The sequence below is a fragment of the Aliihoeflea sp. 40Bstr573 genome, assembly GCF_024105655.1.
Lineage (GTDB): Bacteria > Pseudomonadota > Alphaproteobacteria > Rhizobiales > Rhizobiaceae > Aliihoeflea.
In genome coordinates, this window is record NZ_JAAAMH010000003.1 from 1 (window position 1) to 114331 (window position 114331).

General features: G+C 64.5%; 99 protein-coding genes, 2 tRNA genes and 1 riboswitch (1 of these 102 cut by a window edge). Of the genes, 61 read left to right on the top strand and 40 right to left on the bottom strand.

Annotation, left to right across the window (positions count from 1 at the left end; all coding sequences use genetic code 11):
- The first annotated feature begins 50 nt into the window (after nt 1-50).
- Both GTK01_RS05215 and GTK01_RS05220 read left to right on the top strand, forming a co-directional pair.
- Nucleotides 51-127: transfer RNA gene (locus tag GTK01_RS05215), tRNA-Met, on the top strand.
- A 482-nt stretch (nt 128-609) separates the two neighbouring features.
- The gene (locus tag GTK01_RS05220) at nt 610-1320 is read left to right on the top strand and encodes a ribonuclease activity regulator RraA (protein WP_252924811.1); all 711 of its coding nucleotides are present in this window, start codon (nt 610-612) and stop codon (nt 1318-1320) included.
- A gap of 47 nt (nt 1321-1367) precedes the next feature.
- On the opposite strand, the gene GTK01_RS21050 is transcribed toward GTK01_RS05220, so the two are convergent.
- Nucleotides 1368-1871 (bottom strand): DUF6074 family protein, encoded by a 504-nt coding sequence (locus GTK01_RS21050; RefSeq protein ID WP_252924812.1) that lies wholly within the window; start codon nt 1869-1871, stop codon nt 1368-1370.
- On the opposite strand from GTK01_RS21050, the gene GTK01_RS05230 reads away from it, so the two are divergent.
- From GTK01_RS05230 to GTK01_RS05245, 4 genes are all read left to right on the top strand, one after another.
- Complete coding sequence (locus tag GTK01_RS05230; protein WP_371924275.1) at nt 1845-3173, top strand: tetratricopeptide repeat protein; 1329 nt, start codon at nt 1845-1847, stop codon at nt 3171-3173. The two genes, GTK01_RS21050 and GTK01_RS05230, sit on opposite strands and share 27 nt — an antisense overlap.
- Nucleotides 3174-3256: 83 nt before the next feature.
- Nucleotides 3257-4705, top strand: coding sequence for a xylulokinase (gene xylB / locus GTK01_RS05235; RefSeq protein ID WP_252924813.1), 1449 nt, complete (start codon nt 3257-3259; stop codon nt 4703-4705).
- A 4-nt stretch (nt 4706-4709) separates the two neighbouring features.
- Nucleotides 4710-6020 carry a xylose isomerase gene (gene xylA / locus GTK01_RS05240; RefSeq protein ID WP_252924814.1) on the top strand — a complete coding sequence of 437 codons (1311 nt, stop codon included), beginning with the start codon at nt 4710-4712 and terminating at the stop codon, nt 6018-6020.
- Nucleotides 6021-6199: 179 nt separating this feature from the next.
- Nucleotides 6200-6421: a hypothetical protein gene (locus GTK01_RS05245; protein WP_252924815.1), complete on the top strand. Its 222-nt coding sequence runs from the start codon at nt 6200-6202 to the stop codon at nt 6419-6421.
- Nucleotides 6422-6425: 4 nt separating this feature from the next.
- On the opposite strand, the gene GTK01_RS05250 is transcribed toward GTK01_RS05245, so the two are convergent.
- On the bottom strand, nt 6426-7220 hold the full coding sequence (locus tag GTK01_RS05250) for an IclR family transcriptional regulator C-terminal domain-containing protein (protein ID WP_252924816.1): 795 nt from the start codon (nt 7218-7220) through the stop codon (nt 6426-6428).
- Between the two features lie 103 nt (nt 7221-7323).
- Here GTK01_RS05250 and GTK01_RS05255 point away from each other — a divergent pair, with 103 nt between their 5' ends.
- From GTK01_RS05255 to pcaF, 3 genes are read left to right on the top strand one after another with little or no spacing between them, the layout of a single operon-like run.
- Entirely contained in the window at nt 7324-8061 is a 738-nt protein-coding gene (locus GTK01_RS05255) for a 3-oxoacid CoA-transferase subunit A (protein ID WP_252924817.1), read from the top strand.
- Entirely contained in the window at nt 8058-8729 is a 672-nt protein-coding gene (locus GTK01_RS05260; RefSeq protein WP_252924818.1) for a 3-oxoacid CoA-transferase subunit B, read from the top strand. The genes GTK01_RS05255 and GTK01_RS05260 overlap by 4 nt, the downstream gene beginning before the upstream one ends.
- Before the next feature lie 2 nt (nt 8730-8731).
- Complete coding sequence (pcaF, locus tag GTK01_RS05265) at nt 8732-9940, top strand: 3-oxoadipyl-CoA thiolase (protein WP_252924819.1); 1209 nt, start codon at nt 8732-8734, stop codon at nt 9938-9940.
- 19 nt (nt 9941-9959) lie between these two features.
- Here the strand turns inward: pcaF and GTK01_RS05270 are convergent, their stop codons facing one another.
- The 5 genes from GTK01_RS05270 to GTK01_RS05290 all read right to left on the bottom strand — a co-directional run bounded on the left by GTK01_RS05270 (nt 9960) and on the right by GTK01_RS05290 (nt 16195).
- Complete coding sequence (locus GTK01_RS05270) at nt 9960-10745, bottom strand: carnitinyl-CoA dehydratase (protein ID WP_252924820.1); 786 nt, start codon at nt 10743-10745, stop codon at nt 9960-9962.
- Nucleotides 10742-12847, bottom strand: a complete 2106-nt coding sequence (locus tag GTK01_RS05275) for an acetate--CoA ligase family protein (protein WP_252925057.1) — start codon at nt 12845-12847, stop codon at nt 10742-10744. Before GTK01_RS05275 ends, GTK01_RS05270 begins: the two co-directional genes overlap by 4 nt.
- Nucleotides 12848-13034: 187 nt before the next feature.
- Nucleotides 13035-14198: an acyl-CoA dehydrogenase family protein gene (locus GTK01_RS05280; protein ID WP_252924821.1), complete on the bottom strand. Its 1164-nt coding sequence runs from the start codon at nt 14196-14198 to the stop codon at nt 13035-13037.
- A 4-nt stretch (nt 14199-14202) separates the two neighbouring features.
- Nucleotides 14203-15264 (bottom strand): 3-hydroxyacyl-CoA dehydrogenase NAD-binding domain-containing protein, encoded by a 1062-nt coding sequence (locus GTK01_RS05285; protein WP_252924822.1) that lies wholly within the window; start codon nt 15262-15264, stop codon nt 14203-14205.
- Nucleotides 15265-15268: 4 nt separating this feature from the next.
- Complete coding sequence (locus GTK01_RS05290; protein ID WP_252924823.1) at nt 15269-16195, bottom strand: 3-keto-5-aminohexanoate cleavage protein; 927 nt, start codon at nt 16193-16195, stop codon at nt 15269-15271.
- 72 nt (nt 16196-16267) lie between these two features.
- Here GTK01_RS05290 and GTK01_RS05295 point away from each other — a divergent pair, with 72 nt between their 5' ends.
- Nucleotides 16268-17248, top strand: coding sequence for a GlxA family transcriptional regulator (locus GTK01_RS05295; RefSeq protein ID WP_252925058.1), 981 nt, complete (start codon nt 16268-16270; stop codon nt 17246-17248).
- Here GTK01_RS05295 and GTK01_RS05300 read toward each other — a convergent pair.
- The 8 genes from GTK01_RS05300 to puuE all read right to left on the bottom strand — a co-directional run bounded on the left by GTK01_RS05300 (nt 17245) and on the right by puuE (nt 25909).
- The gene (locus tag GTK01_RS05300; protein ID WP_252924824.1) at nt 17245-18906 is read right to left on the bottom strand and encodes an ABC transporter ATP-binding protein; all 1662 of its coding nucleotides are present in this window, start codon (nt 18904-18906) and stop codon (nt 17245-17247) included. The two genes, GTK01_RS05295 and GTK01_RS05300, sit on opposite strands and share 4 nt — an antisense overlap.
- A complete protein-coding gene (locus GTK01_RS05305) occupies nt 18899-19726 on the bottom strand; it encodes an ABC transporter permease (RefSeq protein ID WP_252924825.1) in 828 nt (275 codons plus the stop codon). The genes GTK01_RS05300 and GTK01_RS05305 overlap by 8 nt, the downstream gene beginning before the upstream one ends.
- A gap of 4 nt (nt 19727-19730) precedes the next feature.
- Nucleotides 19731-20693, bottom strand: coding sequence for an ABC transporter permease subunit (locus GTK01_RS05310; protein ID WP_252924826.1), 963 nt, complete (start codon nt 20691-20693; stop codon nt 19731-19733).
- 13 nt (nt 20694-20706) lie between these two features.
- Nucleotides 20707-22299, bottom strand: coding sequence for an ABC transporter substrate-binding protein (locus tag GTK01_RS05315; RefSeq protein WP_252924827.1), 1593 nt, complete (start codon nt 22297-22299; stop codon nt 20707-20709).
- A gap of 244 nt (nt 22300-22543) precedes the next feature.
- Entirely contained in the window at nt 22544-23134 is a 591-nt protein-coding gene (locus GTK01_RS05320; protein WP_252924828.1) for a deaminase, read from the bottom strand.
- Nucleotides 23131-23640, bottom strand: coding sequence for an ureidoglycolate lyase (locus GTK01_RS05325; protein ID WP_252924829.1), 510 nt, complete (start codon nt 23638-23640; stop codon nt 23131-23133). Before GTK01_RS05325 ends, GTK01_RS05320 begins: the two co-directional genes overlap by 4 nt.
- Nucleotides 23637-24467: a bifunctional allantoicase/(S)-ureidoglycine aminohydrolase gene (locus GTK01_RS05330; RefSeq protein ID WP_252924830.1), complete on the bottom strand. Its 831-nt coding sequence runs from the start codon at nt 24465-24467 to the stop codon at nt 23637-23639. Before GTK01_RS05330 ends, GTK01_RS05325 begins: the two co-directional genes overlap by 4 nt.
- Nucleotides 24464-25909, bottom strand: coding sequence for an allantoinase PuuE (gene puuE, locus GTK01_RS05335; protein ID WP_252924831.1), 1446 nt, complete (start codon nt 25907-25909; stop codon nt 24464-24466). The genes GTK01_RS05330 and puuE overlap by 4 nt, the downstream gene beginning before the upstream one ends.
- Before the next feature lie 159 nt (nt 25910-26068).
- Here puuE and uraH point away from each other — a divergent pair, with 159 nt between their 5' ends.
- The 4 genes from uraH to xdhC are packed head-to-tail and all read left to right on the top strand — an operon-like array spanning nt 26069 to nt 31056.
- A complete protein-coding gene (gene uraH, locus GTK01_RS05340; RefSeq protein ID WP_252924832.1) occupies nt 26069-26431 on the top strand; it encodes a hydroxyisourate hydrolase in 363 nt (120 codons plus the stop codon).
- Nucleotide 26432: 1 nt separating this feature from the next.
- Nucleotides 26433-27896: a xanthine dehydrogenase small subunit gene (gene xdhA / locus GTK01_RS05345; RefSeq protein ID WP_252924833.1), complete on the top strand. Its 1464-nt coding sequence runs from the start codon at nt 26433-26435 to the stop codon at nt 27894-27896.
- The gene (xdhB, locus tag GTK01_RS05350) at nt 27896-30235 is read left to right on the top strand and encodes a xanthine dehydrogenase molybdopterin binding subunit (protein ID WP_252924834.1); all 2340 of its coding nucleotides are present in this window, start codon (nt 27896-27898) and stop codon (nt 30233-30235) included. Before xdhA ends, xdhB begins: the two co-directional genes overlap by 1 nt.
- Before the next feature lie 8 nt (nt 30236-30243).
- Nucleotides 30244-31056 carry a xanthine dehydrogenase accessory protein XdhC gene (xdhC, locus tag GTK01_RS05355; protein WP_252924835.1) on the top strand — a complete coding sequence of 271 codons (813 nt, stop codon included), beginning with the start codon at nt 30244-30246 and terminating at the stop codon, nt 31054-31056.
- Here xdhC and GTK01_RS05360 read toward each other — a convergent pair.
- Nucleotides 31040-31960, bottom strand: coding sequence for a LysR family transcriptional regulator (locus tag GTK01_RS05360; RefSeq protein ID WP_252924836.1), 921 nt, complete (start codon nt 31958-31960; stop codon nt 31040-31042). The two genes, xdhC and GTK01_RS05360, sit on opposite strands and share 17 nt — an antisense overlap.
- A gap of 128 nt (nt 31961-32088) precedes the next feature.
- Between GTK01_RS05360 and GTK01_RS05365 the strand changes: the two genes are divergently transcribed.
- Genes GTK01_RS05365 through GTK01_RS05375 form a run of 3 tightly spaced genes read left to right on the top strand, consistent with a single transcriptional unit; the run spans nt 32089 to nt 35907 of the window.
- A complete protein-coding gene (locus tag GTK01_RS05365; protein ID WP_252924837.1) occupies nt 32089-33300 on the top strand; it encodes a urate hydroxylase PuuD in 1212 nt (403 codons plus the stop codon).
- A complete protein-coding gene (guaD, locus tag GTK01_RS05370) occupies nt 33300-34613 on the top strand; it encodes a guanine deaminase (RefSeq protein WP_252924838.1) in 1314 nt (437 codons plus the stop codon). Before GTK01_RS05365 ends, guaD begins: the two co-directional genes overlap by 1 nt.
- Before the next feature lie 25 nt (nt 34614-34638).
- Entirely contained in the window at nt 34639-35907 is a 1269-nt protein-coding gene (locus GTK01_RS05375) for a glycerate kinase (protein ID WP_252924839.1), read from the top strand.
- Here GTK01_RS05375 and GTK01_RS05380 read toward each other — a convergent pair.
- The 4 genes from GTK01_RS05380 to GTK01_RS05395 form a co-directional block, all read right to left on the bottom strand.
- On the bottom strand, nt 35904-37379 hold the full coding sequence (locus tag GTK01_RS05380; RefSeq protein WP_252924840.1) for a UdgX family uracil-DNA binding protein: 1476 nt from the start codon (nt 37377-37379) through the stop codon (nt 35904-35906). The genes GTK01_RS05375 and GTK01_RS05380 overlap by 4 nt on opposite strands.
- A 12-nt stretch (nt 37380-37391) precedes the next feature.
- Nucleotides 37392-38627, bottom strand: coding sequence for a putative DNA modification/repair radical SAM protein (locus GTK01_RS05385; RefSeq protein ID WP_252924841.1), 1236 nt, complete (start codon nt 38625-38627; stop codon nt 37392-37394).
- Nucleotides 38628-38689: 62 nt separating this feature from the next.
- The gene (locus tag GTK01_RS05390; protein WP_252924842.1) at nt 38690-40078 is read right to left on the bottom strand and encodes a glutamine synthetase family protein; all 1389 of its coding nucleotides are present in this window, start codon (nt 40076-40078) and stop codon (nt 38690-38692) included.
- Nucleotides 40075-41451, bottom strand: a complete 1377-nt coding sequence (locus GTK01_RS05395; RefSeq protein WP_252924843.1) for an aspartate aminotransferase family protein — start codon at nt 41449-41451, stop codon at nt 40075-40077. The genes GTK01_RS05390 and GTK01_RS05395 overlap by 4 nt, the downstream gene beginning before the upstream one ends.
- 92 nt (nt 41452-41543) lie before the next feature.
- Between GTK01_RS05395 and GTK01_RS05400 the strand changes: the two genes are divergently transcribed.
- Complete coding sequence (locus GTK01_RS05400) at nt 41544-42017, top strand: GNAT family N-acetyltransferase (protein WP_252924844.1); 474 nt, start codon at nt 41544-41546, stop codon at nt 42015-42017.
- On the opposite strand, the gene GTK01_RS05405 is transcribed toward GTK01_RS05400, so the two are convergent.
- The 3 genes from GTK01_RS05405 to GTK01_RS05415 form a co-directional block, all read right to left on the bottom strand.
- Nucleotides 42018-42995, bottom strand: a complete 978-nt coding sequence (locus GTK01_RS05405; protein ID WP_252924845.1) for a WD40 repeat domain-containing protein — start codon at nt 42993-42995, stop codon at nt 42018-42020.
- A gap of 15 nt (nt 42996-43010) precedes the next feature.
- On the bottom strand, nt 43011-44036 hold the full coding sequence (locus GTK01_RS05410; protein WP_252924846.1) for a GTP-binding protein: 1026 nt from the start codon (nt 44034-44036) through the stop codon (nt 43011-43013).
- A 76-nt stretch (nt 44037-44112) separates the two neighbouring features.
- Nucleotides 44113-44868, bottom strand: coding sequence for a creatininase family protein (locus GTK01_RS05415; protein ID WP_252924847.1), 756 nt, complete (start codon nt 44866-44868; stop codon nt 44113-44115).
- 98 nt (nt 44869-44966) lie between these two features.
- Here GTK01_RS05415 and GTK01_RS05420 point away from each other — a divergent pair, with 98 nt between their 5' ends.
- From GTK01_RS05420 to GTK01_RS05430, 3 genes are all read left to right on the top strand, one after another.
- A complete protein-coding gene (locus tag GTK01_RS05420; RefSeq protein ID WP_252924848.1) occupies nt 44967-45467 on the top strand; it encodes a MarR family winged helix-turn-helix transcriptional regulator in 501 nt (166 codons plus the stop codon).
- A gap of 66 nt (nt 45468-45533) precedes the next feature.
- The gene (locus GTK01_RS05425) at nt 45534-46487 is read left to right on the top strand and encodes a DMT family transporter (RefSeq protein ID WP_252924849.1); all 954 of its coding nucleotides are present in this window, start codon (nt 45534-45536) and stop codon (nt 46485-46487) included.
- A gap of 67 nt (nt 46488-46554) precedes the next feature.
- On the top strand, nt 46555-47568 hold the full coding sequence (locus GTK01_RS05430; protein WP_252925059.1) for a LacI family DNA-binding transcriptional regulator: 1014 nt from the start codon (nt 46555-46557) through the stop codon (nt 47566-47568).
- Between the two features lie 47 nt (nt 47569-47615).
- On the opposite strand, the gene GTK01_RS05435 is transcribed toward GTK01_RS05430, so the two are convergent.
- On the bottom strand, nt 47616-47981 hold the full coding sequence (locus GTK01_RS05435; RefSeq protein ID WP_252924850.1) for a hypothetical protein: 366 nt from the start codon (nt 47979-47981) through the stop codon (nt 47616-47618).
- Nucleotides 47982-48160: 179 nt separating this feature from the next.
- Here GTK01_RS05435 and GTK01_RS05440 point away from each other — a divergent pair, with 179 nt between their 5' ends.
- Entirely contained in the window at nt 48161-49138 is a 978-nt protein-coding gene (locus GTK01_RS05440) for a 2-hydroxyacid dehydrogenase (protein WP_252924851.1), read from the top strand.
- 89 nt (nt 49139-49227) lie between these two features.
- Nucleotides 49228-49608 carry a hypothetical protein gene (locus GTK01_RS05445; RefSeq protein WP_252924852.1) on the top strand — a complete coding sequence of 127 codons (381 nt, stop codon included), beginning with the start codon at nt 49228-49230 and terminating at the stop codon, nt 49606-49608.
- A 6-nt stretch (nt 49609-49614) separates the two neighbouring features.
- Here GTK01_RS05445 and GTK01_RS05450 read toward each other — a convergent pair whose 3' ends face one another.
- On the bottom strand, nt 49615-50388 hold the full coding sequence (locus tag GTK01_RS05450) for a gamma-glutamyl-gamma-aminobutyrate hydrolase family protein (RefSeq protein WP_252924853.1): 774 nt from the start codon (nt 50386-50388) through the stop codon (nt 49615-49617).
- A gap of 287 nt (nt 50389-50675) precedes the next feature.
- On the opposite strand from GTK01_RS05450, the gene GTK01_RS05455 reads away from it, so the two are divergent.
- A complete protein-coding gene (locus GTK01_RS05455; protein ID WP_252924854.1) occupies nt 50676-51773 on the top strand; it encodes a TRAP transporter substrate-binding protein in 1098 nt (365 codons plus the stop codon).
- A 75-nt stretch (nt 51774-51848) separates the two neighbouring features.
- Here the strand turns inward: GTK01_RS05455 and GTK01_RS05460 are convergent, their stop codons facing one another.
- The 3 genes from GTK01_RS05460 to GTK01_RS05470 are packed head-to-tail and all read right to left on the bottom strand — an operon-like array spanning nt 51849 to nt 54483.
- Nucleotides 51849-52499 (bottom strand): exopolysaccharide biosynthesis protein, encoded by a 651-nt coding sequence (locus GTK01_RS05460; protein WP_252924855.1) that lies wholly within the window; start codon nt 52497-52499, stop codon nt 51849-51851.
- A gap of 5 nt (nt 52500-52504) precedes the next feature.
- Nucleotides 52505-53896 (bottom strand): TRAP transporter large permease subunit, encoded by a 1392-nt coding sequence (locus GTK01_RS05465; protein WP_252924856.1) that lies wholly within the window; start codon nt 53894-53896, stop codon nt 52505-52507.
- Complete coding sequence (locus GTK01_RS05470; protein ID WP_252924857.1) at nt 53896-54483, bottom strand: TRAP transporter small permease subunit; 588 nt, start codon at nt 54481-54483, stop codon at nt 53896-53898. Before GTK01_RS05470 ends, GTK01_RS05465 begins: the two co-directional genes overlap by 1 nt.
- Before the next feature lie 397 nt (nt 54484-54880).
- Between GTK01_RS05470 and GTK01_RS05475 the strand changes: the two genes are divergently transcribed.
- Both GTK01_RS05475 and GTK01_RS05480 read left to right on the top strand, forming a co-directional pair.
- Nucleotides 54881-58351: an indolepyruvate ferredoxin oxidoreductase family protein gene (locus GTK01_RS05475; RefSeq protein ID WP_252924858.1), complete on the top strand. Its 3471-nt coding sequence runs from the start codon at nt 54881-54883 to the stop codon at nt 58349-58351.
- Between the two features lie 77 nt (nt 58352-58428).
- Nucleotides 58429-60729, top strand: coding sequence for a bifunctional diguanylate cyclase/phosphodiesterase (locus GTK01_RS05480; protein WP_252924859.1), 2301 nt, complete (start codon nt 58429-58431; stop codon nt 60727-60729).
- Nucleotide 60730: 1 nt separating this feature from the next.
- On the opposite strand, the gene GTK01_RS05485 is transcribed toward GTK01_RS05480, so the two are convergent.
- Nucleotides 60731-61690 (bottom strand): alpha/beta fold hydrolase, encoded by a 960-nt coding sequence (locus GTK01_RS05485; RefSeq protein WP_252924860.1) that lies wholly within the window; start codon nt 61688-61690, stop codon nt 60731-60733.
- A 411-nt stretch (nt 61691-62101) separates the two neighbouring features.
- Here GTK01_RS05485 and GTK01_RS05490 point away from each other — a divergent pair, with 411 nt between their 5' ends.
- Together GTK01_RS05490 and GTK01_RS20960 are read left to right on the top strand one after the other, a co-directional pair.
- The gene (locus GTK01_RS05490) at nt 62102-62566 is read left to right on the top strand and encodes an Hsp20 family protein (protein WP_252924861.1); all 465 of its coding nucleotides are present in this window, start codon (nt 62102-62104) and stop codon (nt 62564-62566) included.
- Between the two features lie 162 nt (nt 62567-62728).
- Nucleotides 62729-62863 (top strand): hypothetical protein, encoded by a 135-nt coding sequence (locus GTK01_RS20960; protein WP_256483586.1) that lies wholly within the window; start codon nt 62729-62731, stop codon nt 62861-62863.
- Nucleotides 62864-62875: 12 nt separating this feature from the next.
- On the opposite strand, the gene GTK01_RS05495 is transcribed toward GTK01_RS20960, so the two are convergent.
- On the bottom strand, nt 62876-63919 hold the full coding sequence (locus GTK01_RS05495) for a low specificity L-threonine aldolase (protein ID WP_252924862.1): 1044 nt from the start codon (nt 63917-63919) through the stop codon (nt 62876-62878).
- A gap of 491 nt (nt 63920-64410) precedes the next feature.
- Between GTK01_RS05495 and gltB the strand changes: the two genes are divergently transcribed.
- Nucleotides 64411-69087 (top strand): glutamate synthase large subunit, encoded by a 4677-nt coding sequence (gene gltB / locus GTK01_RS05500; protein WP_252925060.1) that lies wholly within the window; start codon nt 64411-64413, stop codon nt 69085-69087.
- 63 nt (nt 69088-69150) lie between these two features.
- Nucleotides 69151-70608, top strand: coding sequence for a glutamate synthase subunit beta (locus GTK01_RS05505; protein WP_252924863.1), 1458 nt, complete (start codon nt 69151-69153; stop codon nt 70606-70608).
- Nucleotides 70609-70677: 69 nt separating this feature from the next.
- On the opposite strand, the gene hisN is transcribed toward GTK01_RS05505, so the two are convergent.
- Both hisN and GTK01_RS05515 read right to left on the bottom strand, forming a co-directional pair.
- Complete coding sequence (gene hisN, locus GTK01_RS05510) at nt 70678-71451, bottom strand: histidinol-phosphatase (RefSeq protein ID WP_252925061.1); 774 nt, start codon at nt 71449-71451, stop codon at nt 70678-70680.
- Between the two features lie 163 nt (nt 71452-71614).
- Entirely contained in the window at nt 71615-72502 is an 888-nt protein-coding gene (locus tag GTK01_RS05515) for an N-formylglutamate amidohydrolase (protein WP_252924864.1), read from the bottom strand.
- A gap of 187 nt (nt 72503-72689) precedes the next feature.
- Here GTK01_RS05515 and cpdR point away from each other — a divergent pair, with 187 nt between their 5' ends.
- A complete protein-coding gene (gene cpdR, locus GTK01_RS05520; RefSeq protein WP_024587861.1) occupies nt 72690-73052 on the top strand; it encodes a cell cycle two-component system response regulator CpdR in 363 nt (120 codons plus the stop codon).
- A 95-nt stretch (nt 73053-73147) separates the two neighbouring features.
- A tRNA-Val gene (locus GTK01_RS05525) sits at nt 73148-73222 on the top strand.
- A 198-nt stretch (nt 73223-73420) separates the two neighbouring features.
- Here GTK01_RS05525 and GTK01_RS05530 read toward each other — a convergent pair.
- Nucleotides 73421-73900 (bottom strand): MarR family winged helix-turn-helix transcriptional regulator, encoded by a 480-nt coding sequence (locus GTK01_RS05530; RefSeq protein ID WP_252924865.1) that lies wholly within the window; start codon nt 73898-73900, stop codon nt 73421-73423.
- A 118-nt stretch (nt 73901-74018) separates the two neighbouring features.
- Between GTK01_RS05530 and GTK01_RS05535 the strand changes: the two genes are divergently transcribed.
- From GTK01_RS05535 to GTK01_RS05560, 6 genes are read left to right on the top strand one after another with little or no spacing between them, the layout of a single operon-like run.
- Complete coding sequence (locus GTK01_RS05535; RefSeq protein ID WP_252924866.1) at nt 74019-76091, top strand: hydantoinase/oxoprolinase family protein; 2073 nt, start codon at nt 74019-74021, stop codon at nt 76089-76091.
- 12 nt (nt 76092-76103) lie between these two features.
- The gene (locus GTK01_RS05540) at nt 76104-77864 is read left to right on the top strand and encodes a hydantoinase B/oxoprolinase family protein (protein ID WP_252924867.1); all 1761 of its coding nucleotides are present in this window, start codon (nt 76104-76106) and stop codon (nt 77862-77864) included.
- A gap of 30 nt (nt 77865-77894) precedes the next feature.
- Nucleotides 77895-79001: a substrate-binding domain-containing protein gene (locus GTK01_RS05545; RefSeq protein ID WP_252924868.1), complete on the top strand. Its 1107-nt coding sequence runs from the start codon at nt 77895-77897 to the stop codon at nt 78999-79001.
- Entirely contained in the window at nt 78998-80542 is a 1545-nt protein-coding gene (locus tag GTK01_RS05550) for an ATP-binding cassette domain-containing protein (protein WP_252924869.1), read from the top strand. The genes GTK01_RS05545 and GTK01_RS05550 overlap by 4 nt, the downstream gene beginning before the upstream one ends.
- Nucleotides 80535-81497 (top strand): ABC transporter permease, encoded by a 963-nt coding sequence (locus GTK01_RS05555; protein WP_252924870.1) that lies wholly within the window; start codon nt 80535-80537, stop codon nt 81495-81497. The genes GTK01_RS05550 and GTK01_RS05555 overlap by 8 nt, the downstream gene beginning before the upstream one ends.
- Entirely contained in the window at nt 81494-82747 is a 1254-nt protein-coding gene (locus GTK01_RS05560) for a Zn-dependent hydrolase (RefSeq protein ID WP_252924871.1), read from the top strand. Before GTK01_RS05555 ends, GTK01_RS05560 begins: the two co-directional genes overlap by 4 nt.
- A gap of 20 nt (nt 82748-82767) precedes the next feature.
- Here the strand turns inward: GTK01_RS05560 and GTK01_RS05565 are convergent, their stop codons facing one another.
- Nucleotides 82768-83679, bottom strand: a complete 912-nt coding sequence (locus GTK01_RS05565) for a LysR family transcriptional regulator (protein WP_252924872.1) — start codon at nt 83677-83679, stop codon at nt 82768-82770.
- A 153-nt stretch (nt 83680-83832) separates the two neighbouring features.
- On the opposite strand from GTK01_RS05565, the gene GTK01_RS05570 reads away from it, so the two are divergent.
- The 5 genes from GTK01_RS05570 to GTK01_RS05590 are packed head-to-tail and all read left to right on the top strand — an operon-like array spanning nt 83833 to nt 88093.
- Nucleotides 83833-84612, top strand: a complete 780-nt coding sequence (locus GTK01_RS05570; RefSeq protein WP_252924873.1) for a 5-oxoprolinase subunit PxpA — start codon at nt 83833-83835, stop codon at nt 84610-84612.
- A 12-nt stretch (nt 84613-84624) separates the two neighbouring features.
- The gene (locus GTK01_RS05575; protein ID WP_252924874.1) at nt 84625-84867 is read left to right on the top strand and encodes an acetyl-CoA carboxylase; all 243 of its coding nucleotides are present in this window, start codon (nt 84625-84627) and stop codon (nt 84865-84867) included.
- Nucleotides 84868-84871: 4 nt separating this feature from the next.
- Nucleotides 84872-86260 carry an acetyl-CoA carboxylase biotin carboxylase subunit gene (locus tag GTK01_RS05580; RefSeq protein WP_252924875.1) on the top strand — a complete coding sequence of 463 codons (1389 nt, stop codon included), beginning with the start codon at nt 84872-84874 and terminating at the stop codon, nt 86258-86260.
- Nucleotides 86257-87132 carry an allophanate hydrolase subunit 1 gene (locus tag GTK01_RS05585; RefSeq protein WP_252924876.1) on the top strand — a complete coding sequence of 292 codons (876 nt, stop codon included), beginning with the start codon at nt 86257-86259 and terminating at the stop codon, nt 87130-87132. Before GTK01_RS05580 ends, GTK01_RS05585 begins: the two co-directional genes overlap by 4 nt.
- Nucleotides 87122-88093 carry a biotin-dependent carboxyltransferase family protein gene (locus GTK01_RS05590; protein WP_252924877.1) on the top strand — a complete coding sequence of 324 codons (972 nt, stop codon included), beginning with the start codon at nt 87122-87124 and terminating at the stop codon, nt 88091-88093. Before GTK01_RS05585 ends, GTK01_RS05590 begins: the two co-directional genes overlap by 11 nt.
- On the opposite strand, the gene GTK01_RS05595 is transcribed toward GTK01_RS05590, so the two are convergent.
- Nucleotides 88090-89088, bottom strand: a complete 999-nt coding sequence (locus GTK01_RS05595) for a GntR family transcriptional regulator (protein WP_252924878.1) — start codon at nt 89086-89088, stop codon at nt 88090-88092. The two genes, GTK01_RS05590 and GTK01_RS05595, sit on opposite strands and share 4 nt — an antisense overlap.
- Before the next feature lie 325 nt (nt 89089-89413).
- On the opposite strand from GTK01_RS05595, the gene GTK01_RS05600 reads away from it, so the two are divergent.
- From GTK01_RS05600 to GTK01_RS05655, 12 genes are all read left to right on the top strand, one after another.
- Nucleotides 89414-90487 carry an ABC transporter ATP-binding protein gene (locus tag GTK01_RS05600; RefSeq protein ID WP_252924879.1) on the top strand — a complete coding sequence of 358 codons (1074 nt, stop codon included), beginning with the start codon at nt 89414-89416 and terminating at the stop codon, nt 90485-90487.
- The gene (locus GTK01_RS05605) at nt 90487-91416 is read left to right on the top strand and encodes an ABC transporter permease (RefSeq protein ID WP_252924880.1); all 930 of its coding nucleotides are present in this window, start codon (nt 90487-90489) and stop codon (nt 91414-91416) included. The genes GTK01_RS05600 and GTK01_RS05605 overlap by 1 nt, the downstream gene beginning before the upstream one ends.
- A 4-nt stretch (nt 91417-91420) precedes the next feature.
- Nucleotides 91421-92266 carry an ABC transporter permease gene (locus GTK01_RS05610; protein ID WP_252924881.1) on the top strand — a complete coding sequence of 282 codons (846 nt, stop codon included), beginning with the start codon at nt 91421-91423 and terminating at the stop codon, nt 92264-92266.
- On the top strand, nt 92263-93000 hold the full coding sequence (locus GTK01_RS05615) for a glucose 1-dehydrogenase (protein ID WP_252924882.1): 738 nt from the start codon (nt 92263-92265) through the stop codon (nt 92998-93000). Before GTK01_RS05610 ends, GTK01_RS05615 begins: the two co-directional genes overlap by 4 nt.
- 19 nt (nt 93001-93019) lie before the next feature.
- Nucleotides 93020-93790, top strand: a complete 771-nt coding sequence (locus tag GTK01_RS05620; protein WP_252924883.1) for an SDR family NAD(P)-dependent oxidoreductase — start codon at nt 93020-93022, stop codon at nt 93788-93790.
- Nucleotides 93791-93837: 47 nt separating this feature from the next.
- A complete protein-coding gene (locus tag GTK01_RS05625) occupies nt 93838-95049 on the top strand; it encodes a PotD/PotF family extracellular solute-binding protein (RefSeq protein WP_371924276.1) in 1212 nt (403 codons plus the stop codon).
- 73 nt (nt 95050-95122) lie between these two features.
- On the top strand, nt 95123-96214 hold the full coding sequence (locus GTK01_RS05630; RefSeq protein ID WP_252924885.1) for an ABC transporter ATP-binding protein: 1092 nt from the start codon (nt 95123-95125) through the stop codon (nt 96212-96214).
- Nucleotides 96215-96250: 36 nt separating this feature from the next.
- Nucleotides 96251-97132 (top strand): polysaccharide deacetylase, encoded by an 882-nt coding sequence (locus GTK01_RS05635; RefSeq protein ID WP_252924886.1) that lies wholly within the window; start codon nt 96251-96253, stop codon nt 97130-97132.
- A 22-nt stretch (nt 97133-97154) separates the two neighbouring features.
- Nucleotides 97155-97481 carry a hypothetical protein gene (locus GTK01_RS05640; protein ID WP_252924887.1) on the top strand — a complete coding sequence of 109 codons (327 nt, stop codon included), beginning with the start codon at nt 97155-97157 and terminating at the stop codon, nt 97479-97481.
- Entirely contained in the window at nt 97478-98563 is a 1086-nt protein-coding gene (locus tag GTK01_RS05645) for a GTP-binding protein (protein WP_252924888.1), read from the top strand. The genes GTK01_RS05640 and GTK01_RS05645 overlap by 4 nt, the downstream gene beginning before the upstream one ends.
- A gap of 8 nt (nt 98564-98571) precedes the next feature.
- Nucleotides 98572-99819: a PotD/PotF family extracellular solute-binding protein gene (locus GTK01_RS05650; RefSeq protein WP_252924889.1), complete on the top strand. Its 1248-nt coding sequence runs from the start codon at nt 98572-98574 to the stop codon at nt 99817-99819.
- Between the two features lie 20 nt (nt 99820-99839).
- Entirely contained in the window at nt 99840-100286 is a 447-nt protein-coding gene (locus GTK01_RS05655; RefSeq protein ID WP_252924890.1) for a GNAT family N-acetyltransferase, read from the top strand.
- Between the two features lie 209 nt (nt 100287-100495).
- Here GTK01_RS05655 and GTK01_RS05660 read toward each other — a convergent pair whose 3' ends face one another.
- Entirely contained in the window at nt 100496-102574 is a 2079-nt protein-coding gene (locus GTK01_RS05660; protein ID WP_252924891.1) for a hydantoinase/oxoprolinase family protein, read from the bottom strand.
- A 17-nt stretch (nt 102575-102591) separates the two neighbouring features.
- Complete coding sequence (locus GTK01_RS05665) at nt 102592-104352, bottom strand: hydantoinase B/oxoprolinase family protein (RefSeq protein WP_252924892.1); 1761 nt, start codon at nt 104350-104352, stop codon at nt 102592-102594.
- Between the two features lie 190 nt (nt 104353-104542).
- Between GTK01_RS05665 and GTK01_RS05670 the strand changes: the two genes are divergently transcribed.
- Complete coding sequence (locus GTK01_RS05670; RefSeq protein ID WP_252924893.1) at nt 104543-105493, top strand: helix-turn-helix domain-containing protein; 951 nt, start codon at nt 104543-104545, stop codon at nt 105491-105493.
- 4 nt (nt 105494-105497) lie between these two features.
- On the opposite strand, the gene GTK01_RS05675 is transcribed toward GTK01_RS05670, so the two are convergent.
- The 3 genes from GTK01_RS05675 to GTK01_RS05685 form a co-directional block, all read right to left on the bottom strand.
- Entirely contained in the window at nt 105498-106589 is a 1092-nt protein-coding gene (locus GTK01_RS05675) for a ribonucleotide-diphosphate reductase subunit beta (RefSeq protein ID WP_252925062.1), read from the bottom strand.
- A 109-nt stretch (nt 106590-106698) separates the two neighbouring features.
- Entirely contained in the window at nt 106699-109599 is a 2901-nt protein-coding gene (locus GTK01_RS05680; protein WP_252924894.1) for a ribonucleoside-diphosphate reductase subunit alpha, read from the bottom strand.
- A gap of 104 nt (nt 109600-109703) precedes the next feature.
- Nucleotides 109704-109913, bottom strand: a riboswitch (cobalamin riboswitch).
- 49 nt (nt 109914-109962) lie between these two features.
- The gene (locus GTK01_RS05685; protein WP_252924895.1) at nt 109963-111273 is read right to left on the bottom strand and encodes an MFS transporter; all 1311 of its coding nucleotides are present in this window, start codon (nt 111271-111273) and stop codon (nt 109963-109965) included.
- A 209-nt stretch (nt 111274-111482) separates the two neighbouring features.
- Here GTK01_RS05685 and GTK01_RS05690 point away from each other — a divergent pair, with 209 nt between their 5' ends.
- The 5 genes from GTK01_RS05690 to GTK01_RS05710 all read left to right on the top strand — a co-directional run.
- Nucleotides 111483-112259 carry a hypothetical protein gene (locus tag GTK01_RS05690; protein WP_252924896.1) on the top strand — a complete coding sequence of 259 codons (777 nt, stop codon included), beginning with the start codon at nt 111483-111485 and terminating at the stop codon, nt 112257-112259.
- Between the two features lie 73 nt (nt 112260-112332).
- Nucleotides 112333-112476 (top strand): DUF3096 domain-containing protein, encoded by a 144-nt coding sequence (locus GTK01_RS05695; protein WP_252924897.1) that lies wholly within the window; start codon nt 112333-112335, stop codon nt 112474-112476.
- 91 nt (nt 112477-112567) lie between these two features.
- Nucleotides 112568-112795: an aa3-type cytochrome c oxidase subunit IV gene (locus tag GTK01_RS05700; protein WP_252924898.1), complete on the top strand. Its 228-nt coding sequence runs from the start codon at nt 112568-112570 to the stop codon at nt 112793-112795.
- A gap of 59 nt (nt 112796-112854) precedes the next feature.
- Nucleotides 112855-114078, top strand: a complete 1224-nt coding sequence (locus GTK01_RS05705) for a Re/Si-specific NAD(P)(+) transhydrogenase subunit alpha (protein ID WP_252924899.1) — start codon at nt 112855-112857, stop codon at nt 114076-114078.
- Nucleotides 114078-114331, top strand: the 5' portion of a protein-coding gene (locus GTK01_RS05710) for a proton-translocating transhydrogenase family protein (RefSeq protein WP_252924900.1). 163 nt of this gene lie beyond the right edge of the window; the window shows 254 of its 417 coding nt (coding positions 1-254); the start codon lies at nt 114078-114080; the stop codon falls past the right edge of the window. Before GTK01_RS05705 ends, GTK01_RS05710 begins: the two co-directional genes overlap by 1 nt.

Genomic DNA, 114331 nt, shown 5'->3' on the forward strand with positions numbered 1-114331 from the left:
CATTCGGACAAGCAGCCCGGATGACTGGCAAAAAAGCCAGACAATGGTGACGCGGGGTGGAGCAGCCCGGTAGCTCGTCAGGCTCATAACCTGAAGGTCGCAGGTTCAAATCCTGCCCCCGCAACCAAACAAAACCACCCAAATCCCACAACTTGCGCCGCGCCGAGCCAGCCTCTCGACCCGGCATCCGGCAGTTCATCGTCCCGCGATCCATGAGCCGCAAGGTCCTTGACTCAAATTTCAGTCCCGCAACCACATCGCAGCGACCCATCTTAAATCAGCCGCCCCATGGGCGGCTTTTGCGTTTGGAGCCAAAACCCATCGGCGAGGAAGCCGCATTAACACCGTACCAAATCCTGCCGCTCACTCTTATCGCCGAACGCGCAACCCAAAGCCGCAACCCTTGCGCACGAAGGCGACGAACGCCGCGGCGCCGAGCCGCGTTCATGCGCCTCCAATTAGCGGCAAGACCAACCGTAAACAGACGCACAGAGACGGGAGAGACGAGGCCAGTGCCGAAAGCGATCGGTCCAGAACATGCTGGCGGTTTCCCCGGCGCGCATTTGCGCTTAGACGGTTTGCAACCAACGCAAGCGAGGAGTTTCAGGAATGGCATTGGATCAGGCGGCAATCGAGACTTTGAAGGGCGTCTCCACCGCGACGCTCACCACGATTCTGTTGAAGAAGGGACTGCGCAACGTGTGGATGCGCGGCACCAAGCCGTTGCGTCCCGGCCAGCCGCGCTCGGTCGGCCCGGCCTTCACCTTCCGGTTCGTGCCCGCGCGCGAGGACCTCGCGACGCCGGCAAGCTGGGGCTCGCCGATCTCGACCCGCGCCGCCATCGAGGCGATGCCCGAAGGTTCGATCGCCGTCATCGACGGGCAAGGCGTCATGGATGCCGGCGTCTTCGGTGACATTCTCGTCTCGCGCATGGCCAAGCGCGGCGTCGCCGCCATGGTGACGGACGGCGTGGTGCGCGATCTTGCCGGCGTGCTCGGCGCGAACTTGCCGGTCTGGTGCAACGGCGTCGCCGCCTCGCCCTCGGTGGCGGGTCTGACGTTCGTCAACTGGCAGGAGCCGATCGGTTGCGGCGGCGTCGCGGTGTTTCCGGACGACGTGATCGTGGTCGATGATGACGGCGCAGTCGTCATTCCCGCCGCGCTCCTCGACGACGTCCTCGCCGAGGCGCCCGAGCAGGAGCGGATGGAAGCCTGGATCATGGAAGAGGTCGGCCGCGGCGTTGCGCTGCCGGGCCTCTATCCGATGAATGCCGAGACGAAGGCGCGCTACGAAGCTTTCAAGGCCGGTTCGTCCAGTTAGGCGACTTGCCGGGCGTCGGCGGATGCGGTCGCCCGGCTTCCCCGCTCTCAGCGCAGGGAAATAATCTCGGCCATCCAGGGCTCGGCGTCGCGGCGCGCGGCGATCGCCTGGTTGACTTCGTGAAAGAAGGCGCCGATGGCCTCATCCTGCGCGAGTTCGGGGAGGCCGAGGAGTTCGAGTTCGGCGAACATGGTCTGGGCCACGCGCCCGGCATAACGGTCGGCGACGCGGTCGTTGCTTGCGCGTTGCAAGGCTGTGGCTACGGCCTCGATGCGGCCCTGCCGGCGTTCCATCGGAAACAGCCGGATCGCGGCTCTGGCCGCTTCATCTTCATTCAAACGCACGCTACCCATCCCCTCGGTCACGAAATGCAAGTCTGCCGGTGCGAATCGCCCGGCGTTGTCCGCATGATTGTCGCCGCGTGGTTGACGAGATGTTACTTTCGCCGAAATGCGCGTGAACGCGTCAGGCTTGGCAGGCGCGGCGCGGCGGGCGTAGGCTCCAAATTCAACCGGAGCTCCTTCATGGCGACTGACGCGCTTGATCTTCACATCTCTGGCGGAGGGAACGGCGCGGCCGCGCATCTGATGCGCGGCGTGGCGGAGCTGCAATGCTTCATCGGCGATCCGGTGGGCGCGGCGAATGCGGCGATTGCGGCGGACCGGGGCACAGTGATGGCGCATGTGCTGAAGGGCTATCTCTATGGGCTCTCGACCGAGCCGACGGCCGCGCCCGTCGTTCGCGCCGCCCATGCGGCCGCCGCCGCGTTGCCTGCCAATACTCGCGAGAAGGCGCATGTCGCCGCGCTCGGCCATCTCGCCGCGGGCCGCTGGCACGATGCGGGGCGCGTGCTTGCCGATCTGGCGGCAGAGTATCCCCGCGATGCACTGGCGCTTCAGGCCGGACACCAGATCGATTTCTTCACCGGCAATGCGTCGATGCTGCGCGGACGGATCGAGCGCGCGCTACCGGCCTGGGACGCGGGCATGGCGGGCTACCATGCCATCCTCGGGATGCGCGCCTTCGGGCTGGAGGAAAATGGCGAGTACGAAGACGCCGAACGCGCCGGCCGACAAGCGGTTGATCTCAACCCGCGCGACGGCTGGGCACAGCACGCGGTGGCGCATGTCATGGAAATGCAGTGCAGGCAGCGGGAGGGCATCGCATGGATGCGCGGCAACGCCGAGCACTGGACGAAGGAGAGCTTTCTCCAGGTCCACAACTGGTGGCATCTCGCGCTTTACCATTTCGACCTCGGGGAGACCGACGAGGTGCTGGCGCTTTATGACGGGCCGATCTTCGGCGCACGATCGACGGTTGCGCTCAACATGGTCGACGCTTCCGCGATCCTCTGGCGGCTGCACCTGGGCGGTGTCGATGTCGGCGACCGCTGGACACCTCTCGCCGCGCAGTGGGCGCCGCATGCGGGCGTGTCGGCCTACGCCTTCAACGACATGCATGCGATGATGGCATTCGTTGCAGGGGGCAGCGAGGCGGCGGCGGCGCGCCTTCTGGCCGCGCAAGACGAGGCGGTTGCGGGCGCGGGCGCGGGCGACAATGCTGGCTTTACGCGGGATGTCGGCCGGCCCATCGCCCGTGCGCTCCATGCGTTCGGGCGCGGCGACTATGCCGAGACGGTGCAGCTCTTGAGCGCCGTGCGTGCGCGCGCTCATTCCTTCGGCGGCAGCCACGCCCAGCGCGACGTGATCGACCTGACGCTGATCGAGGCTGCGATCCGCTCCGGCGATCGTGCAATGGCCGGAAGGCTGACCCGCGAGCGCGCATTGCGGCGCGAGGCGAGCCCGATGTCGGGTATCCTGTGGCAGCGGGCGGACGCCATCGCCGCGCGCTGATCGCCATTTATTGCGAGTTCCGAAAAAATTCGACTCGGCGGCGGCGTGCAATCTGCTAAGAGTCCGTCGGGGAGGAATTCGCCATGTATCTCGGGCTCGATCTGGGCACATCCGGTCTGAAGGCGTTGCTGATGGGCGCCGATCAGAAGGTCGTCGCGTCGGCATCCGCCGCGCTTTCGGTCTCTCGGCCGCATGACGGTTGGTCGGAACAGGATCCGGCTGATTGGATCGGGGCCGCCGAGGAGGCGATCGGTGCGCTTGTCCTGTCCCACCCCAAGGAGATGGCCGCCATGCGTGGCATCGGCCTTTCCGGGCAGATGCACGGCGCAACGCTGGTCGACGGCGCCGGCGTGGTGCTGCGGCCCTCGATCCTCTGGAACGACACGCGCAGTCACGCCGAGGCACGCGCGCTCGACGCCGATCCGCGCTTCCGGCAGATCACCGGCAATATCGTCTTTCCCGGCTTCACCGCGCCAAAGCTCGCCTGGGTTCGCGCCAACGAACCGGAGATTTTCGAGCGCGTGGCGAAGGTCCTGTTACCGAAGGACTATGTACGACTCTGGCTCACTGGCGAAATGATCTCCGAAATGTCGGATTCTGCCGGAACGGCCTGGCTTGACGTTGCAAACCGGCGCTGGTCGCTCGATCTTCTCGCCGCGACGGGGCTTGCCGAAGAGCACATGCCGAGCCTTGTCGAGGGCACCGAGCCTGCCGGTCGATTGCGCGGCGAGCTTGCCGCCAGATGGGGCATGACGGGCCATGTGATCGTTGCGGGCGGAGCGGGGGACAATGCGGCTTCTGCCTGCGGGCTCGGCGTCGCCAAAGGCGGCGAGGCTTTCGTTTCGCTTGGCACGTCGGGTGTGGTGTTTGCTGCCACCGACAGCTATCTGCCGAACCCGCAAAGCGCGATCCACACCTTCTGCCATGCCTTGCCGAGAACCTGGCACCAGATGGGCGTCATCCTGTCGGCGACGGACGGGCTCAACTGGCTCGCCAGCGTGACCGGCGCGGAACCGGCCGCACTGACGGGCGAACTTGGCACCGAGTTGCGCGCGCCGTCTGGCGTCACCTTCCTGCCCTACCTTTCCGGCGAGCGGACGCCGCACAACGATGCGGCAATCCGCGGCGCCTTTGTCGGCCTGTCGCACCAGAGCGACCGCGCGAACCTGACGCAGGCCGTGCTCGAAGGCGTTGCGTTTGCGCTGCGCGACAATCTCGAAGCGCTGCGTGCCGCCGGAACGGAGCTTTCCTCAGTCATGGCGGTCGGCGGCGGCTCGCGCTCGCAGCTCTGGCTGAAGACGATCGCGACGGCGCTCGGCATCCCGGTCGAACTGCCCGCGGACGGCGATTTCGGCGCGGCCTTCGGCGCCGCGCGCCTCGGCCTCATCGCGGCGGAGAAGGCCGAGCCGGCCTCCATCCTGACGCGGCCCCGCATCGCCTCAACCATCGAACCCGACCGCGCGCTGGCCTCGGCCTATGGGGACGCCTATGCACGTTTCCGCGCGCTTTATCCTGCACTCAAAGGAGTTTGACCTCATGAGCACCGGTTTCTTCGGCGACATAAAGCCGATCAAGTTCGAAGGCCCGCAATCGACGTCCGAACTGGCCTACCGTCACTACGATCCGAACGAGATCGTGCTTGGCAAGCGCATGGAAGACCATCTGCGCTTTGCCGTCGCCTACTGGCACTCTTTCGCCTGGCCGGGCAGCGACCCGTTCGGCGGCCAGACCTTCGAGCGGCCCTGGTTTGGCGAGACGATGGAAGCGGCGAAAATGAAGGCGGATGTCGCCTTCGAGATGTTCAGCCTGCTCGGCGCGCCATTCTACTGCTTCCATGATGCGGACGTGCGGCCCGAGGGCGCGACTTTGAAAGAGAGCATCTCGCGGCTCGACGAGATCGCGGATGTGTTCGCGAAGAAGCAGGAAGAGACCGGCGTCAAGCTCTTGTGGGGCACCGCCAACCTCTTCTCACACCGCCGCTACATGGCGGGCGCGGCGACCAATCCGGACCCGGATGTCTTCGCCTATGCGGCCGCCACGGTGAAGAGCTGCGTCGATGTCACCAAGCGGCTCGGCGGCCAGAACTACGTGCTGTGGGGCGGGCGCGAGGGCTACGAGACGCTGCTCAACACCGATATGAAGCGCGAACGCGATCAGGCAGGCCGGTTCCTGTCGCTCGTCGTCGACTATGCGAAGAAGATCGGATTCGACGGCACAATCCTGATCGAGCCGAAGCCGCAGGAGCCGACCAAGCACCAGTATGATTTCGACGTCGCGACCGTCTACGGCTTCCTGAAGGATTTCGGCCTGGAGAAGGAGGTCAAGGTCAATATCGAGCAGGGCCACGCCATCCTCGCCGGCCATTCCTTCGAGCACGAACTGGCGCTTGCAGGCGCTCTCGGCATCTTCGGTTCGATCGACATGAACCGCAACGACTACCAGTCCGGCTGGGACACCGACCAGTTCCCCAACAACGTGCCGGAGATGGCGCTAGCCTATCTGGAGGTGCTGAAGGCCGGTGGCTTCACCACGGGGGGGACCAATTTCGACGCCAAGCTGCGCCGCCAGTCGCTCGATCCGGTTGACCTGCTCGCGGCCCATGTCGGAGGCATGGATTGCTGCGCGCGCGGGCTGAAGGCGGCGGCGAAGATGATCGAGGACAAGGCGCTCTCCGCGCCGCTCGAGGAGCGCTACGCCGGCTGGTCCGACCCGGACGCCGCGAAGATGCTCGAGGGGTCCTATTCGCTCGAAGAGATTTCGAACTGGGCGCTCGATACGGGGCTCGATCCGCAGCCGGTCTCGGGCCGGCAGGAGCGGCTGGAAAACATCGTCAACCGCTACGTCTAGCGGCGCGGAAGCACGGCGCGTTTACTTCTGGGGCGGGGCGGGGAAGAAAAGTCTCCGGCCCGCCCCATTTCGGACGCGCGCTTGTCTTCGAGCTGTCATCGATCCCGGCTATTTCTTTCCGCATCGAACGAGCATCGAAACGCCTTACGGCGATCGTGCTTGGAGGAAAGGAGGAATCGATGCTTCACCACCTGAACCACAACACCCGCGCGGATCGCGCTCTTTGCAACGGTTCCGCCGATATGGGATCGATCGTTGACCGGTTGCTGGCCGTGGCTGAAGAACCGGCAAGCGACAACGAGATCGACCGCGCCATTGCACAGCACCGGCAGTTGACGCTCGCCCGCACCATCAAGGGACTGATCGAGCGCGACGCGCACAGTGCCTGCCAAGCGGCCTGACCCCCTACTGCACCACGAAGAAATCCTCGATCGAACCGGCGGCCTTTTTCAGGAGCGGGAGGAACTCCCGCTCCATTTCCGACAGCGGCATCCGTGCCGATTGCGTGGAGACGTTGATCGCCGCGACGATCGCGCCCGTGCGGTCGCGGATCGGTACGGCGAGCGAGCGCAGGCCGATCTCGAGTTCCTGGTCGACGATGGCGTAGCCGTCTTCGCGCGCCTTCGCGACGAGGCGGGCGAGTTCGCCAGGGTTGGTCACCGTCCGGTCGGTCTTGGCGAGGATCGCGGCGCGCGCGAGGAACGCGTGGAGGTCGGCGTCGGACAGGCCCGACAGGAGTACCCGGCCCATCGATGTGCAGTAGGCCGGCAGGCGCGTGCCGACATGAAGGGCGACGCCGACGATGCGCGCGCCGGCGATGCGGGCGACATAGACCACGTCCTCATCCGCCAGTACGGCTGCTGAGCAGCTTTCGTTCAATGTCTGCGAGACCTCGCGCATGAAGGGCTCGGCATAGGTCCACAGCGAAGCGCCGGAAAGCCATGTGCGCCCTAGCGTGATGAGGCGGGGCGACAGGCGAAAGATGCGCCCGTCCTGCCGGGCATAACCGGAGGCAACGAGGGTGAGGAGGAAGCGACGCGCGCCGGCGCGCGTCAGCCCCGCGCGATCGGCGACCTCGCTCATCGTCAGCCCGGCCGGATGCGCCGCCAGGATCTCCAGGACGCCCAGCCCGCGTTCCAGCGACCCGACACGATCGGTGCGGCTTGTCGGCTCTTCGATTGACACGTTACCCTCGGTCATCTAGAGCGTGTATCGCATATGGAACATGTGTTCGCAATGCGAACTTTCCTGAATTCGATATGCGGTCGGTTTCCTGCCGGCCGCCAACATTTCCGGGAGCGAGATGAACAAGATCACCCCCAGCATCGAGGATGCGATCGCCAGCATCGAAGACGGCATGACCGTCATGATCGGCGGCTTCGGCGGCTCGGGCGCGCCGATCGAACTGATCGACGCGCTCGTCACGCGCTACAAGGAGACCGGCTCGCCGGGCCGGCTGACCGTCGTCAACAACAACGCCGGCAATGGCGCGGTCGGCATCGCGGCGATGATCTACGCCGGCATGGTTGCCAAGATGGTCTGTTCGTTCCCGCGCTCGACGGATTCGCGCGCCTTTACCGAGCGCTATCACGCCGGCGAGATCGAGCTCGAACTGGTGCCGCAGGGCACGCTCGCCGAGCGCATCCGTGCGGGCGGGGCCGGCATTCCGGCCTTCTATACGCCGACGAGCTTCGGCACGGACATCGCCAAGGGCAAGCCGGTCGCCGAGTTCGACGGCCGGCCTTACGTGCAGGAGCGCTGGCTCAAGGCGGATGTCGCGATCATCAAGGCCGAGCTTGCCGACGCCAAGGGCAATCTCACCTACAACAAGGCGGCGCGCAATTTCGCGCCCTTGATGGCGATGGCGGCGGCGAAGACGATCGTCCAGGCGCGGCAGGTGGTCGAGCCCGGCGCGATCGATCCCGAGCACGTCGTAACGCCCGGCATCTTCGTCGACACGATCGTCGAGGTGACGGATCCACGCCAGGAAGAGGCATTGCTGCGCGAAAGCGCGCGCTTGAAGGAAGGGGCCGGCGCATGACCGCGAAACTCACCAACGCCCAGATCGCCTGGCGCGCGGCGCAGGACATCCAGGACGGGGCCTATGTCAATCTGGGCATCGGGTTTCCCGAGATGGTGGCGAAGTTCAAGCCACAGGGCCGCGAGGTCATTTACCACACCGAGAACGGCGTCCTCGATTTCGGCGAAGCGCCGCCGGCCGGTGAGGAAGACTGGGACCTGATCAACGCCGGCAAGAAGGCGGTGACACTTAATCCCGGCGCATCCTTCTTCCATCATGCCGACAGCTTCGCCATGGTGCGCGGCGGCCATCTCGACGTCGCGATCCTCGGCGCCTACGAGGTGGCGGAGAATGGCGACCTCGCCAACTGGTCGACGGGTCCGAAATCGGTGCCTGCCGTCGGCGGCGCGATGGACCTTGTTCACGGAGCCAAGCGCGTCTGCGTCATCACCGACCACGTCACAAAGGACGGCAAGCCGAAACTCGTCGAGCGCTGCTCGCTGCCGCTGACCGGCGTCGGCTGCGTGACGACGGTCTACACCAGCCTTGCCGTCGTCGAAATCATCGACAAGCGTTTCGTCCTGCGCGAAAAGCTGCCGTCCATCAGCATGGAAGACCTGCAGGCCGTGACCGGAGCCAAGCTCGTGGTTGAAGGTGCCTGCAAGGATCTGATCGTACCGGAGGTTTGAACATGGCTGACGCCTATATCTGCGACTATATCCGCACGCCCATCGGCCGCTTCGGCGGCTCGCTCTCCTCCGTGCGCGCCGACGATCTTGGCGCCGTGCCGATGAAGGCGCTGATGGAGCGCAATCCCGGCGTCGACTGGGCAGCCATCGACGATGTCGTCTATGGCTGCGCGAACCAGGCCGGCGAGGACAACCGCAACGTCGCGCGCATGTCGCTGCTTCTGGCCGGCCTGCCGGAGGTCGTGCCCGGCGCGACCGTGAACCGGCTCTGCGGCTCGGGCATGAACGCCGTCATCAATGCCGCCCATGCCATCAAGGCAGGCGAGGCCGAAATCATGATCGCCGGCGGCGTGGAGAGCATGTCGCGCGCGCCTTTCGTCATGCCGAAGGCCGAGACGGCATTCTCGCGCAATGCGGAAATCTACGACACCACCATCGGCTGGCGCTTCGTCAATCCCTTGATGAAGAAGCAGCATGGTGTCGATTCCATGCCGGAGACGGCCGAGAACGTCGCCGAGCAGTTCCAGATCAGCCGCGCCGACCAGGACGCCTTTGCCGCGCGCAGCCAGGACAAGGCCGTCGCCGCCCAGGAGAACGGCCGGCTGGCGAAGGAGATCGTCGCCGTGACGATCCCGCAGCGCAAAGCCGACCCGATCGTGGTCGACAAGGACGAACATCCGCGCGCCGGCACGACTGCCGAGAAGCTCGGCAAGCTGCCGACGCCCTTCAAGAAGGAGGGTGGAACGGTCACCGCGGGCAACGCTTCGGGCGTCAATGACGGCGCGGCGGCACTCATCATCGCGTCGGAGGCGGCGGTGAAGAAATACGGCCTGACGCCGACCGCGCGCGTCCTGGGCGGTGCGGTCGCTGGCCTTGCGCCGCGCATCATGGGCTTCGGCCCGGCGCTCTCGACCCGCAAGCTGGTCGATCGCCTCGGCATGAAGGTTTCCGACTTCGACGTGATCGAACTCAACGAAGCCTTCGCCAGCCAGGGGCTCGCCACGCTGCGCGATCTCGGCATCGCCGACGACGCGGACCATGTGAATCCGAACGGCGGCGCGATCGCGCTTGGCCATCCGCTCGGCATGTCGGGCGCGCGCATCACCGGCACTGCTGCGCTGGAGCTCAAGGAACGCGGTGCGCGCTACGGCCTGGCGACGATGTGCATCGGCGTCGGCCAGGGTATATCGATCGCCATCGAACGGGTTTGACGAACGGCTGGGAGGGGCGTTAGCGCCCCTTCCACACCGGGTCGCGCTTTTCTGCGAACGCCTTGAAGCCTTCCGGTCCGTCTTCCGACTCGTAGAGTTCATCGACCGTTCGGAACTGGCGCTTGGTGATGCGGTTCATGGCCGATTGAAAAGTCTGGCCTTCGGCCTCGCGCGCGACTTCCTTGATCGCGGCAAAGACCAAAGGCGGGCCAGAGGCGAGCAGGCGGGCGACGTCCCAGACGCGCTCTTCCAACTGGTCGGCCGGATGCACCTCGTTGACGAGGCCCCAGCGATGGGCCTCCATCACATCCATCCAGCGGCCGGTCAGAAGCATATCCATCGCGACGTGATACGGGATGCGGCGCGGCAGCTTGATGGTCGCCGCGTCGGCCAATGTGCCGGCCTTGATTTCGGGCAGGGCGAAGCTCGACGTTTCGGACGCGTAAATGAGATCGCACGAGAGCGCGAGTTCGAAGCCGCCGCCCACGGCCATGCCGTTGACGCAGGCGATGACCGGCTTGTTCATGTCGCGCAGTTCCTGCAGGCCGCCGAACCCGCCGACGCCATAGTCGCCGTCGACCGCATCGCCATCCGCCGCCGCCTTCAGGTCCCAGCCGGCTGAGAAGAACTTGTCCCCGGCAGTTTTCACGATCGCGACGCGCAGGTCCGGATCGTCGCGGAAGGTTTTGAAGGTCTGGCCGAGCAGGCGCGAGGTTCTCAGGTCGATCGCATTCGCTTTCGGGCGGTCGAGCGTGACCTCAAGGATCGCGCCTTCGCGGCGGGTTTTGACGACGTCTTCGCTCATGCGGTTTGCTCCAAAGTTTCGAAATCGCCGACCAGTAGCGCATCCGCGATGAATGCGCCGCGTTCGCACACGATTAGCGGGTTGATGTCGAGTTCCACGATCCGCCCCTCATTCTCGACGACGAAATCGCAAATGGCGAGGATGGCGTCGATCGCGGCCGCGACATCGCCTTTCGGGCGGCCGCGATAGCCGTCGAGGAGCGGGAAGAGCCTGAGCGATCGCAGCGCCGTTTCGATCTCGTCGCGGCTGGCGGGAAGCAGAAGCGTCGCGGCGTCTGCCAAGAGCTCGACGAGAACGCCGCCCGAGCCGATGGTCAGCAGCGCGCCGAAGACGGGATCGGGCGAGACGCCGACGATGAGTTCGCCAACCGCGCCCTCGACCATGCGTTCGACATAGAGGCTCGCGCCAAGGGGCAAGAGGGCGGTCGCGGCGGCTTCGACCGCAGCGGCGTCGCGCAGGTTCAGCCGGACCGCTCCGTGCTCGGATTTGTGCGCGAGGCCAAGGGCCTTGAGCGCAACGGGGAACCCGAGGGCTTTGGCTGCGGTGACGGCTTCCGGTGCGGAGGATACGCGGCGACCGGCAGGAACGGAGAGATTGCGCGATGCGAAGAGCGATTTGGCGGATGCTTCGTCGAGGGTCTGGCACGGCGCGCCCGGCACTCGATTGCGGGCCATTTCTCCATCAAGAGGGGAGATCATGGACGTCAGGCCAGACGGTGGTGTCCGGGCCCAAACCGATCCCACGAACGCCGCCGCTTCCGCCGCAGCCATCGCTTCCTCAATGCCGTGCAATGGTACGATGCCGCGCGCGAGAAGTTCGTCCGCGTGTCCCTCGGAGAGATTCTCCGCCATCGACGCCACGATTGCGCCGCGCGCACCGTTCGCCTTGAGCGCTGCTTCGAAGGCGCGCACTGTTGGCCACCAGTCGGCATCCGAGCAGCGGTCGGCGCGGGGGAAGTCGAGCACCAGCATGTTGAGGTCAAAGCCGCCCGCGATCATGGCGGTGAAGGTCGCGGTCATGGCCGGTTCGTCGTTCCAGATGAAGGTGTGGTAGTCGAGCGGATTGGCGAGCGCGACCAACGGGCCGAGCGTTGCCTTGACCTTGTCGCGATGCGACCCGCTGAGGGGCGGGAAGGTCACGGTGCGCCCGTCGGCGGCATCGGCCATCACCGACGCCTCGCCGCCCGAACAGCTCATCGAGGACAGCCGGTTGCCGGGTAGCGGCCCGGCGCCGTGGAGAAGTTTCAGCGTTTCGAGGAAGGCCGGGATCGAGTGCACGCGGGCAATGCCGAGGCGCTTCAGGATCGCTTCGGAGCCTGCTTCGGAACCCGCCAGCGACGCCGTATGCGAGATGGTCGCCGCGCGGGCCTGCTCAGAGCGGCCGACCTTCATCGCGACGATCGGCTTCTTCAGTTCGCGCGCGCGGGCCGCCAGGCGCTCGAAGCCAGGAACGGAATCGAAGCCCTCGATGTGGAGACCGAGTACGGACACGCGCTCGTCCTCGATCAGGCCGAGCGCCATTTCCGACAGGCCGGTCTGGGCCTGGTTGCCCGCCGTCATCAGGAAGGCAACGGGCAGCCCGCGCGCTTGCATGGTCAGGTTGCAGGCGATGTTGGAAGATTGCGTGATGATCGCCGCGCCGCGCGCGCCCGGTGCCAGGCGCCGGCCGCCGTGCTGGTCAGGCCAGAGCAGGGCGCCGTCGGCGTAGTTGATCAGCCCGTAGCAATTCGGCCCGATGACGGGCATGTCGCCGGCGGCTTCGACGAGCTCGCGCTGAAGACGGGCACCGTCCGCGTCGTCCGCCTCGAGAAATCCGGCGGCGAACGAGATCGCTCCGCCGGCCTTGCGAGCCGCAAGCTCGCGCAGAATATCGATCGTGGCGAAGCGATTGACGCCGATGAAGGCCGCGTCCGGGGCACCCGGCAGGTCGGCGATGGAGCGGAAGGTTGGAACGCCTTCGATCTCGGTCCGGGTCGGGTGGACCGGCCAGATGTCGCCGGCAAATTCCATCTTGAGCGACTGCCTGACGACGTTGACCGCGAAAGCGCCGCCGCCGACGACGGCGATGGAGCGCGGGCGAAGGAGACGTTCGAGGCGGGTCATGCGGTGGAAGGGGTCTTTTGAAACGACCCCCACCCTTTATCCCTCCCCACAAGGGGGAGGGAGACTTGGACATTGCATGCAAGCATTCGGCGCAGCTCTCGGTGGGATCGGCGCGATGCTGACGATTGCCCTCCCCCTTGTGGGGAGGGATAAAGGCTGGGGGTTTGCAGCGCGGAGCCGGTCAAGTTCACCCTCCGACCGCCCGCAGCAGCGCGCGTGAGATGATGTGCCGCTGGATCTCGCTCGTGCCTTCCCAGATGCGTTCCACGCGCGCGTCGCGCCAGATGCGTTCGAGCGGCAGTTCGTCCATCAGCCCCATGCCGCCGTGGATCTGGATCGCTTCGTCGGCGACGAAGGCGAGCATCTCGCTGGCCTTCAGCTTCGCCATCGCCATGTCCATGTCGGTCACGGTGCCGGCGTCGTATTTCCAGCCGGCTTCCATCAGCATCAGGTCGGCCGCCTTCAGTTCGGTCGCCATGTCGGCGAGCTTGAACGAGACGCCCTGGAACTTGCCGATCTGCTGGCCGAACTGCTCGCGGCTCGCCGCCCATTCGACGGCGTGGCCGAGAGCGCGCTCGGCGCGGCCGATGCAGGTGGCGGCGACCTGGAGGCGCGTCGCGCCCAGCCAGGAATTGGCCACCTCGAATCCCTTGTGAACCTCACCTAGCACCTGGCTCGCCGGCAGGCGGCAATCGTCGAACTCCAGCACGGAATTGGTGTAGCCGCGATGCGAGACGTTCCGGTAGCCGTCGCGCACGGTGAAGCCGGGCGTGCCCTTGTCGACAAAGAAGGCGGTGATGCGCTTCTTTTTCCCGCGTGGGGTTTCTTCCTCGCCGGTGGCCATGAAGACGATGGCGAAGTCGGCGAGGTCGGCATGGGAGATGAAGTGCTTGGTGCCGTTCAGCACCCAGTCGCCGCCATCCTGGCGCGCGCTCGCCTTCATGCCGCGCAGGTCGGAGCCGGCGCCGGGCTCGGTCATGGCGAGGCAGTCCCATTTTTCGCCGCGGATGCAGGGATAAAGATAGCGCTCCTTCTGCTCGTCGGTGCCAGCGAGAAGGATGTTCGAGGGGCGCGCGACGCAGGTCCAGTGCAACGCGTAATTGGCGCGGCCCAGTTCCTTTTCGTAGAGCAGCCAGGTCAGCGTATCGAGCCCCGCGCCGCCGACCTCCTCGGGCATGTTGGCCGCGTAAAGGCCAGCCGCGATGGCCTTTGCCTGAAGCTCCTTGACGAGGTCCATGCGCAGACGGCCGGTGCGTTCGACCTCGGCCTCGTGCGGATAGAGCTCGTTCTCGACGAAAGCGCGCGTCGTGTCGACGATGAGGCGCTGCTCTTCGGTCAGTGCGAAATCCATGGCGTCACGCCTTCTTCTTTTTCCTGGGCTTTGCCGCCTTTGCCTTGGCGGCGGCATCGGAAAGGGGACTTGCCGCCTGGCCGAGGCGTTTGACGTAGGCCTCGTGCAGGTGCCCCGCGCCCCAGCCCTTGCCGTCGTTCTCCTTCGACAGCGCTTCTATGATGGCAACGAGATTGTCGTCGCGGATGCGCTCAAGCTCGCGGATCGACCACTGGCCGGATTGCGCGTCAGATTGCGTGGCGATCAGGTCGACGAGGTCGTCGTTGAATTCGGGAACGTCCATGAGCTTGGTCCACGGCCAGGCGAGCGCCGGGCCGAACTGCGCCATGAAGTGCCGCATGCCCGCCTCGCCGCCGGCGATCCGGTAGGTCTGGAACATGCCCATCTGCGCCCAGCGCAGGCCGAAGCCATAGCGCATGATGTCGTCTAGTTCCTCGACCGTGCAGACGCCGTCCTTGACGAGCCACAGCGCCTCGCGCCAGGCCGCCTCCAGAAGCCGGTTGCCGACGAAAGCATCGATCTCCTTGTTGAGAACGACGCATTTCATGCCGATGGAGGTGTAGGCCTCGCTCGCACGCTCCACAGCCTCCCGGCTCGTCTTCTCGCCAGGCACGATCTCGTTGATCGGAAGCAGATAGACGGGGTTGAAGGGGTGGGCGACGAGGAAGCGCTCGGGGTGCTTCATGTCGACGGCCATGTCGGTCGCCTTGAAGCCGGAGGTGGAGGAGCCGATGATCGCGTCGGGGGCAGCGGCGGTTTCGATCTCGGCCAGCGTCTTCAGCTTGACCTCGAGCCGTTCGGGTACGCTCTCCTGGATGAGGTCGGCATCTGCGACCGCTTCGACAATGGAACCGACAAAGGTCACGGTTCCTTCTTTCGGCAACCCCTTCTTCGCCATGCGCGTGTAGGCGTGGCGCGCATTGGTCATGACCTCGTCGACTTTGCGCCTTGCCTCGGGATGCGGGTCGAAGACGGCCACGTCGATGCCGTTGAGCGCGAGCCGCGCGATCCAGCCGCCGCCGATGACGCCGCCGCCGATGCAGGCGGCCTTCCTGATGACGGCCATGAGATCAGTTCCCCTCTGCCGCCAGCGGCGCGCGTTTGGTCAGCTTGAGGCGCTTGCGCACCTCGTCCGGGCCGATGACGCGCGCGCCCATGTTCTCCACGATGGTCACGGCGCGCTCGACGAGCTGTGCGTTCGTTGCGAGCTCGCCCTTGCCCAGCCACAGATTGTCCTCCAGCCCGACGCGGACATTGCCGCCGGCGAGCACGGTTGCGGCGACATAGGCCATCTGGTTCCGGCCGAGCGCGAATGCCGACCAGTTCCAGTCCTTCGGGACGTTGTTGACCATCGCCATGAAGGTGTTCAGGTCGTCCGGGGCGCCCCACGGCACGCCCATGCAAAGTTGCACCAGTGCGTCGGGCGCCAGCACGCCTTCCTTGACCAGTTCCTTGGCGAACCAGAGATGGCCGGTGTCGAACGCCTCGATCTCGGGCTTGACCCCCATCTTCGTCATCATGGCGCCCATGGCGCGCAGCATGCCGGGCGTGTTCGTCATCACGTAGTCGGCCTCGGCGAAATTCATCGTGCCGCAGTCGAGCGTGCAAATTTCCGGCAGGCACTGGCGCACATGCTCGACGCGCTCGGCGGCGCCCGCCATGTCGGTGCCCTGTTCCTTGAGCGGCAGCGGCCTTTCGGTCGAGCCGAACACCATGTCGCCGCCCATCCCGGCGGTGAGGTTCAGGACGACGTCAATGTCAGCATCGCGAATGCGCTCGGTCACCTCGCGATAAAGCGCGATGTCGCGCCGTGGGGCGCCGGTCTCGGGATCGCGGACGTGGCAGTGGACGATCGCCGCGCCAGCCCTTGCCGCCTCGATCGCCGAATCCGCGATCTGTTTGGGCGAGCGTGGCACGTGGGGCGAGCGGTCCTGCGTGCCGCCGGAGCCGGTTACTGCGCAGGTGATGAAGACCTCGCGGTTCATTTCGAGCGGCATGGCATTTCCTCCAATATTTCCGTCAGGTTCGCGTTCCTTGCGTTCGTGTGTTTTGCGATTTACGCATTGAAATTGATGAAAAACGAAAAGCACCCAATCTTTTTGCCTGATCCAGCGCCGCTTGCGGTGACGTTTCTCGTGCTGCCGGGGTGCTCGCTGATGTGCGTCGCCTCGGCCATAGATCCGTTGCGTGCGGCAAACCGGGTCTGTGGTCGTCAGGCCTTCGACTGGCGTGTGGTTTCGCTCGATGGGGAACCGCCCCAGACGACCAGCGGTCTTCCGATTGCCGTCTCCGGTACATTCGACGCCGGCCGCACCGGCGATTTCGTCATCGCGATCGGCGGGTTCGGTTCGCGCGGCGCGCTCTCCGGGCCGGAGCTCGCCGCGTTCAAGCGGGCGGCAGGCGCCGCGCGTGCGGTCGGCGGCATCGAGGCGGGCGCCTGGGTGCTCGGCCATGCCGGACTTCTCGATGGGCGCGCGGCGACCACACACTGGGAAGACCTTGAGGACTTCGCCGCGGCCTTTCCCGAAGCCGACATTCGGCCCGACCGCTATGTGATCGACGGTCCCGTCATCACCGCAGGCGGCGCATCGCCGGGCTTCGACTTGATGCTCCATCTCATCCGATCGCGGCTCGGCATGAGCGTCGCGCTCGATGTAGCGAGCGTCTTCATCTACGACCAGGCAAGGGCGGCAAGCGACGCGCAGCCGCTTGTCTCGCTTGGCCGGCTCGACGGCCACGACCCCCGGCTTGCCCAGGCCGTGCGGACCATGGAGGCCCATGTCGACCGGCCGCTGACCATCGCTGCGATCGCACGCCGTTCGAAACTGTCGGTGCGGACGATGGAGCAGGTTTTTGGTCGCGCCATCGGCGAGAGCCCCGGCGCGTACTATCTGAGATTGCGGCTGAGTGCAGCGCGGCGCCTGGTTCTCGATACGCGTGAGCCGATGGCGGACATTGCCGCGCGGACGGGATTTTCGAGTTCGGCCTCGTTTTCCCGCGCGTTCAGGCGGGCGTTCGGCAAGCCGCCGAGCGCGATGCGGCGGGGCTAGTTCCCCGCAGCCGCCATGCGCCGCCCCGAGATTGCCTTTTCCAGCCAACCGATCTCCATCTCGGGGACGGAAGAAAGGAGAAGCTGGGTGTAATCGTCATAGGGTGGTTGGAGAACTTTCGACTTCGGCCCGTAGCGTACGACCTCGCCGCGATACATCACGGCGATCGAATCGGCGATGGCCCTGACGGTCGCAATGTCGTGGGTGATGAAAAGGTAGGAGACCTGCTCCTGCTTCTGCAGCTCCAGGAGCAGCTTGAGGATGCCATTGGCGACCAGCGGATCGAGCGCGCTCGTGACCTCGTCGCAGATGATCAGCTTCGGGTCGGCCGCAAGCGCGCGGGCGATGCAGACGCGCTGCTTCTGGCCGCCGGAAAGCTCCGCCGGGTAGCGGTCGGCAAAGCCCCGGCCCATCTCGATCTTTTCGAGGAGTTCGTTGACGCGCCGATCGCGTTCCGCGCCGCGCAGGTTGAAATAAAATTCCAGCGGGCGTCCGATGATCGTGGCAACCGTTTGGCGCGGGTTCATCGCCACGTCCGCCATCTGGTAGATCATCTGGAGTTCGCGCAAATCTTCGCGCTTTCGGTTGGCCAGACGCGCAGGCAATTCGCGCCCGTCGAAGGTGATCGAGCCTTCTTTGGGAGGCAGAAGACCGGTGATGGCGCGCGCCAGCGTCGACTTGCCCGAGCCTGATTCGCCGACGACGGCGAGCGTCTGGCCCGACATGATGTCGACCGTCACGTTTTTCAGGACGTCGATATGTCCGCCGCCATAGGCAGCCGTCACGTTCTTTACCGACAGGAGCGGGGTGCCTTCGGGCGCCTGTTCGTCATGCTCGACGTGATGAGCGGCAACGAGCTGCTGGGTGTAGGTTTCCTTCGGCTCGTCGATGATCTGGCGCGTCTCGCCCCATTCCACCGTCTTGCCGTGGCGCAGCACCATGATCTCGTCGGAGACCTGCGCGACGACGGCAAGGTCGTGGGTGATGTAGAGAGCTGCAACGCCGGTGTCGCGGATCGCCTCCTTGATCGCGGCGAGGACGTCGATCTGCGTCGTCACGTCGAGCGCGGTCGTGGGTTCGTCAAAGATGATGAGGTCGGGTTCCGAGCACAGCGCCATCGCCGTCATCACGCGCTGGAGCTGGCCGCCGGACACCTGATGCGGGTAGCGTTTGCCGATGTTTTCAGGATCGGGAAGGGACAGCTTGCGGAACAGCTCGACCGCGCGCGCTTCGGCCTCGCGGCGCGAGGACACGCCATGCTTCAAGGTGGCCTCCACGACCTGATCCATCAATTTGTGGGCGGGATTGAAGGCTGCCGCCGCGGACTGGGCGACATAGCAGACTTCGCGTCCGCGCAGGCGACGCACCTTGCGGTTGCCCTCCTTCAGCATGTCGCGACCGTTGACCAGCACCTCGCCGCCGGTGATCCGCACGCCGCCGCGGCCATAGGCCATGGGCGAGAGGCCGATGGTGGACTTGCCGGCGCCCGACTCACCGATGAGTCCGAGGACCTTACCCTTGTGCAAGGTGAGCGAAACACCATCGACGATCGTGATGTCGTGCGGATCCTCGTCAGGCGGATAGACGGTCGCCTCGATCTTCAGATCGCGAATGTCGAGCAGCGGCGCGCCTTTGAGATTGGACTTTTGCTCAGGCATTGCCGCGCCCTCCCTTCAAATCGGTGGTGCGGTTCAAGATCCAGTCGGCGACCAGATTGACCGAGATCGCCAGCGCCGCGATGGCACCAGCCGGGATCAGAGCGGCCGGAATGCCGAAGACGATGCCCTCGCGATTCTCGCGCACCATGCCGCCCCAGTCCGCATCCGGCGGCTGGACGCCCAGGCCAAGGAAGGAGAGGGCAGAAAGGAACAGGACCGCGTAGATGAAGCGCAGGCCAAGCTCCGACACGAGCGGCGAGAGTGCGTTGGGCAGGATCTCGCGGAAAATGATCCAGCGCGTGCCTTCGCCGCGCAGCTTGGCCGCCTCGACGAAATCCATAACGTTGATGTCGACCGCGACCGCGCGCGACAGGCGGTAGACGCGGGTCGAATCCAGGATCCCCATGACGAGGATCAGGATCGGGATCGTCGATGGCAGGACGGAGAGCACCACGAGGCCGAAGATCAGCGTGGGGATCGACATCAGGAGATCGACGAAGCGCGACATCAGCGTGTCGAACCAGCCGCCGATGACCGCTGCCATGAAGCCGAGGATCGAGCCGAGCGTGAAGGCGAGCGCGGTGGAAGCGACGGCGATGAAGACGGTGATCCGTGCGCCGTAGATCATGCGCGAAAGCAGGTCGCGACCCAGATTGTCCGTGCCGAGCCAGAATTGCGCGGAGGACGGCTCCCACACACCGCCGAGGACTCGCGATCCGGGGTAGGGCGCGATCCAGGGCGCGAAGATCGCGACGATGAGAAGAACGACGGTGACGAAAAGGCCGATCGCCGCGCCGATGGGCATGCGCTTGAACATCATCGCGTCACCTCCGGTGCCTGAGGCGCGGATTGGCGAGGATCGCCACGATGTCCGCGATGAGATTAAGGCCGATATAGACGGCGGCGAAGATCAGCCCGACCGCCTGCACGACCGGCACGTCGCGCTTGGAGACGTGGTCGACGAGATATTGCCCCATCCCCGGATAGACGAAGATGACCTCGATCACGACGACGCCGACGATAAGGAAGGCGAGGTTGAGCATCACGACGTTTACGATCGGTGCGACGGCGTTCGGGAAGGCGTGCTTGCGGATGATCTCGAAAAGCGACAGACCCTTCAATTCGGCGGTCTCGATATAGGCTGACTGCATGACGTTGAGGATCGCCGCGCGCGTCATGCGCATCATGTGCGCCAGGACGACGAGCGTCAGCGCGGTCGCCGGCAAAGCGATCGCGCGCATCCGATCCGTGAAGGACATGGTGTCGTAGACGGTCGACACGCTCGGGAACCAGCCGAGGCGCACGGCGAAGACGTACATCAGCACGTAGCCGATGAAGAATTCGGGCAGCGAGGTTGCCGAGAGGGCAAGGCCGGAAATCGTCTTGTCGACGAAGCCGTTGCGATACCGCACGGCGATGAGGCCGAGCAGGATAGCCAGCGGGACCGAGACGACGGCAGCCCAGAAAGCGAGGAAGAGCGTGTTCTTCAACCGGGGCCAGATCGACGTGGCGATGTCCATGCGGTTGGAAAGAGCCGTGCCGAGGTCGCCCGTCAGGACGCCGCCGAGCCAGCGGAAATAGCGGATGTAGGCCGGGTCGTTGAGCCCGAGTTCGCGGCGCAGATTTTCCAGCGCCTGCGGTGTCGCCGCCTGGCCGAGGATCGACTGGGCGACGTCGCCCGGCAGAATCTCGGTGCCCAGGAAGATCAGCACCGAGACAGCAAGAAGGAGAAGGAAGCCCAGCGCAATGCGCTGGGCGATGAGTGTCAGTACCGGGTGTGCCCCCACGTGCCCGCCCCGATCAGGCTTGATCGAGCCAGACGCGGGTCGCCGCCCTCAGATTGGACGTCTCGTGATTGGGGTCCTGCACCCAGCCCTTGACCTCCTCGCGGCGTGCGTCGAGGAAGTCGTTGAACATCGGCAGGATCAGGCCGCCATCGTCGCGCACCTTGGTCGCGGCCTCGCGATACATCTCGGCGCGTTTGGTGTCGTCGAGCTCCGCGCGTGCGGTGCGGATGAGCGTGTCGAAACCCTCGTCGAAGAAGCGGGTGTCGTTCCAGTCGGCGCCGGTGATGTAGGCGGTCGAGTACATGGAATCCTGCGTCGGGCGGCCGCCCCAGTAGGAGGCACAGAAGGGCTGCGCGTTCCAGACTTCCGTCCAGTAGCCGTCGCCCGGCTCGCGCTGGACGTCGATCTGAATGCCGGCGGCCTGCGCCTGCTGCTGGTAGAGCTGGGCAGCGTCGACGGCGCCTGGGAAGGCGACTTCCGAGGTGCGCAGCAGGACGGGGCCCGAATGGCCCGACTTCTTGTAGTGGAACGCGGCTTGCTCGGGATCGTAGACGCGCTGCTCGATGCCTTCGGGGTAAAGCGCGTAGGAGGGCGAGATCGGGAAATCGTTGCCCACCGAGGCGTGACCGGCAAGAATCTGCTCGACCATCTGCTCGCGGTCGATGGCGAGCTTCAAGGCCATGCGCAGGTCGTGGTTGTCGAACGGCGCGGTGTTGCAGTGCATGATGAAAACGTAGTGGCCCTTGGAGGGCACGCTTTCGATATGCACGCCCGGCATGCGGGCCAGAAGGGCGACGGTGCGCGGCTCAACGCGGTTGATGATATGGACCTGGCCCGACTGCAGCGCGGAGGTGCGCGCCGTTGCATCGTTCATGACGACGATCTCGACCGAGGCGACGTGACCGACATCGTCGTTCCAGTAGCCGTCATATTTGGTCGAGACGTGACGGATGCCCGGCTCGTTCACCTCGACCTTGTAAGGCCCGGTGCCGATGCCGGCGAGCGGGTCGTCATAGCCGCCATTGGGCTGGATCACGAGATGGTAGTCGGTGAGGAGAAGCGGCAGGTCGGCATTGCCGGAGGTAAGCTTGAAGACGACGTTGTCGCCGTCGATCGAGATGTCCTCGATGTCGCGCAGGACCCCCAGCGCGGCCGATTCCGTGGATTCGTCCGAGTGGCGGCGGATCGTCTGGGCGACATCCTCAGGCGTCATTTCCTTGCCATTGTGGAAGGTGACACCCTTGCGGATCTTGAAGCGCCATTCCGCCGCGTCGTCCGAGGCCTCCCAGGATTCGGCGAGCACCGGCTGCGGCGTGCCGTCCCTCGGCGACTGGAGGACGAGAAGCTCACCCCAGGTCGAGCCGAAATTCTGCGGCACCTGCGTCAGCCATTGAGCCGGGTCGAGGCTGTTGGTGGATTCGCCGCCCTGCAGGCCCATGCGCAGATCGCCACCCTTCTGCGGTCCCTGGGCGCGCGCCGCGCCGATCAGCAGCGAGTTGGCGAATGTCGAGGTGACGCCGAGGGCGGCCGCGCGGCCGAGAAAATCGCGACGGTTCAGCTTGCCGCTCGCGACATAGCGGCTCAAAAATTCAAGTTCCTTCGACATTGCCTGTTCCTCATTCGATCGTGTGATCCGAACCCATTGAGCGGACCCGTTTGCGGGTCTCGTTGGGTAAGGATATTGACGGCATCATGCGACATTTCACATGGCCGTTTGCGACATTGGATGGCGTAATTGGTTCCGCCTGAGATGGGTCGAACTATAGCCACCCACGGCGTGGGATCAACAGTGGAAGGAAAATTCGTGAGGATTTGCCGATAGTTGGTCGCGCGAGACGATCACCGATCTGTCAGTTGAGCGGGATGTCGTTGGCTTCCTTCGACGCCTGATAGACTTTCGAAAGCGCGTCATAGCGGCCGGCGATGCGGGCCGCGCGACCGGTCAGGGCGGACCGTTCGGCCGCGTCCGTCACGGCGATCTCGCGCCGGATGGAATGGCTCTTCCAATAGGCGTTTTCGGCCCTGTACCCCCCAGGTTCCAGCCCGAAGACCTCTTTCAAAATCTTCAGGTCGTGCGGAATCGCGAAGCTGTCGCGCGAGTCCTCGTGGCTGAAGAAATAGTGGAAATTGTCGAATCCCGCCCATGTGATCGCCGACAGGCAAAGCGAACAGGGCTCGTGCGTCGACAGGAAGACGCAGTCCTTCGCGTCGGGCCGGTCCGCCTTCGGCAATTCGTAAAAGCGCTTCATGGCGTGCATCTCGCCATGCCAGAGCGGATTCTCCATCTCGTTGTTGGTTTCGGCGATCACGACCGACAGGTCCGACTTCAGCAAGATCGCCGCGCCGAAAATCTTGTTGCCGGCGGCAACGCCTGCTTCCGTCTTCGGCACGATGTCTTCTTCGATCACGTCGAACAGGCGATGGATCAACGCCGCGCTCATGGCGCAAAGCCCTCCGGCAGCCGGATTTCCCACGGCTCTTCGAAGAAGAACTCCTCCAGATTGCTGCCATCGCCGCCGCGGTCGACGACGATGAAATCCTGGTTGCTCCCGATCGGCGTCAGGACGGCGTGCCAAGTGTTGCGGCGATAATTGATGCCCTGGCCGGGCGCGGTGACGAAGGCGTGCGGTTCGCCGGGGCCGTCATTCGTGTCGGGGCAGACGACGACGAGGAACGGGCGCTGGTCGAGCGGCATGAAGATCTGGCTGCCAAAGGGATGGCGCTCGACCATCGTGAGCGCCAGCGGCATTTCGTATGGGGTGCCTTTGGCGATGGAAACGAGCACGCGCGCGTTCGGGCCCGTGGCCTCAACGTTGGCGAGGTCGTGATAGCGCTCGCACTTGCCGTTGTTGATCGGGAAGTGGTTTGCGCCTGCCGTGTCGAGGACGTCGCCGAAAGGCGCGAAGGCTTCGCGGGTGAGCGGGACGGCGGTGCTGGTGCGGGTCATCGGCCGATACCGAGCTTGGCGTGGCGGTTCACGTCCTTGTAGAGCAGATACCGGAACCGGCCCGGCCCGCCTGCATAGCAGGCTTGTGGGCAAAAGGCGCGCAGCCACATATAGTCGCCAGCCTCGACTTCTACCCAGTCCTTGTTGAGCTTGTAGACCGCCTTGCCCTCGAGCACGTAAAGGCCGTGCTCCATGACATGCGTCTCCTCGAACGGGATCACGCCGCCTGGCTCGAAGGTGACGACCGTCACTGCCAGGTCGTGGCGCAGATCAGCCGGATCGACGAAGCGCGTCGTCGCCCATGCGCCGCCGGTATCGGGCATCACTGCGGGCGCAATGTCCTTCTCGTTGAGGAAGAGCGGGTCTGGCACGTCGAGCCCTTCGACGAATTCGTAGGCCTTGCGGACCCAGTGAAAGCGCGCGACGTCCTTGCCGTCATTCTTGACGGTCCAGCCGCTTGCGGGCGGCAGATAGGCGTAGCCGCCGGGCGTCAGGACGTGTCGCTCGTCGTCGAGCGTCACGGTTATCTCGCCCTCGACGACGAAGAACACGCCCTCGGCGTCCGCTTCCGGTTCTGGCTGGCCCGAGCCGCCGCCCGGCTGCACTTCCATGATGTATTGCGAGAACGTTTCGGCGAAGCCGGAGAGCGGGCGCGAGAGGACCCAGAGCCGCGTCTTTTCCCAGAACGGCAGATAGCTCGTCACGATGTCGCTCATGACGCCCTTGGGGATGACCGCATAGGCATCGGTGAAGACGGCGCGGCCGGTGTGCAGCTGCGTCTGCGGCGGCAGGCCGCCGGTGGGTGCGTAGTAGGTTCGGTCGGTCATTGGGGCAGGATGTCCTTCAGCCGCAGATAGGCGATGCGCTCGACCTGCTTGCAGGCGGCGGCGAATTCGGTGTCGCGGTCATTGGCGATGCGGCGTTTGAAGGCGTCGAGGATCGACGCCTTGGTATTGTCCTTGACGGCGATGATGAAGGGGAAGCCGAATTTCGCGACATAGGCGTCGTTCAGTTCGGTGAAAGCGGCGCGCTCGGCGTCGGTCAGGGCGTCGAGCCCGGCGGAGGCCTGTTCCTTCGTCGATTCTTCGGTGAGCCGCTTTGCCTGCGCCAGCTTGCCGGCAAGGTCCGGGTGCGCCTGCAGGACGCCCAGCCGTTCCGCCTCGCTCGCCGAGCGGAACATGCGCGCCAGTGCGTTGTGCAAGCCGCCCGCGCTGTCATGCGCCGGGCCCAGCTCGAGATTGAAGGCGCGCTCGGCGATCCAGGGCGAATGCTCGAAGATCGAACCGAAACGCGCGACGAACTCCTCGCGCGCCATGCGGCTCGGGCGCAGCGCATGCGGCTGGTAGGGATGGTTCGCGACCCAGTGCTCTGCGATGTCGATGCGGCGCGCGATCCACGCTTTGTCGTGGCGCTTCACGTAGTCGACGAAGCGCTTCAGCGCCGCCACGCGCCCCGGCCGTCCGACGAGCCGGCAGTGCAGCCCGATGCTCATCATCGACGGCCTGCCTGCCTGCCCCTCCGCACAATACGTGTCGAAGGCGTCCTTCAAATAGGCGAAGAACTGGTCGCCCGAATTGAAGCCCTGGGGCGTCGCGAAGCGCATGTCGTTGGCGTCGAGCGTGTAGGGTATGACAAGTTGCGGATCGATCTCGCGGCCTTGCCCGTCATGGTCGAGCCAGTAGGGCAGGTCGTCGTCATAGGTGTCGGAAATCCACGTGAACCCGCCCTCTTCGGCGGCGAGCTTCACGGTGTTGACGGAGGTGCGTCCGACATAAAGCCCCTTCGGGCGTTCGCCGACGACTTCTGTATGGAGCCGGACCGCTTCAGTGAGATCGGCACGCTCGGCCTCTTCCTCGTGGTCGCGATAGTCGATCCATTTCAAGCCGTGCGAGGCGATCTCCCAGCCGGCGTCCTTCATCGCCGCCACCTGGTCCGGGGAGCGGGCGAGCGCGTCGGCGACGCCGTAGACGGTGACCGGCAGACCGGCCTCCGTGAAGAGGCGATGAAGCCTCCAGAAACCGCCGCGCGCGCCGTATTCGTAAATCGATTCCATGTTCCAGTGGCGCTTGGCCGGCCAAGGAGCCGCACCGACGATTTCCGACAGGAACGCTTCCGATGCGGCGTCGCCGTGCAGGACGCAGTTCTCGCCGCCTTCCTCGTAGTTGACGACGAAGGATACGGCCACATGCGCGCCGCCCGGCCAGTCCGCTTTCGGCGGGTTGGCGCCATAGCCGCGCATGTTGCGGACATATCGCTTCGGCTCGGTCATCGACGTCTCCCCTGACATTCGCAGAATAAGCGCGGAACGACGCGCCCATTCCCGGCGAAAAATTTGAAAGTCTTTTTGTGGCCGCTCGTCTCCAGAGGGCTTATGACTTGCCTTAGGATCACCGACAATGGCTCCATAACAACAATGAGGTGCTCGCAAATGGCCAGTGGCGGAGGACGTCTGACGACGCATGTGCTCGATACGGCCTCGGGCCGGCCGGCGGCAGGGCTGAAGATCGCGCTCTACAGGCTCGACGGCGACGACCGCGCGCACGTCAAGTCCGTCACCACCAATGCTGACGGCCGATGCGACGCGCCGCTGCTCGAAGGCGCCGATTTCGCGCCGGGGCAGTACGAACTGGTGTTCGCGGCCGGCGACTATCTGCGCGCATCCGGAGCCGACCTGCCCGATCCCGCCTTCCTCGACGAAGTTCCGATCCGATTCGGCATGGCGGACGCCGCGCACTACCACGTGCCGCTTTTGATCTCGCCTTATGGCTATTCGACGTATCGGGGAAGTTGAGATGACCAGCCGCTCTCACCTCCGCTTCCTGCTCAACAGTGAGGAAGTCACCCTCTCCGACGTCCGTCCCGACGCGACGCTGCTCGACTTCCTGCGCCTCGACCGGGCGCTGAAAGGCACCAAGGAAGGCTGCGCAGAAGGCGATTGCGGAGCGTGCACTGTGCTCGTCGGGCGGCTTGCCGGCGACCGGCTCGTCTATGAAGGCGTCAATGCCTGCATCCGGTTCACAGGCTCGCTCGACGGCTGCCACGTTGTCACCATCGAGCATTTGCGTGGTTCGGATGGCGGACTTCACCCCGTCCAGCAGGCGATGGTGGATTTCCACGGCTCGCAATGCGGGTTTTGCACGCCCGGCTTCGTCATGTCGCTCTATGCGCTGTGGATGCGCGAACCGAACCCGTCCGACGCCACCATCGAAAAGGCGCTGCAAGGCAATCTGTGCCGCTGCACCGGCTACGAGGCGATCTTGCGCGCGGCGCGCGCGATCTCGTCCTATGGCGAGGCCAAGCGTGACCCGCTCGTCGCCGAGCGCGCTGTGGTGATCGAGAGGCTGAAGGCCATGCATGACGGCGCGCGCGTCGAGATATGCGCGGCCAATAGCCGGCTCGTCGTGCCATCGTCGCTCGACGATCTTGCGGCGGTGCTCGAAGCCGAGCCGAACGCGCGCATCGTTGCCGGTTCGACCGATGTCGGCCTTTGGGTCACCAAGCATTTTCGCGACATCTCGCCCGTCGTCTTCATCGGCGGGCTCGGCGAATTGCGGCAGGTTTCGGAAGCCGATGGTGCGATCACCATCGGCGCCGGCGTCAGCTATACGGACGCCTATGCGGCGCTCGCGACACGCATTCCGGCGCTGCGCCCGCTGCTCGACCGGATTGGCGGCGACCAGGTGCGCAACATGGGCACGATCGGCGGCAATGTCGCCAACGGCTCGCCGATCGGTGACACCCCGCCGCCGCTGATCGCGCTGGGCGCGTCGGTCACGCTGCGAAGGGGCGCGACGCGGCGAACAATCGCGCTGGAGGACTTCTTCATCGACTACGGCAAGCAGGACCGCGCGCCGGGCGAATTCGTCGAGGCGATCCATGTACCGGTGCCCGATGCCGGGACACTGTTCGCGGTCCACAAGATCACCAAGCGCCGCGACGAGGACATCACCGCCGTGCTCGGCGCGTTTCACCTGACGATCACGGATGGCACGGTGTCATCGGTCCGCATCGCCTATGGTGGAATGGCGGCGACGCCGAAACGGGCGAAGTCGGTCGAAGCGGCTCTGGCTGGCAAGCCGTGGACGATGGAGACGATCGAGGCTGCGATGGCCACCTATGCCCAGGATTTCCAGCCGATCTCCGACATGCGTGCTTCGGCTGACTATCGGATGATGACAGCGAAAAATCTGTTGATGCGGGTGTTTCTCGAAAGCAGCGGCGAGACGGCTACCGTTTCGCGCCATGAGGCAGCGTGATGAACAAGCACGCCCAGCCAGACCTGACCGCAGCCGCCATCAAGGGCGGGGTCGCGACCGACCAGCGGCACGATTCCGCCGCCAAGCACGTCACCGGCACCGCGGTCTATATCGACGACATTGCCGAGCCGGCCGGCACGCTGCATGGCTGCCTTGGCCTGTCGACCATCGCGCATGGCGCGGTCACATCCATCGACCTCGACGCCGTGCGCGGGGCGCCGGGCGTCGTTGCGGTGCTGACCGGCCATGACGTGCCGGGCGTCAACGACATTTCGCCGACCGGCAGGCATGACGAGCCGGTGCTGGCGACCGAAAAGGTCGAGTTTTTCGGTCAGCCGCTCTTCGCCGTCATCGCCGAGACGCGCGAGGCCGCGCGCCGCGCCTGCAAGCTGGCGAAGATCGAATACGATGCGCTGCCCTTCGTCACGGATATCGGCGAACTCGACGCAACATCTGGCAAGATGGTCGCCCCGCCGCTGACGCTGAAGCGCGGCGACGCGGCCAAGGCAATCGCGTCCGCGCCGCGCCGGATCAAGGGCCAGATGCGTGTCGGCGGGCAGGACCATTTCTACCTCGAAGGCCACATCGCGCTCGCCATTCCCGGCGAGGACGACGACGTCACGCTCCATTCCTCGACGCAGCATCCCAGCGAAGTCCAGCACATGGTCGCCCACGCGCTCGGCGTCGCGTCCCACGCCGTCACGGTCGAGGTGCGGCGCATGGGCGGCGGGTTCGGCGGCAAGGAGACGCAGTCCAACCAGTTCGCCGCCATCGCCGCCATCGCGGCGAAGAAGCTGAAGCGCCCTGTGAAGATCCGGCCCGACCGCGACGACGACATGATCGCCACGGGCAAGCGGCATGATTTCCTGATCGACTATGAAATCGGCTTCGACGAGGACGGCAAGATCCGCGGCGTGGACTACACTTACGCCGCGCGCTGCGGCTTCTCGTCGGACCTTTCCGGACCCGTCACCGACCGCGCGCTCTTTCACTGCGACAACGCCTATTTTTATCCGGCGGTGCATGCGCAATCGGCGCCGCTTTATACCAACACCGTGTCGAACACCGCGTTTCGCGGCTTCGGCGGGCCGCAGGGCATGATGGGCGCGGAGCGCGTCATCGACGAGATCGCGTTCGCGTTGGCCAAGGACCCGCTGGAGGTGCGCAAGGCGAACTTCTACGGCACCGCTGACCGGAACGTGACGCCCTATCACCAGAGCGTCGAGGACAACATCGTCCACCGTATCGTCGCCGACCTGGAAGCCTCCTGCGATTATCAGCGCCGGCGCGAGGAGATCGCCGCCTTCAATGCGAAAAGCCGCATCGTCAAGCGCGGTCTCGCGCTGACGCCGGTCAAGTTCGGCATCTCCTTCACCGCCACGCATTTCAACCAGGCCGGCGCGCTGGTCCATGTCTATACCGACGGCTCGGTTCATCTGAACCATGGCGGCACGGAGATGGGGCAGGGGCTCTACGTCAAGGTCGCACAGGTGGTTGCCGAAGAGTTCCAGATTGACATCGCGAACGTGAAGATCACCGCCACGACGACGGGCAAGGTGCCGAACACGTCGGCGACGGCGGCTTCGTCGGGAACAGACCTCAACGGCATGGCAGCGCAAGACGCCGCGCGCCAGATCAAGGATCGGCTGTGCGACTTTGCCTCCGACAAGTATGGGTTGCCTAAGGACCAGATCGTCTTCCTGCCCAACCGGGTGCGGATAGGCAACCAGGAAATCCCGTTCGCCGACCTCGTCAAGCAGGCCTATATGGCGCGCATCCAGCTCTCGGCAGCCGGCTTCTACAAGACGCCGAAGATCCACTGGGACCGCGACAAGGGCGAGGGGCGTCCGTTCTACTACTTCGCCTACGGCGCGTCGTGTTCGGAAGTGTCGATCGACACGCTCACGGGCGAATATGTCGTCGAGCGCACCGACATCCTGCACGAGACGGGTCGCTCCCTGAACCGGATCATCGATCTCGGCCAGATCGAGGGCGGCTTCGTGCAGGGCATGGGCTGGCTGACGACGGAAGAACTCGTATGGGACGACAAGGGGCGGCTGCGCACCCATGCGCCGTCGACCTACAAGATCCCGCTCGCCTCGGATCGGCCGAAGATCTTCAACGTGACGCTGGCCGATTGGCCCGAAGCGAACGAGCCGACCGTCCATCGCTCCAAGGCCGTCGGCGAGCCGCCTTTCATGCTGGCGATGTCGGTGTTCCATGCGCTCTCGGATGCGGTGGCAAGCGTCGGCGGACACAAGGTGTTTCCTGCGCTCGACGCGCCGGCGACGCCCGAGCGCGTGCTGATGGCGGTGGAACGGGTGAAGGCGGCGCGGTAGGGTCGGGCATGACAAGCCGCGACATCAACGCATTTCTCGCCGCCCACCCGCAGGTCGCGATCGTCGAGGTGCGATCCGCAGTCGGCTCCACGCCACGCGATGTCGGTGCGTGGATGCTCGTTTCGCCAAGCGCCATCTTCGGCACGATCGGCGGCGGCCAGCTCGAATTCATGGCGGTCGACCGGGCCCGTGAGATGATCGCGGGCAAAAGCCCGTCTACCGACGTTCTGGACGTCCCATTGGGTCCCGAGATCGGCCAGTGCTGCGGCGGGCGAACCGGGATCGACATTGCACTCGTCGGCGACGAACTGCGTGCCGCCATTCCGCACCGGATCGAGACGGAAGAATCGACCTATCCGCATGTCCTCCTCTTCGGCGGTGGGCATGTCGGTCACGCGCTGGCGGCAGCGCTGGCACTGGCGCCGGTGCAGGTCACCATCGTCGAAACACGCGCAGATGCGCTCGACGGCGTGCCGGACGGCGTTGTCACACGCCTCTCGCCCGTCCCCGAGGAAAGCGTGCGTGATGCGCCCGAGGGCTCTGCCTTCGTCGTGCTCACGCATGACCACGCGCTTGATTTCCTGATCGTCGCCGAAGCGCTGAAGCGCAAGGACGCCGCCTATGTCGGCATGATCGGCTCGAAGACCAAGCGCGCGACATTCAAGAGCTGGTACCTGAAGGAGGCCGGCGGGACGGAAGCCGATCTTGCCCGCCTCATCTGCCCGATCGGCGGCTCGACTGTGAAGGACAAACGACCGGCCGTCATCGCGGCCATGGCGACGGCGGAGATCGCTGCGCATCTGTTCAGCGCGGCTTCATGATGTCCCGGATCAGGCGCTGGCAGCGTTCTGCCATGAAATCGAGCAAAAGCCGCACCTTCGGGTCCTGAAACTTGCGGTGCGGATAGACCGCCGCAAGCTGAACCGGCGTCGGCGGCGTGTCGGGCAGGATCACCTTCAGCCGCCAGTCCCGAATGAAGGGCTCGATCTCGAAGCGGGGCTTCATGACGATGCCGCGGCCCGACAGCGCCCAGCTCGTCAGCACGTCGCCATCATCGGAATCGAACGGGCCGCGTACCTCGAATTTCTGCAAGCCCTCCGCCGTCTGCAGCGGCCAGAAAAATTCGCGCGCCCCAGGAAAGCGCAGGAGCAGGCAGTCGTGGCGCTGGTCGATCAGGTCTCGCGGCGTTTGCGGCTCGCCGCGCGCCTCGAGATATTGCGGCGCGGCGACCAGGACGCGCTCGCAGTCCATGACGCCGCGCATTCGCAGGCTCGAATCTTCCAGTTGTCCGAGCCGGAAGGCAACGTCGATGCCTTCCTTCATCATGTCGACATTGTGGTCCGACAGGCGCAGCCGCACCTCGATATCGGGATAGCGGTCGTGGAAATCGGGGATGCCCGACGCGATCAGGCGACGACCGAGCCCAAGCGGCGCGGTGACGCGGATCGTGCCGCGCGGCTGGCCGGAAAGCGACGTCACAGCGGCTTCCGCATCCGTCACCGCGTCGAGCACTTTCTTGGCGCCGTCATAGAAGATGCGTCCGTGCTCGGTCGGCATCAGTTGCCGCGTTGTGCGGTTGAAAAGCCGAACGCCGAGGTGCTTTTCCAGTTCCTTAATGCGGTTGGAGGCGACGGCCGGCGAAATGCGCATGTCGCGCCCGGCAGCCGACAGATTGCCGAGTTCCACCACGCGCACGAAGACCGCGATATTGTCCAGATAAGCCATCAGCCGCTCCCAAGCCCCCGCGACCTAGCATTTTCGATTTTTTTTTGAAAGTCATCGCGTCGCTTCCCTCTTTCGCATTGAACCGTCACGCGTAAAGTCCGAGGCTTGGATTTGCCGAGGGGTCAGACGTGTACGATTTTGCGATCTTCTGGGACTGGTTGAGCTTTGCCGCGCGCTGGCTGCATGTCATCACGGCGATCGCATGGATCGGCTCGTCCTTCTATTTCATCGCGCTCGACCTTGGCCTGCGCCGTCACGGCCAGTTGCCGGCCGGCGTCAATGGCGAGGAGTGGCAGGTCCATGGCGGCGGTTTCTACCACATCCAGAAATACATGGTCGCGCCGCCGAACATGCCGGAGCACCTGATCTGGTTCAAATGGGAGAGCTACGCGACCTGGCTTTCCGGCTTCTTTCTGCTCGCCATCGTCTACTATGCCGGCGCAGACCTTTTTCTGATCGACCGCAACGTCCTTGACGTCTCGGCCCCCGTCGCGATCGGTATCTCGGTCGCCTCGCTTGGCATTGGCTGGCTGATCTACGATCAGCTTTGCAAGTCGCCGCTCGGCAATAACGACACGGCGCTGATGCTGATCCTCTACGGCGTGCTGGTCGCGATGGCCTGGGGCTACACGCAGCTCTTCACCGGCCGCGCCGCCTTCCTGCATCTGGGCGCGTTCACCGCGACCATCATGTCGGCCAACGTCTTCCTGATCATCATCCCGAACCAGAAGATCGTGGTCGCGGATTTGAAGGCCGGGCGCGCGCCCGATCCAAAATACGGCAAGATCGCCAAGCAGCGCTCGACGCACAACAACTACCTGACGCTGCCCGTCATCTTCCTGATGCTGTCGAACCACTATCCGCTGGCCTATGCCACGGAATTCAACTGGGTGATCGCCTCCCTCATCTTCATTATCGGCGTTTTGATCCGGCACTATTTCAACTCGATGCATGCCGGGAAGGGCAAGCCGCACTGGACATGGGGCGCGGCGACCGTTCTCTTCATCGTCATCATGTGGCTGTCCACGGTGCCGGCGGCGCTGACCGGTGAGCCGCGCGTGTCGGCCCGTGCCGAGACGCTGATGGCGTCCGCGCATTTTTCCGCCGTGCGCGATACGGTAATGGGCCGCTGCGCCATGTGTCATGCCGCGACGCCCGGCTGGGAAGGCATCCATTTCGCGCCCAAGGGCGTGCTGCTCGACGACGAGGCGCAGATCGCCGAGCACGCGCGCGAAATCTATCTTCAGGCCGGACGCAGCCACGCCATGCCGCCCGGCAATGTTTCGGGCATGACCAACGACGAGCGCCGGCTGCTGGTCGCCTGGTTCGAGGGGCGGTGATGGCGACGCTTCTCCTGCGCGGCCGTTTGCTGTCCTTCCTCACCGAGCCTGAAAGCATCGAGGATCGCGCCTCCTATCGCTACGAGGAAGACGGCGGACTTTTGATCCGCAACGGTAAGATCGCGGCGATGGGCGATTTCCATCTGGTATCGCGCGAAGCGGGCCGGGATGTGCCGGTCGTCGATCATCGTCCCCATCTCATCTTGCCGGGCTTCATCGACACGCATGCGCATTTCCCGCAGATGCAGGTGATCGCGAGCTACGGCACCGAACTGCTGGAATGGCTGAACAAATACACCTTTCCGGAAGAGACGCGCTTCGCCGACCTTCAGCACGGACGGCGCATCGCGCGGCTTTTTCTCGACGAACTGATCCGGCAGGGCACGACGTCCGTCGTTGCCTATTGCTCTGTGCACAAGGAAAGCGCGGACGCCTTCTTCGCCGAGGCGGAAAGCCGCGACATGCTGGTGGTCGGCGGCAAGGTGATGATGGATCGCAACGCGCCGGACGCACTGACCGACACGCCGCAATCCTCCTATGACGACACGAAGGACCTGATCGCGCGCTGGCACGGCCGCGCGCGCGGCCATTATGCGATCACGCCGCGCTTTGCGATCACCTCGTCGCCCGAGCAGATGGAGATGGCCAGCGCGCTCGCCAACGAGCATCCCGGCCTCCACATCCAGACGCATCTTTCGGAAAACCACGCCGAGATTGCGTTTACCCAGGAACTCTATCCCTGGTCGAAAGACTATACGGAGATCTACGAGCATTACGGGCTCGCAGGGCCCAGGACGCTGTTCGGCCATTCGATCCATTTGTCGGAACGCGAGGCGGATGCGTTGTCGGATGCCGGCTCGATCGCCGTCTTCTGCCCGACCTCGAACCTCTTTCTCGGCTCGGGCCTTTTCGACTACCAACGCTATCGCAAGCGCGCCAAGCCGCTGCGCATTTCAACGGCAACGGACGTCGGCGGCGGCACCAATTATTCGATGCTGCGTACGATGGACGAGGGCTACAAGATCATCGCGCTCAACGGCGAAAAGCTGAACCCGCTCGCCTCCTTCTGGCAGATCACGCTCGGCAATGCGAAGGCGCTGTCGCTGGAAGACAGGATCGGCACGCTCGATGTCGGCACGGATGCCGACCTTGTCGTGCTCGATGCGAATGCAACTCCGGCTATGCGGCTGCGCATGGGGCGGATCGAAACGCTGGCCGAAGAACTGTTCCTGATGCAGACCATGGGCGACGACCGAACGGTGCGTGAAGTCTACGTCTCCGGAAGGCCAGCGAAGAGCGACCTTGCCAGCTAGGGCGCGGCGGGCAAAAGTGCCCGCCATGACCGACCCGCATACACTCTTCACCTCCATCTTCACCGCCGCCGTCACTGCAGCCGATCCCGAACGCACCATCCGCGACCACCTTCCGCCAAGGCCGAAGGGCCGCACGCTCGTCATCGGTGCGGGCAAGGGCTCGGCGCAGATGGCGCGGGCGCTGGAGCGTGCCTGGGACGGGCCGCTCGAAGGCATCGTCGTCACGCGCTACGGCTATGGCTGCGACTGCGAGCGCATCGAGATCATCGAGGCCGCCCATCCCGTTCCCGACGAAGCGGGGCTGGAGGCCGGGCGGCGGCTGCTCGCCGCCGTCGCCGGCCTCACCGCGGACGACCTCGTCATCGCGCTGATTTCCGGCGGGGGATCGGCGCTTTTGCCCGCGCCGCCAGCGGGCTTGTCGCTCGCCGACGAGATCGCGGTCAACGAGGCACTGCTTGCCTCCGGTGCGCCGATCTCGGCCATGAACATGGTGCGCAAGCACGTGTCTGGCATCAAGGGCGGGCGGCTGGCAGCGGCTGCCTATCCCGCGCGGGTCGTCTCGCTGATCGTCTCCGATATTCCCGGCGACAATCCCGCCCATGTCGCCTCGGGACCGACGGTGCCGGACAGTGCAGCGCGCGCTGACGCGTTCTCGGTCATCGAGACCTATCGGCTGGCATTGCCGGAGGCCGTGATGGCGCATATCCGGTCAGCCGCCGCTGAAGCGCCGATGCCGGACGATGCGCGCTTTGCGGGCAATGAAGTCCGGGTCATCGCATCGGCGGGGCTTTCGCTCGAAGCGGCCGCCGCCGAAGCCGAGCGACATGGCATTGAAGCCGTCATCCTCTCCGACGCGGTCGAGGGCGAGGCGCGCGAGGTGGGCAAGGTCCACGCTGCGATCGGCCGCGAAATCGCACTGCGCGACCGGCCGTTCGCCAAGCCTGTCCTTCTGCTTTCCGGCGGCGAGACGACGGTGACGGTGCGGGAAAAAGGCGGCCGGGGCGGACGCAACACGGAATTCCTCCTGTCGCTCGCACTCGCCATCGAGGGCCTGCCCGGCATCCACGCATTCGCCGCCGATACGGACGGGATCGACGGTTCCGAAGACAATGCCGGCGCGTTCGCCGACGGCACGACCGCGACGCGCCTGCGTGCGCTGGGGCAGGACCCACGCGCGCTGCTTGCGCGGCACGATGCGTGGGCGGCGTTCGATGCGCTTGGGGATTTGTTCGTGCCCGGCCCAACCGGGACGAATGTCAACGACCTGCGCGCGGTGCTCGTTCTCCAGCGCTAAGCGGCCATCATCTTCTTGACGGCCACCATGTCCGCCACGAACCGCGCGCGTTCCGCCTCGGCATCCGCCCGCTCGCGGATGCGCAGGATGAAGGACGGGTGGATGGTGATGAAGACGCGCAGGCCGTCCTCGCGCGTCAAGACCTCGCCGCGCATCTTCGTCACCGGGATGGCCTTGTCGAGCAGCGACTGCGCGGCGGTCGCGCCGAGCGCGACGGCGAGGTCCGGCTTGATGAAGCCGAGTTCCTGTTCCACCCACCAGCGGCAGGCCTGCACCTCGCCGGCATTGGGCTTGGAATGGATGCGTCGCTTGCCGCGCGGCTCGAACTTGAAGTGCTTCACCGCATTGGTCACGTAGGTGATACGCCGGTCGACGCCGGCCTCGTCCAGAACGCCGTCGAAAACCTTTCCGGCAGGTCCGACGAAGGGTTTGCCGGCAATGTCCTCCTGATCGCCCGGCTGCTCTCCGACGAAGACGATCCGTGCGTCCTGCGGCCCTTCGCCGAACACGGTTTGCGTCGCGTCGCGCCACAGTGGGCAGCGGTGGCATCCCTCGGCCTGTTTGCGCGCCTCGTCCAGCGAGCCGGCGGGGGCATCGGCGTCGGCAGGCGTCTTATTCGCCGACCAGTATTTTTCCTGAACCTTTGCGTGATGCGGCGCCGGCATGGTGGGCATCCTTTCGATCATCTCCCTGGCCGCCCTGTCCGCGCCCTTGATCAGATCGGGGATCAGCGCCGCCTCGGGCAGGTTCTTCCAGTATTTCTTCGGCATCTCGGCCTGCATCGCCTTCACCTTCAGCCGCGCGGGATTGAAGATGTTGGTGAAATAGGTGCGCCAAAGGTCCTCGGTCGCGTCCGCTGCCGGCGCATCGGCCTTTGTCGCCGGCGGGCCGACGATCAGATTTTCTCCGTCCCACTCGGCGGTGCCTTTCGGCGTCAGGATCGTCCAGGCCATGCCGGTGAAGCGGCGCACGAAGAAGGGCGCATTGCGCTCGATGATGAAATGGTCCGGCTCGAACCACGCGGCATAGCGCTTGTTCTCCCCCTCGCCGACTTCCACGAACCGCACGAATGCGCGCATCTTGTGAATGTCGCGGCGGACGGATTTTTCCATCTCGTAGAGCTTCATCACGTCCGGATCGGATGCGATCTTGAGAAGGTTCGGTTCGATGCGCAGCCGGAAAAGGATCCGGTAGAGCAGGGCGAAACGGGTGGGGTCCGAATGGCAAATCACGGCCTCGGCGCGGTCGATGAACTCGCGCGGCACGTTGAGCGTGACGTTCGGCGCGACGTCAGGCAGCGGCGCGCCGTCGGCAAAAAGATCCTCGGTTTCGCCAGCGCTCCAGACGATGTCGGCGGGCGGGACAACGTTGGTCGCGAGACGGCGGGCCGCGTCGCGCCATTCGGCGAAGTCCGTCTGGGTGGCGAGACGGACGGCATGGCGGGTCTGCTCGATGGCGCGGGCCTGGGTCATCGGAAAGCCATCTCAAAACAGGCTTAGCTGTATCGGCTTGCCAACCAACCGCGCCCGCAGATGTTCCGCATCTGTCGCGCCGCCCGGCGACCAGCCGTCGGCGACGATGAAGGGACGGACCTTGGCAATGGATTGGCAGAGCCGACCGACATCCTCGAGCCGCAGGCGCCGATAGCGGCGCACGTCGAGCATCTTCTTCACCGCCTTGGTGCCGAAACCGGGCACGCGCAGGAGCATTTCGCGCGGCGCGCGGTTGACGTCGACCGGGAAGGCGCCGCGATTGGCGAGCGCCCAAGAAAGCTTCGGGTCGATCTCCAGGTCGAGCATTCCGTCCTGCCGGCCCGCGACGATCTCGTGTCGGTCGAAGCCGTAGAAGCGCATCAGCCAGTCGGCCTGGTAAAGCCGGTGCTCGCGCATGAGCGGCGGTTTCAACAGCGGCAGCGCGGACGATGCGTCCGGGATCGGGCTGAAGGCGGAATAGTAGACGCGGCGAAGCTGGTAGCTGCCGTAGAGCCGCGCGCTGGTGCCGAGGATGTCGGCGTCGTTCGTTGCATCCGCGCCGATGATCATCTGCGTCGACTGGCCGCCGGGCGCGAAACGCTGGCGCTTCTTCGTCTTCAGTGTCGGCTCGGACTTCTCCTCGATCTTGGAGCGCAGCTTTGCCATCGAGACGCGGATCGTCTCGGGTCGCTTTTCCGGCGCCAGTCGCTTCACGCCCTCGTCGGTCGGCAGTTCGACATTGATCGACAGGCGATCGGCGTAAAGACCGGCCTGCTCGAGCAGTTCGGGCGAACATTCCGGGATGGTCTTCAGGTGGATGTAGCCGCCGAACTTTTCGTCGACCCGAAGCCGGCGCGCGATCTCCACGATCTCGCCCATCGTCTCGTCAGGCGAGCGGATGATGCCGGAGGACAGGAACAGGCCCTCGATGTAATTGCGCTTGTAGAATTCCAGCGTAAGCCGCACGACCTCGTCGATCGAAAATCGTGCGCGCTTCACATTGGAGGAGGAACGGTTGATGCAATAGCTGCAATCGTAGATGCAGAAATTGGTCAGCAGGATCTTCAGGAGCGAGATGCAGCGCCCGTCCGGCGCATAGGAATGGCAGATGCCCATGCCCTCGGTTGAACCGATGCCACCCGATTTCAGTGAGTTGCGCTTGGCCGCGCCCGAGGAGGCGCAGGAGGCGTCGTATTTGGCGGCATCCGAAAGGATCGCCAGCTTGTCGCGGGTCGAAAGAACGCTCATTCGTTCTTGATATGTTCTAACGACGGCGAGCGCTATAAACTTTGACGTGAAGTGTCGAAAACTCAGACCGTGTGCAAATAGAGGTGGTAGTCGAACTCGCTCACCGTGCGCGCAACGCGCAGATGTTCTGCACGCTTTATGGCGCAAAAGGTGTGATGCATCTCCGGTCCTAGCGCGGATTTGAGGAAGGCCGAGCCTTCGGCGGCTTCGATCGCGGCGAGCCAGTTGGCTGGCATGGCGGGCCGTCCATTCGCTTCGTCCGCATAGCCGTTTCCGACCGTCTCCGGGCCGGGATCGACCCGCTCGCCCATGCCCTTGGCGATGCCGGCGAGGACGGTCGCGGCGACCAGATAGGGATTGGCGTCGACGCCCGAAGGGCGGTGTTCGATGCGGCGCGCCGATTTCGACCCGGCCGGAATTCTCAGCGCGACGGAGCGGTTGTTGACCCCCCATGTCGGTGCGACGGGCGCATAGGATTGCGAAACGAACCGCCGCCAGGAATTGGCGTGCGGGGCAAAGACGAGCATCGATTCGCCCATCGTTCCGGCGAGGCCGCCGAGCGCGTGAAGGATCGTGTCGCTCCAGGCGCCTTCCTCCTCCTCCATGAAGACGTTGTGGCCGGCCTTGTCCTGCATCGAAACGTGCAGGTGCATGCCCGAGCCGGCATAGTCCTCGATCGGCTTTGCCATGAAGCATGCGGTGACGCCGTGCCGGCGCGCCTGCAGCCGCACCAGACGCTTCAGCATCAGGAGATCGTCGGCGGCGCGCAGCATGTCGTTGCGGTAGTTCAGCGTCAGTTCGTACTGGCCGGGTGCGTATTCGGAGATCACGGTCTCGGCCGGAATGCCTTGCGCCTTCGCGGCCGCATAGATGTCCGAGAAAAGCGGTTCCATGCCGTGCAGATGATCGACTGAATAAACCTCGGTCTTGGCGCTCGCGAGCCCGTCGAGAACCGCGCGGGCGGGCTGGATGCGGCCATTGCCGTCGCGCTCGTTGGCGAGCAGGAAGAACTCCAGCTCGAAAGCGCCGGCAGGCTTGAGCCCCTTTGTTGCGAAGGCCGCGACCTGCCGCGCGAGCGCATGGCGCGGGTCGGAGCCCATCGGCGCACCATTGAGCTGGTACATCGCCATCAACACCTGCCCCCGCCTCGGCAGGGTGCCGTGGAGCGGAACGAGCGTGCCGGGGATCGGCCAGGCGCGCAGGTCGCCATCGCCCGAATCCCAGATCAATCCCGTCTCGTGTACGTCCTCGCCGACGATGTCGAGGCCGAGGATCGAGATCGGCAGGTGCCGGCCGTTCTCGTAGAGCCCGATCAGTTCGTGGCGTCGGATGATCTTGCCACGCCCGATGCCGTTGGCGTCGGTGAGAACGATGTCGAAGGCTTCGATGTCCGGGTGGGCGGCGAGGAAGTCGCGGGCTTCGGAAAGGGTGGAGCCTGAGGGAGAGGTCATGCCGTCAGGGCCTCCGCAATCTCGCCAAACGCCCCGACCAGCCTGTCCACCTGCCGCTTCCGCGTTGCCGGCGAGATGAGCATCATGTTGTGGAACGGCGCGGTGAGGCAGCCGCGATTGACCAGCGCCAGATGGATCGCCGCTTCAAGTTCGGGCTGGTGCGCGGCCTGCGCCTCGCCGCCATTCCGCAACGGTCCGGGCCCACAGATGAACTCGACGCGCGCGCCGACGCGGGCGACATGCCAGGGCAGGCGGTGCCGCGCAATCACCTTGCCGAGCCCTTTTTCCAGCCGCGCGGCCAACTTTTCCATGTGGTCGTAGGCGTCCTGCGTCATCACCTCTTCCAGCGTCGCGCGCATCGCGGCGAACTGCAAAGGGTTGGCGGAAAGCGTCGTGCCCATGCCGGAATGACCGGGCTCTTTCGCCGCCTGATAGGTTGCCCAGCGGGCCGCGACGGCGCCGCTCATGCCCCAGACGCTGGCCGGAATCCCGCCGGCAACCGGCTTGCCCAGCACGAACAGATCGGGCTCCAGCCCATGGGCCGCGGTGTAGCCGCCGCGGGCGGTCGAAATCGTGTGCGTCTCGTCGATCAGAAGCAGCGTACCGTGCCTGCGCGTCGCGGCGCGCAGGGCGGCATGGAAGCCTTCATCGGGCAGCACCATGCAGGAATTGGTCAGGACAGGCTCGGTGATGACGCAGGCGACGTCGCCATGCGCAAGCTCACGCTCCAGCGCCGCGACATCGTTGAATTCGACGATGCGCGTTGCCTTCGCCAAGTCACGGAATTCGCCGGCGAGACCGGGGCGGTTGACGGGCTTTCCGTCCTTCAGCCGCACCATCGTCTCGTCGACCGCGCCGTGATAGCAGCCGTTGAAGACGAGGATCTTGTCGCGTCCCGTCACCGCTCTTGCCACGCGCAGCGCGAAGCGGTTGGCGTCGCTTGCGGTCGTGGCGATCTGCCAGAAGGGCAGGCCGAACATGTCCGAGAGGAGGCTGCCGAGTTCGAGCGCGTCCTCGCTCGGCAGCATATAGGTCAGGCCACGCCGCGCCTGCCGGCGGACCGCCCTGGCCACGGGCGCGGGCGAATGGCCGAACATGGAGCCGGTGTCGCCGAGGCAAAAATCGTCGAGCGCATTGCCGTCGATGTCGGTCAGGCGCGCGCCGGACGCCTCGTCGACGACCATCGGAAAAGGCATTGGCCAGTCGGCCATCCAGTGCATGGGCACGCCGCCGAGAAAGCCGGTCAGGCCGTGCCCGGCCGCCTTTTGCGATTTCGGCCGCGCCCTGGCAAAGGCGCGCTCCTCGCGTGCGCGCAATTCGCGGATGCGCGCAACGTCGACGCCGCCTATCGCCTGCGAGACCTGTCCGTCCATCAGATGAGCTCCAATCGCCGCCGGTTCTAGCGCGGCGAATCCGGTCCGGCAATCGCTTGACGCGGTGGGGGGAAGCGGACACAGGGTCAGCAATGACGACGCTCGATCCGATCACACCCGCCCTGCTTGCGCCCGTTCTGGAACTGAACAGGCTGCACGAGAATGAATTGTCGCCGCTGACGGCTTCACGTCTTGCTCGGCTCGTCGAGGCGGCCTACTTCGCCCGCGTCTGCGGCAAGGCGGATGTGTTCCTCATCGCGTTCGACGAGACGAGCGACTACGACAGCCCAAACTTTCTCTGGTTCCGTGAGCGCTATGCGCGTTTCGCCTATGTCGATCGCATCGCGGTCGCCGATCATGCACGGGGCCGGGGCCTTGCGCGCCGGCTCTACGCGGCGCTTTTCGAGCAGGCCGCCGCTGACGGTCACGCCATGATCGCCTGCGAGGTCAATCTCGATCCGCCGAATCCCGCCTCCGACGGCTTCCACGCAGCGCTGGGCTTTCGGGTGGTCGGCACCGGCGGCTATGGCGCCAAGACGGTTCGCTATTTCGTCAGGGAGCTCTGATCAGCCGGCGACGTCGATGACGCCGCATTCGCCCGTCTGCGAGCCGAAAGCGATCCGCCGGCCTTCGCGGTCCCAGTCCATCGAGGTGATCGCGCCCTTGCCCGGCCGGCGCAGCAGCACTTCCTTGGCGTCGGCCACGCGCACGGCCATCACCATGCCATCGCCATAGCCGATGGCGAGGATTTCCTCGGTCGGATGGAAGGCGACGGCGGTGGCCATCGTGTCGCCGCGCGTGCCGAGTTCGAGCGGCGCCTTGCCCATCGGGCCGTCCTTGGCCTGGAACGGCCAGACGATCGCCGCCGGCGCGCCCGAGCTTGCCAGCCACTTGCCCTTCGGCCCCCAGGACAGGCTCTTCACCTTGGCCGGATAGCCGGCCATGCGCATGTGCTTGCCGTCGGCGAGCTTCCAGCCGTGAAGCGCGTTTTCCTGCATGGCAGTTACGAGGAAATTGCCGTCCGGCGAAAAGGTGATGCCGATATGGGCGCCGGCCCATTCGAGTTCCGTGGGCTTGCCCGCCGCGGCGGGAAAATGAAGCGTCGCGCCATTGTAGCGGGCAACCGCGATGCGCATACCTTTCGGTGCGAAGGCGAGGCCCTCTGCGGTGCGCGCATGGTCGAAGCTCTTCATCGTCCCGTCGGGCAAGCGCACATGGGCGGTCCGGCCGGTGGCGAAGGCGACGGCGCCGCGCGGGCCGGCCGCGATGGCCGAAACCCATTTGCGGCCGATCTCGGCGAGCGTCTCGCTCGCGCCGTCGGCGCCAAGAGCGAGCACCTTGCCGTCCTCGCCCCCGGTCAGAAGCCGATCGCGCGTCTGGTTGGCGGCCGCGCAGAGCAGCCCGCCCTCATGGGCATCGATGTGCTTGTGGCCGTAGTCGAGGCGGTGAACGGTGCCGTCGGCCAGCGCGAAATGCGGAACGTCGGAAATGAACGCCGCCGTGATGCAATGGGCGGAAAGATCGAGCGGTGCGACTGTGGGCATGGGTCGGTGGGCTTCCTATGCCTGACACGCTTCGAAGGTGCGCCGCAGGCGCTCCTCGTCGAGCTCACGCCCGATGAACACCAGCCGGCTCTCACGCCTTTCCCCGTCCTTCCACGCGCGCTGGTGGTCGCCCTCGATGATCATGTGGACACCCTGCACCACATAGCGCTCCGGGTCGTCCTTGATCGCGATGATGCCCTTGAGGCGCAGGATGCTGGGGCCGTCCATCTGAGTGGTCTTTTCCAGCCAGGGGAAGAACTTCTTCGGGTCCATGTCGCCCCCACGCAGCGAAATCGACCTGACGCCCGATTCCTCGATGTGCGAATGCGCATGATCGTGGTGGTGATCATGGTCGTCATGATCGTGGCTGTGCTCGTGATCATGGTCGTTGTCGAGGAAGTGCGGATCGTTGTCGAGCGCACGCTTCAGGTCGAACGCGCCGCGATCGAGGACGTCGGTCAGGTTCACGGCCGAGCGCTCGGTGCGGTGAATGCGGGCCGACGGGTTGATGCGGCGGATGGAAGCCTCGACCTGGCGCAGCTCGTCCTCGGAAACGAGGTCGGTCTTGTTCAGGACGACGACGTCGGCGAAGGCAATCTGGTCGGCGGCCTCGCGCGAATCCTTCAGGCGCAGCGGCAGGTGCTTGGCGTCGACAAGCGCGACGACGGCGTCGAGCCGGGTCTTGGCGCGCACGTCGTCGTCCATGAAGAAGGTCTGGGCGACGGGGGCCGGGTCGGCAAGGCCGGTCGTCTCGACCAATATCGCATCGAAGCGGCCCGGGCGGCGCATCAGCGTCTCGACGGTGCGGATCAGGTCGCCGCGCACCGTGCAGCAGATGCAGCCATTGTTCATCTCGTAGATTTCCTCATCGGACTCCACGATCAGGTCGTTGTCGATGCCGATCTCGCCGAACTCGTTGACGATGACGGCGTAGCGCTTGCCGTGGTCTTCCGAAAGGATGCGGTTCAAGAGCGTCGTCTTGCCGGAACCGAGATAGCCGGTAAGGACGGTGACGGGGATTTGGGCCTGCGCGTCGGACATGGACGGCGTCTCCTTAAAGGGAGGATGGGATGAGGTCGGCCCCATATAGGACCGCTGGCCGCGTTTTGCACGGGGGTCAGGAAAAAGTCGAGAGATCGAATTTCGCGACGTCGCGCATGAGGTCGGCAAGGCCGGCGACCGCGTGGTCGATTATGCGTTCGCCCTTTTCCGCGGTCGCTGTGGCCGCATTGCCGGCAACGCCGTCGGGCGACAGGTCGGAGATCTTCCATCCGAAGGCATGCGGGCCGTAGGCGCGCAGATGGGTGAAGTTTCTTTCGAAGCGCGATTGCGCCGAAGGGAAGTCGCGCGCCTTGCCCATGTCGACAAGGTCCGGGCGAATCGCGAGCATCACGCTCGTCTCGATCAGCCCGCCATGGATGCCGAGCGCCTTTTCCTCCCCTGTCACGATGTCGGAGGGGTAGCCGAACCGCGTCCAGCTCGTCGCCACCGCCAGCATGGAGTGACGCACGCGCAGTTCGGTTGCGACGATCGTCATCAAGGGCGAGTTTCCGCCATGGGCGTTGAGCATGACGAGCTTTTTGGTGCCAAGCTCCGACAGCTTTGCGCCGATGCCGATCCAGCGGTCGATGGCCTCGTTGAAGGTCAGGCTTTTCGTGCCCGGCACGTCCATGTGCTCTATCGAATAGCCGATCGGCTCGGCCGGCAGGAATGTGACCGGGAGTTCGCCGGCCAAGCGGGACTTGAGCCGGCTCGCGAGCGCCTCGGCGATCAGTGTGTCGGTCTCGAAGGGAAGGTGCGGACCGTGCTGCTCGGTCGCGCCGAGCGGCAGCACGGCGATGTCGCCTGGGGCAGTTGCTTCGCTGGCTGTCATCTTTCTGATATGTGGCTTTCGTAAGAGGGGGCTTGCAGAACGCGGCAGGCTATCAGGCGCGCGCCGCGACGCAAGCGATCGGCCGAGGGGAGAGTTTCATGGCGAAAGGCGAAAAGCGGGCAACGGTGATGCGGCTTCAATCGGCCGCGCGCCTGACGCGCACCGCGCTCGCGGCGCGACTTCTGGCGCATGGACTTTATGCCGGACAGGAGCAGATCATCATGGCGTTGGCGGATCAGGACGGCCAGACGCCGGGCCAACTCGCACAACGCCTCGGCGTTCGCCCGCCGACCATCACCAAGACGATCAACCGGCTGCAGGTGCAGGGGTTCCTCACCAAGCAGGCTTCCGAGACCGATGCCCGCCAGGCGCATGTTCATCTCGCCGAGCCGGGCCGGGAGGCGATCCGCTCGATCGAGAAGACGCTGAAGAAGACCGAGAAGCAGGCTCTCAAGGGGCTCGACAAGAAGGACCAGAAGCTTCTTGCCAAGCTTTTGTCGCGCATCGAGGCAAATTTGTCCGAAATCGTCGAGGACGAAGAGGACGAAGAGGACGCCGAGGACGAGATCCTCGAAGCCACGCCTGATCGCATATTCTGATCATGTTCAGCTTTTTGCTTGCGCTTGCCGCGGGAAGCTTCCAAACGTGAGGACGCAACCAGCCGGATGCCCGATCGCGTGCCTCATTCCTCCCCGTCTTCCGATACCGCTACACCTCTACGGGCCATATTGCTGGTCCTCGCAGCGGGCCTGATCTTCTCCTGCCTCGACACGAGCGCCAAGTATCTGGTCGTTTCCGGCATGGACGCGCCCTTCGTCGCGTGGACGCGCTTTGCAGTTCATGTCGTGCTGGTGCTGGTCCTGTTCCGCGCATGGTCCAATCGCGCGATGTTCAAGGTCATCAGCCTGCCGAAGCAGGTGGTGCGCGGCCTGTTCCTGTTCGGCTCGACCTTCTTCAATTTCCTCGCGCTTCGCACGCTTCAACTTGCCGAGACGGTCTCGATCTTCTTCTTCGCGCCGATGGTCATCACGGCGCTCGCCGGGCCGCTCCTGGGCGAATGGGCGGGCTGGCGGCGATGGCTTGCGGTGCTGATCGGCTTCATTGGCGTACTCGTCATCACGCGCCCGGGCTACGGCACGTTCGGATTCGGCCATGTCTATGCGCTCGGCGCGATGCTCTCCTACTGCGTCTATGTCATCATGACGCGGCAGATGGGCGCGCGGGAAACGGCCGAAAGCCTGATCTTCTATTCTGCGCTCGCGCCGGTAATCCTGATGGCGCCGACATTGCCATTCTCGGCGTCGGTGCCCGAAACCGGAGTGCAATGGGTGGTGCTCCTGTCGCTCGGCTTCTACGGCGCGTTCGGGCATTGGCTCCTGATCCATGCCTACAAGCAGGCGACAACGTCGGCGCTGGCGCCCTATCCTTATCTCCAGATGGTCTGGATGATCGCGCTCGGCTTCCTCGTTTTCGGCGACCTTCCCGATCGCTGGACGCTGATCGGCTCGGCGATCATCGTGTCAAGCGGGCTTTACATCGTCCATCGCGAAAGCCGTTTGCGGCTGCAAAGCCGCTCCGTTCCCAATTCGGAAGCGCGGGACCTGGCAAAAAAGCTTTGAATCCCTGCCTGCCGATGGCATAGGTTTAAACGGTTTAATCCTGCGCCGTTTTCCGGGAGGGGAAGTCCTGGGCCAGAAGATCAAGCTGTCGACCATCGCAGACTCGCTCGGGGTCTCCACCGCGACCGTGTCGCTGGCGCTCCGCGACAGTCCGTTGGTCGCAGACGCGACGCGCGAGCGGATCAAGGAACACGCCCGCGAGATCGGCTACATCTACAATCGCCGCGCCGCTTCGCTGCGCACGTCGCGCTCGGGCATCGTCGGCGTCGTCGTGCACGACATCATGAACCCGTTCTTCGCCGAAATCCTGAAGTCGATCGAGCACGAACTGGACCGCTCGCGGCAGACCTTCATCCTCTCCAACCATTATGACGAACTCGAAAAGCAGCGCAATTTCATCGACACGCTGCTGCAACTCGGTGCCGATGGCGTGATCATGTCGCCTGCGATCGGCACTCCGGCGTCGGACATCGCGCTTGCCGAGGACAACGGCCTGCCTGCCGTGCTCATCGCGCGTTCTGTGGAGGGCGCGGATGTGCCCGTGTTTCGCGGCGACGACGCTTATGGCGTAGGGCTGGCAACCGACCACCTGATTGGGCTCGGCCATCGCCGGATCGCCATGATCGGCGGCACCGATCAGACGTCGACAGGCCGCGAGCGCTATCGAGGCTATGTCGTGGCGATGGAAAGGGCAGGGCTCGAGCCGCGGCCGGAATGGCGCATCGCCGGTCCTCGCACCAAGCTGGGCGGGTTCGATGCCGCGAGCCAGTTCTTGAATCTGCCCGAGAAGCCGACGGCCGCTGTGTGCTGGAACGATCTCGTTGCGATCGGGCTGATGAACGGCTTGGCGCGTGCTGGTCTGAAGCCGGGCATCGATATCTCGGTCACCGGCTATGACGATCTCGAGGAAGCGGCGATAGCGACGCCCGCGCTGACGACGGTTTGGAACGGACAACGCGAGGTTGGCCGACAAGCCGCAAAGGCCCTGCTCGACCGGCTGTCAGGTATCGAGGTGCATGGCGACCAGGACCTGATCACGCCCGAACTACACGTCCGGCAGTCCACTTCGGCCCCCAAATGAAAATGGCGGGCACCGGGCCCGCCATGATCATTCACGATCGATATCGCTTAGAGTGCGCCGAGCTGCGAGCAGAGCGTCAGCGAAACCTCGCCGTAATCGCCGCGGTTCAACTCCGCCGCCTCGCAATCAGCCTTGAGCTGCTCCTGCTGCTCCGTCGTCAGTCCGCCGTAAGCCGCCGTGACTTCTTCTTCCGAACGCATTTCAGACATCGTGTCATCGGTGAAGAAGCCACCCATCGATTCCATATTGTTGGTCCACATGGTCTCCTCGGCATCCGATGCGTAAGTCATCGCATTGGCCGATTCAGAGTTCGCAGATCCACCGGCCGCACCAGCACCAGAACCGGTCTGAGCAAAAGCGGTCGCGGACATCGCAGCAAGCGCGGCGGAAGCAATGATCATCTTCATTTTCATGGGATTTTTCCTCTCTGTTATCTTTTGACAGTCGAAACTGCTGTTGGATGACAAGTAAACGGGGGGTCGAAATGAAAGTTCCTGGCTTTCCCCAGCCCGGGTCAAAATTTTCGTGATCGCGTTCATTGAGGAAATTCGCAAGCGTGCTTAGTGTCTGTCCCTGAAACGGAGGAACACGCATGACCACAGACCTGAAATCGACGGCGATCCTGATTCCGGGGCGTCTTCATCCGCATGCCGTGGCGCGGTTGGAAGAGGTCTTCCAGATCGTGCGGTCCGACCGGCCTGCGGGGGATGCGGTTTCCTCGCAGCATGCAGCCCAGATCAGGGGCATCGCGTCCTCGTCTCCCATCGACGCCTCGCTGATCGATTCGCTCCCTCATCTGGAGATCGTCTCAAGCTTCGGCGTCGGCTACGACCATGTCGACGCGAAACATGCGGCCACGCGTAACGTCGTCGTCACGAACACGCCGGACGTCTTGACGGAGGAGGTGGCCGATACGGCCATCGGGCTCCTGATCAACGCGGTGCGCGAACTGCCAAAGGCCGAGCAATGGCTGCGAGACGGGCGCTGGGTCGCCGAAGGCCCATATCGCCTCACCAGCGGCACGCTGCGCGGGCGCCGCGTTGGCATTTTCGGCATGGGGCGGATCGGCCTTGCCATCGCCCGGCGGATCGAAGCATTCGGCCTGCCGATCAGCTATCATAACCGCCGGCCGGTGGACGGCGTCACCTATCAGTATTTCGACACGCTCGTGGAAATGGCCGCCAATGTCGACACGCTGATCTCCGTCGCGCCGTCGACGCCGCAGACCGAAAAGGCGATCAACGCCGAAATCCTTTCCGCGCTCGGGCCAACGGGCGTGTTCGTGAATATCGGGCGCGGCACGACGGTGGACGAGGCGGCGCTCGCCGCCGCGCTGCATTCAGGCACGATCCATGCGGCCGGCCTCGATGTCTTCTACGATGAGCCGAACGTGCCCGAAGAGTTGCTCTCGGCCCCCAACGCGTCGCTGCTGCCGCATGTCGGATCGGCGACGATCCACACCCGTCAGGCGATGGCCGACCTCGTCGTCGACAATCTGATCGCCTGGTTCTCGAACGGCTCTGCATTGACGCCGGTGCCGGAAACTGTAGATGTAAGTCGCAGAGGATAGATCGGCCTGATCGGCGACATGGTCGATCTTTACACTTCATTAAGCATGACGGTCCAACCTCGGGCGGGGAGGCGACACGGAGTGACCACATGAAGACCACCATTGCCGCTCTCATCGGAACGACTGCGCTGATTGCCACTCTGTCGCACGGCATGCAGGAAAATGCGGGCGCCGCTCGCGCGCAAGCGGACAACCCCGGAGACTTCATACTCATTTCCGGCGATTTCGAATGCCGGATCAGCCAGGGCGCCGTGCGCGAGAAGATTGCGCGCCTCGATCTGGATTCGACCTGTGCCGGTTCGGCCAGCCCTGCCGCGCAGGTGGCGATGATCGAGCAGAACGACGACGGAACGATCGACCTTCTGGGCCGGGACGGTACCGCCGTTGTGCGCTTTGCCGCCGCCGAAGGCGACACGCACATCTCCTACGAGCCGCAGTCACCGCTCATCCGCCTCGTCGCCGTCGACTGACCGACGTTACGCCGCTGCGTGGGAAAGACCCGCGCGGCGTGCTTCATGGGCGCGCACAGCGTCGCCGAAAGCCTCGAAAATCTGCGCGGATGCGCGATCCTTCGCCGCCCAATATTCCGGATGCCACTGGACGCCGACGGCGAATGCCTTCGCGTCGATGACCGAGACGGCTTCAATCGTGCCGTCCTCGGCCACTGCCTCGGCCTGCAACCGCGGCGCGATGTTACCGATCGCCTGGCGGTGAACCGAATTGACCTGGATTTCGCGCGGGCCGAAGATGCCTGCGAGACACGAGCCTTCCTTGATGCGCACGGGCTGGCGGATCGCGAAACGCTCGTCTTGGCTGTCGCTTTGCGGCGCGCGGTGGTCCCACATCCCTTCGCCGTCCTGGATTTCGGTTGCCAGCGAGCCGCCGAGCGCCACGTTGAGTTCCTGGATGCCGCGGCAGATTGCGAGCAGCGGCACGCCGCGTTCGATCGCCTTGCGGATCAGCGGCATGGTCGTGGCGTCGCGCGCGGCGTCATAAGGACCGTTGGCTTCCGACGCGTCGCCACCATAGAGCGAGGGATGAACATTCGACTTCGAGCCGGTCAGCATGACGCCGTCGACCCGATTCAAAAGCGCGTCGTAGTCGATCCGGTCGCCGAAAGCGGGAACCATCATCGGCAGCACACCGGCTTGCGAGAGCGCCGCCTCGAGATATTGATGCGGGGCAGCGTGCCAAGTGTAGTTCTCGAACTGGCGGATGTCTGTCGAGACGGCGACGAGCGGCTGGGTCATATGGCGAAAGGTCCGTTGAATCTGGATGGACAAGGTTTAGCGCGAAATGGCGCGCGGTCCAAGCGGGCGCGATCTGGAGAGACACGCCGCCATGCCTCTCCAGGCGGCAGTTTTGCGCAGTTGGGGCGAGGCGTTAGGGACGTCCGCACGAGGCGCTGATCCGCGCTGGACTTGGGGGAAGGCGCGTGTATTTATACGCCCCGGCCTCGGGGGGAGGACGCGCGATGACGCCACGTCGGATTCCCGAACACCGGTATTTTTGAGGTCCGTATATGGGAGGTTTTCTTATGGATCGTCGTTCCTTTATCACCAAGGCAGGCTTTGCCGGCGTCGGCGCTGTCGCCGCGTCCACGCTTGCCGCTCCCGCCATCGCGCAGGGCAACCAGACCTGGCGCATGGTTACGACCTGGCCGAAGAACTTCCCGGGTCTCGGCGTCGGCGCTCAGCGCCTTGCGGATCGCATCACCGCCATGTCGGGCGGCCGCCTGACGATCCAGCTCTACGCCGCCGGCGAGCTCGTGCCGCCGCTGCAGGCGCTCGATGCCGTTATCGACGGTTCGGCCGAGATGAGCCACGGCGCAGCCTATTACTGGCAGAACAAGTCGACGGCCTTGTCCTTCTTCACCGGCGTTCCCTATGGCATGACCTCGCGCGAACTGACCGCGTGGGTCCACTACCTCGGCGGTCAGGAAATCTGGGACGAGATTTACGACCAGTTCGGCGTCCAGGGCTTCATGTCGGGCGACACCGGCACGCAGGCCGGCGGCTGGTTCCGCAACGAACTGACCGGCGTTTCCGACATTCAGGGCTTGCGCTTCCGTACGCCCGGCCTCGGCGGCCAGGTGTGGGAAAAGCTCGGCGCCTCGGTCACCAACATGGCGGCGGGCGAAATCTTCCAGGCGCTCCAGTCCGGCACGCTCGATGCGGCTGAGTTCGTTGGTCCGTACAACGACCTGGCGCTCGGCTTCCACCAGATCGCCAAGAACTACTACTTCCCGTCCTTCATCGAGCCGGGCCTGGCGACCGAGTGTGTCGTCGACAAGGCGAAGTTCCAGGAGCTGCCGGACGACCTCCAGGCGATCATCAAGGGTGCCTGCGCTGCCGAGTACGACTACGTCGCGGCCGACTTCGCGGCCAACGATCCGCGCGCGCTGCAGACGCTCGTCAACGACCATGGCGTTCAGATCAGGCAGTTCCCCGAGGAGATTCTCGAGGCCGGTGCGAACGCGGCCAAGGAGATCATGCAGGGCCTGCTCGATTCGAGCGATGCGCTGACCAAGAAGACTGCCGAAAGCTTCGTCTCCGCGCTCAACATCGTGCGCCATAAGACCGAAGGCACGGACTCGCTCTATATCCAGGCGCGCGAGAAGTACTTCCAGATCTGATCGCGATTGATCGGTTCAGGCAAAAAAGGCCCGGGAGCGATTCCGGGCCTTTCCTTTTGTCCTTTCTCAGGAGGATCAGCCGCTGAAGAAACCGCTCAGGCCGCGTCCTGCGGCAAAGGCACCATAGGCGAGGATCGAGAAGTAGATGATCGTCGCGACGAGCATGCCATAACCGGCCAGAACCACGACGCCGTCGCGCTGGGCCATGCCGACCGACAGGAAGAGAATAGCGAAAGCCGGCAGCGTGTTCGAGAAGGGCACGAGGCCGAGCGGGAACATCAGAAGAATGCCGCAGGCAAGGATCGCAAGCCCATTCACGCGGTTGGCGAAGGACGAGCCGGTGATTGCGACCGCGCGCTCGCGCACGACGTTTTCCACGCGGTCGACGATCGAGAGGCTGCGGGTCAGCACGCCCTTCAGCTTGTCGGCACTTAGTGGCCGGTCCATGATCCGGTCGGGAAGCCAAGGTTTGCGGTTGGCGACGATGCCCACCGCAAGAAAGATGATTGCCAGGCCGAAAGCCGTGCTTACTCCTGGGATCGAGACCGGCAGGAGGAAGGGCAGTGTCAGCACGGCGCACAAGATCAGCGGACCGTGATCGCCGATATTGTGGAGAAGCTCGCGAAGGGTCACGTGACCGTCCGCGAGCCCGTCCATCGTGCGTTCCAGCGCGGTCCGAATCGTTTCGGACCGCTCCGGATAGGCGAATGCGTCTTCGTTGATCATCGGCCTCAGCTATAGAGGAACCGTGGCAGCCAGGTGGCGATCCCCGGGAAGAGGAAGAGAAGCGCCAGAGCCAGGATCTGCAGGCCGACGAACGGAATGACGCCCTTGTAGATCATGCCGGTGGTGACCGTCCTCGGCGCCACGCCGCGCAGGTAGAAGAGCGCGAAGCCGAAAGGCGGCGTTAGGAACGAAGTCTGCAGGTTCACGCCCACCATCACACCCAGCCACACCGGATCGACGCCCAGGTTGAGCAGGATCGGCGCCGTGATGGGGATCACGATGAAAATGATCTCGAACGTGTCCAGGATGAAGCCGAGCAGGAACATGATCGCCATCACGACGATGACGGGCCCGATCACGCCGCCCGGCAGGTTCGACAAGAACTCGTGCACGAGATTGTCGCCGCCCATCAGGCGGAAGACGATCGAGAACACAGAGGCGCCGAAAAGGATGATGAACACCATGGACGTGATCGTCGCGGTCGAGATCACCGCCTCGCGCAGAACCCGAAGCGACAGGCGCCAGCGCAGCGCGGCGAGGACCATCGCGCCGACCGCGCCGACCGAGGCGGCTTCCGTCGGCGTCGCGACACCGCCGAGGATCGAGCCCAGAACGGCAATGATCAGGGCCAGCGGCGGGATCAGCGCCACCGCGACCTCGCGGGCGAGATGCTTCTTCTCCTCAGGAGGAACGGGCGTCGCGGGGCAGGATTCGGGGTCGAAGACCGCCTTGAAGATCATCCAGCCAAGATAAAGACCGACGAGCAAAATGCCGGGCAGCAGCGCGCCGGCGAAAAGGTCGCCGACCGACACCGGGGAGGGCGCGAAATTGCCCTTGGCCATCTGCACCTGCGCGTTGATACCGGACAGCATGTCTCCCATGAAGATCAGCACGGTCGAAGGCGGGATGATCTGGCCGAGCGTGCCCGAGGCGCAGATGACGCCCGAGGCAAGGCGCGGGTCGTAGCCGGCGCGCAGCATCGCCGGCAGCGAGATCAGGCCCATGGTGACGACGGTGGCGCCAACGACGCCGGTCGAGGCGGCGAGCATCGCGCCGACGAGAATGACCGAGATGCCAAGGCCCCCACGCATGTTGCCGAACAGTTTGCCCATGGTCAGGAGAAGCTGCTCGGCGATCTTCGAGCGCTCGAGCATGACGCCCATGAAGATGAAGAGCGGGACGGCAACCAGCACTTCATTGGTCATGAAGCCGATGTAGCGGTTGGCGAGCGAGCCGAAATTCGACGGATCGAAGACGCCGAACCACATGCCGACGGCACCGAACATCAGCGAAACGCCGGCGAGGGTGAACGCAACCGGGAAGCCCAGCATCAAAAAGCCGATGATCCCGAAGAACATCAGGCCGGCGAGGATCTCGCCGAGAAGTACGAGATCCATCAGTGGGCGCTCCCGTCGGATTCATAACGCAGTTCAACGGGGAGAAGGTGTTCGCTTCGCCCAAGCACGAGAATCGATCGCATCAGCATTGCAATGCCTTGCAACGCAATGAGCGCCGCGAAAGCGATGATGAAGGATTTCAGCACAAACAGTCCCGGCATGCCGCCCGGATTCGCCGACGCCTCGTATATGCGCCAGGAGCGCTGCACGAAGGTGATCCCGTAGACATAGACGATGAAGCAGAAGGGCAGCAGGAAAAGCAGGACCCCTATGATGTCGATGATCGCCTTGGTGCGGGTCGTGGCCGGGCGGTAGAAAATGTCAACGCGCACGTGGTCGTTGCGCAAAAGCGCGAAGCCGGCGACGGCGGTGAACATCGCGCCGTTCAGCCAGACGTAGAGATCCTGCATCCAGAGCTGAGTCGTGGAAAAGAGGTAGCGCTGCACCACGACGGTGAAACAGACCAGCACGATCGCCAGCGCCAACCAGGAAAACACGTTTCCAACCAGGCGGTTGATACCGCTGATGAAACGAACCAGAGCCGCTAAGACTCGCATTTCAAGCTCCTCCCAGGCCACGGACTGCACGGGCGTGCGGCCCTTTCGCGCCAAATGCGTGAGCGTGGAACATCAGGCTCCCCCCGATTTTTGTACCGGCTCCCTCTAGTGGAGTGTTGTGCCGGCTTTCTCGTTCCCGAAAACTGTCAGAACATGCGCTGCTGCGAAGACCCAAACCGGCCACCGCCGCTTGTCGCGGCGCGTCCTCTAACAGCTTTGCTGGTGCAAACAAAGCCCTGTCGTGACACAACCGAACGCGCGCCCTTGCATGCCGCGACACAATATTACCGTGCAATGATGCGATCGTTAACGACTATTGCTCTTTTTCATGGCCGTGGCGAAAAGGCTTTGACGGATGTCACGCTCGGCTCGAAATTGGGACAGCCAGGATGACCTTTCGGGTCGACCGAGCGGGAGGAAGCTACACATGACGCTGCACGACGTCGCGCTGAACGACAAGTACGACCTGTCCAAGGAACGCATCTTCATCTCAGGCGCACAGGCGATCGTGCGGATGCTGATGATGCAGCGCGAACGCGACCGACGAGCGGGAGTGTCCACGGCCGGCTTCGTCTCGGGCTATCGCGGCTCGCCGCTCGGTGGGCTCGACCAGCAATTGTGGAAAGCCAAGCGCGAACTGCAGCAATCCGACATCGTGTTCCAGGCCGGGCTCAACGAAGAGCTGGCGGCGACCGCTTGCTGGGGTACCCAGCAGACCGAGCTTTTGGGCGAAGGCACGCACGACGGCGTCTTCGCGCTCTGGTATGGCAAGGGGCCGGGCGTCGACCGGTCCGGCGACGTCTTCCGCCACGCCAACCTGGCGGGGACCTCGCCTCATGGCGGTGTCCTTGCGCTGATGGGCGACGACCACACGGCCGAATCCTCCACCAACGCCCATGCGACGGAGTTCCTCTTCGTCGACACGATGAGCCCGATCTTCAATCCGGCCGGCGTGCAGGAACTCGTCGACTATGGTCTCTACGGCTACGCGCTGTCGCGCTATGCCGGCGTCTGGTCGGCTATGAAGTGCGTGAAGGACAACATCGAATCGACCGCCTCGGTCGACGTCTCCCTGGACCGGCTGAACATCACGCTGCCTGAGATCGAGATGCCGCAGGGCGGGCTTTCGATCCGGCACGAGATCGACCAGATGGGGCAGGAGGCGCGGCTCCACGAGCACAAGCGCGCCGCTGCCGCCGCCTTCATCCGGGCCAATCCGCTCAACCGCATCGTCTATTCGGGCGGCTCGAGCGCCCGCCTCGGCATCATCACCGTCGGCAAGTCCTATCTGGACGTGCGCCAGGCGCTCGACGACATCGGCATCGACGAGGCGCGCGCCAACCAGCTTGGCATCCGCCTGTTCAAGGTCGCGTGTCCGTGGCCGCTCGACTACGAGCACATCAGCCAGTTCGCCGATGGTCTCGAATCGATCATCGTGGTGGAGGAAAAGCGCTCGCTGATCGAAGTGCAGATGCGCGAGAACCTCTACGGCACCGCCATGCAGCCGACCATCGTCGGCAAGAGGGACGAGCGCGGCGAGTGGCTGTTTCCGGCACGCGGCGCACTCGACCCGAACGACATCGCCATCGCCATCGGCGAACGTGTCTTGCGCACGATCGGCCATTCGGAGGAGATCGCCGCGCGCGTCGCGCAGATGCGCCAGTTCCAGGCGATGATGGCCGAGACGCAGAGCGTTTCGAGCCGCACGCCGTATTTCTGCTCGGGCTGCCCGCACAATTCCTCGACCAAGGTGCCCGAAGGCTCGATCGCCGGTGGCGGCATCGGCTGCCACTTCATGTCTCTGTGGATGGACCGCAACACCGTCGGATTCACCGCCATGGGCGGCGAGGGCGCGCAGTGGGTCGGGCAGGCGCCGTTCTCCAAGCGCGACCACATCTTCCAGAATCTCGGCGACGGCACCTACAATCATTCCGGCTCGCTGGCGCTGCGCTTCGCGCTCGCCTCCGATGCCAACATCACCTACAAGATTCTCTACAACGACGCCGTCGCGATGACCGGCGGGCAGCCGCACGAAGGCGGGCTGACCGTCGACATGATCGCGAACCAGGTGCGCGGCGAGGGTGTCGAGCGCATCGCTATCGTCACCGACGAGCCGGACAAATATGGCGGCCGCGTCCAGTTTCCCGCCGGGGCGACGATTCATCACCGCGACGACCTCGACGCCGTCCAGCGCGAACTGCGCGAGATCAAGGGCGTGTCGGTGCTTCTCTACGACCAGACCTGCGCGGCCGAAAAACGCCGCCGGCGCAAGCGCGGCATGTTTCCTGATCCCGACAAGCGCGTCATCATCAACGAGCTCGTCTGCGAGGGCTGCGGCGATTGCGGCGTGAAGTCGAACTGCGTCTCGGTGCAGCCGCTCGAGACCGAGTTTGGCCGCAAGCGGCGCATCGACCAGTCGTCCTGCAACAAGGACTTTTCCTGCGTCAACGGCTTCTGCCCGTCATTCGTCACCGTGCATGGAGCGAAAATTCGCAAGGCCGAAGGGCGTGCGGGCGGCGCCGATCCGCTGGAGGGCGTGCCGGATCCCGTGCTTGCGTCGGTCGAGACGGGCTGGTCCGGCATCGTCGACGGCATTGGCGGTACAGGCGTCGTCACCATCGGCGCGGTCATCGGCATGGCGGCACACCTTGAAGGCAAGGGTTGCGGCGTCATCGACATGGCGGGCCTTGCCCAGAAGGGCGGCGCGGTCTTCAGCCACATGCGCATCGCAAAAACGCCGGAGGACATCCACGCCATCCGCGTTTCGGCGGGCAAGGCGGACATGGTGCTCGGCTGCGATCTCGTCGTCTCGGGCAGCGCCAAGATCCTGTCGTCCGTGCGGGAGGGCAAGACGATCTTCGTCGGCAACACCGCCGAGGTCATGCCGGGAGACTTCACCCGTTCGGCAGACTTCTCGCTGCCGGTCGAGCGCGTCAAGCGCGCCATCAGCCGCGCCGTTGGCGAGCAGAATGCGCATTTCTTCGACGCGACCCGTGCCGCGCAGACGCTGTTCGGCAATGCGCTCGCCGCCAACATGTTCATGCTGGGGTTCGCTTACCAGCATGGCGGTCTGCCGCTTGGCGCCGAAGCGATCGAAAAGGCTATCGAGCTCAACGGTCAGGCCGTTGCGATGAACGTCCAGGCATTCCGCTGGGGCCGCCGCGCCGCGGTGAAGCCCGACGAAATCGCCGAACTCGTCGAGGCGGGCGCCTCGAAGGCGACGAAGATCAGCGAGACGCTGGACGAGATCGTGGCACGTCGTGTCGAGTTCCTCACCGACTACCAGAACGCCGCCTATGCGGACCGCTACGCCCGTCAGGTCGCGTCGATCCGCGCCGCCGAAGAGGCAGCGGTGCCAGGCTCGACCGCGCTCAGCGAGGCGGTTGCACGCAGCCTTTTCAAGCTGATGGCGATCAAGGACGAGTATGAGGTCGCTCGGCTTTACACGGACGGCAATTTCAAGCGCCAGCTCGCGCGCGAATTTTCCGACTACGAGCGTCTGGAGTTCCACCTCGCCCCGCCGATCCTCGGTCGCAAGGGCTCCGACGGCGTGGCGCGCAAGTCGAGTTTCGGGCCCTGGATGATGAAGGCATTCGGCGTTCTCGCGCGGTTCAAGAGCCTGCGCGGAACGCCGCTCGATCTCTTCGGTTACTCAGCCGAGCGCCGGCACGAACGTGAAATGCTTGCCGCCTACGAGCGCGATCTCGATCTCATCCGCTCACTCGTCGCCCCGGGCCGCATTGTCGAGGCGACGGCGCTTGCATCGCTGCCTGCGGCCATTCGCGGCTTCGGCCACGTCAAGGCGGCGAATGCGTCGAAGGCCGAGGCCGAGCGCGTCCGTCTCGTCGAGCGCCTCAAGGCTGCGCCCGCCAGCCGGCATCTTGAAGCCGCGGAATGAGGACATTCCGCGGGGCATCAATGATTGCTTAAGGGGGTTCTGACACTGTTAGGGCCGGTAGAAACCAGGACCCCGAGTTGAAGAGCGCCCGAGACTCAGTTCCACAGGATATCTATGTCGGCTTTGTCCGGTCGTTGTTCAACGATCCGGGCATCCTGCTGATCGGTGGCCTGTGCCAAGGTCTGATCGCGCTGCTGGTCTATCGCACGACCGAGAGCCCCGTCTATGCCGGCCTCGGTGTGGCGCTTTTCCTCTCGGCTTTCTATCGCTACTGGTCGATCCGCCGCGTCCAGACGACGAAGGCGATCGTCGACGTGCCTTCCGCCCGACGCGCCGAGCGGTCCTACATCGTCGGGGGCGCGATTCAGGGCGCGTGCGCCGGCGCCTTCTGCTTCACTTCGATCGTGCTCATTCCCGACGCGTTCGGCGAAATTGCCGCCGTAGCGGTCATCATGGGCGGGTCGGTCACGATCGTGGGGCGCAACTACGGCTCCAAGCGCATGGTCGCCGTGCTCGCAGTCACCGGTGTCCTGCCGATCGCGCTCGGCCTGATCCTCAAGGGCGAACTGAACTATTTCGTGCTCGGTCTCTACATCATCCCGTTCATGTTCATCATCGCCAAGATGGCCGAGAACGTGCGCACGATGCTGTTCGCGGCGATCTCGGAAGAGCGCAACTCCAAATATCTCGCACAGCGCTTCGATCGCGCGCTGAACACCATGCCGCATGGTCTCGTCATGCTGGGTCCGGACGGCAAGGCGGCGGTGGCAAACAGCCAGGCCGCAGCGGCGCTCGGCTTCGACGATGCCTCGCAACTCCAGAACAGGACGTTGAAGGCGCTGCTGCTGCGGGTCGCCGCCGGCGGCCTCCTTTCGACCTCGGACGCCAATTTCGCCGATGTCGAACTGATGAAAGCGATCCGGGAGGGGCGTGACCGCAAGCTTCTCCTCAAGCTGACCGATGGCCGGTATCTGGAATTCACGGCCCGCTCAGGCCGCGACGAACTCGGCGTGATCACCTTCGAGGAGGTGACGCAGCGCGTCGAGTCGCAAGACAAGATTCGATACATGGCGCGCTATGACGGGCTGACGGGCCTGCCCAACCGCGACTATTTCAACGAACTGGTCGCCGACGCCGTCGCTGTCGGCGACCGCCGCCGCACCATCGGCCTCGCCGTCTTCGATCTCGATGATTTCAAGACGGTCAACGATACGCTGGGGCATCCGGTCGGCGACGGACTCATCTACGCGGTCGCCGAGAAGCTGCGGCAATTTGTGAGCGAGGACATCTTTGTCAGCCGGTTCGGCGGCGACGAGTTCGCGCTCTATTTCGATGACGTGCACGATGAAGTGGCGTTTGCCGCCCGCATGAACGCGATTTTCGCTGCGCTCAAGGGCGATGTCGATGTCGCCGGCCATGCCCTTCTCATCCAGGCCTCGGCAGGCGCGGTTCTCTCTTCGGTACACAACGCCGATGTCGACGGCATGGTGGTGAAGGCGGACCTTGCGCTCTACAGGGCCAAGGAGCTCGGCAAGGCTTCCTGGCATCTCTTCGAAGACGAGATGGATCAGGCCTTCCGGCGCAAGCAGCTTCTCAAGGCAGACCTGCGCTCGGCCATTGCGGCAAAGGGTCTGCGCGTCGTCTACCAGCCGATCGTGGCGATGGACACGATGCAGATCTCGACCTGCGAGGCGCTGTGCCGCTGGGACCATCCCGAACTCGGGCCGATCTCGCCGGCGGTCTTCATTCCGCTTGCCGAAGAGATGGGCATCGTCTCCGAGATCAGCCATTTCGTGCTGGAGGCCGCGACGCTGCAATGCGCGCGCTGGCCGGATCATATCGGCGTGTCGGTCAACCTGTCGGCGAAGGATTTCCGCTCGGCCGACATCGTCGACCATGTGCGCCGCGCGCTCGACCAGAGCGGTCTTTGCCCGCGCCGCCTCGAGATCGAGGTGACCGAGACGGCGCTGCTAGACGACAAGGCGATGACGCGTCGCTACATCGAGCAGATGAAGAAGATCGGCGTGCGCATTGCGCTCGATGATTTCGGCACCGGCTATTCCTCGCTCAGCTATCTGCACACCCTGCCGCTCGACAAGATCAAGATCGACCGGTCCTTCCTCATCGACGTCACGCAGAACGAGCGCGCGCTCGAACTTCTGCGCGGCATCGTCAACATGTCGCGCCCGCTCGGCCTGACGGTGACGATCGAGGGCGTGGAGACGTTCGAGCAGTTGAAGACGCTTGCCGAGCACATCAAGCCCGACCTTCTGCAGGGCTTTCTCTTCGGCGCGGCGCTGACCGCGTCGGGCATCGAGACCATGGCGCACACGACCTGGCCCTTCGCCAAGGAACTGAAGAGCGTGCGGCGGTCCTAGTTCAGACGAGTTCGGGAATCTCGCCGGGGACAAACGCGTCGAAGGCCGCCCAGAACTGCTCGCGATACCGATCCGCTTCCTGCAATATCTCATGCCGCGCACCGTCGATGGTGACGAGCGAGGCGTCGCGCAACTGCCGCGCATATGCCTCGATGGCCGGCGTCGAGACGAGCGTGTCCGCGCCCGCCGCGACCAGAAGCGTCGGGATGCGGTGATTGCGCAGGAAGTCCCGCTCGTGGACGCGCGCAGAGGCGACCGTCGCCGCATGCACCCAGCCGACCGTCGTCGCGCCGAGCCCGAGCGCCGGATGCGCCTCGTAGATCGCCTGGTTGCGCGCAAAACGCTGCGGATCGCTGGTGACGATATTGCCCTCGAAGAGCTGCTTTGCCGGACGCCTTTGCCCGCGCGCGAGGAACATGCGGCCGAAGCCGAGCGCGGTCAAAAGGCCGGTCGCGCGGCGCAGCGTGCCCATGCTCACCGGAATGCGCTCCAGCGTCAGGAGCGGCGCGAGCAGCACCATGCGGCGGATGCGGTTGGTCAGTTTGCGTGACGCCGAGAGCGCGGTCAGCGCGCCGGTCGAATGGCCGATGAGATAGAAGGGCGCACGGCAGTCCGGCAGCACGATGTGCTCGAGAAAGCGGTCGATGTCGGCGACATGGTCGTCGAAGGAGCGGACATAGCCGCGTCGCGGATTGCGTGTCAGGCGCTGCGAGCCGCCCTGGCCGCGCCAGTCGAAAAGGGCGACGCCGAATCCGCGCTCCTGCAACTCGACGATGGTCTCGAAATACTTCTCGATCGCCTCGTTGCGGCCGGGAAAGATGAGCACCGTGCCCTTGAGCGGGCGCCCCGTCGCGGCAAAGCGCGCATAGCGCAGCTTGATGCCGCCCTTTCCCTCGAACAGGCCGGCCTGAGCATGGTCGGGGATGGGATTTCCGGCGCTGGCAAAGATCTGGTCGGTCATTGAGCCGTGATAGAAAGCGGCGCGGCCAAAGGCAAAGACTATCGAAGCGCTGGCCTTGAAAAAGGTAAGGCCGGAAGATCCTTGCGGGAGCTTCCGGCCTCTGACGAACCGGGAGGAAGGGACGTTACACCCGGTCCGGCTTCGGAGACGACCAAGTGGCTTTCAGGCCGCCTGTTCGAATTCGATGAGTGGAAGTTAGCTGTTGCGGGCTGAACGGAATCCGAAGTGTCGGTTCATATTCAGTTCATCGTTTGGGCCGGCCGCGAAAACTCTTGAAAGCGCGCACGCAAAAAACCACATCTGATCTGCGGTCGCCGATGCCGGGACCGCTGGACGTCGAACGGAAAGACCGAAGCGTTTTCCGACAGATGCTCCAATCGCAAACCATGTTGCTCAACTGGAGAACAGACCATGCGTCACGTTGATTTTTCGCCGCTCTATCGCTCGACCGTCGGCTTCGACCGCCTCTTCACGATGCTCGATTCGCTGGCTCAACCCGATAACGGCCAGTCCTATCCGCCCTACAACATCGAGCGCACGGGCGAAGACGCCTATCGCATCTCGATGGCCGTCGCAGGCTTTGCCGAGGAGGACATCTCGATCGAGGCCCATCGCAACGTCCTGACGATCAAGGGCGACAAGCCGGAGACCCAGGACGAAACGTCCGAATTCCTTCATCGCGGCATCGCCGCGCGCGCCTTCGAGCGTCGCTTCCAGCTTGCCGACCATGTCGAGGTCGTGGGCGCGCTGTTGAAGAACGGCCTGTTGCACATCGACCTGCAGCGTTCGGTGCCGGAAGAGATGAAGCCACGCAAGATCGCGATCCGGACGACGCCTGCGTCCGCGAAGCAGATCGAAGGCAACGCGGTCAACTAAGACGAGCACGCCCTGATGAACCGGCGGCGCCCTCTCGGGCGCCGCTTTGCGTTCGACGACAATCGCGTCGAGTGGCAGTGGGCATGCGCCCTTGGCCGTCAGAACCGTCCCTGACGCGATCGAACGGTGCGCCGGTGGCCTCGGCTAACCTGGTGGACGCGCATGTCGACGGCGCTCTCGACGATGACGATGCCGATCATGTCGGCACGACACCTTGGCGAAGCGCTACATCACTGGAAGAATGCCGGCATTCCTGCGCCGGCATCGAACGATCCTGGCAAAATCACCGGTCGCTGAATTGGCTCGTGATCACGCGATCAGTTTGCCGATCGCGTCGACATCCGCTTCGGTGGTGGCAAAGCTGGTCACGAACCGGCAAAGCGTCTCGTCGGCGCCGACATCCAGACCGGCGGGCGTCGGCCATGCGTAGAAGACGGCGCCCTTGTCCTTCAATTCCTCGACCAGCCCTTTGCCCAGGATCGGGAAGACCTCGTTCGCCTCTGGCGCCCATCCGAGCCGCGCATTCGGCGAGGTCGTGAAATGGCTCGCGAGCCGCATCGCCATCGCGTTCGAGTGGCGCGCCGTCCTCAGCCACAGGTCCTCGGCGAAATAGGCCTCGAACTGCGCCGCGATAAAACGCGACTTGGAAAAGAGCTGAGCGGCGCGCTTGCGCACGAAGGGAAAATCCTTCGCCTCGTCGGAATTGAAGAAGACGACCGCTTCGGCACACCAGCAGCCATTCTTGGTGCCGCCGAAGGAAAGGACGTCGACGCCGCGCTTCCAGGTCATTTCGGCCGCCGAAACATCGAGCGAGACCAATGCATTGGCAAAACGCGCGCCATCCATGTGGAGCGGGATGCCGTGCTCCTTCGCAAGGCCCGACATCGCCTCGATCTGCGCCAGCGAATAAACCGTCCCGACTTCGGTTGCCTGGGTCATCGTGAGCGCTGCAGGACGTCCGCCATGGACGAAAGCGGGCGGAAACCGGTCGATCGCAGCCTTTAGCTTTTCGATGTCCATCCGGCCGAGCGGGCCGTCCACGGCATGGAGGCGCGAACCGCCCATGAAGTATTCAGGTGCGCCGCACTCATCGGCGATCACATGTGCCTCGCGGTGGCAAAACGAGACGCCGCCGGCGCGGTCATAGGCTGTCAGGGCGAGCGAATTGGCCGCAGTGCCGGTGCCGACGAAGAAAACGGCGACCTCGCGCTCGAAAATCTCGCAAAACCGCGCTTCGACGGCCTTGTCGAGGTCGCTTGTGCCATATGCGGGCGCGAATCCGGCCGAGCGGGTGACGAGGTTGCGGGCAATGTCTGGGTGGGCGCCGGCCCAGTTGTCGGATGCGAAATACATGAAGCGTGCTATTCCCTTGAAAAGTCCGCTTCAGAAATCAGGTCGGCGGGGGACTGACAAGTGCCCCACACCGCACATGCGAAAGCCTTTTTCGAAGATTGCCGCATGGCGCCCTTTTGCGAAACAATCTTTCGTCAAACGCCTCATTTTTTTGCAGTTGCATCTTGTGCGGGCTTTTGATTTCTGTCATATGGCATTTAGGACAGCATTGCTGTCTTATTTGTGGTTTGCCGATCCGGCACCGTGCGGATTAAGATGCCGCGTGCTACCGATGTCGGCACCGCCGCTAGGCACGATGTATCGGCCATGCGCCGACCGGTCGGCAGACAGCCGTCCCGCTGGTCGGTGAACAGGCCCTTCGACATATTTGCCGCGACTGCACATTGGGTCTGCCGCACGGTGGGCCTGGAGGACGAGACGACCGCCCGGATTTCGGGCTCGACGGAGAGACGATCATGAGCGAGAAGACGCAAGCTGTGACGCCCGCATCGATGCAGGCCGCCCACGCGACAGCGACTATCCGCAAGGCCGGTCTTCCGCAAGCGCAGGGTCTTTACGATCCGCGCAACGAGCACGATGCGTGCGGTGTCGGCTTCGTTGCCAACATGAAGGGCGTGAAGTCGCATCAGATTGTCAAGGACGGGCTGTTCATGCTCGAGAACCTGACGCATCGCGGCGCCGTCGGCGCCGATCCGCTGGTCGGCGACGGCGCAGGCGTGCTGGTGCAGATTCCCGACCGCTTCTTCCGCGAGGAGATGGCCGCGCAGGGCATCGATCTGCCGCCACCCGGCCAATATGGCGTGGGCCATTGGTTCATGCCGCAGGATGCGGATCTGCGCGCGCATGTCGACGAGATCATCGCCGACTCCGCACAGTCCGAAGGGCTGCCGCTGATCGGTTTCCGCGACGTTCCCGTCGACAATTCGTCGCTGTCGAAGGCGCCCGAGATCGTCGCCGCAGAGCCGCATCACCGCCAGGTCTTCATCGGCCGCCCGGCCGACATCGACGACGACGAGGAATACGAAGCGCGGCTCTATCTCCTGCGCAAGGTCATTTCAGGCCGCATCTATGCCGAGCACCAGAACAAGGACATCGGCGCCTATTGCGTCTCGCTGTCCGCGCGCACCATCGTCTACAAGGGCATGTTCCTGGCCTATCAGGTCGGCGCCTACTACAAGGATCTGACCGATCCGCGTTTCGAGACGGCACTGGTCCTCGTTCACCAGCGCTTTTCGACCAACACCTTCCCGTCCTGGAAGCTCGCGCATCCTTACCGCATGGTCGCCCACAATGGCGAGATCAACACGGTGCGCGGCAACAACAACTGGATGGCGGCGCGGCAGGCCTCGGTCGATTCCGAGCTCTTCGGCAACAACATCTCCAAGCTGTGGCCGATTTCCTATGAGGGGCAGTCGGACACGGCCTGCTTCGACAATGCGCTCGAATTCCTGTTCCAGGGCGGCTACTCGCTCGCGCACGCCATGATGATGCTGATCCCGGAAGCCTGGGCCGGCAACAAGCTGATGAGCGACGAGCGCCGCGCGTTCTACGAATATCACGCTGCGCTGATGGAGCCGTGGGACGGGCCGGCCGCTGTCGTCTTTACCGACGGGCGCCAGATCGGCGCGACGCTCGACCGCAACGGCCTGCGCCCCGCGCGTTACATCGTCACCGACGACGACCGCGTCATCATGGCGTCGGAAGCGGGCGTGCTGCCGGTTCCTGAGGAAAACATCGTCACCAAGTGGCGGCTGCAGCCCGGCCGCATGCTGCTGATCGATCTCGAAGAGGGCCGCATCGTCTCCGACGACGAGATCAAGGCCGAGATCGCCTCGCAGCACCCCTATACGCAGTGGCTGAAGAACACGCAGCTCATCCTCGAGGAATTGAAGCCGGTCGAGCCGCGCGCGCTTCGCAAGGACGTGTCGCTCCTCGATCGCCAGCAGGCTTTCGGCTACACGCAGGAAGACACGCGCATCTTGATGTCGCCGATGGCGACGATCGGCCAGGAAGCCGTCGGCTCGATGGGCACCGATACGCCGATCTCGGCGATGTCGGACAAGTCGAAGCTGCTCTACACCTATTTCAAGCAGAACTTCGCCCAGGTGACGAACCCGCCGATCGATCCGATCCGCGAGGAACTCGTCATGAGCCTCGTCTCCTTCATCGGCCCGCGCCCGAACATCTTCGACCTCGTCGGTTCCTCGCGCCGCAAGCGGCTCGAGGTGCGTCAGCCGATCCTGACGAACGGCGACCTGGAAAAGATCCGCTCGATCGGCCACACAGAGGACCGCTTCGACACCAAGACGATCGATATCACCTATCCTGCCGTCGAAGGCGCGGCAGGCATGCAGGGCGCGGTCGATCGCCTGTGCGACCGGGCGGAGGCAGCGGTCGTCGGCGGGTACAACATCATCATTCTGTCTGATCGCCAGGTCGGGCCGGACCGCATCGCCATCCCCGCGCTGCTCGCGACGGCCGCCGTCCATCATCATCTGATCCGCAAGGGCCTGCGCACCGCCGCCGGCCTGGTCGTCGAATCCGGCGAGCCGCGCGAAGTGCACCACTTCGCCTGCCTTGCCGGCTACGGCGCCGAGGCGATCAACCCCTATCTCGCCTTCGATACGCTGACGGAGATGCACCGCCGGGGCGATTTCCCGCCGGAGGTCGACGCGCAGGAGGTCGTCTATCGCTACATCAAGTCGATCGGCAAGGGCATCCTCAAGGTCATGTCCAAGATGGGCATCTCGACCTACCAGTCCTATTGCGGCGCGCAGATCTTCGACGCGATCGGCCTGAACTCAGCCTTCGTCGACCGGTATTTCTCAGGCACGGCGACGACCATCGAAGGCGTCGGGCTGGAAGAAGTCGCAAGCGAGACGGTCAGCCGCCACGAATCTGCCTTTGGCGAGGACCCGGTCCTGCGCAATGCGCTCGAAGTCGGCGGCGAATACATCTACCGCGTGCGCGGCGAGGCGCATGTCTGGTCGCCGGACGCGGTCGCAACGCTGCAGCATTCGGTGCGTCTCAACTCGTGGGAGACGTTCAAGCAATATTCCGCGCAAATCGACAGCCATACTGCCGAGGCCAAGTCGATCCGCGGCCTGTTCAAGATCCGTACTGCCGAAGAGAGTGGCCGGGCGCCTGTGCCGCTCGACGAAGTCGAGCCCGCAGTCGAACTCGTCAAGCGGTTCTCGACCGGCGCGATGTCGTTCGGTTCGATCAGCCGCGAGGCGCATTCGACACTCGCCGTGGCGATGAACCGGATCGGCGGCAAGTCGAACACGGGCGAGGGCGGCGAAGAGCCGGACCGCTACTTCCCGCTGCCGGACGGATCGCGCAATCCCGAGCGCTCCGCCATCAAGCAGGTCGCCTCCGGCCGCTTCGGCGTGACGGCGGAGTACCTGGTCAACTCCGACATGATGCAGATCAAGGTCGCGCAGGGGGCAAAGCCCGGCGAGGGCGGCCAGTTGCCCGGCCACAAGGTCGACGCGACCATCGCCAAGGTGCGGCATTCCACACAAGGTGTGGGTCTCATCTCGCCGCCGCCGCATCACGACATCTATTCGATCGAGGATCTGGCGCAGCTCATCTACGACCTGAAGAACGTCAATCCGGCCGCCGACGTTTCGGTGAAGCTCGTTTCGGAAGTCGGCGTCGGCACGGTCGCGGCGGGCGTCGCCAAGGCGCGCGCGGACCACATCACCATTTCCGGCTATGACGGCGGGACGGGCGCTTCGCCGCTGACCTCGATCAAGCATGCGGGCAGCCCCTGGGAGATGGGCCTTGCCGAGACGCACCAGACGCTGGTGCTGAACGGCCTGCGTTCGCGCGTTGCACTGCAGGTCGATGGCGGGCTACGCACAGGCCGCGACGTCATCGTGGGCGCGCTTCTTGGTGCCGACGAGTTCGGCTTCTCGACCGCGCCGCTGATCGCTGCCGGCTGCATCATGATGCGCAAGTGCCACCTCAACACCTGCCCGGTGGGCGTCGCCACGCAGGACCCGGTGCTGCGCAAGCGCTTCAAGGGCACGCCCGAACACGTCATCAACTTCTTCTTCTTCATCGCCGAGGAAGTGCGCCAGCTTCTGGCCGAGATGGGCTACCGCAGGATCGACGAGATCATCGGCCAGTCCGAGCTCCTGGCCAAGGACGAGGCGTTCGCGCACTGGAAGTCGAAGGGCCTCGACTTCTCCAAGATGTTCTACAAGCCCGACGCGCCCAAGGAAGCGACCTACTGGACCGAGCGCCAGACGCATCCGATCGACGACGTGCTCGACCGAAAGCTGATCGCCGAGGCGGCACCCGCTCTCGAGGCGCGCCAGAAGGTCGAGATCGCTGCCGACATCCGCAACGTTGACCGCTCCACCGGCGCGATGCTGTCGGGCGAGGTCGCCAAGCGCTTCGGCCACAAGGGCCTTCGCGAGGACACGATCTCCGTCACGCTGACCGGCACGGCGGGCCAGTCCTTCGGCGCCTTCCTTGCGAAGGGTGTGACATTCACGCTCGTCGGCGACGGCAACGATTATGTCGGCAAGGGGCTTTCGGGCGGAAAGATCGTCATCCGCCCGCCGGACAATGCACGCATCACGCCTGAAAACTCGATCATCGTCGGCAACACCGTTCTCTACGGCGCGATCGAGGGCGAGTGCTATTTCCGCGGCGTCGCGGGCGAGCGCTTCGCAGTGCGCAATTCCGGCGCCATCGCGGTCGTCGAGGGCGTCGGCGACCATGGCTGCGAATACATGACCGGCGGCGTCGTCGTCGTGCTCGGCCAGACGGGCCGCAACTTCGCGGCTGGCATGTCGGGCGGCATCGCCTATGTTCTGGACGAGGCCGGCGACTTCGCCGAGCGCTGCAACATGGCCATGGTCGAGCTTGAGCCGGTGCCGGAGGAAGACGAACTCCTCGAGCGTCTCCATCACCATGGCGGCGACATCGACCACAAGGGCCGCGTCGACGTCCAGGCCGACATGACGAGCCACGACGAGGAGCGCCTCTACCAGCTCATCCGCAACCACGTCGAGTACACGGGCTCCGATCGCGGCCAGACCATCCTGGACAACTGGGCCAACTACCGCCCGAGATTCCGCAAGGTCATGCCGGTCGAATACAAGCGCGCGCTGATCGAAATGGAACGCATGCGCATGGGCGTGGCGGCCGAATAGCCGCCTCCCTCCACCCTTGATCGCATTTCGGAGCCTCACGGCTCGCAGACGATTGGACTGACTATGGGCAAGGTAACAGGCTTTCTCGAGATCGACCGGCAGGTTCACAAGTACCAGCCGGCGTCGGACCGCATCCGCCATTTCCGGGAGTTCACGCTTCCGATGTCGGAACCGGAGGTCGAGAAACAGGCCGCGCGCTGCATGGATTGCGGCATCCCCTTTTGTCACGGGCCGACGGGTTGTCCTGTCCACAACCAGATCCCGGACTGGAACGACCTCGTCTACGCCAAGGACTGGGAAGGGGCGATCCGCAACCTGCACTCGACCAACAATTTCCCCGAGTGGACAGGACGCATCTGCCCCGCGCCTTGCGAGGAGGCATGCACGCTGAACCTCGAGGACATTCCCGTCGCCATCAAGACGATCGAGCAGGCGATTGCCGACAAGGCCTATGAAAAGGGCCTGATCCGCCCGCAGCCGGCCTCTCACAAGACCGGAAAGCGCGTCGCGATCATCGGCTCCGGCCCGGCCGGCATGTCGGCGGCGCAACAGCTCGGCCGCGCCGGCCACGACGTTCACGTCTTCGAGCGCGAATCGAAGCCCGGCGGGCTGATGCGCTACGGCATTCCCGATTTCAAGATCGAGAAGAAGTATATCGACGCGCGCGTCGAGCAGATGCAGGGCGAGGGCGTCACCTTCCATTGCGGCGTCGACATCGGCACCGACAAGACGCTCGACGAGTTGGCAGCCGAGTTCGACGCCGTGCTCTACTGCGGCGGCTCGGAAAATCCGCGCCCGGCAGGCATTCCCGGCCGCGAGTTCCAGGGCGTCCATGATGCGATGCCCTATCTCGTCCAGCAGAACCGGCGTGTCGGCGGCGAGGACATCCAGTCGCGCGCATGGGCCGCGGCTCCAATCCTGGCGGGCGGCAAGCATGTCGTCGTCGTCGGCGGCGGCGACACCGCGTCGGACTGCGTCGGCACGTCCTTCCGGCAAGGCGCGGTGCGCGTCACCCAGCTCGACATCCGCCCGCAGCCGCCGGAAAAGGAAGACAAGCTGACCGTCTGGCCCTATTGGGCAACGAAGATGCGGACCTCGTCGTCGCAGGCCGAAGGCGCCGATCGCGAGTTCCAGGTCGCGACGCTCGAATTCGTCGGCGACGAGGACGGCAATCTCACCGGCGTCAAGTGCTGCGAGGTGGACGAAAAGCGCAAGCCGATCGAGGGAACCGAATTCGTCATCAAGGCCGACCTCGCCTTTATCGCGATTGGCTTTGCCGGCCCGCTGGTGGGTGGCCTGCCCGACCAGCTCGGCGAGCGCCTTGCCACCGTCACCGACAAGCGCGGCTCGCGCAATGTCACGGCGAACGACCGGGACTACAGGAGCAACATCGACAAGCTCTATATCGCTGGCGATGTGCGCCGCGGCCAGTCGCTCGTCGTCTGGGCGATCCGCGAAGGCCGTCAGGCCGCACACGCCATCGACAAGGACCTGATGGGAACGACGGTTCTGCCGCGGTAGATGCGGTTCGCAGGCTACGCTGAGCAGGGATAAGGGGTGGGGGTTCCTTCGGCAAAAGACCTTTCGGCCTTACCCGTTCAGCACATCGAGCGCCGCCGCATGCAATTGCGGCGTCGCTGCTGCCACCACGAACCCGCCTGATTCCGCCGGTCCGCCCTCGCGTGACGTGATCATGCCGCCCGCCGCCTCGATGATCGGGATCAGCGCGACAATGTCGTAGGCCTGCAACCCTGTCTCGACCACAATGTCGACCTGGCCGGCCGCCAGCATGCAATAGGCATAGCAGTCGGTGCCGTAGCGCGCGAGTTGCACCGCCATCTCGAGCTGGTCGTAACTGGTGCGCGCGTCGTCCAGAAACAGGGATGGCGTCGTGGTGCAAAGCGTTGCGTGGCGCAGATCGGTCGTTGCCCGCACGCGCAGGTTCCGCGGTCCGCCCGGTCCTTCATAAAGAGCCTTGCCGCCGGTCGCGTAGAAGAGTTCGCCGGTAAAGGGCTGGCTCATCATGCCGGCGATGGCCTTGCCGTGCTCAAGAAGGCCCACCAGCGTGCCCCATAGCGGCAGGCCCGAAATAAAGGCCCGGGTTCCGTCGATTGGGTCGATCACCCAGCAATGCCGGTTCGGCAAATTCTCTGGGCCGAACTCCTCGCCCAGGATGCCATGATCCGGAAAATCGGCCTTGATCAGCCGCCGGATGGCACGCTCGGCCTCGCGGTCGGCCTCGGTAACGGGGTCGAAGCCGCCCTCAAGCTTGTTCGCCACATCGTGCGGCCGGCGAAAGCGCGGCAGCGTTTCTTTTGCGGCTTCGGCAGCCAGACTGCGCAGAAAATCGGGGGTCACGTCCATCAAAAGGCTCCGCTGGATCTGCCCGCGCAATAGGCATTTCTGAGACTGCTTGACAATTGTGCGCTGCAGCATAATCTTGGGTTCGACGGGTCCGCCCGTCGATGCCCTCCTTGGGCGTTTCCTCCCTAGACTTGGACCGCTCGCAAGGGCGGTCTTTTTTTGCCTATTCGGCCGCGACAGGCAGTTCGCCAGGCGCGCCAAAGTGGTCGATCAGGCAGGCGGCAAGTTCATTCAGGTCGCGTCGAAGCTGGTCGTAGCCGGCATTGGGGACCAACTTTTCCTCGTCCATGTAAAGGCTGCGGTTGATCTCGACCTGCAGCGCGTGGATGCCGCGCGCCGGCCGCCCGTAGTGCTCGGTAATGAACCCGCCGGCATAGGGCTTGTTGTGGGCCACCATGTAGCCGCGGCTTGCCAGATGCCCGATCGCCGCCTCGGACAGGTCCGACCGGCACGACATGCCGAAGCGGTCGCCGATGATGAAATCGGGGCGGATGCGCGTCTCGGGCAGGCGGATCGTCGCCGGCATCGAGTGGCAATCGATCAGGACGGCGATGCCGAATGCCTTGTGCGTCGCGCCTATCAGCCGGCGCAGTTGGTCGTGATAGGGCTTGTAGATGCGCTCGATGCGGCCGACCGCTTCTTCCAACGGCAGCTTGGCGGCGTAGATTTCCTGCCCTTCGCCGACGAGGCGGGGAACGGTGCCGAGCCCGCCCGCAACGCGCGCCGAGCGCGTGTTGGCGAAGGGCGGCAGGGGGGCGGTGAACATGCGCGGGTCGAGTTCCCACGGCTCGCGGTTTACGTCCAGATAGGCGCGCGGGAAGTTCGCCTTCAGGAATGGCGCGCCGAGCGCCGTAACGCCTGCGAACAGATCGTCGACGAAACAGTCCTCGGACCTGCGGATCGCATGCGGATCGAGCCGGGCCATGTCGAGGAAGCGCTGCGGATAGACGGCGCCGCTATGCGGCGAATTGAAGACGAAGGGAACCGTCTGCCGCTGCGGCCGCGCGACCTCGAAGGGCGCGGAAAGGGAGAAATCTGGATGTTCGCTCATTGACCCCTTTTTCGCGCTCGCGCCTTTCCACTCCCCATTGATGTGCCACCGTGCCCCGCGCCTGTCCAGCCACCGCCTTCACCCGCAAACGCGCCATTCACTTGATGTTTACCATGCCGAAGGCATATACGATGGGAGGGCGAATCGGCTTTTGTGCTGGTTCGAAAACAGGGTTCCGGACGCTCAGATGGCAAGAATTCTTCTCGCGGAAGACGATGAGGACATGCGTCGTTTCCTCGTCAAGGCGCTGGAACGCGCCGGCTATGACGTGATCGACTACGACAATGGCGCGAGTGCCTATGAGCGCCTGCGTGAGGAGCCGTTTTCCCTGCTCCTGACCGACATCGTCATGCCCGAGATGGACGGCATCGAGCTTGCGCGCCGCGCGACCGAGATCGACCCGGACCTCAAGGTGATGTTCATCACCGGCTTTGCCGCCGTCGCATTGAACCCCGATTCCAAGGCCCCGAAGGACGCCAAGGTTCTGTCCAAGCCCTTCCATCTGCGCGATCTCGTCAACGAGGTCGAAAAGATGCTGCAGGCTGCCTGAACGCGCTTGCGTAGCGTCACTGGCGTGGCGCAATTTTGCCGCGCCAAGACTATTGACGATGGCCGGGCATCTATGGTGTATGCGCCTCGTCGGATGGGCGTGTAGCTCAGCGGGAGAGCACTACGTTGACATCGTAGGGGTCACAGGTTCAATCCCTGTCACGCCCACCATCCGAACCTCCTGAAATCGTTCAATTCTTCCATATGGTCGACAGTCCGCCATTGCTGCGCAATGTCTGGCTACTGCCGAGCTGTGAATCCGTTCGCAACGGTCAGAGAACAGGCGGCTGCATCATCCACGCCATCACGAGTGGTCGACGCTGGGGGGATGAGGGCGGCTCGATCAGGCCGCCTCGGCATTCAGCGCGCCTATCGGCGCGCCACTTCGGATTCCAGAAGGTTCGGACCGGTAGCGATCTTGCGGGCGAGGTGGAAGAAGGTCTGGCGTTCTTCAGGGCTGAGCGGCGTCAGCCATTCCTCCTGCCGGCGACGTGAAAAATCGATCATGTCGGCAAGGAGGGCGCGCCCGGCGTCGGTGGCATAAAGGCGCTTCTCACGCCCGTCCGCGTCCGAGGTTTCCTGAGTGATAAGGCCGCGTGCCTGCAGAAGGGATACCGCGCGGCTGATAGTGTTTTGGGGGCGGGGAAAGAGCTGCCTGATCTCCTTTGCACGCAGCCCCGGAAAAAGATCGATCGCATAAAGGGCCGACCAGGCGTGCACCGGCATGCGGTACTTGTCCTCGATGTAGCGGTTTGTGACCTGATTGTTGCCCAGCACGATGTAGCTGACGACCATCAGTTCCTTGAGCTCCCCCGCAAAAATCCTGTCGAGCAGGTTTTCGTCCGTCATCGTCTCCTCCGCAGCTCCCTTTTCATACATTTCTTCACACGCTTAAATCCATATGGATGCATCTTGCCAAATTGATCCATATGGAACAATGTTGGCGAAGTTCAGCGAGGAGTTACAGATGATCGCTCTGGGTGTCGATGTCGGCGGGACGTTCACGGACCTGATCCTGACGGATCTTTCCACAGGCAAGGTGACCATCCACAAGACTCCCTCGACGCCGCACAATCCGGCCGAGGGCGTTGTAAATGGTGTAACCGGCATATGCGAACTGGCCGGGGTCGAACCCTCCGCCGTCGAGGCCATTTTCCACGGGACCACGGTCGGCACCAATGCCATGCTCGTCCATGACGGCGCGGTGACGGGCATGATCACCAATGAGGGCTTTCGCGACGTCCTGCACATCGGCCGCCATCAGCGCCCGCAGCACTACTCGATCATGCAGGATCTGCCCTGGCAAAGCCGCCCGCTGATCCGCCGCCGCTACAGGAAGACGGTCGCCGGACGCCTCGATGCGCAGGGTCATGAACTCATCGCGCTTGACGAGGCAGCGGTGGCCGAGGCTGCCCGCGGGCTCGTTGCCGAAGGGGTCGAAGCGATCCTGATCGGTTTCCTCTTCTCCTATGTCAATCCGGTGCACGAGCGCCGCGCGGCCGAGATCGTGCGCGAGATCGCCCCGGATGTCTTTGTGACGACCTCGGCCGAGGTCTCGCCGCAGTTTCGCGAGTTCGAGCGTTTCACGACGGCGGCGATGTCGGCTTTCATCGGCCCCAAGGTGCGTCGCTACATCTCGCAGCTGAGCGGGGAACTGCGCGCCATGGGCGTGACCGGTGAATTGCGCGTCATGACCTCCAGCGGCGGCCTTGCCACGCCCGAAATGATCGCCGAGCGGCCGGCCACGACGCTTCTTTCGGGTCTTGTAGCCGGTGTTCGCGGCGGCGCCTGGGTGGGATCGCACGCGGGGACCGACCGCCTCGTCACGCTCGACATCGGCGGCACCAGCGCCGACATCGGCATCATCCGCGACGGGCGCCTCGCCGAGGCCGATGCGCGCAGTGCCAGCATTGCGGGTTTCCCGGTAATGCTGCCCATGATCGACATTCACACGATCGGCGCGGGCGGCGGCTCGATCGCCCATCTGGATCGCGGCAAGGCGTTCCGCGTCGGCCCGCAAAGTGCGGGCGCGGTGCCCGGTCCCGCCGCCTATCGGCGCGGCGGAACGGTTCCGACCGTGACCGACGCCAATCTCGTGCTCGGCCGTCTGGTAGCGGACAATTTCCTGGGCGGGCAGATGTCGCTCGATGCCGAGGCCTCGGCCCGCGTCATTGGCGAACTGGCCGAAGCGCTGGGGCGCACGCCCGAGGCGACGGCCGAGGGCGCGCTGACCGTTCTCAATAGCAACATGGCCAACGCGATCCGCTCGCGCACCGTTCAAAAGGGCATCGACCCGCGCGACTTCACCCTGTGCGGCTTTGGCGGTGCGGGCCCGCTTCACGCGGCCGAGGTGGCGGCGATGCTCGGCATGAATAACGTGCTGATCCCGCCCCATCCTGGCATCACGTCCGCCGTGGGCCTGCTGACGGCTGATCTGGAATATCACGCGCTGCGCACGGCCTTTGCCGTGACGGGGGCAATCGACCTTCAGCGGCTGCAGTCCCTCTTCGACGACATGGAGACCGAACTTTCGGCGATCTTTGCGCGCGACAAGGTGCCCGCCGAACGGGTGCGCATGCTTCGTCAGGCCGATCTTCGCTATGTCGGTCAGGGCTACGAGCTCAAGATCGACGTGCCGGACGGCCCGATCACCGAGGCCAGCCTGCAGGAGGTTTGGGAGGCCTTCCACGAGCGCCATCGCGCCGAATATGGCCATGCCTTCAAGGCGAGCCCGATCGAGATCGTCACGGTCAAGGTGCGCGGGCTGGGCATGGTGGACAAGCTTGCCGAGCCGCCGGTCCACAAGGGCGCGGATGCGCCGCGCAAGGTTGGCAGCGGGCGCTGCGTGTTTCGGGTGGACGACGAGTTGCGCACCTTCGACACGCCGCACATCGAGCGGATCTCGCTGCCGGCGGACGAGAAATTCTCTGGGCCTGCGATCCTGCTCCAGACCGACACGACGACGGTCGTCCCGCCCGGCTGGACCTATTGGTCCGACACTTACGGAAATGTGCGCATGACGCGCGACACCAAGGCTTGAACGGGGGCAACCATGAAGACACGCGTCGATCCATTCCTGGCAGCCGTCATCCATGGCGCTCTCGAGAACATCGCCATCGAAATGGGCCACAAGCTCATGCGCATGAGCTATTCCAGCATCATCCGCGAAAGCGAGGACTTCGGTGCCGCGCTGACCGATGCCACTGGACGTCAGCTGTGCGAATGCACCATGAGCACCCCGCTTCAGTCCGGCCCGATCCCGGGCTACATCGCCGGCATCCTGCGCGAGCTTGAGGCGCGCGGCGACACCGTCAATCCGGGCGATGTGTTCATGCACAACGACCCTTATGGCGGCGCCTCTCACGGGCCCGATGTCGGCTTTGTCGTACCGATCTTCCACGAGGGCGCGCTGGCGGGCTTTTCCGTCACCACCGCCCACCATCTCGACATCGGCGCGCTGACGCCGGGCAGCTGCGGCATCGTAGATGCGGTCGATACCTATGCCGAGGGCCTGCAGTTCAAGGCGATCAGGGTCTATGAGGGTGGCCGGCGGGTCGAGCCGGTCTGGCAGATCCTGCGTTCCAACATCCGCATTCCCGATCTCGTGGTGGGCGACATGGAGGCCCAGGTCGCCGCGGCGCGCATCGGAGCGGAGCGCTATGGCGCGCTGCTCGCCCAATACAGCCTCGACACGGTGACCGGGGCCTACGAAGACCTTCTCGATTATTCCGAGCAGCTGATGCGCGATGCCATCTCGCGCATTCCCGACGGGCGCTACAATGCGCGCACCTTCATCGACGGCTATCTCGACAGCCCCGACCCGAGCCTGAAGGAACTGCCGATCGAGGTGACCTTGACGGTCACAGGCTCCGACATTCATGTCGACCTGACCGGCACCGCGCCGCAAACGCCAAACAAGCCCATCAACATGCCGCTCGTCGGCACGGTGGACTGCGCGGTGTGGCTGACGCTGCGCTCGATCCTGCTCGACAGCGAGCTTTACGGCCCGATCCCGCAAAACAGCGGCCTGACGCGCCCCATCACCATCTTCGCGCCGGAAGGCTGCCTTGCCAATCCGATCTTCCCAGCGCCTGTTATCGCACGCTTCTGCCCTGGCAACGCGGTCGCCGACACGGTCATGAAGGCGATTGCCCCGGCCGTTCCGCGCCAGGTCAGCGCGGGCATCGGCAATCTGCGCGTCATGGCCTTTAGCGGCGTGGCGAATGGTGCACCCTGGGTGCACATGGAGATCATGGAAGGCGCCTATGGCGGGCGTTACGGCAAGGACGGCATGGACGCCGTCGACACGCTCTACGCCAACACCCGCAACAACCCGATCGAGGACATCGAATCGCACCTGCCGCTGCGCGTGCTCAATTACGAGCTGCGCGAGAATGTGGCCGGCGCGGGCGCCTCGCGCGGCGGCATCGGCTCGATCCGCTCCTTCGAGCTCCTGCAGGACGGCGCGGTCTCGATCGAGGGCGATGGCCAGCGCTTCGACCCCTGGGGTTTCCTGGACGGGGCAGACGGCTCGCCGGCGCGCATTGAGCTGATCAAGGCGGCCGGCGGCACCGAGGACCTGCCGTCCAAGCTGCCTTACCGCCACCTCTTGCGCGGCGACCGCATCACCGCTCACGGGCCTTGCGGGGGCGGCTATGGCAATCCGTTCGAGCGCGACCCGCAGGCCGTGCTGGAAGACGTGCTCGATGAGCTCATCGATATCGAAACCGCCCGCGCAAGCTATGGCGTGGCGATCGAAGGCGGACGTGTGGACCCTGAAGGAACCAGGGCCCTGCGCGCGTCCGTGAACTAGGGGAACTGTGCCGTCTAAGAGGAGAACCTGATGAAAAAAAATATTGAATTGCTGGGCGTTGCATCGCTGTTCGTGTTGGCGGCAGTCCTGCCGTCGGCCGCGCAGGAGGGCTTGGAACAAGCACGCCAGAACATCGAGACCTATTCGGGCATTCCCGAATTCACGGCGCCGGGCGAGCCGTTCGATGCCAAGGCCTGCATGGCTGGCAAGAAGATCTTCACGATCCCTGCCTCCAGCTCTATCCCCTTCGTCAAAACGATCAGCGAACACAAGGGCGAGCTGGCGGCCGAGCTTGGTTTCGAGCACATGGAGTGGGAAAACCAAGGCAACCCGACCCAGTGGATCCAGGGCATCGAGCACGCCACCAACAATGGCTTTGATCTCGTCAGCCTCTTGGCAGGCGCCGATCCGCGCTTCTTCGAGCCACAGGTGGCCCAGGCCCAGGCAGCCGGCGTCAAGGTCGTCACCTCGCATCTGACGGGCCTCGAGCAGGAACCGCCAGCCGGAGTGGACGCCGCGACCGCCATCGACTACCGCAAGGCAGGCGAACTGATGGCCGACTGGACCATTGCGCAGACCGAAGGCAAGACGAACGCGCTTGTGCTGGTCTCCAACGAGGCGCTGTCCACGGACTCCATCGTAAGCGGCCTGACCGAAGCGTTCGAAACTCGCTGCCCGGACTGCGAGTACGAGATCGTCAACGTGCCGATCACGGACTGGGCCACCCGCATCCAGCCGACCGTCGCCGGCGCGCTGCAGGCCAATGCCGATCTCAACTACGTCATCCCGATCTATGACAGCATGTCGAGCTTCGTCACGCCCGCCATCGCCATCGCCGGACGCGGCGAGAGCGTGAAGGTTGCCACCTTCAATGGCACGCCCTTCGTGCTTGACCTGATCCGCGCGGGGGATGTCGAGATGGACATCGGCGAGAACCTCGACTGGATCGCCCATGCCATGCTCGACGCCGAGATGCGCCTTCTGTGCGATCTCGAGCCGATCCGCGATTCCAAGGTGCCGCTGCGCATCTTCAGTGCGGCCAACATCGAGGAAGTGGGCAATCCGGCCGACGCGGCCCTGGGTTATGGCGATGCCTATGTCGAGGGCTTCCGCAAGCTGTGGATGGTTTCGGAGTGAACCTCGCCGGCCACCCAAGGCTGACAATCAGGGGACTGACCAAGTCCTTCGGAGGGGTCCACGCGCTGTCGCGCGCGGACCTCACCGTCATGCCCGGCGAGATCCATGGTCTGCTGGGCAAGAACGGCTCGGGTAAGTCCACGCTGATCAAAATCCTGAGTGGCTACCACAGGCCGGACGAGGGAAGCCTCGAGATCGACGGCAAGCCCGTCGCGCTGCCTATCCCGCTGGGACGCAGCGAGGCCATCGGCCTTTCCTTCGTCCATCAGAATCTCGGCCTCCTGCCTGAGGCAAGCGTCCTTGAAAACCTGATCGCGGGCGACCACGAGCGGGTGCGGCCCTGGTTCATTGACTGGGGCAGCGAGGCGCAGCGCGCGCGCGCGCTGTTTGAATCCTATCGCCTCGACCTTGATCCGGACGCGACGGTGGGAGATCTGTCGCCGGTCAAGCAGGCACAGCTGGCCATCGTGCGCGCGGCCGACCGCGTCAGCGCCCACAAAGCCCACGCCTCTCCGGGCCTTCTCGTCCTCGACGAACCGACTCCGTTCCTTCCGATCGAGGATGTGCGCGAGCTTTTTGCCATGATGCGCGACCTGGTCGCTAAGGGCGTCAGCATCGTCTTCGTTTCCCATGACATCGACGAGGTCATGGAAATTACCGATCGCGCGACGGTGCTGCGCGATGGCCACGTCATTGGCACCTTCGATACACGGACCACCGACCGCAACGACATCGTGGCGGCGATCGTCGGTCGTTCACTGACCCAGGAGCGGCGCGTGGACGCGCCTCCTGCCGCCGCCGCGCCGCTGGCGCGTGTCAGCGCACTCAAAGGCCGCGTGCTGGGGGGATTCGACCTTGAGCTGCGTCCCGGCGAGATCGTGGGCCTGACCGGTCTCATCGGCTCGGGCTACGACGAGGTGCCCTACCTTCTTTCTGCTGCAAGGCCTGTGGCGGGCGGGCGGCTGGATATCGGCGGCGAAACGCTCGACCTTTCCTCCACCGCTCCCGCCGAAGCGATCGCGCGAGGTATCGCGTTCATTCCCGCCGACCGGCAGAAGCAGGGGCTGGCGCTCGACCTGACGCTGACCGAAAACGCCATGCTGCCAAAGTGCCCCTCGGGGGTCGCGGGCCTGTTTCTCAACCATCGGCGCCGCGAGACTGCGACGGGCGGACTGATCCGCGACTTCTTCGTCAAGGCTGTCTCGCCGCGCCAGTTCGGCTCAGAGCTTTCGGGCGGCAACCAGCAGAAGTTGCTGCTGGGCAAGTGGCTGCAGCTGTCGCCGCGCCTCATCCTGCTCGACGAGCCGACGCAGGGCATCGATGTGGGTGCCCGCCAGGAAATCTACGACCGGCTGCGCGAAGCCTGCCGGGGCGGGGCCGCGGTGATCTGTGCCAGTTCCGAATTCGAGCAGCTGGCAATGATCGCCCACCGCGTCCTCGTCTTCGAACGCGGGCGCGTCAAGGCGCAGCTTGAAGGCGACGCGATCAACAAGTCCTCGATCGAACTTGCCTGCTACGGGGAGACCAGAATTCATGCGTGAAAAAAGCATCGGCTACCAGTTCGAGCGCTTCGGCCTCGTCCTCGTGTGGGTCGCGGTCATCGCGATCTTCGCGCTGATGCGGCCCGATACCTTCCTGACCTGGTCGAACTTTTCGAGCATCTTCGGCTCCGAAGCGGTGCTGGTGATCGTTACCCTGGGTCTGATCATTCCGCTGACCGCGGGCGATTTCGATCTGTCCATCGCCCAGACGCTGACCTTCGTGTCGATGCTGACTGCGATCTTGAGTGCGCGCGTGGGCCTGCCGATCGAGGCCATCGTGCCGATCGCCCTGCTTGCCGGCGCTGCCATTGGCGTCGTCAATGGGTCGATTACGCTGTTCTTCCGCGTCCATTCGCTGATCGTCACCCTCGGCGTTGGCACATTCCTGCACGGCATAACGCTGTGGATGAGCGACAGCCAGACGATCAGCGGTGTCGAGCGCACGCTCATGAACTGGGTCATCATTCATCGCATGTTCGGCATTCCGATCAGCTTCTACTATGCCATCGCGCTTGCGCTGATCATCTGGTACGCGCTTGCCTACACGACCTTCGGCCAGCAGCTCCTGTTCACCGGGCGCGGGCGCGAGGTCGGCCGGTTGACGGGCGTAGCCGTTGGCCGGGTGCGCATGACCGCCTTCATCGCCTCCGGCGTGATGGGCGCGATCGCAGGCATCCTCTACACGGGCACCACCGGATCGGCCAATCCCAACTCGGGAACCAGCCTGCTTCTGCCCGCCTTTGCCGCCGCTTTTCTCGGCGCCACCTGCATCAAGCCTGGCCGGTTCAATGCATGGGGCTCCGTCGTGGCGGTCTATTTCCTGGTCACCGGAATCAACGGCCTGTCGGTCCTGGGCTTTCGAACCTATGTCCACGACCTTTTCTACGGCGGCGCACTCGTCCTTGCGGTGATGGTGTCGCAACTGGTCAGCGGGCGAAAAGAGAGAACACTTTGAACGACATATCCGCACTCAGACACAACCGGCTCGCCATCAACGAGGAGCGGCTGTGGTCGCGCCACATGGAAATGGCCCGCATCGGCGCGATCGCCGGCGATGGAAATCGGCGGCTTGCCATGTCGGCCGAAGATGGCGAGGCGCGCGCGCTGCTCGCCGGCTGGTGCGAAGAGGCCGGGCTTTCGATGCAGGTCGACAGGGCCGGCAACATGTTCGCCGCGCGGGCAGGGCGTTCGGGGACGCGCGCGCCCATCGCCTCCGGCAGCCATCTCGACACACAGCCTCACGGCGGCCGCTTCGACGGCATTTCGGGCGTGCTTGCCGCGCTCGAGGTGATGGAGACGCTGAACGACAATGAAATTGTCACCGACGCGCCGCTGGCGCTCGTCAACTGGACCAACGAGGAGGGCGTGCGCTATTCGCCGGGCCTTCTCGGCTCGGCATGGTATGCCGGGCTGTTCGGCGACGATGATCTTGCCGGCCTTCGCTCCATCGACGGCGTCCTTTTTGACGACGAGGCGCGCGCGCGCGGCTGGCTTGGCGCGCCGGGCGGGAAGTTCGCCATGTCGGCCTTTCTGGAGCTCCATATCGAGCAGGGTCCGATCCTCGAGAACGAGGGCCACCAGGTCGGCATTGTGACCTCGGTACAGGGCCTTTCCTGGCTCGACGTCAAGGTGCACGGCACCGACGCACATGCCGGGACCACGCCCCTCGCCATGCGCGAAGATGCGCTTTTGGCCTGCGCGAAGATGCTGGTCGAACTCAATCGAATTGGGCTTGCCTGCGGGGAGGCTGCACGCGTCAGCGTTGGCCGCCTGACGAGCGCCACCGACGGCCCCAGCACGGTCGTGGGCGAAGCGGCCTTCGTCATCGATATCCGCCATCCCGATCCCGCTACCTTGGACAGCCTCAAGCAGCAGTGCAGCGAGGCATGCCGGGAGATCGCCGAAGGCGCGCGCTGCCGCATCGAGGTTGCCGAGCGCATCTTCGTCCCGCCGACCGACTTTTCCCCCGAGTGCCTCGCCGCGCTCGAAGACAGCGCACTGGCGCGAGGCTTGCGCCATCGCCGCATCACCAGCGGCGCGTTGCACGACGCGGCGAATGTCGCGAAGGTCGTGCCGACTGCCATGGTCTTCGTGCCGTGCCGGGACGGCATCAGCCACAATGTGCGCGAATACGCGTCCCCCCAAGACCTTGCCGCCGGCACGAACGTCCTCTTGGATGCGATGGTGGCGCTCGCCGGTCATTGACGGCACGCCACCATCGCGTTTCAGCGAGGGGGCGTGATCGGTCGGTTGAATGCCTGCTGGAAATAGGTGCGCAATGCGCGCATCGGCTCGGAGAACTTGGCGTCGCGGTGCCAGGCGAGGCCGACATTCATGGGCGGCATCGGGTCGGAAAGCACCATGGTCTCCAGCCGCTCGCCTTCCAGAGACCAGGGCCGGTAGACCATGTCGGACAGGATCGCGACGCCTTCGCCGCCCGCCACCATCGACCGCACCGCCTCGACCGACGAGGTTCTGAGCATCACGCGCGGACGGTAGAGCGACTGGCTCCAGTATTTCATCGATGTCTGCGCAGCCTCGTCCACCGTCAGCATGATGTAGGGCTCCACGGCCACCTGCTGCAGCCCGACATCGGCATGCGACAGGAAACGATGGCGCGAGGACAGCCATAGCCGGCGCGGCGAACTCATCATCGTCTCCGTGGCGATGGAGGGATTGGTGATGTTCGAGGTGAGGGCCAGCGCGATGTCGTAGCGCCCCGCCGTCAGCCCCTCCTCGATCGCCTCGCGATTGAGTTCGAACAGATGGATGTCGAGCCCCGGATAGGAGCGCTTCAAGCGCTGGATGTGGTGAGGGAGGAAATAACCCATCACCGTATAGGTCGCAGCGATGGTCAGCTTTCCTTCCACCGCGTTCGAGGGCAGGTTGAGATTGCTGGCGTCCTGAACCTTGCGCAGGATTTCGTAGGCATGGAACAGAAACTCCCGCCCCGACGCCGTTAGATCCATTCCAAGCGGTGTGCGATTGAAAAGGTCGAGGCCGACATGGCGCTCCAGATCTCGGATCGCCGTCGTCACGGCCGATTGCGAGATCGACAGCGCGATCGCCGCCTGTGAGATCTGGCCGAGTTCGGCCGTAGCGACGAAGTAGCGTATCTGGCGAAGGCTGAACGACATGCGGTCTCCGTTCCTGCAGGTTGGGGTATCGGAATAATTGAAGATGACGCTTCGGAAAATAGAATTTCCCAACTGAAGACGCAGACGCTAGCCTTTTGAAGGAACAGGGACCGGTAGACTCTCAACGGGCGCCGCGATCCAAGGGAGAGCCGGATGGCGCTGTCGGCGGTCGACATCAATTGCGACATGGGCGAGGGCTACGGCCCCTGGCAGCTTGGCGACACGTCGGATGATACCCTGATGGGTCTCATCAGCTCGGCCAACATCGCCGCCGGCTTTCACGCGGGCGACCCCAATCTCATCGACCGGACCGTCCGCCTCGCAGCCGAGCACGGCGTCGGCGTCGGCGCGCATCCAGGCTACCGCGACCTTCAGGGCTTTGGCCGTCGCCGCATCGACGGCAGCGCGTCCGAACTCGTCAACGACATCATCTACCAGGTCGGCGCGGTGAAGGAATTCGCCAAGCGCCACGGCGTGCGGCTCCAGCACGTCAAGCCGCACGGCGCACTTTACATGGAGCTTGCCGGCAACGACGAGCTCTCCGAAGCCTTCATCGCCTACATGCGCAAGGTTGAGCCGGACACGCCGATCTTTTGCATGGGCATGTCGCGCACCTACGAGCTGGCCCGACAGGCCGGGCAACCCGTGGCGCGCGAATTCTTTGCCGACCGCGACTATGGCGACGACGGCGCGATCGTCTTCACCCGCCGCGTCGGCCGGCTCGATCCCGAGGCGATCGCCGCGAAGGTCGTCAAGGCCTGCCGGACGGGCAAGGTGACGACGGTCACCGGCAATGAAGTCGACATCGCATTCGAGACCGTCTGCTTCCATTCCGATACCCCCGGTTCAGCCGACATCGCGCGCACGCTTCGTTCGCGACTTACCGAGGCAGGCATCAAGATCGTGCCGCTTTCCCAACTCATCAACCGATAGCAGGGACATTTCATGAGCAAGCTGGAGATCAAGGCGCCGATGCCGGGCACGTTCTATCGCAAGCCGTCGCCCGACAGCGCGCCCTTCAAGGCGGATGGCGACGATGTCGCGGCCGGAGACGTCGTCGGGCTGATCGAGGTGATGAAGAGCTTCCACGAGGTCAAGGCGGAGGCCGCCGGCAAGGCGATCCGCTTCCTGCTCGATGATTCCGATGCGATCATGGCCGGCCAGACCATTGCCGAGATCGACGGCTGACGGCATGGCAATCCGCTCCCTCCTGATTGCCAATCGCGGCGAGATCGCCGTTCGTATCGTGCATGCCGCGCAGTCGCTCGGCATCCGCGCGGTGCAGGCGCACAGCGCCGCGGACGCGGATTCGCTCGCCGTGCGCATGGCCGACGATAGCGTACTGATCGGTCCTCCACCGGCGGCGAAGTCCTACCTCAACATCGAAGCGATCATCGCGGCAGCGAAGGAAAAGGGCGTCGATGCCATCCATCCCGGATATGGCTTTCTTGCCGAGAATGCCGATTTCGCCCATGCCGTGGTCGATGCCGGCATGATCTTCGTCGGTCCCGATGCCGCTGCGATCCGGCTTCTCGGCGACAAGGTCGCAGCGCGCAAGGTGGCGAAGGAAGCGGGCGTGCCGACGGTTCCAGGCAGCGACGGCCGCATCGCCGACATGAGCGAAGCACGCGCGCTGGTCGAGGAGATCGGCTTTCCGGTCATGATCAAGGCGGCGGCGGGCGGCGGCGGGCGCGGCATTCGCATCGTCGACAGCTTTGCCGAGTTCGAGAAGCAGTTTCCGCAGGCGGCGTCCGAAGCCGCCGCCGCCTTCGGCGATGGCGGGCTCTACATAGAAAAGGTCATCACCAAGGCGCGCCATATCGAGGTCCAGATTCTTGGCGATGGCACGGACGTCATCCATTGTTTCGAGCGCGAATGCTCGCTGCAGCGCCGCCGCCAGAAGGTCTGGGAAGAAGCGCCCGCCTTCGGCCTTTCGGCGGATATCCGCGAGAAGCTGACGGAAAGCGCCGTCGCCCTTGGCCGGCAGGTCGGCTACAAGGGGGCGGGAACGGTCGAATATCTCTACGATGGCGACACGCACGACTTCTATTTCATCGAGGTCAACACCCGCATCCAGGTCGAGCATCCCGTCACCGAGATGATCACCGGCATCGACCTCGTCGCCGAGATGATCAAGATTGCCGGCGGGGCTCCGCTCTCGATCCGGCAGGGGGACGTCGCAATCGACGGCCACGCCATCGAATGCCGCATCAATGCCGAGGATCCGGCGGCGAACTTCATGCCCAACCCGGGCACGGTCGACGAGTTTGCCGTTCCTGAAGGCGAGGGAATCCGGTTCGATACGATGCTCTACGAGGGCTACGCCGTTCCACCCTTTTACGATTCCCTGCTCGGAAAGATGATCGTCCACGCGCCCGACCGCGCCGCTGCCATCGCGCGGATGGAAGACGCGTTGGCGAAGCTCAAGATCGGCGGCATCAAGACGACCGTGCCGCTGCACGCCGCTCTTGCCCAGAACGCTGACGTGCGCGCCGGCCGGTTCGACACGAAATGGCTCGAGCCGTGGCTCGCCGGCAATCCCCTGCGACCCGAAACGACCAAAGCGGAGCACGCTCAATGAAGACACGCTACACATTCGGCGGCGACGAGCATCTGTTCGTCGAGGTGGACGAGGAGATGTCCCTCGACGCCTTCTTCAAGAGCCTGTCGATGACACGCATCATCGCCGAGCGGAAGATCGCCGGCGTCACCGAAATCTGCCCGGCGAACGCGTCCTTCCAGGTCAAGTTCGACCCCGACATCGTCGCGCCCCAGGCGCTGCTCGACGAGGTCAAGTCGATCGAGAGCCTTGCCGAGCATTCCGATCCGGTGATCGAGACGCGGATTATCGAGATCCCGGTCTTCTACCAGGATCCGTGGACGCACGAGACGTTGATGCGCTTTCGCGAGCGCCATCAGGACCCGAATTCGAGCGATCTCGAATATGCCGCGCGCATCAACGGTTACGACAGCGTCGAGGCCTTCATCGGCGCGCATTCGGGCTCGCCCTGGTTCGTGTCGATGGTCGGTTTCGTGGCGGGCCTGCCCTTCATGTACCAGATGGTCGAGCGCGAGCGGCAGATCCAGGTGCCGAAATATCTGCGCCCGCGCACCGATACGCCCAAACTGACCGTGGGCTATGGGGGCTGCTTTTCGTGCATCTATTCGGTGCGCGGTGCGGGCGGCTACCAGATGTTCGGCATCACGCCGATGCCGATCTTCGATCCCGACCAGAAGACGAGCTACCTGTCCGACTTCATGGTCTTCTTCCGGCCGGGCGACATCGTGAAATTCAGGCCGATCGACCGTGCCGAATACGACCGTACGGTGGAAGCTGTTGCCAACAATCAGTTCCTGCCGAAGATCAAGGACGTCAGTTTCGACCTGCGCGCCTTCAACGCCGACATTCGCGGCTATAACGCCAAGCTGGAGGGCATGATTAATGGCGGTTAAGGTCATCAATCCGGGCCTCCTGACCAGCGTTCAGGACCTTGGCCGGCCGGGCTATTTCCATCTCGGCATCCCGACCTCCGGCGCGATGGATTCGTATGCGCTGCGCGCGGCAAACCTTCTCGTCGGCAACGAGGAAGGCGCAGCCGGGCTCGAAGCCGTGTTCGTCGGGCCGAAGCTGGAATTCACGCAGGACAGCGTCGTCGCCGTCACCGGAGCGGAGATGCCGGTGCGCATCGACGGGCAGGAGCATCCCGGCTGGAGCGCCATCCCCATCAAGGCAGGGCAGACGCTCTCATTCGACTATCTCAAGTCCGGCGCGCGGATCTATATCGCGATCGCTGGCGGCATCGATGTGCCCGTTGCGCTCGGCAGCCGCTCGACCTATCCCATCGGCGCGCTCGGCGGCTTCAAGGGCAGGGCGATCGCGGCCGGCGACGAACTGCCGGTGGGAAAGGCGGGCAGGGCGGTAAACGGCGCCAGCGTGCCGGAGAGCCTTCGCCGCAAGTCGCCGATGCCGGTCGAGCTTCGCATCGTGCCCGGCCTCTACGACCATCGCGTCACCAAGGCCTCGCTCGACCGCTTTTTCGAGGAGGAGTGGAAGGTGGCGCCGGAGGCCGACCGCATGGGCTACCGCTTCAAGGGCGGCACGCCGCTCGAATTCGTCGAGCGCGAACAGCCCTTCGGTGCGGGGTCGGACCCGTCCAACATCGTGGACAGTTGCTATCCCTACGGCTCCGTCCAGGTGCCGGGCGGCACCGAGCCGATCATCCTCCACCGCGATGCGGTGTCGGGCGGCGGCTATTTCATGATCGGAACGGTCATCTCGGCCGACATGGACCTGATCGGCCAGTTGCAGCCCAACACGCCCTCACGCTTCCGGCGCGTGACGATGGAGGAGGCGATGCAAGCGCGCCACGAGGAGGCTGCGAGGCTGGACAAGCTGCGCGCCCATCTGGGCTAGGCGGGTATCAGATAGGGCGCGATATGGCCGGGCTGCGGCAGCACGGCGACGAGCTTGAGTTGCGCGATCGTGCGGTCGCGCGACTTCGACAGATGGCTTTCGAGCATTTCGGCTGCCGAGGCGGTCGAACCGACGATGATGAGCTCTCCGATCATCCGGATCTCGCGGATCGCGAGCGCATCGCCGAAGAGCCCGAGGCCGAAGAGGGCGTTCTGCGATGCCTGCAGCGTCTTCATGTTGGCCGAGATGAGTTGGCGCAAATCCTCGTTGGGAGTGGACAGGATGGCCATATCGACGAATTCATTGACGAGGCTGAACCAGGTGTTCGGGTGGACGAGCCGCCCTTCCGCCTCGGCCTCGGCCATCGACCGGCAGATGCGCTCCAGCGCGATCCGGTCGATGAAGGGGGCGGCCGAGCGCAGTGCAGCCACCTCGAGAATGATGCGCAACTCGAACTTGTTCTTGATCGACTGCGCCGTCAGCGGCGCGACGAGCCAGCGCGAGGTCGAACTCTTGGTGACCAGGCCGCGCTCCTGCAGCCGCCCCAGCACGTCGCGGATGACGGTGCGGCTGACGGCAAAATGGGCTGCCAGCTCGCTTTCCACGATGCGGAACTGGCCGAAGACGAGGCAGGCCGACACGTCGGCCTCGACCTGGTCGTGAATCCGCTTCCAGTTCGGCCGGTTGAGGGTTTCGTCATGTGCCTCGTCGACGATCAGCGGGATGGATTTGAGATCGCTGCGGATCGGTGCCGTGTCGTCGTCGGGCGGCCCGACGACATAGCCGCGTCCGTCGAAGCGGCGGATGGCGCCTTCCTCCTCGAGCAGGCCCAGCGCGCGCTTGACCGAGCTGCGCGAGATTTTCAGCCGCTCGGCAAGCGGCCCTTCGAGCAGCACCTGACCCCGGTCGAGCCGGCCGGTCTTGATGTTCACACGGATGGTGTCTGCGGCCGTCAGGAACAACGGTGCGCGGCCCGGCGCCTTGGGGGGAATCATCTCGCTCCGGCTCATTTCGATACGCACCGCTTTTGGAGGCAGTTGCGACCCGGTTCAATCGGGAAATTTGGCTGATGTTATTTAATAACGTACACGAAGATCATTTTTTGAGCGGCTTCCGCTCATCTGTTGAGCAGTCTGCAAATCACCAGCGCAGCCTGTCCTGTGCGCTTGATCGTCAAGGAAGATACGACTTCAGGCGGTAAGGCGCAGGCAAACGTCAGATGTCGAAAAAACTCGATATCGGCTCTTGCGGGAGCAAATGTAGATGTGTTTGTATACATAATCAATTTAGAAAGCGTGGGAACGCTCGGGGAGTTTGCCGATGCTGGCACTGAATTCGGTATCGCGGCGATACGGCGATACGGTCGCGCTCGACCGGCTGAGCGTCGCTGTGCCCGCCGACAGCTACGTCTCGGTCCTCGGCGCGAGCGGCAGCGGCAAGACGACGCTTCTGCGCATTATCGCCGGCTTCGAGGAGCCGGATGCGGGCACCGTCACGCTCGACGACAAGCGGCTCGACGGCGTTCCCCCGCACCGCCGCGACATCGGCTTCGTCTTCCAGAATTTCGCGCTATTCCCGCACTTGAGCGTCGGCGACAACATCGCCTACGGACTTCTCTACCGTGAACATGCACCCGTCACCGACGCCGCCGAGATCGCGCAGCGCGTCAATGACATCATCCGCCTCGTTGGGCTCGAAGGTCTCGCCTCGCGCAAGGTGTCCGCCATTTCCGGCGGCCAGCGCCAGCGCGTGGCGCTTGCCCGCACGCTCGTTACCGAGCCGCGCATCGTCCTCCTCGACGAGCCGCTTGGCGCGCTCGACGCCAATCTGCGCGAGCGCATGTGCGACGAACTGCGCGACATCAGACAGCGCCTCAAGGTTACCTTCCTGCATGTCACGGGCAGCGAAACCGAGGCGCTGTTGATGGGCGACATCGTCGCGGTTCTTTCGCGCGGTACGATCGCCCAGTTCGCGCCCGCGGCGACCCTCTTCGCCGAACCGCGAAGCGCCGACGTCGCCCGCCATCTCAACGCCTACAACATTCTCTCCGGTACGATGGAAAGTGGTCGCTTCCGTTCGCCCGCCGCCGCGTTTCCGCTGCCCGCGCCATCGTCGGCGCGCGACGGAACGCCGGTCGAGGTCGCGCTGCGGTTCGACCGCATCAACGTGCGCCCGGCGTCCAGTGGCGGCGACGCCGCACTTCGCGCGCGGTTCATCACCAGCGAGTTCACCGGCTCGAGCGTCCTCTCCTTCTTCCGCATGGAGGATGGCCAACTCGTCCAGGTCGTCTCGCACCTGTCCGGTCCGATGCCCGAAACCTACGCCAAGGGCGAGGTCTACAGCCTCGCCTTCGATCCGGCCGAGACCGTTCCGTTCTTCGAAAGGGCCGCCTGATGGAGATTGCCGAAAACGGGCGCGCCGCGTCCGGCATTGCCGAGAGCCAGGGCAGTTCGTCGCCGGCCGAGAAACGCAGGCGCGAGGAGCGCCGCCGCGCGCTCTTCCTCGTCACGCCGGGCATCGCCTGGATGACGCTGTTCATGGTGCTGCCGCTCCTGATGGTCGTCTATGTCTCCTTCTGGACTCAGACGACATTCACCGTCGAGCCGACGCTGACCATCGAGAGCTGGCAGCGCTTCCTGTCGAGCTCGACCTATCTGTCGGCCACATGGACCACGGTGCGCATCTGGGCGATCGTGCTCGTCTCGACGCTGCTCATCGGCTATCCGGTCGCGCTCTTCATCGGCCTTTTCGTGCGCAACCAGACGCTGCAGACGGCACTGCTCGTCATCTGCGTCATCCCGTTCTGGACCTCGTTCCTGATCCGCGTCATCGCATGGCGGCCGATGCTGGGCACCGAGGGTGCGATCAACATGATCCTGATCAATTTCGGCATCATCGACACGCCGCTGACGACCCTGCTCTTTTCCGAGTTCGCCGTGCTCGTCGGGATGACGCAGATCTACTGCGTCTTCATGGTCGGACCGATCACCTTCATGCTGTCGCGCATCGATCCGTCCATCATCGAGGCGGCGCGCGATCTCGGCGCCGGCTTCGGCCGGATCTTCTTCAAGATCATCCTTCCACTGTCACTGCCCGGGGTCGTCGTCGGCGCGATCTTCGTCTCGGTCATGGTGCTGGGCGAGTTCGCCACCGCCGCCTCGCTTTCGGGCCGCAAGGTCAATCTCCTCGGCAACATCATCGTCAGCCAGGTCGGCTCTCTCAAGTGGGCCTTCGCCTCGGTCGCCGGCGTCATCTTGACCATCATCATCGCCATCGTGATCACGGTCATGCTGCGCGTGGTCAATCTCAGGAAGGAGATGTAGGCCGATGGAATCGCGCGTCCTCAAGCCCGTCCTTGCCGTCTACTGCGCCGCCTTCATCCTGTTCCTCTACGGCCCGATGATCGTGCTCGCGATTCTCTCCTTCCAGGGTGCGGGCGGCGGCCCCCAGTTCCCGATCATCGAATGGTCGACATACTGGTACCGGCACCTTCTCGGCCTGACGCCGCCCGGCCGCATCACGCAGCTTCCCATCGGCGACAGCCTCGTGCGCTCGCTCACGCTCGCCTTCATGACGACGGTCGTCTCGACGGTGCTCGGCGTGATGACGGCTCAAGGTTTCCGCACCCGCTTCAAGGGCTCGGGCGTCGTCTTCTACCTCGTCATCCTCGGCATGATCGTGCCGGGCGTGCTCGTGGGCCTCGGCATGGCGCTCTTCTCCAACATGGCCGGCATTGCGCGCGCCTGGTGGGGCACGGCCTTCGTGCTCCACGTCGTCTACACGTTCCCCTTCGCCTTCCTCGTCATGCTGGCGATCTTCAACCGCTTCGACCGGAGCGTCGAGGAAGCATCTCTGTCGCTCGGCGTCTCGCCGGCGCAGACCTTCCGGCGCGTGACGTTCCCGATGATCTTCCCTGGCGTGCTTTCGGCGATGCTGTTCTCGTTCACGCTGTCCTATGACGAGTTCTCGCGCACGCTCTTCACCTCGGGCCGCGAACTGACGCTGCCGCTCACCATCTACGGCACGTTCTCGGTCGAGATCTATCCAAACATCTTCGCCTTCGGCGTCTTGACGACGCTGTTCTCCTTCACCCTTCTGGCGATCTACGCCTTCCTGATGCTGCGCGCCGTGCGCAAGGGCCAGGCCTTCAAGGGTCAGGAGGCAGAGGCGTGAGCGCGAAGACCGCACTCGTCACCGGCGCCGGATCGGGCATCGGCGCGGGCATTGCAACGCGGCTCGCCGCCGAGGGCTATCGGGTCGCCGTCAATGACCTGAAGCCGGAGGCCTGCGCGAGGACCGTCGATGCGATCGCGAAGGCCGGGGGCACGGCCGAAGCATTTCCCGCCGACATATCCGATCCGGCAGCCGTGACGGCGCTCGTCGCCGACGTTGCGGCCAAGCTTGGGCCGGTCGCGCTTCTCGTCAACAATGCCGGTCACGGCCACCAGGCCGCGTTTCTCGACATCTCGCTTGCCGAATTCGAGCGCATGTTCGCCGTCCACGTGCGCGGCACGTTCCTGATGTGCCAGGCGGTGCTGCCGTCGATGCTTGCAGCGGGCGAGGGGGTCATCGTCAATGTCGCCTCGCAGCTCGGCCAGATCGGCGGTGTGGAACTCGTCCACTACGCCGGCGCCAAGGGCGCGATCATCGCCATGACCAAGTCGCTCGCCCGGGAGGTCGCCAGGAAAGGCGTACGCGTCAACGCGATCGCGCCCGGCCCCATCAACACGCCGCTGGTCGAGGCGCTGTCGGACGACTGGAAGAAGGCGAAGGCCGCCGAACTCCCGCTCGGTCGCTTCGGCGAGACGCATGAGGTCGCGGGAGCCGTCGCCTTTCTCGCTTCGCCCGACGGTGCGCTCTTCGTCGGCCAGACGCTCGGGCCGAATTCCGGCGACGTGATGCTCTGAGAGCCAGGAAAGAGATCTCATGACCAAACCAGCCACCCCTCGAAACGTCCTCGTCACCGGAGGTGGCATCGGCATCGGCCGTGCAGCCGCGCTCGCCTTCGCGCGGACGGGCGATCATGTCGTGGTGACGGACGTTCTCGAGAAGGAAGGCCAGGCGGTCGCGGACGAGATCAAGACGGCAGGCGGTTCGGCCGAGTTCGCCCGGCTCAACGTGCGTTCGACCGATGAAGCCGATGCGCTCGTCGCGCGCATCGATGCCGAACGCGGCGGGCTCGACGTCATCGTCGCCAATGCCGGCATCGCGCACCGCGTGCCGCTGGCTGAGCTGACCGACGAGAAGTGGGACGAAACCTTCGATATCGACCTCAAGGGCATGCTCCGCGTCATCCGCCCGGCGCTGCCGTCGATGCGCGCGAAGAAGGCCGGCGCGATCGTCTGCCTCTCCTCGATCATGGGCGTCGCCTATGGCTGGGACGAGCACGTCCACTACTCTGCCGCAAAGTCCGGCGTCGTCGGGCTGGTGCGGGGCCTTGCCGTCGAACTCGCCGGCGCCGGCATCCGCGTCAACGGGGTGGCGCCCGGCTACATCCGCACCGCGCAGCTCCTATCGGAAAAGCACTCGCTCGGGCCGGAGGGTGCGGACAAGGCCGCCGCCTTCATTCCGATGGGCCGGCTCGGCGAGCCGGACGATATCGCCGACGTCATCCATTTCCTCGCTTCCTCCGCGGCACGCTACCTGACGGGTCAGGTGATCGCGGTTGATGGAGGCCTCCTCGTGGGGCGCTACTGAAAATGGGCAATCATAACCAAGGGAACAGTCACATGAGAAAGCATCCAATGTTGAACAGACGCACGATGCTGAAGGGGGGCGCGGGGGCGATGGCGCTTGCGATGGGCGGCTTTACCCCCTTCATCCGCCAACAGGCCTATGCGCAGTCGCTCGCCGATCAGCAGCTGCGAACGATCGGCCTTTCGGTCACCGTGCAGGACCGCATCCTTGACGCCTTCAAGCAGGAAAGCGGCGTCGGCTCGGCCTCGGGCACCGCCTCGACCTTCCCCGACGCGCAGACCCGCATCCTGTCGGGCGCAGGCGACTATGATTGCTGGGAAGTGATCGCCGAGCGCCTTCCCGCCGTCATCGCGACCAACAATGTCGAGCCGATCCCGGTCTCCGAGATCCCCAACTGGAACTCGATCCGCGACACCTTCACGACCGAGAACGACAAGTGGGAGCGCAAGGCGCAGATCGTCGGCCAGATCTGGGCGGATGAAGAGCAGACCGAACTCTACATGGTCCCGGCGGTCTATAACTTCGATTCCATCGGCTACAATCCCGAAGTCGTCAGCGACGAGGAAGCCAATAGCTGGACCGCGCTCTTCGACGACAAGTGGAAGGGCAAGTCGGGCCTCAACGTCGATCCGCTGATCGCTTTCGGCCAGGCCATCATCGCGCTCAACACGCTTGGCGAGCTCGAAGCCAAGAACCCTGGCAATCCGACCATCGAGGAAATCGACGAGGCGACCGCCTTCCTGATCTCCAAGAAGAAGGGTGGCCAGTTCCGTGCCCTTTGGGGCGATTTCGGCGAACTCGTCAACCTGATGGCATCGGGCGAAATGGTGGTCTCCGACGCCTGGCAGCCCGCCGTCATGGCGGTGAAGGCGCAGGGCCGCCCCGCGAAATACGCGACGCCGAAGGAAGGCACGCGCGGCTGGACCATCGGCCCCTCGCTCATCGCCGGCTCCCCCAACCGCGAGGCCGTCATCGCCTATGCGAATTTCTGGCTCTCGGGCCCGCCGGCCATTGCCGTTACGGAACAGGGCTATTACTCGCCCTCGACCAACATCAAGGAAGCGATGGACCCCGACAAGTATGCCTTCTGGTACGAGGGCAAGCCCTGGGTCGGCGCTGCCGAACGCGGCATCAACGAGGGCGACCTGCGCGACGGCGGCTCGCTCGAGGAGCGCTCGGCCAACGTCGCCTACTGGCACCAGTGGCCGGACGAATACGACTACCTGATCCAGCGCTGGGACGAATTCCTCAACGCCTGATTTCGCATCCCCGCGCGCCGGCACGTCCGGCGCGCGGGACCTCGCTCCCCTTTAGTCGCATCGGATCTTCGCCATGTACGATCTCGAACTAAATCGCGTCGGCAAGACCTATTCGGATGGCACGGTCGCGGTCGCCGATTTCGATCTTCGTGTCGGCAAGGGCGAGTTCGTCGCCTTTCTCGGACCGTCGGGCTGCGGCAAGTCGACGACGCTGCGCATGATCGCCGGCTTCGAGGACATCACCAATGGCGACATCCTGATCAAGGGCAAGAACATCTCGTCGGTCCCGCCGGAGCGGCGCCCGACCTCGATGATCTTCCAGAACTACGCGCTTTTCCCGCACATGACGGTTCGCCAGAACATCGGCTTCGGCCTGGACGTCAAGGCGCTGACGACGGCGGAGAAGACCGCCAAGGTCGACCGCATCATGGACATGTTCGGCCTCACGCAGTTCGCCGACCGCAAAGCCGACAAGCTGTCAGGCGGCCAGCGCCAGCGCATTGCGCTCGCCCGCGGCCTCGTCGTCGAACCCGACATACTTCTTCTGGACGAGCCGCTCGGCGCGCTCGACGCCAATCTGCGCCGCGTCATCCAGAACGAGCTGAAGCTCCTGCAAAGGGAGCTCGACATCACCTTCGTCTTCGTCACCCATGCGCAGTCGGAAGCGCTTGGCCTGTCCGACCGCATCGTCGTGATGAATCGCGGCCGGGTCGAGCAGATCGGCGCGCCGCACGAGGTCTATGCCAATCCGAAGACCGAATTCGTCGCCCGCTTCATCGGCTCAAATGCCATCATCGAGGGCCAAAATCTTACCATCGCGGACGGAATAGGCGCCGTCGATACCGCCTTCGGACGCATGCGCGGTCGGCCTGCCGAAACCGTTCGTCCGGGCGAGGGCGTCCTGGTCGCGATCCCGGCCGAGGCGATGCGTATTTCAAGGCGGAGCTCCGCCGACGTGCTGCCGGGGGAAAACCGGCTCAATGGCACGATCGCGATGCGCCATGCGGTCGGAAGCGTCCAGCATTTCCAGATCGACCTCGACGGCCGCCAACGCGTCGACGTCGAAACCAGCACCGACAATCGCGACCTGATGCAGCTTGCCGTCGGCGATGCCGTCACGATCGATTGCCCGTCGGAGAACGTCACCCTGGTCGCCAGGGGATGAGCGCACAACACTGTTCCAATCAAAGGGAGATCGGCAATGGCTAAGGAAATTCTGGTCGGGTTCGGCATCGACGTCGATGCCGTGGCGGGGTGGCTCGGCTCTTATGGCGGCGAGGATTCGCCCGACGACATCTCGCGCGGCATGTTTGCGGGCGAGGTCGGCTCGCCGCGCCTTTTGAAGATGTTCGAGCGCTGGGGCATCAAGACGACCTGGTTCATTCCGGGCCACTCGGCCGAGACCTTCTGGGACCAGATGAAGGCGGTGGCGGATGGCGGCCACGAGATCGGCATCCACGGCTACAGCCACGAAAACCCGATCGCGATGACACCCGAGCAGGAGGAGCAGGTTCTCGATAAATGCATCGATCTGATCACCAAGCTCTCCGGCCAGCGGCCGACCGGCTATGTCGCGCCGTGGTGGGAGTTCTCCAACGTCACCAACGAACTGCTCTTGAAGAAGGGCATCAAGTACGATCACTCGCTGATGCACAACGATTTCACACCCTACTATGTGCGCGTCGGCGACAAGTGGACCAAGATCGACTATTCCGCCAAGCCGTCCGACTGGATGCAGCCGCTGACGCGCGGCGAGGAAACCGACCTGATCGAGATACCGGCCAACTGGTATCTCGACGATCTGCCGCCGATGATGTTCATCAAGAAGGCGCCCAACAGCCACGGTTTCGTCAATCCGCGGCACATTGAGGAGATGTGGCGCGACCAGTTCGACTGGGTCTATCGCGAGATGGACTACGCCGTCTTTCCGATCACCATCCATCCGGACGTGTCGGGTCGGCCGCAGGTTCTGTTGATGCTGGAGCGTCTCTACGAATACATCAAGGGCCACGAAGGCGTACGCTTCGTGACCATGAACGAGATGGCCGACGATTTCGCCAAGCGCCATCCGCGCAAGAAATAGTCGCGAACGGAAGGAGCCGGTCATGTGCTCGCTATGCGGCATCTTAGGGTGCGACGATCACTGGACGAGCGCGGTCGCACGTCCAGGTGTCTACACGCGCAACACTGACCGGCTCTCGCGGCGGCGCGAGGCGGCAGACCGGATGAAGTTCGCCAGCGCCGTCCTGTCACCGCGCCGCATCAGCGTCTCGGAATGGCAGGGCACGTCCTATGTCCTGTCGAGCCCCACCGGCCGCACGCAGGTCTTCGACAGCCTCGCCCATCTGTGGCCCGAAGCCGAGGCGATGGCCGGCCGTGCGTTCGACCCGCTCGATCCGGTCTATCTGGAGCAGTTGAAGGCGATGTCATGAGCATGCAGCCCGCGGGTGCCACGCCGATCAACCTCCTCACCGGCTTCCTCGGTTCGGGCAAGACGACGCTCCTGCAGCGTATTCTGACCGATCCGGCCATGGCCAGCGCCGCTGTCCTCATCAACGAGTTCGGCGAGGTCGGGCTCGACCATCACCTTCTCGACCGGATCGACGACAATGTCGTCCTGATGAAGTCGGGCTGCATCTGCTGCACAGTGCGCGGCGAGATCGCCGACGCGCTGCTGGGTCTTCATTCGCAGCGCGCACGCGGTGAAATCCCGTGGTTCGACCGCGTCGTCATCGAGACGACCGGCCTTGCCGATCCATTCCCCGCGCTCTCGACCATCCAGTCGCACCCCGTCCTGCGCAGCCATTTTGCCATCGCCAATGTCGTGACCACGGTCGATGCGGTGAACGGGCAAAAGCAGCTTGCCGACCGTCTCGAAGCCGTACGTCAGGTCGGCGCGGCCGATGTCGTCGTCATCACCAAGACCGACCTTGCCGACGAGGCGCGCACCGCCGATCTGCGCGCCGCGCTCACGCGTCTCAATCCCACCGCGCGCCAGGTCGTCGCCACCGACGCGGCCTCGAGCGACTTCATCGCGTCGAGCGCCGCGCTTCGCGCCGAGGGCTGGGATGCGGCGGCCCGCCACGCCGTGGACCATGCCGCGCACGACCACGACCACAATCATCACCACCACCACCACAATGACGACGCGGCCGACGCCAAGGTCCGTTCCTTTGCCATCACCGTCGACGGTCCCGTCGACTGGACGGCATTCGGCATCTGGCTCACCATGCTCCTCAACCGGCACGGCGACCGCATCTTCCGGGTCAAGGGCATCCTCAACATCGCCGGCGAAGACCGCCCGGTCGCCGTCCACGGCGTCCAGCGCCTCGTCCACGCACCCGTCCACATGAGCGCCTGGCCCGACGCGAGCCGCCAGTCGCGCATCGTCTTCATCGTCGACGATCTCGACCCGGCGCGGATCGAAGCCTCGTTCCATGTGTTCAACAGGCTGTCGGAAAAAGTGTTGTCGCATCGCGCAAGTGGTTGCCTGGAAACGGCAACCCCGCGATAGGAGACCGGATGACCCTTGAGGACAATGATGCCATCCCCGCGCCGGCTGTTCATATCGCCAGGCCGCAGACCCTGCGCGTGCTGTGCACCGAGATTACGCCGTTCCGGCAGTTGCAGGCACGCGCCCAGCGCGATCTCGGCTTCGAACTCGTCTTCGATCAGCATGATTTCGTCACCGCGCAACGCCTCGCCGCGACCGAGCCGGACCGATACGACATCTACGACCAATGCTTCCACAATCTCGATATCGTCTGGCACTGGCGCGCCATCAAGCCGATCGAGATCGAGCGCATCGATCTTTGGCCGCGCGTCAACGACCTGACCAAGAAGGGCTGCATCAACGCCGCCGCGCCGCTCGGCTTCGGCGATGCGCCGGTCACGCGACTTTACGTGCAGCAGGACAACACGCTGTCCTCCGTGCCGACGCCCTATCTGTCGATGCTGCCGACCGTCCATAATTTCGATTCCTTCGGCATCAACGAGACCGCGACCGGCATCGACACCGACCGCGACGTCCATTCGTGGGCGGAACTTTTGAACCCGCGCTGGCGCGGCCACGTTTCCATCGTCGACGAGCCGGCAATCGGCATCTTCGACCTCGCGCTCGCCTTTCGCGCCGCGCGCAAGATGGCGTTCAAGGAACTCGGCAACATGACGGTCGACGAGATCGACCAGTTGCTCGACTTCGCGCTGGCGCTGAAGCGAAAAGGCCATTTCCACACCTTCTGGCGCACCGCGCCCGAGGCGACCGCGCTGATGGAGAGCGGCGACGTGTGGGCCGGGTCGATGTGGAGCCCGAGCGCGGTGGCGCTCAAAAGCCGGCATCTGCGCATCCGGCAGGCCGTGCCCGTCGAGGGCTACCGCGCCTGGCATGGAGGGTTGTGCCTCGCCCGGCACCTCACCGGCCACCGGCTCGATCAGGCCTATGCCTATCTCAACTGGTCGCTGTCGGGCTGGCCCGGCGCCGTCGTCGCCCGGCAGGGCTACTACATGTCCGTCACCGAGCCGGTCCGCGATCACCTCGAGCCGGAAGAGTGGGACTACTGGTACGAGGGCAAGCCCGCGCGCCGCGTCCTCAACGATCCCGAAGGCAAGCCCGCGATCCAGCTCGGCGCGGTGCGCTCCGGCGGTTCCTACTGGAGCCGCGCCTCGCATATCGCGCTGTGGAACACCACCATGGACGAGCACAACTACCTCGTGCGACGCTGGGCCGAACTCGTGCGCGAGCCGGCCGGGGGCCTCAAGCGCGCCTCCTGATCTTCAAGAAGGATTTCGCCTTGGCAGTCACCATCATCCGGCCCGAACCGCAGCACCGCGCCGACTGGGACCGGCTCTATGCCGCCTATGCGCAATTCTACAAGGTCGAGCAGACGGGCGAGATGCGCGACCGCGTCTGGTGTTGGCTCCAGTCTCCCGACGAGGAAGAGCAGGGCTTCCTCGCCGTCGACGAGACCGGCCGCATTGTCGGCCTCGCCCACTTCCGCCAGTTTACCCGCCCCCTCTCGGCCTCGCGCGGCGGCTTCCTCGACGATCTCTTCGTCGACCCGGCCGTGCGTGGCTCCGGCGCCGCCCAGGCGCTCATCGCCGCCATTGCCGATGAAGGCCGCAGCCGTGGCTGGACCGTCATCCGCTGGATCACCAGGGACGACAACTACCGCGCCCGCGCCGCCTACGACCGTCTCGCCAAGCGCACGGATTGGCTGACCTACGACATCGCGCTGTAGGGTTTTACGAAGCGGACCCCCACCCTGTATCCCTCCCCACAAGGGGGAGGGAGGGCATCCACGTCTCGATCTACTCTGCAAACTGGGTGGTGCATCGAAACGTTTGGGAAACGCCGACGGATTCCCTCCCCCTTGTGGGGAGGGATACAGGGTGGGGGTCCCCTTCACGAAAGACCGCTTCGTCCACGCAAATTCACAACCTGCGACGATCAACCCACCGGCGTCACCACATAAGACCCGCTCTCGTGCAGTTCCGCCCGCCAGCCCGGTTCGATGACGATGGTGGTCGTCGTCTCCTCGATGATCGCCGGCCCCGTCACCACGTCGCCCGCGCCGAGCTTGTCCCCATCATGGACCGGCACGCGCTGGCGGTTGCCATCGGCCGAGAAGATCGCCTGGCGCGTTCCCTTCAGTGAGGCATCGACATTGCCGCCCCTGGCCAGCGCCTTGTCGCCGGGTTTGGAAACCAGCCCATAGAGTGTGCTTTCGATGTTGACGATCTCGACCGTGTTGTTTGGCTCTGCATAGGTGTAGAGCTGCTCGTGCCGGCGGTGAAACGCCTCCTTCAGGCGTTCGACCGTTTCCGCGCCGATCTCGAAATTCTCGACCTCCACCGTGCATTCGTGCACCTGCCCGACATAGCGCATGTCGAGGCTGCGCTTGATGCGGATCTGGTCTTCGCCGAAGCCGTCAGCCTTCAAATGTGCCTGGCCTTCTTCTTCCAGTTCGTGGAAGAGCGTGTTGACGCGCTTGTATGCCTCCTCGTTGTCGAGGCGCACCGGGCAGGTCGCCATGTAGTTGTATTTCACGTCCGAGATGATCTGGCCGAAGGCGCAGAGTCCGGAGGCGAGCTTCGGCACGATGATCCGCGTGATGCCCATCTCGCGGGCCAGCGCCGTTATGTGCGCGCCCGTCGCGCCACCTGCGCAGACCAGCACGAAATCGCGCGGGTCGTAGCCGCGCTCGATCGAGACGCGACGGATGCCATTGACCATGTTGGCGTTGACGATGGTGAACATGCCGTAGGCGGCCTTTTCAAGCGAGATGCCGAGCGGTTCGGCCACCTTCGTTCGAATAGCCGTTTCGGCTTTTGTCGGGTCGAGCGGCAGGCGGCCGCCGACGAGCCCGTCCGGGTTGAGATAGCCGAGCACGAGATTGACGTCGGTCGTCGTCGGCTCCGTTCCCCCCTGTCCGTAGCAGGCGGGGCCGGGGTCGGAGCCGGCGCTTTGGGGGCCGACCTGCAGCAGCCCCATCTCGTCGATCCAGCCGATTGAGCCGCCGCCTGCGCCCAGCGTCTCGACCTGGATCATCGGCACGCCGATCCGGTAGCGCAGGAAGTCGATGTTCTTGTTGAGGTTCGTCACGCCCTCATGGGTCAGCGTGATGTCGAAGGACGTGCCGCCCATGTCGATGGTGATGACGTTGGTCTCGTCGAACGGCGCGGAGACGTGAAGGCCGGCGAGCGGAGCGGAGGCGGGACCGGAATTGATCGCGTAGACCGAGCGGTCCGTCATCGCCTCGCCGATGGCAAGCCCGCCATTCGACTGGAAATAGCGCACCGGGTGCTTCGCTCCCAGCGAGCGGAAATAGGCGTCCACCGCGCCGACATATTTCTTCAGCGTCGGTGCCAGATAGGCGTTCGTCACCGCCGTGGAGGTCCGCGTATATTCGCGTACCTGCGGGTAGAGCGAGGAGCCGAGCGTGAGGATGACGTCCGGCATCATCTCGCGCACGATCTCGCCCGCGCGCCGCTCGTGCTCGGGGTGGAGCACCGACCAGACGAACGAGATCGCGACCGATTCCACGCCTTCCTTGATGAAGTGTTCGCAGGCGGCGCGCACGTCGTCCTCGGTCAGCGGCGTTCGCACCTCGCCATTGGAGAGCACGCGCTCGCGCACGCCCTTGCGCAGGTTACGCGGCACCAGCATCACCGCCGGCGGATAGTCGGCATCGTAGCGATAGCCGTCCTCTTTGTGGCCGTTGCGGATCTCGATCGAATCCTCGTGGCCTGCGGTGCAGATCAGCCCGGTGCGCGCGCCCTTGTGCTGGATCAGCGCATTGAGGCCGACCGTCGTGCCGTTGATGCACAGGTCGCAATTGGGGATGATCTCGTCCAGCGGCACGTCGAGGTCCTCGGCGATCAGCGACAGGCCGTTCCTGATCGCGATGGTCGGGTCGGCCGGCGTCGAGAGCGCCTTGTAGAGCCGGTTGCCGCCGGCCTGTTCGGCCAGCACGAAATCGGTGAAGGTGCCGCCGGCATCGATGCCGAGACGATATTTGCTGCGCATGGTCATCTCTCCTCGTCTCAAGCGGCGCGCAATTTGCGGGTGGCGTCGAGGTCGACTTTCAGCGTCTGCGTGTCCGCGATGACGACGCCGTAGTCTTCCCGCGCGCCATTGATCGATACGAGGCCGAGCTTGACGTCCTCGACCACCTTGTCGACTGGCCGCTTCTTCGGGTCGCCATAGCCGCCGCCGCCGGGGTTCATATTGGTCACCGTCTCGCCGGGCTTGATCACGCCGATCGTGTTGTTGCGGATCGTCTCGGTCTGGCCGTTGCGCTTCAATTCCAGCCGGCCGACCTTGGTGTCGATCATGGAAGATTGCGCACCGGCCGCTCCGAGGGCAGGGATGCGCCGTCCCTCGCCGAACATGATGAAGGTCATGTCGCCGTCGAGCGGTTCCACCTCCCAGGCCGTGCCGGAGCCGCCGCGATGCAGCCCCGCGCCGCCCGAATCCGTCATCAGCGAATATTTGTGGATGATGATCGGGTAGGAATGTTCCAGGAGCTCGACATCGCCCGATGTCAGCGCGCCGAAGCAGCATTCGGGCCCGCAGGCATGCCAGCCGTCCTGCTGCGGCGTCGCTCCCGCGCCGGAAATGATGGTGGCGAGCACCATCGTCACATATTCCTCGTCGTGGCGCTTGTCCCAGCCGGCGATGTTGAGCCCGTTGGCGTGGCCCCAGGACGCCGCGACCTTCGACGGCATCGCCTTTTCGAAGGCGAGGCGCACCGCGTCGGTCAGCGTCTCCATCGGCGTCGTGGTGCAGTTCATGTGCGGCGCCGGTTCCTTGGCGTTGCACAAGGTCCCTTTCGGCCCCATGTCGACCGAAACACAGCGGTAGAGCCCTTCATTGTAGGGCGGGGGTAGCTGCGCGAACATCATCAGGCCGAGATAGACGCCCGAATAGGAATTGCCCTCGTAGGAATTGATGAAATAGGGAATCTGCGGCGGGCTGGAGATTGATATCCGGCAATTGTCGCCTTCGATCGTCACCGTCGCCTTGATGTCGAAATCGCCGAAGCCGTGGCCGGCGTCTTCCAGCACCGCGACGCCTTCATAGGTGCCGTCGGGCACTTCGGCGATCAGCGTGCGCATCTGCCGCTCGGCCATGTTGAGAAGTTCGCCGATGCACGCGTCGACTTTCTCCTTCCCATATTTGTCGAGCATTCGCACCAGCGCGCGCTCGCCCACCTGGCAGGCGCCGATCAGCGCGTTGAAATCGCCTTCCTGGTCGCGACGCGCGCGCATGTTGGTCAGGATCATGTTGAGCACGTCCTTGCGCGGCTTGCCCCGGTCCCAGATCTTCACCGGGGGAATGCGCAGGCATTCGGCGTAGATTTCCTTGGCGTCGGGGTTGTAGCCGGCCGGCACCGGCCCGCCGATATCGGTCAGATGGCCCTTGCAGACCGTCCAGTAGACGAGTTCGCCATGGTAGAAGACGGGCTTGTACATGCACACGTCGATCGCGTGGCTGCCGCCATAGGCCGGGTCGTTATGCAGGATCAGGTCGCCCTCGTTTATGTCGCCCTCGAAATAGCCGGCGACCACCTTCATCGCCGGGATGAGCGAGCCCAAATGGATCGGGATGTCCTGGCCCTGCAGGATCATCTCCGGCTCGGCGTTGAAGAGCGCGGTCGAATAATCGTGCGCCAGATTGAAGACGCTCGAGCGCGCGGTCTTTTCCAGCGACAGCGTCATCTCGCGCTGCGTCGTTTCCAGAATGCCGCGCACCACCGAAAGGGTGATCGGGTCGACACTTCGCTTGGCGATGTCCCGTTGCATATGTCCTCGCTTTCCGGCCCGGTCGTGTGCCCTGGCCGCTGTTCCCTTGTTTTGGAAAAGCCTATGCCCGGCTCGGCACGGACGTCTTTGACGAGGAGTGCGCGATTTCTTGACCGTCAGCGCAGCCGGCAACGCGAGCGTTTGTCAGATGCGGCGACCTGCCATAAGGTCAGCTCGGGAAAGGACGCATATGGACGTCATCACGACACGCGGGGTCGATCCTGCCAGCCGCAGCGCCCATTGGCATCAGGCGATCGCCCATGCCTATTTCCCGCTCGACCTCAAATTCCGCGATCCCGAACGGTTTACCGGGCATCTCGCCAAATGGACGCTCGGCGGCGTCTCGCTGTCGCGCCTGCGCTCCGAGGCGCTCGCCTATCACCGGCTGCCACGCCATCTGCGCGGCGAAAGTGATGAGCAGCTCTTGATCACCATCCCTGTGTGCGCGCCGGTCCAGTTCTCGCAGCGGGGGCGCGACGTCACCTGCGCGCCGGGCGGTTATATCATAGAATGCGGCCACGAGCCCTACGAGTTCAGCTATGGCGAGCGTTCGGACCTATGGGTGATGAAGGTCGACGCCGCCGCCCTGCGTGGCCGCATCCGCGCGCCCGAGCGCTTCTACGGCATGCAGTTCAACGGGTCGGAGGGCGTCTCGGGCCTCTTCGTCGCCATGCTGAACCAGATACCTTCGCAGATCGGCTCCATGAGCGATGAGGCGCGCGACGCCGTCGGCCAGCAGCTCGTCGACCTTCTCGCACTCTCCATCCGCGCCGACGAGCGCACATTGACGTCGGGACAGTCGAGCGTGCGCGGCGCGCACCTTTCGCGCGTCGAGACTTTCGTGCGCGCCAATCTTCACCGCCGCGACCTCGATCCGGAGCTGATCGCGCGGCGCTGCGGCATTTCCGTGCGCTACCTGCACGAAATCTTCCGCGACACGAACCAGACGCTCGGCCAATGGGTCCGCGACCTGAGGCTCGAAGCCGCGCGCGAAGACTTGAGCGCAGCCGGCGCGCAGGCCTCGATCGCCGAAATCTGCTTTGCGCGCGGCTTCGGCGACCTCGCCCATTTCACCCGCCTCTTCAAGAACCGGTTCGGCAAGGCACCGGGCGAATACCGCAAGAGTCTTCAGGCGGATTGAAATTTCAGTCCCAGGCGAGTGCGCCGCCGCTCTGGTACTCGATCACGCGCGTCTCGAAGAAGTTTTTCTCCTTCTTCAGATCCATCGCCTCCGACATCCAGGGGAACGGGTTTTCCGTGTCGGCGAAGACGGGGCTGAGGCCGAGCTGCGCGCAGCGCCGGTTGGCGATGAAACGCATATATTGCTCGCACAGCGCCGCGTTCAGCCCGAGGAACCCGCGCGGCATCGTATCGCGGCCATAGGCCGCCTCCAGTTCGGCCGCGTCAGCAATCATGCTCCGGATTTCCTCCTGGAATGCCGCGGTCCACAGATGCGGATTCTCGTGCCGGATCTGGTTGATGACGTCGATGCCGAAGTTGAGATGAATGGATTCGTCGCGCAGGATGTACTGGTACTGCTCGGCGATGCCGACCATCTTGTTGCGCCGGCCGAGCGAGAGGATCTGCGCAAAGCCGGTGTAAAACCACATCCCCTCGAAGATGACGTAGAACGCGACGAGGTCGCGCAGGAAGGCGGTATCCGTCTCTGGCGTGCCGGTCCGGAATTCAGGGTCGTCCAGCGACTGCGTATGCTTCAGCGCCCACGCCGCCTTGTCGGTGATGGATGGCACCTCTCGGTACATGTTGAAGAGCTCGCCTTCGTCGAGCGACAGGCTTTCCACGACGTACTGGAAAGTGTGGGTGTGGATCGCCTCCTCGAAGGCCTGTCGCAGGAGATATTGCCGGCATTCGGGGTTAGTCAGATGGCGGTAGATGGCCAGCACGATGTTGTTGGCCACCAGCGATTCCGAGGCGGCGAAGAAGCCGAGATTGCGCTTGATCATGCGCCGCTCGTCCTCGGTGAGGCCGTCCTTCGACTTCCACAAGGCGATGTCGGCCTGCATGGAAACCTCCGTCGGCATCCAGTGATTGTTGCAGCCGGAAAGATATTTCTCCCACGCCCAGCGATATTTCAGTGGCAAGAGCTGGTTCACGTCGGCACGCGCATTGATCATGCGCTTGTCGTCGACCGAGACACGCGCGCCGCCGCGCTCGATGGCGCCGAGCCCGGTGGCGTCGGTGGTCGGGAGGGAGTTCGGTTCAGTAAAGGTGAGCATCTGGAGCCTGTCGGACTGTTGCTGGTTGTTCGGGAAAAGCGCCATCCCCGTTCGCGACTCAAATCCCCTGGAGGTTGGCCAGAGGTGGGGATGACGCGAATGTTGAAGGTTACTGGCAGGCCTCGCACTCGGGATCGTCGATGGCGCAGGCCTTGCCCCACGCAGATGCCGGGTCGATCGTGATGGGTGCCGGCGCGGCCGGCACAGCCGCAGGCGCCGCGGCGATCCCCGCAGTCACTGCGTTCAGCTTCCCGTCCGTGCCCTTCAGCGTGGATTTCTCGACATGCGTCGCCGATCGCGCGCGCAGATAGTATGTCGTCTTCAGGCCCTTCTTCCACGCCAGCCGGTAGAGCGCGTCGAGCGCCTTGCCGGACGGATTGGCCATGTAGAGATTGAGCGACTGCGCCTGGTCGATCCATTTCTGGCGTCGCGACCCGGCCTCGATCAGCCAGGCGGAATCGATCTCGAAAGCCGTGGCGTAAAGTGCCTTCAGATCGTCCGGAATGCGGTCGATCTGCCCGACAGAGCCGTCGAAATATTTCAGATCCGAGATCATCATCTCGTCCCAGAGCCCGCGCGCCTTCAGATCGCGCACCAGCGCCGCATTCACGACGGTGAAGTCGCCGGACATGTTCGATTTGACGAACAGGTTCTGGTAGGCCGGCTCGATGGATTGCGACACGCCGCAGATGTTGGAGATCGTCGCCGTCGGCGCGATCGCCATCGTGTTGGAATTGCGCATGCCGACGGTCTTCACCCGCTCGCGCAACGTGTCCCAGTCCAGCGAAGTCTTTGCGTCCATCTCGACACCCGGTCGCGCATCCTCGAGCAGCCGGATCGAGTCGACCGGCAGGATGCCCTTCGACCAGAGCGAGCCGTCGAAGCTCGGATAGCGTCCGCGCTCGGCCGCCAGATCGACTGAAGCGGAAATCGCGTGGTAGCTGATCGCCTCCATCGACCGGTCCGCGAAATCCGCCGCCGCGTCCGACGCATAGGCGATCCGCAGCGCCTGAAGTGCGTCGTGGAACCCCATCAGGCCGAGCCCGACCGGGCGATGGCGAAGGTTCGACTTCCGCGCTTCGGGGATCGTGTAGAAATTGATGTCGACGACATTGTCGAGCATCCGCATCGCCGTCGCCACCGTTCGCGCCAGCCGCCCCATGTCGAGGCCGGCCTCGCTCACATGGTTGGCAAGGTTCACCGAACCCAGATTGCAGACCGCGACCTCGTCCTTCGACGTGTTGAGCGTGATCTCGGTGCACAGGTTCGACGAGTGCACGACGCCGACATGTCCTTGCGGCGAGCGGATGTTGCAGGGGTCCTTGAACGTGATCCAGGGATGGCCCGTCTCGAACAGCATGGTCAGCATCCGCCGCCACAGATGGACGGCGCGCACCGTGCGGAACACCTTAATTTCTCCGGCCGCCGCTCTTGCCTCATGCGTCTCGTAGGCAGTCTTGAACGCCGCGCCGTAGAGATCGTGCAGATCTGGGACCTCGTCGGGTGAGAACAGCGTCCACTCCGCATTCGCCTCGACGCGCTGCATGAACAGGTCGGGCACCCAGTTCGCCGTGTTCATGTCATGCGTGCGGCGGCGGTCATCGCCGGTGTTCTTGCGCAGGTCGAGAAATTCCTCAATGTCGACATGCCAGGTTTCCAGATAGGCGCAGACCGCACCCTTGCGCTTGCCGCCCTGGTTGACCGCGATTGCCGTGTCGTTCGCGACTTTCAGGAACGGCACCACGCCCTGGCTCTCGCCATTGGTGCCCCGGATGTGAGCGCCAAGGCCTCGAACCGGCGTCCAGTCATTGCCGAGCCCGCCCGAATATTTGGCGAGCAGCGCATTGTCCTTCACTGCCTTGAAGATGCCGTCGAGATCGTCGGCCACCGTCGTCAGGAAGCAGGACGAGAGCTGCGGCCGGGTTGTGCCCGAGTTGAACAGCGTCGGCGTCGAGGCCATGAAATCGAAGGAAGAGAGGAGGTCGTAGAACTCGATCGCCCGCGCCTCGCGGTCGATCTCGCGGATCGCCAGTCCCATCGCCACGCGCATGAAGAAAGCCTGGGGCAGCTCGAAGCGCTTGCCCTTCGTGTGCAGGAAATAGCGGTCGTAAAGCGTCTGTAGGCCGAGGTATTGGAAGGACAGATCGCGTTCGGGCCTCAGCGCCGCGCCAAGCCTTGCAAGGTCGAAGCGGGCAAGTTCCGGATCGATCAGTCCGGCATCGATGCCCGTGGTGACGAAGGCTGGAAAATACTCCGCATAGCGCTCCGTCATCTGCGCGTGCGTCGCTGCGTCCGGCCGGCCGGCAACGAAGCTCAGCGCCTCGCGCCGCAAGCGGTCGAGCAGGAGCCGAGCCGAAACGAAACTGTAGTCCGGGTCGGTCTCGACCAGCGCACGCGCGGCGAGAATGGGCGCGAGCGAGAGTTCGTCGAGCGTGATGCCGTCGTAAAGATTGCGCCGCGTCTCCACGAGGATCGGCTCGGGCGAAACGGCGTCGAGCCCGGCGCAGGCGTCCTGCACCAACGCGTTCAGCCGCGCCTCATCGAGCGGCGCAAGGCTGCCGTCGGCAGCCTTCACGTTCAGCGCCGGCGCTTCGTCCCTTGCCTTGGGCTCGGTGGCAAGGCGTTCGCGGGCGCGCTCCTCGCGGTAGAGCACGTAGGCGCGCGCAATCCGGTGATGCTCGCCGCGCATCAGCGCGAGCTCGACCTGGTCCTGGATGTCCTCGATATGGACGATGCGTCCTTCGCCGCCCCGCCGTGCGAGCGCCGACGTCACCTGCGAAGTCAATTCCTCGACCGCGTCGTGGACCCGGCGCGATCCGGCCGCGCCCGCACCCTCGACGGCGAGGAAGGCCTTGGTCAGCGCAACGGCGATCTTCTGCGGGTCGAACGGCGTCAGTGCGCCGTTGCGCCGGATGACACGGTATCCGCTAACGTCGGCGGCGTTCGCTTCGGCAATGAACTGCGGAACCGCGACGGCTCCGTTGGATGGTCGTGTGGCAATGCCCTGCATCAAAATTCCCCGTTGCGCTGGTGGACGGGGGAGGGCGCACGCATGCTTTGACGGGGTGAATCGATCGCCCGTGGCACACGCACCACCGGGACACCCCGCCCGAGGTTCGTTCAAGCCGTCAGGGCAGGTCTCCTGGCTCGCAGGTCTCAGCTCTCGTCGGCCTTCCCGGTGCCATCGGCACCAGTGGCATCAATCGACGCAAGCTCACTGCTTACAGTTGCGGGGGCAGCGCCGGCATTGCGTTTCGCGCACCGGCTTCCCTCTTAGCTCCCGGACGATTTTCCGCCCGGAAGACCCATGACCACCGCATATAGATGGGTATTTGCGGATGGCGTCAACATCTGGTGTTGCGCCGTCCACATCTCAGGCGAGGGCGGCTTGCCGCGTTTCCACGTCGATCGCCCGCGCGGCAACCGCCGCGATCAGCAATAGCCCGGCGAAAAGGCCGATCGCGGCCGTCGTGCTCTGAATGAAGAGATAGACGAGCACCGAAGGCGCCAGCAGCCCGCCGAGCCGCGCCATGGCGCCTGCAGCACCCATGCCGGTTGCGCGCGAGGCGGTCGGGTAGAGTTCGGGCGTGAAGGCATAGAGCGCGCCCCAGGTTCCCAGCAGCGCGAAGCTCATGATCAGCAGCGCCGCAGCGATCAGGGCAGGGGTGGTCGCGACGACGAAGAGCGCGCAACCTGCCGCGCTCAGCACGAGGAAGCGCGTCAGCGTCGTGCGTCGTCCCCATTTCTCCACGCCATAGGCAGCAAGCGCATAGCCGGGAATCTGCGCAAGAGCGACGAGAACGAGGAAACCGTAGCCCCGTACGAAACCGAAGCCCTCGGTCGCCAGGCGCGCCGGCATCCAGGCGAAGATGCCGTAATAGGAGATCGACACAAGGAACCAGCAGGCCAGCATCAGGATCGTGCGGCGGCGCAATTGAGGGGAGAAAAGGCCGACATTGCCTGCTGCCGGCATCGCCGTCAGCGGTGTTGCGCCGAGCGGCGTCTTGCCGTTGGCGGCCAGCACCTTGTCCATCACTGCTCGCGCTTCCGGCTCGCGGCCGGTGCGCATGAGATGCATCGGCGATTCGGGTATCCAGAAGCGCAGGAAGATGCCGACGACAGCGGGCAGCGCGGTGACGAAGAAGATCACGCGCCAGGCGTCGGTTACGCCCGCCGAGGCCGCCGCCCATGCCGTCAGCGCGACGGCGACCGTGCCAACGGCCCAAAAACCTTCCAGCATCACCAGCCAGCGCCCCCGCCGCGAAGGCGGCAGGAACTCGGCCATCATCGCATAGTCGACCGGCAGCGTGCCGCCGACGGCGATGCCGGTCATGAAGCGCAGGAGGAGGAGGGTCTGGAAGTCTGGCGCGAAGGCGGAGGCGAGGCCGAAGACGGCATCCATCGCGACCGTCCCGATCAGGATGCGCCGGCGTCCGAAGCGGTCGGCCAGACGGCCGAAGACGGCGGCGCCGATCAGCATGCCGAGAAAGAACAACGTCCCGGTCTGCAGCGCCTGCGGCACGGTGAGCCCGAAGGTTGCCGCTATCGAGGCCGCGGTGAACCCCACCGCCAGAACCTGCATGGCATCCGCCGTCCACACCAGTCCAAAAACGCCCAGAAGCCTCTTCTGGAAGGGTCCGGTGCCGCCCCGCTCCAGGACTGCGTCGATCGTCGTAGTCGTCATGAACGAATCCCCCAATTCTGTGAGCGTGGCTCTAGGGTGGTTGTGAGAATTTGTCGAGGGGCATCGTGAACCGCACGGCGCTTTCAACCGCACATGGCAGTCAAGACGTTAACCTTAACCATAGGTAAATGAATCGTTTCACAGTTTCGGGGTTTTGGAACAGTCAAGACACGGTTAGCATCTCCTTAATGGCGGTACGGGGATGCGACATGACAGGACAAGCAGCGGCGCTGCGTGCCGAGGCGGATGGCGGTTCCGTTTCGGGCGACGTGCAAGGTTCGGCATTCGCGCGCAGCGTGTCTGCACTGTTGGAGCGAACGGAATACCGGCGCTGCGAAAGCGGCGAGGATCTGGAGGCGATCTACCGCCTGCGGTTCAAGGCGTATAAGGCCTACGGCCTCGTCGGCGAAGCCGAGAACGAGCGCATTTCCGACGCGATGGACGACACGCCCAACAGCTACCGGTTCGGCGTGTTCGTCGATGGCGAACTCGTCTCGACGGTGCGGCTTCACCACATCACCGCCGCCGAGCCCCGGGGACCGGTCATGCGCGTGTATTCCGACATGCTGGAGCCGCGGCTCGCCGCCGGCGAGACCTTCGTCAATCCGGGCCAGTTCACCGCCGATCCGTCGGTCGCCGGCTCGTTTCGCCTGCTGCCCTATCTGACGCTGCGCCTTGCGGTCATCGCCAATACCTATTTCGACTCCACGAGTTGCGTGTGCCTGATCCGCGACGAGCACGTCGCCTTCTACAAGCGCATATTCGGTTCCTCTCAGGTCGGGCTCGCGCGGCCCTATCCGCCGTTCACCGTGCCGGTCATGCTCTACGAATCGAACTGCAAGGAGAACATGGCGAAGACGGTCGCGCGCTATTCGTTCTTCCGCTCCACGGCGGCCGAGCGCCGGATGCTCTTCCGGCGCCCGGATGTCGGCGAACTGACGCCGCTCACTGTCCTGCCAACGGCCAAGTATCGGGTCGCGGCCTGACGCTGCGGCACTCTTGCCGCAAAACGCAGCGCGCCTAGTTGGACTTAGGGACCTTCATCCAGGAACAACACCAATGCCCGATCTCGCACTCACCCCGCTGATCTCGCTCATCGCCGGCGTCGTGATCCTGATCATGCCGCGCCTCCTGAACTACATCGTGGCGCTTTATCTGATCGTCATCGGTCTGATCGGCCTCTTTCCCGACCTCGTCGGATAGGCGCGGCGGCCGCGTTCCGCGACAATCGTGCCATTGCCCTCAATCACGGTTTTCGTTATCAGCGACTGACAGATTTGCGAGGGAGCCTTCCATGGCAGAAGAACATCACTCCGGCCCGCTCGATATTGGCGCGGAAATGGACTATCACGAGCACGAAAGAACCTATTCGTTCTTTCTCGAAATGGCCAAATACGGCACCCTCGCCGTGGTCGCGCTTTTGATCGCAATGGCCTTCGGCTTCTTCACGTCGGCCGGCTTCATATCGGCGACGATCCTGTTCCTGCTCATCTGCGGCCTCGGCGCGGTTCTTCTGCGCTGATTTCGGCCGGGCCTTTTGCCCCGCCGGCAAATTGAAAATCGGCAGTCAGGGAGGGGCACATGCCGCAGATCGTATTCGTACCAAAAGAAGTCGAGGGGGGAGAGCCGCGCGTCGCGGCCTCGCCCGATACTGTCAAGCGGCTCAAGGGCCTCGGTCTCGACGTTGTCGTTGAAGCAGGCGCAGGTACCGCCTCGCGCATCCCCGACGCCGAATTCGAGAAGGCCGGCGCGCGGATCGGCACCGCCGCCGACGCATCCTCCGCCGATGTCGTCCTCAAGGTTCGGCGCCCGAACGACGCCGAACTGAAGGTCTACAAAAAAGGCGCCGCGGTCATCGCCGCGATGGACCCCTACGGCAACGACGCCGCCGTCGCCGCCATGGCCAGGGCGGGCGTCTCGGCCTTCGCGATGGAATTCATGCCGCGCATCACCCGCGCGCAGTCGATGGACATTCTCTCAAGCCAGGCCAATCTCGCCGGCTACCAGGCGGTCGTCGACGCGGCCGCCGAATATGACCGTGCATTGCCAATGATGATGACGGCGGCCGGGACCGTGCCCGCCGCAAAGGTCTTCATCATGGGCGTCGGCGTCGCCGGCCTGCAGGCCATCGCGACCGCGCGCCGCATGGGCGCCGTCGTCACCGCGACGGACGTGCGCCCCGCCGCCAAGGAACAGGTCGCCTCGCTCGGCGCCAAGTTCCTCGCCGTCGAGGACGAGGAGTTCAAGGCGGCCGAGACAGCTGGCGGCTACGCCAAGGAAATGTCCAAGGAATACCAGGCCAAGCAGGCCGCGCTGACGGCCGAGCACATCGCCAAGCAGGACATCGTCATCACCACCGCCCTGATCCCGGGCCGGCCCGCGCCGCGCCTCGTCTCGGCGCAGATGGTCGCTTCGATGAAGCCCGGTTCCGTCATCGTCGACCTCGCGGTCGAGCGCGGCGGCAATGTGGAGGGCGCCAAGCCCGGTGAAGTCGTGACGAGCGCCAACGACGTCAAGATCGTCGGTCATCTCAACATGGCCGGCCGTGTCGCCGCCTCCGCCTCGCTGCTCTATGCAAAGAACCTATTCGCGTTCCTGGAGACGCTGGTCGACAAGGAGACGAAGACGCTCGCGATCAGGCCGGACGACGAACTCGTCAAGGCGACGCTCCTGACCCATGAGGGCAAGGTCGTCCATGCGAATTTCGCGAAGGCCGAAACCGCGCCCGTCGAGGCTGCGGAGCCCCAGCCCCAGCCCCAGCCCCAGCCCAAGCCGAAATCCGCTTCGAAGAAGGGGGATGCGTGATGGAAATGACCGCGATGGAACGCGCCATCGAGCAGCTCGAGCAGGCGACCGCCGCACTGCGGCTCGCCTTCTCCGATCTTGAGACCGCGGAAGCGGCCGGCCATGCCGCCGCAGCGGCCACGGGCGGCGCGATCGACCCCTTCGTCTTCCGCTTTGCCATCTTCGTCCTGGCGATCTTCGTCGGCTACTATGTCGTCTGGTCGGTGACGCCGGCGCTGCACACGCCCTTGATGGCGGTGACCAACGCCATTTC

What these genes read in the sequence shown, in the direction of transcription:
- GTK01_RS05220 (WP_252924811.1), top strand. Translation starts at nt 610, where the DNA reads ATGGCATTGGATCAGGCGGCAATCGAGACTTTGAAGGGCGTCTCCACC.
- GTK01_RS05230 (WP_371924275.1), top strand. Translation starts at nt 1,845, where the DNA reads ATGGCGACTGACGCGCTTGATCTTCACATCTCTGGCGGAGGGAACGGC.
- xylB (WP_252924813.1), top strand. Translation starts at nt 3,257, where the DNA reads ATGTATCTCGGGCTCGATCTGGGCACATCCGGTCTGAAGGCGTTGCTG.
- xylA (WP_252924814.1), top strand. Translation starts at nt 4,710, where the DNA reads ATGAGCACCGGTTTCTTCGGCGACATAAAGCCGATCAAGTTCGAAGGC.
- GTK01_RS05245 (WP_252924815.1), top strand. Translation starts at nt 6,200, where the DNA reads ATGCTTCACCACCTGAACCACAACACCCGCGCGGATCGCGCTCTTTGC.
- GTK01_RS05250 (WP_252924816.1), bottom strand. Translation starts at nt 7,220, where the DNA reads ATGACCGAGGGTAACGTGTCAATCGAAGAGCCGACAAGCCGCACCGAT.
- GTK01_RS05255 (WP_252924817.1), top strand. Translation starts at nt 7,324, where the DNA reads ATGAACAAGATCACCCCCAGCATCGAGGATGCGATCGCCAGCATCGAA.
- GTK01_RS05260 (WP_252924818.1), top strand. Translation starts at nt 8,058, where the DNA reads ATGACCGCGAAACTCACCAACGCCCAGATCGCCTGGCGCGCGGCGCAG.
- pcaF (WP_252924819.1), top strand. Translation starts at nt 8,732, where the DNA reads ATGGCTGACGCCTATATCTGCGACTATATCCGCACGCCCATCGGCCGC.
- GTK01_RS05270 (WP_252924820.1), bottom strand. Translation starts at nt 10,745, where the DNA reads ATGAGCGAAGACGTCGTCAAAACCCGCCGCGAAGGCGCGATCCTTGAG.
- GTK01_RS05275 (WP_252925057.1), bottom strand. Translation starts at nt 12,847, where the DNA reads ATGACCCGCCTCGAACGTCTCCTTCGCCCGCGCTCCATCGCCGTCGTC.
- GTK01_RS05280 (WP_252924821.1), bottom strand. Translation starts at nt 14,198, where the DNA reads ATGGATTTCGCACTGACCGAAGAGCAGCGCCTCATCGTCGACACGACG.
- GTK01_RS05285 (WP_252924822.1), bottom strand. Translation starts at nt 15,264, where the DNA reads ATGGCCGTCATCAGGAAGGCCGCCTGCATCGGCGGCGGCGTCATCGGC.
- GTK01_RS05290 (WP_252924823.1), bottom strand. Translation starts at nt 16,195, where the DNA reads ATGCCGCTCGAAATGAACCGCGAGGTCTTCATCACCTGCGCAGTAACC.
- GTK01_RS05300 (WP_252924824.1), bottom strand. Translation starts at nt 18,906, where the DNA reads ATGCCTGAGCAAAAGTCCAATCTCAAAGGCGCGCCGCTGCTCGACATT.
- GTK01_RS05305 (WP_252924825.1), bottom strand. Translation starts at nt 19,726, where the DNA reads ATGATGTTCAAGCGCATGCCCATCGGCGCGGCGATCGGCCTTTTCGTC.
- GTK01_RS05315 (WP_252924827.1), bottom strand. Translation starts at nt 22,299, where the DNA reads ATGTCGAAGGAACTTGAATTTTTGAGCCGCTATGTCGCGAGCGGCAAG.
- GTK01_RS05320 (WP_252924828.1), bottom strand. Translation starts at nt 23,134, where the DNA reads ATGAGCGCGGCGTTGATCCATCGCCTGTTCGACGTGATCGAAGAAGAC.
- GTK01_RS05325 (WP_252924829.1), bottom strand. Translation starts at nt 23,640, where the DNA reads ATGACCCGCACCAGCACCGCCGTCCCGCTCACCCGCGAAGCCTTCGCG.
- GTK01_RS05330 (WP_252924830.1), bottom strand. Translation starts at nt 24,467, where the DNA reads ATGACCGACCGAACCTACTACGCACCCACCGGCGGCCTGCCGCCGCAG.
- puuE (WP_252924831.1), bottom strand. Translation starts at nt 25,909, where the DNA reads ATGACCGAGCCGAAGCGATATGTCCGCAACATGCGCGGCTATGGCGCC.
- uraH (WP_252924832.1), top strand. Translation starts at nt 26,069, where the DNA reads ATGGCCAGTGGCGGAGGACGTCTGACGACGCATGTGCTCGATACGGCC.
- xdhA (WP_252924833.1), top strand. Translation starts at nt 26,433, where the DNA reads ATGACCAGCCGCTCTCACCTCCGCTTCCTGCTCAACAGTGAGGAAGTC.
- xdhB (WP_252924834.1), top strand. Translation starts at nt 27,896, where the DNA reads ATGAACAAGCACGCCCAGCCAGACCTGACCGCAGCCGCCATCAAGGGC.
- xdhC (WP_252924835.1), top strand. Translation starts at nt 30,244, where the DNA reads ATGACAAGCCGCGACATCAACGCATTTCTCGCCGCCCACCCGCAGGTC.
- GTK01_RS05360 (WP_252924836.1), bottom strand. Translation starts at nt 31,960, where the DNA reads ATGGCTTATCTGGACAATATCGCGGTCTTCGTGCGCGTGGTGGAACTC.
- guaD (WP_252924838.1), top strand. Translation starts at nt 33,300, where the DNA reads ATGGCGACGCTTCTCCTGCGCGGCCGTTTGCTGTCCTTCCTCACCGAG.
- GTK01_RS05375 (WP_252924839.1), top strand. Translation starts at nt 34,639, where the DNA reads ATGACCGACCCGCATACACTCTTCACCTCCATCTTCACCGCCGCCGTC.
- GTK01_RS05380 (WP_252924840.1), bottom strand. Translation starts at nt 37,379, where the DNA reads ATGACCCAGGCCCGCGCCATCGAGCAGACCCGCCATGCCGTCCGTCTC.
- GTK01_RS05385 (WP_252924841.1), bottom strand. Translation starts at nt 38,627, where the DNA reads ATGAGCGTTCTTTCGACCCGCGACAAGCTGGCGATCCTTTCGGATGCC.
- GTK01_RS05390 (WP_252924842.1), bottom strand. Translation starts at nt 40,078, where the DNA reads ATGACCTCTCCCTCAGGCTCCACCCTTTCCGAAGCCCGCGACTTCCTC.
- GTK01_RS05395 (WP_252924843.1), bottom strand. Translation starts at nt 41,451, where the DNA reads ATGGACGGACAGGTCTCGCAGGCGATAGGCGGCGTCGACGTTGCGCGC.
- GTK01_RS05400 (WP_252924844.1), top strand. Translation starts at nt 41,544, where the DNA reads ATGACGACGCTCGATCCGATCACACCCGCCCTGCTTGCGCCCGTTCTG.
- GTK01_RS05405 (WP_252924845.1), bottom strand. Translation starts at nt 42,995, where the DNA reads ATGCCCACAGTCGCACCGCTCGATCTTTCCGCCCATTGCATCACGGCG.
- GTK01_RS05410 (WP_252924846.1), bottom strand. Translation starts at nt 44,036, where the DNA reads ATGTCCGACGCGCAGGCCCAAATCCCCGTCACCGTCCTTACCGGCTAT.
- GTK01_RS05415 (WP_252924847.1), bottom strand. Translation starts at nt 44,868, where the DNA reads ATGACAGCCAGCGAAGCAACTGCCCCAGGCGACATCGCCGTGCTGCCG.
- GTK01_RS05420 (WP_252924848.1), top strand. Translation starts at nt 44,967, where the DNA reads ATGGCGAAAGGCGAAAAGCGGGCAACGGTGATGCGGCTTCAATCGGCC.
- GTK01_RS05425 (WP_252924849.1), top strand. Translation starts at nt 45,534, where the DNA reads ATGCCCGATCGCGTGCCTCATTCCTCCCCGTCTTCCGATACCGCTACA.
- GTK01_RS05435 (WP_252924850.1), bottom strand. Translation starts at nt 47,981, where the DNA reads ATGAAAATGAAGATGATCATTGCTTCCGCCGCGCTTGCTGCGATGTCC.
- GTK01_RS05440 (WP_252924851.1), top strand. Translation starts at nt 48,161, where the DNA reads ATGACCACAGACCTGAAATCGACGGCGATCCTGATTCCGGGGCGTCTT.
- GTK01_RS05445 (WP_252924852.1), top strand. Translation starts at nt 49,228, where the DNA reads ATGAAGACCACCATTGCCGCTCTCATCGGAACGACTGCGCTGATTGCC.
- GTK01_RS05450 (WP_252924853.1), bottom strand. Translation starts at nt 50,388, where the DNA reads ATGACCCAGCCGCTCGTCGCCGTCTCGACAGACATCCGCCAGTTCGAG.
- GTK01_RS05455 (WP_252924854.1), top strand. Translation starts at nt 50,676, where the DNA reads ATGGATCGTCGTTCCTTTATCACCAAGGCAGGCTTTGCCGGCGTCGGC.
- GTK01_RS05460 (WP_252924855.1), bottom strand. Translation starts at nt 52,499, where the DNA reads ATGATCAACGAAGACGCATTCGCCTATCCGGAGCGGTCCGAAACGATT.
- GTK01_RS05465 (WP_252924856.1), bottom strand. Translation starts at nt 53,896, where the DNA reads ATGGATCTCGTACTTCTCGGCGAGATCCTCGCCGGCCTGATGTTCTTC.
- GTK01_RS05475 (WP_252924858.1), top strand. Translation starts at nt 54,881, where the DNA reads ATGACGCTGCACGACGTCGCGCTGAACGACAAGTACGACCTGTCCAAG.
- GTK01_RS05485 (WP_252924860.1), bottom strand. Translation starts at nt 61,690, where the DNA reads ATGACCGACCAGATCTTTGCCAGCGCCGGAAATCCCATCCCCGACCAT.
- GTK01_RS05490 (WP_252924861.1), top strand. Translation starts at nt 62,102, where the DNA reads ATGCGTCACGTTGATTTTTCGCCGCTCTATCGCTCGACCGTCGGCTTC.
- GTK01_RS20960 (WP_256483586.1), top strand. Translation starts at nt 62,729, where the DNA reads ATGTCGACGGCGCTCTCGACGATGACGATGCCGATCATGTCGGCACGA.
- GTK01_RS05495 (WP_252924862.1), bottom strand. Translation starts at nt 63,919, where the DNA reads ATGTATTTCGCATCCGACAACTGGGCCGGCGCCCACCCAGACATTGCC.
- gltB (WP_252925060.1), top strand. Translation starts at nt 64,411, where the DNA reads ATGCAGGCCGCCCACGCGACAGCGACTATCCGCAAGGCCGGTCTTCCG.
- GTK01_RS05505 (WP_252924863.1), top strand. Translation starts at nt 69,151, where the DNA reads ATGGGCAAGGTAACAGGCTTTCTCGAGATCGACCGGCAGGTTCACAAG.
- hisN (WP_252925061.1), bottom strand. Translation starts at nt 71,451, where the DNA reads ATGGACGTGACCCCCGATTTTCTGCGCAGTCTGGCTGCCGAAGCCGCA.
- GTK01_RS05515 (WP_252924864.1), bottom strand. Translation starts at nt 72,502, where the DNA reads ATGAGCGAACATCCAGATTTCTCCCTTTCCGCGCCCTTCGAGGTCGCG.
- cpdR (WP_024587861.1), top strand. Translation starts at nt 72,690, where the DNA reads ATGGCAAGAATTCTTCTCGCGGAAGACGATGAGGACATGCGTCGTTTC.
- GTK01_RS05530 (WP_252924865.1), bottom strand. Translation starts at nt 73,900, where the DNA reads ATGACGGACGAAAACCTGCTCGACAGGATTTTTGCGGGGGAGCTCAAG.
- GTK01_RS05535 (WP_252924866.1), top strand. Translation starts at nt 74,019, where the DNA reads ATGATCGCTCTGGGTGTCGATGTCGGCGGGACGTTCACGGACCTGATC.
- GTK01_RS05540 (WP_252924867.1), top strand. Translation starts at nt 76,104, where the DNA reads ATGAAGACACGCGTCGATCCATTCCTGGCAGCCGTCATCCATGGCGCT.
- GTK01_RS05545 (WP_252924868.1), top strand. Translation starts at nt 77,895, where the DNA reads ATGAAAAAAAATATTGAATTGCTGGGCGTTGCATCGCTGTTCGTGTTG.
- GTK01_RS05555 (WP_252924870.1), top strand. Translation starts at nt 80,535, where the DNA reads ATGCGTGAAAAAAGCATCGGCTACCAGTTCGAGCGCTTCGGCCTCGTC.
- GTK01_RS05565 (WP_252924872.1), bottom strand. Translation starts at nt 83,679, where the DNA reads ATGTCGTTCAGCCTTCGCCAGATACGCTACTTCGTCGCTACGGCCGAA.
- GTK01_RS05570 (WP_252924873.1), top strand. Translation starts at nt 83,833, where the DNA reads ATGGCGCTGTCGGCGGTCGACATCAATTGCGACATGGGCGAGGGCTAC.
- GTK01_RS05575 (WP_252924874.1), top strand. Translation starts at nt 84,625, where the DNA reads ATGAGCAAGCTGGAGATCAAGGCGCCGATGCCGGGCACGTTCTATCGC.
- GTK01_RS05580 (WP_252924875.1), top strand. Translation starts at nt 84,872, where the DNA reads ATGGCAATCCGCTCCCTCCTGATTGCCAATCGCGGCGAGATCGCCGTT.
- GTK01_RS05585 (WP_252924876.1), top strand. Translation starts at nt 86,257, where the DNA reads ATGAAGACACGCTACACATTCGGCGGCGACGAGCATCTGTTCGTCGAG.
- GTK01_RS05590 (WP_252924877.1), top strand. Translation starts at nt 87,122, where the DNA reads ATGGCGGTTAAGGTCATCAATCCGGGCCTCCTGACCAGCGTTCAGGAC.
- GTK01_RS05595 (WP_252924878.1), bottom strand. Translation starts at nt 89,088, where the DNA reads ATGATTCCCCCCAAGGCGCCGGGCCGCGCACCGTTGTTCCTGACGGCC.
- GTK01_RS05600 (WP_252924879.1), top strand. Translation starts at nt 89,414, where the DNA reads ATGCTGGCACTGAATTCGGTATCGCGGCGATACGGCGATACGGTCGCG.
- GTK01_RS05605 (WP_252924880.1), top strand. Translation starts at nt 90,487, where the DNA reads ATGGAGATTGCCGAAAACGGGCGCGCCGCGTCCGGCATTGCCGAGAGC.
- GTK01_RS05610 (WP_252924881.1), top strand. Translation starts at nt 91,421, where the DNA reads ATGGAATCGCGCGTCCTCAAGCCCGTCCTTGCCGTCTACTGCGCCGCC.
- GTK01_RS05620 (WP_252924883.1), top strand. Translation starts at nt 93,020, where the DNA reads ATGACCAAACCAGCCACCCCTCGAAACGTCCTCGTCACCGGAGGTGGC.
- GTK01_RS05625 (WP_371924276.1), top strand. Translation starts at nt 93,838, where the DNA reads ATGTTGAACAGACGCACGATGCTGAAGGGGGGCGCGGGGGCGATGGCG.
- GTK01_RS05630 (WP_252924885.1), top strand. Translation starts at nt 95,123, where the DNA reads ATGTACGATCTCGAACTAAATCGCGTCGGCAAGACCTATTCGGATGGC.
- GTK01_RS05635 (WP_252924886.1), top strand. Translation starts at nt 96,251, where the DNA reads ATGGCTAAGGAAATTCTGGTCGGGTTCGGCATCGACGTCGATGCCGTG.
- GTK01_RS05640 (WP_252924887.1), top strand. Translation starts at nt 97,155, where the DNA reads ATGTGCTCGCTATGCGGCATCTTAGGGTGCGACGATCACTGGACGAGC.
- GTK01_RS05645 (WP_252924888.1), top strand. Translation starts at nt 97,478, where the DNA reads ATGAGCATGCAGCCCGCGGGTGCCACGCCGATCAACCTCCTCACCGGC.
- GTK01_RS05650 (WP_252924889.1), top strand. Translation starts at nt 98,572, where the DNA reads ATGACCCTTGAGGACAATGATGCCATCCCCGCGCCGGCTGTTCATATC.
- GTK01_RS05660 (WP_252924891.1), bottom strand. Translation starts at nt 102,574, where the DNA reads ATGCGCAGCAAATATCGTCTCGGCATCGATGCCGGCGGCACCTTCACC.
- GTK01_RS05665 (WP_252924892.1), bottom strand. Translation starts at nt 104,352, where the DNA reads ATGCAACGGGACATCGCCAAGCGAAGTGTCGACCCGATCACCCTTTCG.
- GTK01_RS05670 (WP_252924893.1), top strand. Translation starts at nt 104,543, where the DNA reads ATGGACGTCATCACGACACGCGGGGTCGATCCTGCCAGCCGCAGCGCC.
- GTK01_RS05675 (WP_252925062.1), bottom strand. Translation starts at nt 106,589, where the DNA reads ATGCTCACCTTTACTGAACCGAACTCCCTCCCGACCACCGACGCCACC.
- GTK01_RS05680 (WP_252924894.1), bottom strand. Translation starts at nt 109,599, where the DNA reads ATGCAGGGCATTGCCACACGACCATCCAACGGAGCCGTCGCGGTTCCG.
- GTK01_RS05685 (WP_252924895.1), bottom strand. Translation starts at nt 111,273, where the DNA reads ATGACGACTACGACGATCGACGCAGTCCTGGAGCGGGGCGGCACCGGA.
- GTK01_RS05690 (WP_252924896.1), top strand. Translation starts at nt 111,483, where the DNA reads ATGACAGGACAAGCAGCGGCGCTGCGTGCCGAGGCGGATGGCGGTTCC.
- GTK01_RS05695 (WP_252924897.1), top strand. Translation starts at nt 112,333, where the DNA reads ATGCCCGATCTCGCACTCACCCCGCTGATCTCGCTCATCGCCGGCGTC.
- GTK01_RS05700 (WP_252924898.1), top strand. Translation starts at nt 112,568, where the DNA reads ATGGCAGAAGAACATCACTCCGGCCCGCTCGATATTGGCGCGGAAATG.
- GTK01_RS05705 (WP_252924899.1), top strand. Translation starts at nt 112,855, where the DNA reads ATGCCGCAGATCGTATTCGTACCAAAAGAAGTCGAGGGGGGAGAGCCG.